The sequence below is a fragment of the Amycolatopsis sp. WAC 04182 genome (genome assembly GCF_003947465.1).
Taxonomy (GTDB): Bacteria; Actinomycetota; Actinomycetes; order Mycobacteriales; family Pseudonocardiaceae; genus Amycolatopsis.
Window position 1 is genome coordinate 397,209 of the sequence record NZ_QHJJ01000005.1, and the last position, 109,235, is coordinate 506,443.

Below are 109,235 nucleotides of genomic sequence, written 5' to 3' on the forward strand. Positions count from 1 at the left end.
GCGGGGCGCCGCGATCTTGGCGATGGCGGGTTCACCACGGCCGAAAGTATGCGTGAAGAGCAGACGGCTGCCGTCGCCGTCCGGAGTGATCTCCCAGCGCAGCACGTCGTCGTTCCAGCTGAACGCGAACACCCGGGGTTCGTCGGCTTCGAGGACTTTGCCCGCGGTCGGGGCCTCTTCGCCCTCGAAGCTGAATTCGATCGTTCCACCCGGCCGCAGGTCGACCGTGACCGCCGCGGGAAACCAATTCGCGAGTTTCGAAGGTTCGGTGATCGCCTGCCACACACGCTCCGGCCGGTCCGCGAGACGACGTTCCATCCGTAGCGCCGGACGTTCCCCTACGGTCTCCAACCGGGCGCGAGAGTTCACGGTGACCTCCTTATGTGCTTTGAGGCTAATATAACTGTGGACTAATATCGGGCCAAACGTCGAGGTGGACGCCGATCCCGCCCCGCCCCGGCGCGAGTTCCTCACGCAGCACCAGATCGTCGTCGTAGTCGCCGCCGTTCTGGTGACGGAACGGGATCGGGTCCTGAGTGGCCAGCGTCCGCAGCCGTTCGCGCAGCGATGCGGCGGCGGCTTCGTAGTGCTCCGGCGAAACGCGGTCGGCGCCGCAGATCGTCAGCGGGGGAAGGACGGACATGCCCGCGTACCAGAGTGTCCCGTGCTGCAACGGGAACAGCAGGTCGCCGATATCGCCGTTCACCCCGCGCGGGCCGATCGTGGCCTCCGGTGCTCCCGCGGTCAGCACGACCATCGCGCGCTTCCCGGCCAGCGCTCCTTCGCCGTAGCGCGCCGTCCGGCCGTCGGGGCGCTGGACACCGTAGGCGAAACCCTTCACGAAGACGCGGTCGAACCAGCCCTTGAGGATGGCGGGCATTCCGTACCACCACAGCGGGAATTGGATGATCACGGTGTCCGCCCACGCCAGCTTTTCGTGCTCGGCGCGGATGTCCTCGCCGAGTTCGCCGGTCTGAAAGGCTTTCTTCGACGTCGAGCCGACGATGAGCCGGTCCGGGGAAGCGGCCCGGCCGAAGTCGTCGGCGTCGACGACGGCCTTCCACTTCATCGCGTACAGATCGGATTCCCGGACGTCGGCGCCCTGCGCGCGGAGGGCGCGCAACCCCTCGTCGCGCAGCGAGCCGCTGAGGGAGCGGGGTTCCGGATGGGCGAAGATCCACAGCACGTTCATGGTCCCACCGTCGCGCGTTCTCCCGGCCGGGACGAGTGGCCCGATGGACAACATGTGCAAGAATCGAGCCATGGGCTTTTTCGTGCATCCCGGCCGCCATCGGGTCGCCGTGCTGGTCCGCCACGGAATGCTGGTGATGGAGCTGGGCATCGTCACCCGGCTGTTCGGCACGGCGAAGTCCGCCGACGGCGAGCCGCTCTACGAGGTCGTCACCTGCACGCCGGAACCCGGCCGGATCCGGACCGACGCCGACGTCACGATCTCGGTGGCGCACGGCCCGGAGGTGCTGGCCGAGGCCGACACCGTCGTCATCCCGGCGTCGTCCACCGAATACGAACCGTCGGGGCACGACCTCACCGAACCGCTCGCGCGGGCGCTGGAGCTGATCCGGCCGGAAGCGAGGATCGCGTCGATTTGCACGGGTGCCTTCGTGCTCGCCGCCGCCGGGCTGCTCGATGGCCGGAAGGCGACCACGCACTGGCGATCGGCGCTGGACTTCCAGGCGAAGTTCCCGAAGGTCGACCTCGATCCCAACGTGCTCTACACCGACGACGGGAACGTCCTGACCGCGGCGGGCGTCGCGTCCGGGATCGACCTCTGCCTGCACATGATCCGCTGTGATCACGGTGCCGCGATCGCGAACGAGGTCGCGCGCGGCACGGTCGTCTCGCCGCACCGCGAGGGCGGGCAGGCGCAGTTCATCCGGCGGCCGGTGCCGGAGCCGCAGTCCTCCTCGACGGCGGCGGCACGGGCCTGGGCGCTGGAGAACCTCGACCGGCCGCTGACACTGCGCGAGCTGGCGGCGAAAGAGGCGATGAGCACGAGGACGTTCACGCGGCGGTTTCGCGACGAGGTCGGGATTTCGGCGTTGCAGTGGCTGACCCAGCAGCGGATCGAACGGGCCCGTCAGCTGCTCGAAGAGACCGATCTGCCGGTGGACAAGGTCGCCACCGAAGCGGGTTTCGGCACCGCCGCGTCGCTGCGCCAACATCTGCAGGCGGCGTTGGGGGTTTCGCCGAGCGCGTATCGGAACACCTTCCGCGAAGCCGTCTGAAAGCAGCTGACCTCCTGGTAACTTACCCGGAAATAAGTTCCGGAGGTGGTCTGTGAAAGCCCTCAAGTTCGCCGAACGGGTGTTGTTCGGCGCCGCCGCGATCGGCACGGTGTACTCCGCGAGGACTGGCAATCGGAAGCTGCAACTCGCGACCAAGCCCGCCGCGGTCCCGGTGCTCGCCGCCAGGGTCGCGCGTTCGCGGGGGCTCGCGGCGGGGGAGAAGGGCCTGCTCGTCGCCGCGTTGATCGCGGCGGGCGCGGGCGACCACTTCATGGGCCGGTCCGACGAAGACCGCCAGCTGATCAAGGGCGCGACGTCGTTCGGGGTCATGCAGGTGCTGTACTCCGCGATGTTGTGGCGTCGCGGTGCTCGCCCGCGCGCGGCGACCGCGCCGCCCCGGCTGGCGGCATGGGCGGCGGCCGCGGTCGCGATGGCGTTGCCGAAGCCGTCTCCGGTCTCTTCGGTGCTTTCGGTCTACGGAGGCCTGCTGAGCACGACGTCGACCCTCGCGGCCGACCCGGTGCTGGCGCCGAAGGCCAAGGTCGCGGGCGGGATGGTGGTCCCGTCGGGTGATCGCCGCACCTGGATCGCCGCCGGCGCGCTGTTGTTCTCCGCGTCGGATCTGGCGATTCTGATCCGCCGCAACTTCGTCACCAGCGAGCGGGTGCGGGCCAATCTCGAAACCTTCGTGCTGACTTCGTACCTCGCGTCGCAGTGGCTCCTCGTCGAAGGCATGACCGCGGAAGACTAAAAAGTTAAGCATCTACTTGACTATCGCTCGGCGTGGGCGGATAGTTAAGCATGTGCCTAACCAACGCATGGACCAGGTGTTCAAGGCGCTTTCCGACGGAACGCGCCGCGAAATGATCGAGCGCCTCACCCAAGGACCAGCCTCGGTGGGGGAGCTCGCGCAGCCGTTGTCGATGTCGCTGCCCGCCGTGATGCAGCACCTCCAGGTGCTGGAGGCCAGCGGGCTCGTCCGGTCCGAGAAGGCGGGGCGCGTCCGCACCTGCCACCTCGAACCGGACGGGCTGCGGATGGCCGAGGACTGGCTCGGCGGGCAGCGCACCGGCTGGGAACACCGGCTCGATCGCCTTGGCGGCCATCTGGGCTCCGACGAAGGGAAAAGGTCATGACCGTCAAACACGCCACTTTCACCCTTGAGCGCGTCTACCCCGTGGCGCCGGAACGCGTTTTCGCCGCTTGGTCGGATCCGGCCGCGAAAGCCGGTTGGATCACCGTGCCCGGTGGCGGGCACTCCCTGGACTTCCGGGTCGGCGGCCGCGAGGTCATCAGCGGCCCCGCCGACGGCAAGCGGATGGTCTTCGAAGCCCGCTACGAGGACATCGCGGAAAACGAGCGGATCGTCTACGCGGGGACGCTCTCCGCGGACGACGTCCTGGCGACCGTTTCGGTCACGACGATCCTGCTCGAAGCCGAGGAAGGCGGCACCCGGCTGACGTTGATCGAGCAGGGCACCTTCCTCGACGGCCACGAAGAACCGGCATGGCGAGAGCAGGGCACGGGTGACTGGCTCGATGCGCTGGGGAAGGCTTTGTCGGCAGTATGAACACATGCTGACCGCTGAGCTGATCGTCGACAGCCGCTTCCCCTCGAATCCCGAGCTCTCCCCGGACGGGCGGTGGGTCGCCTACCAGGTCGACACCATCGCGAAGGGCGCCCCCGAGATCTGGCTCGCGGAAGGCGATCGACAGCCTCGGAAGGTGGCCGAGGGCTCTTCGCCGAAGTGGTCGTCGGGTTCCCTCTACTTTCTGCGGGACGGCCGGATCCACTCTGTGGACGGGCCGCTGTTCGCCTGGCGGAGCGAGATCACCGCGTTTCTTCCGCTGCGCGACCGGATCGTGTTCATCGCCGAGGACGAGACGCCCGCCGCGGAAATCTGGGTCTGGAGTGAAAGCCTCCGTCCGGCACGGTTGCGGAGCTTCGACCCGCGAACCGGTGAGATCACGACGCTGGTCGAGGACCACGTGGTCGCCGTCGCGGGCCGCCAAGACGACAAAGCACTCGCCGTGGTGACCTGGCCGACCCCGGAACCCGATCCCGGCGGGCTCGAACCCCGGCTTTCCTTGCTGGACCTGGAAACCGGGGAACGGCGTGACCTCGGCCGGGCCGCGTTCGAAGCCACCTGCCCCGTCTGGTGGCGGGACGAGGGCGGCTGGCACGTCGCGTACCTCGGGAATCCGGAACTGGTGGGCGGCAGGGCGGTCTTCGACGTGCCCGTGGAAACGGGGGAACACCGGAACCTGACACCGGAATCGGCCTGCCCGATCAGGCTCGCGCAGGTCGATTCCGGTGCTCCGCTGATGCTCGTCGCCGACGGCCTCGACACGGCCCTTCACCGGCTCGGGTCCGGCGAAGTGTCGTTGTGGAGCGGACAAGCCGATGCACTGGCCTCGAACGGTGAAATCGTGGTCACCGTGCTGAGCACCGCTCATCGTCCAAAGGATGTCCACTGTGGACCTGTGGGAGGCGCCCTGACGCGGGTCAGCGACACGGCGCCGGAGTTCGGAGAGATTTCGTGGGGCTCTCAGGAACGGTTGTCCTACAAGGCGTCCGACGGCCTCGCGTTGGACGGACTGCTCGTTCTGCCGCCGGGAAAGACCCGGGCCGATGGACCTTTCTCGCTGATCACGCGGGTTCACGGCGGACCGTACGACCGGTCCGCGGACGGCTTCATGCTGAGCTGGTACCCGTCGGCGCAATGGCTGGCCTTGGCGGGACACGCCGTCTTCCTGCCGAATCCCCGTGGGGGACAAGGCCATGGGCACGAATTCGCCGCCTCCGTCGCCGGCCGGGTAGGCCTGGAGGAATGGAGCGACCTCGAGACAGGGATCGATCTCCTCGTCGCCGAAGGAGTGGCCGATCCGGAGCGGCTCGGGATCGCGGGCGGGAGTCACGGCGGATTCATGACGGCTTGGGCCGTCGGGCAGACCCGCCGGTTCAAGGCGGCGCTGATGGTCGCCGGGATCTGTGACTGGGGAATGCTCGCCGCGACCGGTGAACTCGGCCCGCTGGTGGAAGCCGGGCACGGCGGGAGTGTCGGCTGGGAAGGGATCGGCCCGCACCGGCACGATCAGCGCAGCCCGATCTCCTACGCGTCGAAGATCGAGACCCCCGTGCTGATCGTGCACGGTGCGGACGACACCAACGTCCCGTTGTCCCAGGCGGAATTCTTCCACCGCGCGCTACGCCACTTCGGCGTCGAACACGACCTTGTCGTGTATCCCGGCGAAGGGCATTCACTCCGCGGACGTGATCACCAGCGGGATCTGCTCCGCCGCACTCGCGAGTGGTTCGCGCGGTTGCTTTAGCTCTGCGGGGCTCCGAAGACGTACGTGCCGAAGGTCCATTCGTAGCCTTCGAGGTCGTCGACGCGGCAGCGGTAGTTGCCCCATTCGGTATTCACCGGTTCCCAGACCGGCGTCGCGCCGGCCTCGATGGCGGAGGCGAAAACGGCGTCCACGGCTTCCTGTGTCGGAAGGCTCACGTAGAGGCCGTGGCCGACGGTTTCGCCCTTGCGTGCCGGGCGGTCGTAGTCCTCTTCCGCGCTGAACACGACGATCCCGACCCCGCCGAGCCGCAGTTCCGCATGCAGGATCAGGCCTTTGTCGTCGGGGAACTCCATGACGGTCTCGAAGCCGAAGGCGCGTTCGAGCCAGCGAAGGGCCTTGGGAGCGTCGCTGTAGGCGAGGTAGGAGTGGAGGGAAGCGATGCGTTCCTGGGTTTCGGTCATGGGCACAGCCTCGCAACCGATGCGGACAACCACGGTCCTCGATTCCCGGCGATTTCTTCACCAGAGCAGCCGCAGACCGAGCACGGTGATGAGCGCGCTCGACGCCAGCGCGGTCACCAGCCGTCCCCGGCGTCCGGTCAACGCTTTGCCGAGCACGGCGCCGCCGCCCGCGAGGAACAGTTGCCAGCTGGCCGACGCCGCGAACGCCGCCGCCGCGAAGACCACGTGTTCCGCTCCGCTCGCCGCGGCCATGTCCTCGCTGCCGAGTACGAGCGCCGCGAAGTAGACCACCGTCGTCGGGTTCAGCAGCGTGATCCCGAGCAGGCTCACGTAGGCCTTCACCGGTCCGATCGTGCCCGGCTGCGTCACCTCGGCTTTCGCGGAGTCGCGGAAGTTCCGGATCCCGCTGAGTCCGATGTGGACGGCCAGCGCGAGCAGCACCACCACCGATGTCCAGCGCAGCGGTACGGCGATCGGCTCGATGACGCGAATGAGCCTGCCGCCGCCGAGAACCGCGACCAGCGCGTACAACCCGTCGGCCGTGGCGACACCGAGCGCGGCGTACGCGCCGATCTTGAGGCCTGATCTTGCCGTCAACACCACGAGATAGGTCGCGACCGCGCCCACCGGGATGGCGATGCCATACCCGGCGAGCAGGCCCGCGACGAGCGCGGCGCTCACGGCCGGACTGGTGCCGGCCTCCGCCAGGACCCGGCCTGCTGCTGCACCCGCACCCGTCGGACGACGGAGGACGGGGTCAGGAAGGCGAGGGTCGAAGTCATGGGAGAAGGATGCGAACGGACGGCGCCCGGCGCAACACAATTACGCCCGGTTCGCGATGGGGCTCGTGAGTGGTAAGGACGGTTAGAACCGTCCTTACCACTCACGAGAGGGCGGGTTGGAGAGCGGCGTCCAGGTCGGCCAGCAGCTTGGCCTTCGGCCGGGCGCCGACGGTCGTCCACACGGGACGCCCACCCCGGAAAAGGATCAGCGTCGGCAGCGACATGACCTGATAATTCCTTGCCGTGAGCGGGTTCTCGTCGGAATTGAGCTTGCGGATGAGCAGCGAGCCGGCACGTTCCTCGGCGATCTCCGCGAGCACCGGCGCGATCATGTGGCAGGGCGGGCACCATTGCGCCCAGAAGTCCACCAGGACGGGCGTGTCCTGATCCAGGACGAGCTCTTGGAAGGTTTCGTCGGTGACGACGGACAGGGACATTCAGGCCTCCTCGTTTCGCGGCACGACGACACACGGTCCGGGCGGCGTTTTCAGCGCGCCCGCCAGCTTGGTCAGCAGGCTTTCCCGCACGTCGTCGAGCCGGGCCAGACAGGCGTCCACCTCGGCGAGTTTGCGTTGGTAGACCTCGATCGAATCGGCGCACGAGTCACCGGTCTCGTGCCCGGCGCGCAGGCACTCGACGAACGGCCTGGTGTCTTCGAGGCTGAGCCCGACCGCTTGGAGGGTCAGGATCTCGTTCACCAGGCGGTAGTCGTCCTCGTCGTACTCCCGGTAGCCGTTCGACGCGCGCCGTGCGTCGAGAAGCCCTTGTGACTCATAGAAACGCAGCGCGCGGGTGGTGGTTCCGGTGCGCGCGGCGAGTTCGCCGATCCGCATGGAGCCGAGCGTAAACCTTGCCCTTGGCGTCAAGGCAAACGTTCAGTCGTCGAGATCGACCCGGATGGTGAGGAGGTTCGTGCCGATCGCCCGCACGGCGGCGCTGTTGACCGTGGGCAGGGTCTTCAGCCGGGCGCGGGCGTCGTCTTCGTGAAGTAGCCGCGCCGTTCCGGTGTGCCACCGGCCCTTGAGCCGGACCCTGACCCGCGGATCGGCCTGGATGTTGCGGACGTACTGCGATTTCTCGCCGAACTCCGAGACGATCCAGAAGGAGCGGCCCACCCGGCGGCCCCCGATCGGCGTCCGCCGGGGCTCACCGGACTTGCGGCCGGTGGTCTCCAGGATCGGCTGGGCCGGAAGGCGGACGAGGATCGGGTTGCCGACGTGGCGCTGAAAGGTCGTGGCCACGCGGTGCTTGATCTCGTGATAGCGGGACATGGGTCCAGGGTGCCCTACGCTCGGGCCATGGTGAACGAGTCCGACGTGGACCTGGGGGACGGGACCACACTGCACACGCACGACACGGGCGGGGCCGGTTGGGCCGTCTTCTGGCACCACGGCACCCCGAACATCGGCGCCCCGCCGGTCCCGCTGTTCGCCGCCGCCGAGCGGCTCGGGCTGCGATGGGTCTCCTACGACCGGCCCGGTTACGGCGGTTCCTCGCCACGGCCCGGCCGGGATGTCGCGTCGGCGGCGTCGGACGTCGAGAAGATCGCCGACGCCCTGGGGATCGAGCGGTTCGCGGTCTTCGGACATTCCGGAGGCGGACCGCACGCGTTCGCCTGCGCGGCCCTGTTACCGGAACGGGTGACGGCGATGATCTGCGTCGCGAGTCTGGCTCCGTACGACGCCGAGGGGCTGGACTGGTTCGCGGGGATGGGCGCGGCGGGAGCCGCCTCTCTGCGTGCCGCCGTGGCGGGCCGGGAGGAAAAGGAGCGGTACGAGGCGACCGCCGAATACGACGCCGAGATGTTCACCCCGGCGGATCACGCGGCCCTGGCGGGTGACTGGAACTGGGTACTCGACGTGGTCGGCCCCGCCGTCGAAGGCGGGCCCGGCGCGCTGATCGACGACGATCTCGCGTACGTCGCGCCGTGGGGATTCGAGCCGTCCGACGTCCAGGCCCCGATCCTGCACCTGCACGGTGGCGCGGACCGGATCGTGCCGGCCGCGCACGGCGAATGGCTGACCCGGCGGTGCGCCACGGCCGAGTCGCGCCTCTTTCCGGAGGACGGGCACGTCTCGGTCCTCCGGCACGGGGAGGCCGCACTCGAATGGCTTGCCGAGCGCGCGTGAGCTGCGACGTCGTCCTGATCCGGCACGCCGAGTCCGTCCCGCCTTCGCCGGGAAGGCCCGACGATCCGGCGCGATCACTGACCGCGGCGGGCGCGGCGGCCGCGGAACTGCTCGCGCACGAGCTGGCCGCGATGAAGCCGACGGCGGTCGTGTCGAGCCCGTACCGGCGAGCGGTCGCGACGGTCGAGCCCGCGGCCAGGAAGGCAGGGCTCGAAGTCACGACCCGCTGGGAGCTCCGCGAGTGGGACTCGGGCTTGGAGCCGACACCGGACTACGCCGGGCACTACGAGCGCAGCTGGGCGGATCCGGATTTCGCGCGGCCGGGCGGCGAGAGCCTGCGTCAGCTGACGGCGCGCGCGATGGCCGCCGTCGATCGGCTGCGCTGGCCCCACGAGCGCTAACCGTCGCCGAAAGCGGCGCGAAGCGACCTCTCGTAGTCCTGCCGCGAGAACGTCAGATCACCGATGCTGCCGTAATCCCAGTCGCGGTACGTATTACGCAGAGCCGACCAAGTCACCGTGTCGTCGTCGGCCACGATCTTCGCCACCAACGCCCAGCAGTCGTCGATACCGCAAGTGCATCCCAGCAAGAGGTGCTCGTCGTCTTCGACGCCGTGCGGAACGCGATCCGGCGCTCCGCCGAGGAGATGCTCGGCGGAAAGCCTCGTCGAGGGAGCGTAATCCCCGGCGAGCAGGGGTGCGGGCTCCGACGGGCATTCCTCGATGCTCTCCTTCTGTTCCGCGAGCGCGCCGGGAAGTTCGGCCTCGCGCACCAGCTCCAGGAAGGAAACGCCGTCGATCAGGAATTCAAGCGACGTTCGCCGCTCGGCAGGTCTCCGGGAGACCCGGCGGAACTCGATCGAACGCATGGGCGCCACGGTAACCGCCGGTGCCGGCGCCCAGGGGTGTCTTGGCCGGTTGAGGTCAGAGCACGACGTCGTTCTGGTGGGCACCGAGTTCGGCCGAGCGTGTTTCGGTGGCGTGTTCGGCGCGCCGGATCCGGTCGGTCCATGTCGCTGTGGCACCGAACGCGGTTTCGGCGAAGCCCACTTCGCGGATGGCGTCGGGCAAGGCCGGATCGCCGGCGGTGAGCAGCCGGACCGGGTTGCCCAGCGCGACCGTGAAGGGTGGCACGAAGTACTCGGCCGGGGTCTCGGTGCGCGCGTGCACCAGGGCACCGACCGCGACGGTGGTGCCCTCGGCGAGCCGCGCGGTCTGCAGCACGGTCACCGCTGTCGCCAGGTAGGAGCACCGGCCGACGGTGCAGCCCAGCAAGGTCGCGTGCGGGCCGACGAGTACGTGATCGCCGACGTCGACCGGTTGTGGTCCGGCCACCGCGGACGCGCGGAGCACGGCGTGCTCGCCGATGATGCTGTATTCGCCGATCGTCACCCGTGAGCCTTCGGCGTCCACCACGGCGCCCGACAGGACCCGTGCGTGGGCGGCCACTTCCACGTCCCCGATGAGGGTCGCGGTCGGTGCCACGTAGGCGTCGGCGTGTACCCGGGGCTCCCGGTCACGATGTCGAATGCGCATGTCCGGACGCTACGAAGGGATCACCTGCGTGGCTGGCGGTTTTCCGACGTGGCGTTCAGGCCGCGGGCCGACCCGCGCCGGTGTAGTCGTCGCCCTTCGAGTGATACGTGTGGATCTGGACCGCCTGGCCCTGGGTGGGCGCGTTGATCATCAGCCCGTTCCCGAGATACAGCCCGACGTGGTGGATGCGCGTCGCCGGGCTCCCGTAGAACACGAGGTCCCCGAGTTTCGGCTCACCGGACACCTGCGGCAGCGCCCGGAACTGGCTGTCCGCGGTCCGCGGGAGCGAGATCCCGGCTTCGTCGTAGGACTTCTTGGTCAGACCGGAGCAGTCGAAGCCCGCCGCGCCCGCCTCGGGGCCGTTGCCGCCCCACACGTACGGGAGTCCCAGCTGGCCGAGGGCGAACCGGGTCGCCTTCACGGCAGGGCTGCCGGAACGAGCCGGGTCGAGGGACAGGGTCGCGTACAGCTGAGCGTTGCCCAGGACGCGCTGGCGGAACAGTTCGGCGTCGTTGCCCTTGCCGCCCTGGTAGCCGGCGATGGCCTTCCACCAGCCGTTGCCGCCGCCGAGGTCGGCCCCGGAAGCGCACAGGGCGCGGCCGGCGGCGACCGAGGCGGAGTCGGGATCGGTGAGCGCGGGCTTCGCGATGCCGGGGATCGACGCGCCGTGCTTCTTCCACTGCTGCGCCGACAGGCCGAGGGGGTTGTCGCCGCCGCGTCCGTGGTTCGAGCTCGCCGCGCCGATTCCGGCGAGGGTGACCCAGGACAGGTGACAGTTCGGCTGCTCGCCGCGCAGTGCCAGTTCACCGTTCGCGTACCCCATGAGCGACTTCGCCGGGATGTCGAGCGCCCCGGCGAGCTTGTCGGCCCACTCTTCGAGGGGGCGGGCGCCCTTCGGCGTCTCCTGCGCCTTCACCGGCGCGCTGACTTCGAGCACCGACGGGCCCGCGCCGCCGCCGACGGTGGCCGGGTCCTGCTTGGCCGCCGGAACGGGGATCGGCTGACGCCCGTCAGCGGGTGCGGGATCGTTGCCGCCCGCGAGCAGCCAGCCCGCCGTCGCGAGCCCCGCGACCAGGGGGAGGGCGACCAGGCCGCGCATCGCCACGCCGTGCGCCCACGACTTCTTCCGGCTGGTTTCGGGCGCGCTCGGGGCCGGGTCGGGCTCAGTCACGCCGTCCAGGTTATTGGAGACCACCTCTGCGTAACGAGCGAACGCCTTGCACGTTAGGGGGACTCTCATATTCTGGACGAATGAGTGAGACGGGAGCGCTCGACGCAGGGCGTCTGGGTGCCACGCTGTCCGGCCGGTACGCCGCGATCCAGGTCGTGGCGAGTACCGGGTCCACCAACGCCGACCTGCGGGAAGCCGCCGCGAAGGGCGCCGAAGACCGCACCGTGCTGATCGCCGAAGAGCAGACGGCCGGAGTCGGCCGTCGCGCGCGGCAGTGGGCCTCGCCGAAGGGATCGGGCCTCTACGTCAGTGTCCTGCTGCGTCCCGGCGGCGTTCCGTTCGCCAATTTGGGTTCACTTTCCGTGGTCGCGGGCCTCGCGGTCCGGGAGGTCGCCGCGGGCCTCGGCGTCGACGCCGTCCTCAAGTGGCCGAACGACGTCCTCGCCGGTCCCGAACGCGCCAAATGCGCGGGCATCCTGGCGGAGGCCGTCGCCGGCGACGACACCACCGTGATCCTCGGCATCGGCCTGAACGTGCTGCCGCTCGGCGAAAACGTCCCGGCCGGGCCCGGCGGCCTGCCCGCGACCTCGCTGGCCGAAGAGGGAGCGACGGAGACCGATCGCGCCGAGATCGCCTCACGGCTGCTCACCGGTTTCGACGAGCTCGAACGCCGCTGGCGGCTCGCCGGAGGGTCACTGGCCGAGGCCGGACTGCTCGGGGACTACCGGCGGCATTGCGCCACGCTCGGCCAGGACGTCGAGGTCCAGCTGCCCGACGGTTCGGCGCTGACCGGGCGCGCCGCCGACATCGATCCCGCCGGCCAGCTCCAGGTCGACGTTCCGGGTGGTGAGCGGTACACGGTGTTCGCCGGCGACGTCGTCCACGTGCGGCCCGCCAAGGCCTGATCCGTGCGTCTCGATTTCCGGCGTCTCCTCTTCCGCCGGGACCGTTCGCCGGTACGGTGAGCTCACCAGCGCCGAACACACTTTGGGAGCGTCCGTCGTGGCCTATCCGGACGATTTGCTCAGCGAAAACGAGCACGTCGTGGTGCACAGTCACCCGCATTTCAAGATGCTGATCTTCCCGTTCCTCGCGCTGATCGTCACGCTCGGCGTGGGGATATGGCTGGCCGTCGTCGCGAAGGACGCGACGGCCCCGTGGGACCTGATCTCCGAGATCGCGATCGCCGCGGTCGGGCTCGGCCTCGTCGTGTGGCTCTTCCTGGCACCGTTCGTCCGCTGGCGCACGACGCATTTCATCGTGACCACGGACCGGCTGATCGCCCGCGAAGGCGTGCTCAAGCGGACCGGGATCGACATCCCGCTGTCGCGGATCAACAGCGTCCAGTTCGAGCACGGGCTGCTGGACCGCGTGTTCGGCTGCGGCACGCTGGTGATCGAGTCCGCTTCGGACGAACCGCTGAAGTTCGACGACATCCCCAAGGTCGAGCGGGTGCACACGGTCATCTACCGCGAAGTCAACGACAACCCGTACGACGACTTCGCGCCGGGCGCGCCGCAGCAGACCGAACCGCTGCCGCCGCAGGGGAACCCGCCGCGCGGAAACCGGCGCCGCTGATGGGCACGCGAGAGCTGGGGCTGCCCGACCGTGTCCCGTCGGCCGCCGCGTTGCCGGAGCGGGTGACGATCTGGGAGGTCGGTCCGCGTGACGGTCTCCAGAACGAGAAGTCGATCGTCCCGGTCGAGGTCAAACTGGAGTTCCTGGACAAGCTCGCCGGCGCCGGGCTGACCACGCTCGAGGCGACCAGTTTCGTGAGCCCGAAATGGGTGCCGCAGCTCGCCGACGCCGAGCAACTCCTGGCCGGGCTCGAAAAGCGCGAAGGCGTCCGGTACCCGGTGCTCGTCCCGAACGAACGCGGGCTGGACAGGGCGCTGGAGGCCGGGGTCTCGCATATCGCGATCTTCGCCAGCGCCACCGAAACCTTCGCCAAGAAGAACCTCAACTCGACGGTGGACGACCAGTTCGCGATGTTCGAGCCGGTCGTCACCAGGGCGCGGGCCGAAGGTCTCGACGTCCGCGGGTACGTGTCGATGTGCTTCGGCGACCCGTGGGAGGGTGCCGTCCCGGCCGAGCAGGTCGCCGGAGTGGGTAAACGGCTCCTCGACCTCGGCTGCTCGCAGCTCTCGCTCGGCGACACCATCGGCGTCGCCACCGCGGGCCAGGTCGAGGCGCTGATCGGGCAGTTCGCCGACGTCGGCACCCTGGCCGTCCATTTCCACGACACCTACGGCCAGGCGCTCGCGAACACGCTGGCCGCCCTCCGCTGCGGCGTGTCCACTGTGGACTCCTCCGCCGGCGGCCTCGGTGGCTGCCCGTACGCCGAATCGGCCACCGGGAACCTCGCCACCGAAGATCTCGTGTGGATGCTCGACGGTCTCGGCGTCGAAACCGGAGTCGACCTCGACGCCTTGGTCGCGACGAGCAAGTGGATGGCCGGGAAGCTGGGCAGGCCGAGCCCGTCCCGGGTGGTCAACGCGCTCGCCGGATGAGGTTCGCGGAACTCACGGACGAGACCTGGCCGCTGTTCGAGCGGCTGTTCGGGCCCGGTGGCGTGCAGGGCGGCTGTTGGTGCGCCTTCTTCCGGCTGACCGGGCCCGAGTTCAAACAGGCGGGCAAGGACGGCCGCAAGGCGCACGTCCGCGCCGAGGTCGCCGCCGGGAAACCGTTGGGGCTGCTGGCCTTGGCCGACGACGAGCCACTCGGCTGGGTCGCCGTCTCACCCCGGCCGGACAACCCGCGGCTGGAGAGGTCACCGGTCGCGGCGTCGCCGGGAGAGCAGGCCGGGGTCTGGTCGGTGACGTGCTTCTACATCGGAAGGAAGAGTCGCCGCCAAGGGCTCTCCACCGCCTTGCTGCGGGCGGCGGTCGACTTCGCGGCCGAGCGCGGGGCGCGCGTCGTCGAGGGTTACCCCGTCGAGGTACTGGGGAAACGACCGGGCGCGGATCTGTACCACGGCACGGTGAGCACGTTCGCGAAGGCGGGATTCGAACTCGTCGAACGCCGTCCGCCCGCGCGAGCCTTGATGCGCTTTCGGGTATCCGCCGACGAGAACGCCGGTCGGCGCTAAGGTCGTAACGCGTCCTGTCCGCTGCCTCCCCCGTTCACCGGTGGGGTCCGATTCCTTGGGGGAGGTGCGGTGACCGATCCGAGCGAGGCCGGAACGGGCCCCATCCGGCTGCCTGCCGGGTACGACGCCCCGACCCCGCCGCACGGGGCGCGCGCTCCGTACGCGCCTTCGCCGTGGCCGCCCGCGGTGGCGCCGCTGCGAGTGCCGTTTCCGCCCCAGCCCGTCGCTCCGCCGCCCATGGGGGCTTTGAGGACCGAGCGGGAGAGCGTGATCGCGCTGTTCCTCGTGCACATGTTCCCCATCGGGCATCTTCCGGTCGCGATGGGGAAACCCGCGCGCCAGTTGCCGCTCCCCGAGGGCGGTTCCGGCCCGCAGGACCATCCCGAGGCGGACGTGCTCGACGACCTGGACGCCTTGTCCCACGTCAGCAGCGGTTTCCGGCGCTCGCCGACGGCTCCGGGCGTCGCGCCCCCGGCGGAGTTGACCAGGGGCCACGATCCGTGGGGCGGAATGTCCGAAGAGGACTGGAAAGCGCGTTTCGTGACCGGGACGGGCTACCTATGGCCGGACGACGCCGGCCCGGCGAGGCCGGTGATGCTCGAAGCGGGCACTCATCTCGACCGCTTCGGGGATCAGCACGGCCGGGTGTTCGCCGAGGACGCCACCTTGTTCTCGATGCGTTCGCTGCCACCCGATCAGGTCACCTCGTACCGGCGTTACCGCGTCGTGCGGGCACTGCCGGTCTGGCGCTCGGTGGCGGCCGGATGGTTCGGCCAGCCCGGCGGCGGGGTGCGCTTCCGCACGGTGCTGGGCGCCGATGAACTCGTCACGCTGGGCTTCCTGGCGGACGTCACGGGGGAGGTTCGGTGAACACGGGGACGATCCTGCGGTGGCTGGCCGCACTGGGTGTGCCGCCCGAAGTGGTGTCGGTCGGCGCGGAGACGGACAACGCGTGGTGCCTCATGCGCACCGAGGAGGAAGGTGCCGAGCCCGCCTGGGAGGTCTTCTGGCGTGAGCAGGGCAACCGGTACGACTGGGCGCGGTTCACCAGCGAACAGGTCGCCTGCCACTACCTCTTCGGACGTCTCGCCTGGTCGCAGGTCGCGCGCGGCGCCGTCGGCCTGCTGCCCGGGGCGCAGTGACCCGTCTTGGTCAGGGGAGTTGCGAAAGCCACTTTCGCAACGTTGAAGGTTGCGAAAGTGGCTTTCGCAACGCGGCCCACCCCGGCAGCCAGAGGCATGACACCCGCGCGCAGTGACACCCCGATGCGCGTGAAGGCCCCCTTCCCTCGGCTCAGCCGAGGGAAGGGGGCCTTCACGCGCGTTCAGCGCTTCAGGATCGCCAAGACCTCGTCGTGGAGCAGGCCGTTCGTCGAGAGCGCCGAGCCGTTGTCGTAGCGCGCTTCGCCGTTCAGGTCGCTGAATCGGCCACCGGCTTCGGTGATCAGCACCTGGGCCGCGGCGACGTCCCACGGGTTCACGACGCATTCCGCGGTGACGTCGAGCGCGCCCTCGGCGACCAGGCAGTGGTGCCAGAAATCGCCGAACGCGCGGCTTTCCCAACAGGCGTTCACGAGGTCGAGGTACTTCTCGCGGGAGTGGTACTCCACCCACGAATTCAGGTCCGTTGTGGACAGATACGCGTCTTCGAGCGACGCGACCTTCGACACCGAGATGCGACGTTCCCCGGCGGAGTCGCTCATCCAGGCACCATCGCCGGCGGCGGCCCACCAGCGGCGGCCGAGCAGCGGCGCGCTGATCATCCCCACCACGGGCGTGCCGTCTTCGACCAGCGCGATCAGCGTCGCCCAGACCGGGACACCGCGCAGGAAGTTCTTGGTCCCGTCGATCGGGTCGAGCACCCAGGCGCGGCCGGTCGCCGCGGTGCCGCCGCGTTCCTCGCCGAGCACCGTGTCGGCCGGCCGGTCCGCGGCGAGGATCGCGCGGATGGCGTCCTCGACGGCGGTGTCCGCGTCGGTGACCGGCGTCCGGTCGGGTTTGCGTTCCACGGCCAGGTCGAGCGCGCGGAACCGGGCGGTGGTGATGGCGTCGGCGGCGTCGGCCAGCCGGGTGGCGAGTTCCAGATCATTCTCGTAGCCAGGCACGGTGACGATGGTTTCACGCCCGGCAGTCGTAGAGTTGGCCAGGTGAGCATGGTGCTACTCGCCGAGGACGACCCGGCCATCGCCGATCCGCTTTCCCGCGCACTCCAGCGGGAGGGGTATGACGTGCGGGTCGTCGGTGACGGACCCGCCGCCCTCGACGCGACCGAGAGCGACCGGGTCGACCTGCTGGTCCTCGATCTCGGCCTGCCCGGGATGGACGGGCTCGAAGTGTGCCGCCGCCTGCGCGCCAGCGGCACCGAAGTGCCCGTGCTGATGCTCACCGCGCGCACGGACGAGGTCGATTTCGTGGTCGGGCTCGACGCCGGCGCCGACGACTACGTCGCCAAGCCGTTCCGGCTGGCCGAACTGCTGGCCCGCATCCGGGCGCTGCTCCGCCGCCGGGCTCCCGACGTGCTCGAAGCCGGGGGAGTGCGGATGGACCTCGGTGCCCGGATGGTCACCGTGGACCTGCACGAGGTGCAGCTGGCGAACAAGGAATTCGAGCTGCTCCGGGTGCTGATGAGCCGCGCGGGCCAGGTGGTCAGCCGCGACGAGATCCTCGCCGAGGTGTGGAACGACCTCGAATCGAAGACCTCGAAGACCCTCGACATGCACATGTCGTGGCTCAGGCGGAAGCTCGCGATCGCGGCCGACGAAGCCGCGGGCAGGGCGGGCAAACCCGGCGGGAACGGCGACGGCGAACGGCGGATCGCCACGGTCCGCGGCGTCGGCTTCCGCTTCAACGCGGAATAGCATGCGCCGGCGCATCCTCCTGGCGATCCTGCTCGCCGTCGCGGTCACCGCGGCGGTGCTGGGCATCCCGCTGGGGATCACCGCGTGGCAGCTGGTCGAGAACCTCAACCGGGAGAATCTGGCCTCTTCGGCACGCGGGATCGCGGCGACACTGGACAACGAGATCGCCGTCGGCCAGCCGATCAATCTCGACCTGCTCCGCGTGGGTGTCCCGCAGGGCGGTTTGCTGACCGTCCGCACGCAGGGCCAGATGGAGAAGCGCTACGGCACCGACCCCGGCCCCGACGTGGTGTCCGAGCGGGCGCCGATCGCGTTGCACGGCGAGGTCGAGCTGGCCGTGCCCGCCGGGCCGATGCGCACCCGTCAGACCCAGGTCACCCTGCTGGTGGTGCTGCTGGTCGTGCTGTCGGTGGGCACCGGCACGGTGGTCGCGACGGTGACCGCGCGAAGGCTCGCGAAACCGCTGAGACACGTCGCGGATCGCGCGGTCAAACTCGGCGGCGGCGATTTCCGGCCGGATCCCAAACGCTACGGCGTCGGCGAACTCGACATGGTCGCCGAGGCGCTCGACGCGTCCGGCTCGGCGCTCGCCCAGCTCGTCCAGCGGGAAAGACAGCTCGTCGGCGACGTCTCCCACCAGCTGCGGAGCCGGCTGACCGCGTTGCAGCTGCGGCTCGAACCGCTCACCATCCACTCCGACCAAGACGTCGTCGACGAGGCGAAGGCCGCTCAGGAGCAGGCCGACCGGCTCGCCGAGGCCCTCGACGAATTGCTGGCCGCCGCGCGGGCGGCGCGCGAGGTCGGCGCGGAACCGGTGAACCTGGCGGAAGTGCTTCCCGAAGTCTCCGAAGAGTGGCGACAGCTGCTTCGCGCCGAAGGAAGGCATCTGCGGATCCGCGTCACCGACGGGCTGAGGGCGAGGGCGACGCCGGGCCGGTTGCGCGAGGTCGTCGGCGTCCTGCTCGACAACGCGCTGCGCCACGGCGCGGGGACGGTCACGCTCGCCGCCCGGCGCGGCGACACGGAAGGCACCGTCGTCATCGAGGTCGCCGACACCGGAATGGGGGTGCCCGACGAGCTCGCGCCGCATATCTTCGAGCGCGGCTTCTCCGGCGGCGGTTCGACCGGCGTCGGGCTCGCGCTCGCCCGCGCGCTCATCGAAGCCGACGGTGGACGGCTGGAGCTCTCGAGCAAGCAGCCCGCGGTGTTCAGCCTCTTCCTGAAGGTGCCCCGGCCGGGTGACGTGGCCGAGGTGCGCTGGCCCGCCGAGCGGGTCCCTCGCTAAGGCTTCCCCAAGGACGTCCCGATCGGGCAATGCCGTGGAAGCGCGCAGACCTACCGTCAGGGTGTGCGTGCGACGGCGTTCCGCTACCACCCTCCGGTGACTCCGGTGGCCGCGGCGACCCTGGAGATCGGCAAGGTGGTGGTCACCGTGGAGTTGTCCTTCGACGGCGCGCTGTACGCGTGTCACCGTCCGCCCGGCGTGGTGGAGCGGATGGAGGCGGAAGCCTTGGATCTGCTGTCGAAGGGCCTGTTCGTCAGCGGGATCGACACGCCGGTCGCGACCGTGACCGGCGCGGCGGGACACCGGTTCGTCCAGCGGAGCGCCGAATTCCAGCCGCCGGACGCCCGGCTCTACCGGGGTATGTGCGGGGTCGGCGCCAGCCGGAACGGGCTGACCCTGACCGGCATCCTCGGCTACCGCCTCGAAGTCCGCGCGGAGTGGGCCAAACGGGCAGGCGAATACGGCCCGCCCGAGACGGCCGCCGAATGGTGCGAGTTCTTCGGCGGGCAGCTGTCGTCCATCGGCGGGGTGGTCCTGCGGCGGTCCTCGGTGCTCAGTCTCGGTACTCCGCCGTGACCGTGACGACGAACGCCGCCCTGGCCGGCAGGCCGAGGCTGACCCACAGCCCGGTCGGATCGGTCCGCCCGAAAGTCATCCGCAACGGTTGCTCGTCCACCGTGAGGAACTCCGTCCGGAGCAGGATCCGCAGCGAACGGTCGAGCAGGGTGTGCTCGTCCCGCACCTTGTCCGCCTGCGCGGTGACCAAATAGGACAGTTCGCACCGGTCCGCCCGCACGGCGCCGGTTCCCGGGCCGGCGCCGTGCAGGGCGAAGAGGAACAGATCGACGCTCGACACCCGCGTCTCGGTCTGCCAGGTGGGTTTCGGCGGATCCAGCCGGACCACCGTCCCCTCCGGCAGATGGGGCGCGATGAGCAGGCACAACGCCTCGTCGACCTGGCTGATCACGGGATCAGATCAATCCCTCGCGCAGCGCGTAAGCCACCGCGTGCGAACGGTTCCGGAGCTGGAACCGGTTGGTCACGTCGTGCAGGATGCTCTTCACCGTGCGCTGCGAATAGCAGAGCTGGTCGGCGATCTCCTGCGTCGAGAACCCCGACGCGACCAGCTTGAGCACCTCGGTCTCCCGGCTGCTCATGCCACCGAAGTGCAGGCCGCGCGGCTGCAGCACCTGGCGTTGCAGCCGCGAGACCCGGTGCAGCAGCCTGCCGAGCAGGTCGGGCGGCAGTGCGCCTTCCCCGGCCGCGGCCGCCTTGATCAGCCGGACCAGCACGTCGGCGCCCGCCTCGGAACGGCGGGCGACCGCGCAGACGCCGTGTTCGATGGCGCTGAGGATCTCGTTGTCGTCGACTTCACCCGCGACGAGCACGATGCGGGTGAATCCTTGGTGGTGGAGTGCGGACAGCAGTTGCGTCATGGCCTCGTCGAGGCGGTCGGTGACCAGGAGGGCCACCATCGTCGGCTCGGCAGCGTCGGCGTCCACCAGCCAGACATCGTCACGGGAGCGGAGCGTCATGCAGACGCCGTTGTGCAAAATCGGATCGGTGGCGCGGACGATCACCGGTGTCCTGTTCGGTTCGAACATGTGATTCCCATTCCCCTCGAACGGTGCGAGGGTCCCACCCCTCGCGCTACTCACCCTGCCGGGTGAGGTGTCCCGAGCGCATGGGACTCCGGTCCCGGAATTGCCCGAAAAGCCGCCCTGATCGGGGTCGCTTTTTCAGCGGCCCAACCCTGCTTCGCGGGCGAGCACGATCGCTTCGGCGCGATCCGCGACGTGGAGCTTGCTGAAGACGTTCGAAATATGGTTCCGCACGGTTTTCGGGCTGAGGCAGAGCGTGCTGGCGATGGCGGTGTTGCTGTGCCCGCCCGCGATGAGCGAGAGGACCTCTCGTTCGCGGACGGTGAGTTCCGGGAACACCGTGTCCGTACTCGGCTGCGCGTGGTTGAAGAAGCCGAGAACGCGCGTCGCGATATCGGGCCCGAAGATCGCTTCGCGCCTCGCGACGGCGTGAACGGCACGAATGATTTCGTCGGGCTCCGCGTCTTTGAGCAGATATCCGCGGGCTCCGGCACGCATCGCGGAGAAAACGGATTCACTTTCGTCGGCCATCGTCAGCATGAGCACGCCGACGTCCGGCCGTTCGGCGACGATGTGCCGGGTCGCGTCGGCGCCGCTGATATCGGGCAAATGCAGGTCCATGACCACGACGTCGGGACCGAGTGCGCTCGCCGCGCTGATCGCGTGCGCGCCGCTCGCGGCCTCGCCGACCACGTCGATCAGCGGTTCGTTGGCGAGCAGGGTGCAGACCCCGAACCGGAACAGCGGATGGTCGTCGACCACGAGCACACGAAGGCGTTCGTTCATACGGTTCCCCCTGTCTCCCCGACGCGGCACGTTAGCGAGAGGGCCGGCCGGCGGACAACGCGTGGTCCGGACAGCGGACCGGCGAAAATTAAACGCCTGATGAGTGTCGCGTATCGCGGTGGCTCGCCCAAGCCATTAACCCTTTCGGCGCAAGTTTGGGTCTCAAGTCCGTGAAGGCCTCCTTGCCTACCCTGAAGGTAGGTAAGGAGGCCTTCACGGTCAGGCGAAGGCGGCAAGGCGGTGTCTTGCAAGTCCTGTTGGCGGTCTCCGCGCCTAGGTGTCGCGAAAGCCACTTTCGGGACATCAGACGTCGCGAAAGTGGCTTTCGCGACACGCTTCGGCTGCACGACCACTTGCGGGACGCCACCGCCGCTCCAACTGTCCGCAAGGGGCTCTCTCCGAGAAGGCGGTGCCCGATTAGCCCGGTTTGAGTGGTTCACCAAGGGGTCGTGAGTGATAAAGAGGGTTAGAACCGTCCTTGCCGCTCACGACCCCCTGTGAAAACCGTACATTGCAGGACACGGCCCAGGCGGTAGCAAAGGTCCCTTGCTCCCTTTCCGCAGGTCAGGCGAAGGCGGCGGCGTGCTCCCGAGCCCAGTCCGCGAACGTCAGCGGCGCCCGCCCGAGCAGTTCACGGACGGTGTCGAACACGATCTCCTCATTCCCGGCCGACTGTCGTTTGAGCTCGAAGATCCCGTCGACGGCCGAAGCGGGCCAGCCGTACCCGAGCATCCGGGCTCGCGAAGCTGCTTCGGGCTCTTCGACGTACGTCAGCGGTCGCCCGAGGGCATCACCGAGGATCTCGACCTGCCGTCGCGTCGTGAGCGCTTCGCCGCCGGTGATCGGGTACGTCTTGCCGGCGTGCCCGTCGGTAATCAGCACGGTCGCGGCGACTTCGGCGATGTCGCGGACGTGCACCAGCGCGGACGCCGGATCGCCTTCGGGGACGCGGACGATCCCGTCGCCGCGCACGGCGTGCAGCCAGGCGAACCGGTTGTCCATGAACGTCCCGGGACGCAGGATCGTCCAGTCCGGCCCGGCTTCGCGCACGGCCTGTTCGGCCTCGGCGTGCACGAGGGAGATGGGGTCGGTCTGTCCGAAGTGGACTCCGGTGGTGGAGAGTTTGACGACGTGCGAGACGCCGATGGCGGCCTTGAGCACGGCCCGCTCCTGGGCGAGCGGGTCCGAGCCGTGTCCCGAGGTCAGGACGAACACGCGGTCGACGCCGTCGAGCAGCGCGGGATCGAAGGCGTCGAGATCACCGGCGGCGACCTCGGCACGCGGATCGACGCGGGCGCGGGCGGGGTCGCGCGTCAGAGCGCGCACGCGAGCACCCTTGTCCAGCAGCGCGGGGACGAGTTCGCGGCCGATTTTGCCGGTGGAACCGAGTACGAGGATCATCGAAGGACTCCTTAGTGGTTGCGCCGCAAGGAAACGCGCGGCAGGAAGAGGGAAGCGGCGAGGCCGACGGCCAAGGCGGGGACCATCGCCCAGAACACGCCGTCGAGCGCGGCGGAGTAGCCGGCGGGGCTGTCGTCGGTGAAGGCGTTGGTGAACACCGCGCCGAAAACGGTCAGCCCGGCCGTGGTGCCGAGGGAGCGCAGGAAACCGACGGTCGCCGAAACGGCGCCGAGATCGGTCCTGGCGACGTTCTGCTGGGCCGCCAGGGAAAGCACCTGCATGGTGAGCCCGGCGGCCGCGCCGAAGACGACGAGATAGGCGACGACGATCGGCAACGGCGTCGTTTCGTCCATTGTGGACATGGCGAGCGCGGCGGCGAGGCCGAGGGTCGTGCTGAGGATCGGTGCCCAGCGGTAGGCGCCGGTCTTGGCGATGACCCGGCCCGCGACCATCGACGACGCGGCGACCGCGAGGGTCATGGGCAGCAGCAGGAGCCCGGCTTCCGAAGGTCCGGCGCCGCCCGCGGTCTGCAGGAAGAGCGCCAGGTAGTTGACCGAACCCAGGAAGACGAACCCGGCGGCGGCACTGGCCAGCACGCTGAGGCCGAACATCCGGGAGCGGAAGAGCCGGAGCGGGATGACCGGTTCGGCCGCCCGGCGTTCGATGAGCAGGAAGGCGACGAGCAGCACCGCGCCGATCGAGGCCGACAGCGGCGTCGCCAGGGTCAGGCCGACGATCGCGCCAGACAGGACGACGATGCCCGCGAAGTCGAAAGGTGCGGTCGTCCGGCGTCGTTCGAGGCGCAGATATCGCGTGACGACGCCGAACGCGACCAGCCCGATCGGCACGTTGAGACCGAAGATCGACCGCCAGCCCGCGAGGTCGGTCAGGACGCCGCCGACGACGGGGCCCGCGAGCGAAGAGCCGGCGAAGCAGATCGAGAACCAGGCGAAGTAGCGGGCGCCTTCGCGTCCCGGGAACAGTTCGCCGATGATCGCGGCGACGGCGACGAACAGGCCGCCGGAGCCGATGCCCTGCAGGATGCGGGCGGCGATCAGCAGCGGCATCGTCGGCGCCACCGCGCAGGCGAGGGAGCCGAGGACGAACAGCGCGATCGCGGCGAGCACGACGCGCTCGCGGCCGAAGAGGTCACCGAGTTTTCCGTAGACGGGCGCGCTGACGCTGCCCGCCAGCAGATAGGCGGTGGTGACCCAGGCGAACGACGCGGCGCCGCCCAGTTCTCCGACCATGCGCGGCAGCGCGGTCGCGACGACCTGGGCGTCGAGCATCGCCAGGAACACGGCGGCGAAGAGTCCGACGAGGGCAAGGGTGTTTCGGGCGCGCGGAGGCGCGCCGAGAGCGGTGCTCAAGAAAGAGATCCATTCACTGGAAGAAACGAGGGAACGCGAGGGACGCGGAGCAGCGCTCGAAAGCGGCCCCGGATCCCCGCCAAGACGGGAAAAGGCTCAACCGTCATCCGAACCGGATGCGGTCCTCTTCGCGCTTGGCGATCACCTCGAATTCGTCCCGCTCGACCGTGCGAACCCGGCCGGCGTCATCAGTGGAGGAACGTTGACATGGATGACCCTAGACAATCACATGTCTTGTGACAAGTACTTAGCGGAGCGGGATGACGTCCTCGTCCGGCTCGTCGCTGTCCCGGCGGCGTTTGCCCAGCTCGTCCGGGAAGACCCACTTCTTGAAACCCCAGAAGCGGAAGAACATCGCCAGCAGCATGCCGATGATCGACCCGCTGGTGAAGTCCGCCAGCTCCTGGACGAACCGCGTCACGTGCGGCACTTCGAGGTCGAAGATGTAGCGCGACGTGTAGAGCGGGATCAGGTTGACCACCACGGCGATGCCGCTGATCACGAAGAAGAGCGCCGCTTCGTGATGCCGCTCGCGGCCGCCGCGGGTCCGGAAGGACCACTCGCGGTTGAGGATGTAGGACACGATCGTCGCGACGATGATCGCGATGGCTTTCGCCGTGGTCGGCTTCGACTCCAGCACGCTGAGTTTCAGCAGGTACCAGACGCCGTTGTCGACCAGGAACGTCGTGCCGCCCACGATCGCGAACTTCAACAGCTCACGGTGCTTGATCAGCACGGATCGGAGCGGCTCGGGCGTCCTGGAAAGGACGGATTCGACCACGGTCACCAGATCAGTCTAATTCGCGTCGCCCGCCGAACGGGTCGGCAGGGGATGGACAGCGCGGTATAGGCCGCTTTGGGTGATTCGGCGGCGACCCCTGGCCGGCCGCTCGCTCCTGCTGCCGCGCCGCGCCTGCGAAAAGAGAGCAAGGGACCTTTGCTGCCGTCCGGCGGGCGGATCAGGCGGCGGAATCGTCGGGAATGTCGGAAATCTCCCGCCCGCCGCCCCGCACCAGCCGCGGCCGCGCGTCCGCCTCCGGGAAGACCCACTTCTTGAACGACCACCAGCGGAACGCCGTGCCGAGCAGGGTGCCGATGATCACGCCGCTGACGAAGTCGGCGATCTCCTGGGTCAGCAGCCCGACATACGGCTGCTCCAGCTTGAACACGTACCGCGAAACCAGCTGCGGGAGCGCGTTGAGTCCGAGCGCGATCGCGCTGAGCAGGAAGAAGAGCGCCGCTTCGTGGGCTCGCTCACGCCCGCCGCGGGAGCGAAAGGACCATTCACGATTCGCGACGTACGAGAAAACGGTCGCCACCAGCACGCCGATGACCAGCGCGGTCACCGGTTTGTCGGTCAGCACGGTGAACTTGAGCCCGTAGGTGATCGTCATCGTGATGACGAAGCTCGCGCCGCCGACCAGTACGAACCGCAGCAGTTCGCGATGCTTCCCCCGCATGCGGGCGACGCTACTGGAAAATGCGGTCGACCACTCCGTTGGGCTGCGTGGACGGCTTGGTCTTGCCGGGCCGCGGCGGCGCGCTCGTGGTCGTCTCCGGCTGGGACGGCTCCTGCTGAGCGGGCGCCGAAGGCGTCACGGACGGCGAAGACTTCTTCGTGGGAACAGGCCACCCGGGCCGCCCGGGCTTCGTCGTGTCTGGAGCGCCCGAAGGCTTCGAGGTGACCGAAGGCAGCGAAGGCACCGTGGTCGACGGAAGCAGCGCGTTGTCGTCACACCAGTGATGCCAGCAGTCGAAGTAGACCTCGGCAGGCTTCGCCTTGGCAGTGCCGAGGGTGGCGTTCACCGTCACCGGGACATGCGCAGGCGGACGGCCCTTCAGCGTCACCATCAGGTTCGCCTGGCGCCCCGGCGCCAGCGAGCCACGCGAAGTGCACGACGCACCTTCGCCGGTCGGAGTGCATCGGATGCCGGAGAAGCTCCACGAGTTGAGAACGCGATGGTCGAGAGTGATCGTCACCGGCTTCGTCGATTCGCCGGTGTTCTTGACGTGGATGTTCACCCGCGGGTTGCGGTTCCAGGGGAACGCGGACAGCCCGTCGCTCGTGGCCGTCAGGGTGAGGTCGTCCCGCGGCGCCGGGGGTTTCGGTGGTGCCGGCACCTTGACCTGCACCTCGACCCGGACACTGAGTTGCGCGCCCGCCGTCACCGAACCGGTCACCAAGCTGCCGTCCCTGGCCGTTTCGTCGGCGAGCAGCCGGAACGTCAGCACCGCGGACTGGCGTGGCTCGAGGCCGGTACCGGTCCGGCAGGTCACCGTGCCCGTGCCGCCGGGGCAGCTCACCGCGATCGTGGCGGGAACCTGCTGCCGGAAGCCGTTGGCGCCCACCGCACCGCCACCGGCGGCGGGAATGGCCCGCACACCGTCCGGCAGATTCAGGGAAACCGCCACGGGCTCGGACTTCGAGCCACCATCGTTGCGCACGGTGATCGGCAGGTTGGCCGGTACACCGGGCTTGAGCTGGACACCACCGGGCGGGGTCGACGCCGACATCGACGGACGCGCCGGGTCCGTCGGCGAAGGCGCGGGTGTGGGGGCCGGGGCCGGCGCCGGGGCCTGGGCCGGAGGAGGCACCTGCTGAGCGGGCGGCACCGGCTGCTGCGCCGGCGGCGGGGCGGCAGGCGGCGCCGGGGGCGGGTCGGCCGGTTTGGGAGCGGGTGCCACGGCGGGCGGCGGGACCGCCGCGGCGGCCGGGATCTCCTGGGTGCCGCCACCGGCGGCGAGCGCCACCGCGACGGCGGCGACGATGGCCGCGCTCGATCCGGCCACGCCGGCGAACTGGCGCGGTCCGGCCGCGGCGGCACCGGCGGCGCCGCCCGAACTCGAACCCGCGGCGGCGGCCGTCGCGGCCGCGGTGACCGCGCTCGCCTTGCCCGCCCCGGTCGTCGCCAGGTAACCGAGAGCCGCGCCACCGAGCACGATCGGCGCGATGATCCCGCGCAGACCGGTGTTGACGTCGGCCAGTTCCGCGGCCAGCGCGCGGCAGTTCTCGCATTCGTCCAGGTGGTTCTCCACCTGGGTCCGTTCGCGTTTGGACAACCCGTCCCGGGTCCAGGCGCCGAGCTTGTCCGCGCTCGCGCGGCAGCGTTCGGCCGAGTTCTCGGCCAGGTGGACCTGCAGATAGGCCTGCCTGAGCCCTTCACGGGCGCGGTAGGCGAGCGCGGAGACACCGTTCGCGGTCAGGCCGAGCAGCGGCGCGACCTCGGCGGGCGTCTGCCCCTCGATCTCGGTGTGCCACAGCACGGCCTGCCACCGCTCGGGCAGCCGCGCGAACGCCTTCGCGGCGAGCGTGCGCTCGAGCCCGGCGACGGCGGTGTCGGAGAACGGGACCGTCAGCGCCTCGCCGACGGCGCCGCCGACGTCGGACATGTCCTCGTTCAGGTCGACGCGCTTTTCCTTGCGCGTCTTGTCGTAGGCGGTGTGCCGGAGCGCGGTCAGCAGGTACGCGCGGAACGCGGCGTCGGGGCCTTTGCCGCCGCGCAGCGTGTCCAGTACTTTCGCGAAGGCTTCCGAGACGAGGTCGTCGGCTTCGGAACTCGAGCGGGCGAGCTGGCGTGCGAGGTTGTGCGCCGCGCCGGCGTGGCGCTCGTAAAGGGTTCCGTAAGACGCGATCTTCCCGTCACGCACCTCGGCGATCAGCTCGGCGTCACTCTTACCGGAGAGATCGGCGGGAACGGTGGACACGGGGCTCCTTCATCTGCTGGTTCGGCGGGTCTACTGTTTAAACGCCCGAACCCGCTCAGTGTGACGGACTGGGCGACGCACGTCACCTCGCGGCCCCTCCGATGACCCGGAGAGCGCAACACCTTCACCCGCCCTGGGTTACCGAAGAGTTCGGAAAGATCCTTGGAAAACGCCGTCACGCGCGGCGTGGAGCGGCGTCCCCACCGTGAAGCGATCGCAAGATCGAAAAGATCGGAACGGAAAGGGGCGGTGGGCAGTGGACGTACCGGCCACCGGTGCGCCGTCCGGGGGATCCGACGGGCAAGCCGCCTGGAACCGGTTCGAACGAGATCGCACGCTCCGCGCACTGCGGGCCCGCTGGCGGACGGCCAGCCTGGCCGCGGGTTGGCGTTTCCCCAGTGACTGGGGCCTCCCCGAGGTCGACGCCGTCTGCGCGGCGGTGATCAAGAACGGCCGGGTCGCTCCCGCGGAAGTGGCGGAGACCGCCCTCGCGGGACTGGGCCGGGCACGGGCCGCCGCGGGCGCCGGGCTCGCCGAAACGCTCGCGGACCTCGCGGCGTTGCACGCCGTGCTCGCCGACCCGGACGCGGTCGACGGTTTCCTCGCGCCGGATGTCGACTCCACACCGTCCCGGTTGCTCCGGGTGACGGCGCTCGCCTGGGCGGACGTCGCGACCGACCAGCTGGTGAACACCGAGGTCACCGAACCCCTCACCGGGCTGCCCACGGCCGCTTACCTGAGGACCCGGCTGAGTGAGCTGTACCGCCAGGCCCGCCGTGACGAGCGGCCGGTCGCGGAGGCGCACACGCTGCTCGTGGTCTCGATGGACTTCAGCTCGGTCGCGGGCTGGCCCCGGCTGACCGGGATGATCCTGGTCGCGGACGCGCTCAAGCAGGTGTTCGACGGCGGGGAGAGCGTCGCCTCGATCGGGCCGTCCGTCGCGGGCGCCCTCGTGCCGAAGGACGTGCGGCTCGCTTCGTCCGGCGTCGCGCTGCGAAGGGCGCTCAACGAGCGGCTTTCCGTGGACGCCCAGTTGCGTGACACCGGACGCCCGCAGATTTCGGCGGTCCGGCTCCCGGCGACCTACGACCTCGCGTGTGATCTCCTCGGCACCCTCGCGCGCTCCTGACGCGGGGTAGCGTAAGACGTTCTCCAGGTCACGGCCGACCCTGTCGACCAGGGACGACCCGGTTCATGATTTCCTGTTCGCGTGACCCGGACTGTTCCCGCCGACGCCAACGGCGATGTTTCGGCGAGCCGCCCGCAGCATCGTCTGTCGCTGCGGAAGTCGCTCGCCCGCTTGTCCGTCCGGCCGAGATCGATCCTGATCCTGTCCGTGATCCCGCTGGTCGCGATCGGTTTCGGTATCTGGGGCTGGCAGCACGAATGGGTGCTGGGCGTGGACAGCGCGGTCTACCGTGCCGGTGCCGAGACGCTCCTGAACGGCGACCCGCTGTACGACGCGAACACCCTTCCGGTGGAACCGTGGTGGGCGCTGCTGCCGTTCACCTATCCGCCGACGGCCGCGCTGCTGTTCATCCCGCTCGCGATCGTCCCGACGCAGGTCGCCTGGGGGCTCCTGACCGCGGTTTCGCTGCTCGCGCTGGCGCTGTGCGTCCGGATCGCCATCGGTGCGCTGCCGAAGCCGTCGACCGACGGTCCCCGCTGGTGGGCCTCGCCCGCCCGGTCGACGATCGCGTTCTTCCTGGTCTTCCTCGGCCTCGAGCCGGTGTGGCGCACGATCTTCCTCGGTCAGATCAACATCATCCTGATGGCGCTGGTGATGCTCGACATCCTGGTCATCGGGGCCCGGGGCAGCCGCTGGGGCGGCGTGCTCGTCGGCGTCGCGGCCGCGGTCAAGCTCACCCCGATCGTGTTCCTGGGGCATCTGTTCATCACCGGCCGCCGGATGGACGCCGTCCGCGGGCTCGTCACCTTCGTCGTGATGCAGGGCCTGATGTTCCTGATCATCCCGCACGACGCGGCCCGGTACTGGACCTACACGCTGCCCGACACCGGCCGTATCGGCCCGGTGCACTGGGCGGGCAACCAGTCGCTGAACGCGCTGATGAACCGCTTCACCGAGCTCGCGCCCTGGGCGTCGAAAGCGGCGATGGGGATCGGCGCGCTGCTCGCGATCCCGGCGATCTGGCTGGTGCTGCGCTTCCATCGCAAGGGTCAGGCGCTCGCCGCGATGCTGGTGACGGCGTTCTGGATCCTGCTGATCTCGCCGATCTCCTGGACCCATCACTGGGTGTGGGTGGCGCCGCTGGTCGTCCTGCTGGTCTCGCGGCTGCCGAAGACGACGCCCGCCACCGCGTGGAAACGCTGGCTCGGCACCTTCGCCGTGTTCTTCGTCTTCATCAGCTGTGTCCTGCTGATCCTGCCGAACGGCCGCAACGTCGAGCTCCATTGGCAGGTGTGGCAGAACATCCTCGGCAGCGCGTACATCTTCATGCCGCTGGTGCTGGCGCTCGCGCTGGCCGGACGGTGGTGGTACCTGCGCCGGAAGCGGAGCACGGGGGACGCGGAAAAGCATGCCGAAGTCGCGTCCGGCGGTTGAGCCCCGCGTCGTCGGGGCCACGCTGGCGGGTGCGCTCGCACTGGCGATGCTCGCGCTGGGCGTCGTCGCGTGGCTCGGCGAATGGCACCTCGGCGCGGACAGCGCCGTCTACCGGGCTGGCGCTCTCACGCTGCTGAAGGGCGAACCGCTCTACACCCGCGAGGCGCTGACGACGCTGCCGCCGTGGGTGCTGCTGCCGTTCACCTACACCCCGGCCGCGGCGCCGCTGTTCCTGCCGCTCGCGATCGTCCCGGCCGGGCTGACCTGGGGTGTGGTCGGCGCGCTCTCCGTGGTCTGCCTGAGCGTCGTGATCTCCGTGGCCGCTCGCGCCTGCGGCGCCCCGATCACCCGGTGGTGGGTTCTGCCGCTGGCCACCGCGGGCGCGCTGGCGCTGGAGCCGGTGTGGAAGACGATCTTCCTCGGGCAGATCAACCTCATCCTGATGGCGCTGATCGTCCTCGACGTCCTCGTGCTTTCGGCGCGCGGTTCGCGCTGGGCCGGGGTGCTGATCGGGATTTCGGCCGCGATCAAGCTGACGCCCCTGATCTTCGTGCCGCATCTGCTCTTCACCGGCCGCTGGAAGGACGCGCTGCGGGCGCTCGGCACGTTCGTCGCGCTCGAAGCGGTGATGTTCGCGGTGATCCCCGGTGACGCCGTCCGGTTCTGGACCGAATCGGCGACCGACCCCAGCCGGGTCGGCTCCGTGCACTGGATCTTCAACCAGTCGCTCAACGGTCTGGTGAACCGCGCTTCGGAGCTCGCGCCGTGGTCGCTGACGGTGGCCATCGCGATCGCCGCCGTCCTGGCCGTACCCGCCGTCTGGCTGGTCGTGCGCCTGCACCGCCGCGGCGACCCGGTCGGCGCGCTCCTGGTGACCGCGTTCTACGGGCTGCTGCTCTCGCCGGTGTCCTGGTCACACCACTGGGTGTGGACGGTGCCGCTGCTCGTCCTGCTCGTGACCCGCCGATCGTGGGTTCCGGCCGCGGGCGTCGCGGTGCTGTTCGCGAGCGGCCTGATCATGTTCGTGCCCAACGGCGGGGAGACCGAGTTCGGCTGGGGCCTCGGCTGGTCGCTGCTCGGGAACGTCTACGTCCTCACGGCTGCGATCGCCATCACAGGCCTGGCCGTGCGGGAGCTGCGACGCGGGTCCGCCCAGGTCGTGGCGGTGGCGGCCAAGTAATCTGCACACCGCAGTATGGAATGTGGCCTCAGCGGAAAAGAGAATTTCGGCCAGTGGACAAACGAACCGGTCTTCCGATCGTGGGCATGGTGGGCGGCGGACAGCTGGCCAGGATGACCCACCAGGCGGCGATCTCCCTCGGCCAGTCCCTGCGCGTGCTGGCCGCCGGGGAGAACGAATCCGCCGGCCTCGTCGCGGGCGAGGTCGTGCACGGGCACCACACCGACCTCGAAGCGCTGCGCTCGTTCGCCGCCGGGGTCGACGTGCTGACGTTCGACCACGAACACGTTCCCGGCGAACATCTGCTGACGCTCGCGATGGAAGGCGTCACCATTCGGCCCGATCCGGCCGCGTTGTCGATGGCGCAGAACAAGCTCGTCATGCGCGAGATGATGGCCGGGCTCGAGATCCCGGGCCCAGCCTTCGCCGAAGTGTCCTCTGTGGACGATGTGATCACCTTCGGCGACAAGCACTCCTGGCCGGTGGTGCTCAAGGCGGCGCAGGGCGGCTACGACGGCCGGGGTGTCTGGATGCTCGACACCGCGCAGCACGCCCGCGAGACCGTCCCCGAACTGCTCGACGCCGGAACCCCGCTGCTGGTCGAGGAAAAGGTCGTCATGCGGCGCGAGCTGTCCGCGCTCGTGGCCCGGTCGCCGTTCGGGCAGGGCGCGGCGTGGCCGGTGGTGGAAACCGTGCAGTCCGGCGGGATCAACACCGAGGTGCTCGCCCCGGCGCCGGGGCTGAGCGTCCAGCGCACGCAAGAGGCGCAGGATCTGGCGCTGCGGATCGCCGCGACGCTGAACGTGACCGGCCTGCTCGCCGTCGAGCTGTTCGAGACCGACGAAGGCTTGCTGGTCAACGAACTGGCCATGCGTCCGCACAACTCGGGACACTGGACCCAGGACGGTTCGAAGACCTCGCAGTTCGAGCAGCACCTGCGTGCCGTGCTCGACTACCCGCTCGGCGTGACCGACCTGATCGCCCCCGCCTGTGTGATGGCGAACGTCCTCGGCGCCCCCGAGGCCCCGGCGATGGGTCCGGACGAACGGCTGCACCACCTGTTTGCGCGGTACCCGGACATCCGCGTCCACCTGTACGGCAAGGGAGAACGTCCCGGCCGCAAACTCGGCCACGTCAACCTCGTCGGCGAACGCATGGAAGAGCTGCGCGACCGAGCGCTGCTCGCCGCGCACTGGCTTTCCCACGCCGTCTGGCTCGACGGCTACGAAATTCACTAGGAGTAGGAAATGGCGCCGCAGGTTGGCCTGATCATGGGCAGCGATTCGGACTGGCCGACGATGGAAGCGGCCGGGCAGGCGCTGGCCGAGTTCGGCGTCGAATACGAAGTCGGCGTCTACTCGGCGCACCGCACTCCGCAGCGGATGCTCGACTACGCGACTTCGGCCGCTTCGCGCGGTGTGCGCGTGATCATCGCGGGCGCCGGCGGCGCCGCGCACCTGCCGGGCATGGTCGCGTCGGCGACGGTGCTGCCGGTGATCGGCGTGCCGGTGCCGCTGAAGTACCTCGACGGCATGGACTCGCTGCTGTCGATCGTGCAGATGCCCGCGGGCGTCCCGGTCGCGACGGTCTCCGTCGGCGGGGCGCGCAACGCGGGCCTGCTCGCGGTGCGCATCCTCGCCGCGTCCGATGTGGAGCTTCAGGCGAAGATGGCGCGGTTCCAGGCGGATCTGGAGCAACTGGTGCTCGACAAGGACGCCGCACTCAGCTCGAAGGTAGGACAGATCAAGCGCGCCGAAGGGTAGACGCTCGTCGCAATCTCCCCAATCCCCTTGCACTCGTAGATCGTCACAGTAAGGTGTCAGCCGGGCACCGGCGGTCAAACGGCTGCTGGTGGAGGAGGGAGCACGATGCTTGACGTCGTGATGCGCGCATGACCGTGCCACGAGATCCGCGCGCGATGCGCGCGCAGGCGAGCGAGATGGAAACGCGTCTTGCCGCGGCCCGGCACAACGGTAGGTCCGCTGATCGTGCGGTGCAGGCGACTGTGACCGGGCAAGGGAAGCTGATCGATCTACAGATCGAGGATTCCGCGCTGGACGGAGCTCATATCCAGAACCTGGGGCCCGGCATCCTGCAGGCCGTCCGGGCGGCCAGGGGGGCGGCGCACGAGGCGTCGGTACCAGAGCTGAGCGCCTTGTTCGGACTGCGGCCGCCACCACCGCGTGGGCCGAGCCAGGTCTGGTCGCCGAGCGAGACGGAGGACGTGCGGCCTGAGCAGGTCGTGGCGCCGCCGCCACGTCGCAGGCCGGAAGCCGACGACGCTGGTCATGAGGAGAGCTTCGAAGAGATGGACTTTCTCTCCGACGAAGAGACGGACGAGCGCTGGTGAACGCTCACGACAGGCTCTACCACCTGGCCAGGGAAATCGATGCTCGAGTCGCTGCGATCGAACAGGCCGCGCGAAGTGGTCGAACGACAGCCTTGACCAGGAATATCGGCGCGGGTCTTGGTGCGGTGACCGTGGATGGTTCGGGATCGTTGATTTCGGTCGAGCTGGATCGGGACGTGGCGGGTATGCAAACCGGTGCCAGTCTGGCCGGTCATGTCCTGCGGGCGATCAACGAGGCGGAAAACGCGGCGTCGGCCCGTCGGGAAGCCATGATCGCGGAAGCATCTGGGGGGACGGAAAAGTGACGAGTTCGAATGGCTCTGGCTACGAGGTCTATCCGGAATCGCTGCGTAAAGCGACCGAGGACATTTATCATTCCGCAGGAATCCTTCGCGATTTCGCCACCCATGACCTGGGTGGTTTGAGTCTTTCCTCCCATGATGTGGGGATGCTCGGAGATCGGGTGAATGTCGTGCAGGCGTTCGGCTCGATGATCGTCGAAATGCAGGACAAGAGCAGGCGAAACTTCGACCGCCTGATCGGGCTGGGTACGGCGATGGACAAGGCTGCCGACTACTACGACGCTCAGGACGAGGAGCACTACAAACGGCTTATCGAGATCGAGAAGGATTCGAACTGACCATGAGTGCCCCGATCACTGCTCCGCCAGAGTATCCCCAGGGTGCCGACGCGAAAATCCGTGAGTTCGCCAACCTGCCCTTCATCGCCCGCCCGGATATTCTCCGGCTGCTGGACGACGTTCGAGACAGGCTTTTGGGCAACCCGGCACGCATACAGGAAATGGCCGCCTCGTTCTCGCGTAACAAGGCGGTTCAGGTCGCTCGTGACGATCTGGGCGATGCGGTCCAGTCGCTGGCCGGGACCTGGACGGGTCGGGCGGCGGATCAGTTCACGGCCTACGTGTCCAGGGTTACCGATTCGCTGGAAAAAGAACAGGAAGCGGTAGCTGAGGTATCCGGACTGCTGGCCAATCTCGCCGACAGTGTTGTCACTACCTACGCGAAAGCCATCGAATTTCTGGGTGTTTGCGCGGGCCGGTTGGCCACGATCGACATCAAGATGATCTTGGCTGCTCTTTCCTCGGTGGTCCCAGGACTCAACGCCATAATGTGGGCCGACGTGATCGATACCATCGTGGAGGCTCTCGGGGAACTCGTCACCAGCTTCGTCAATCTGCTGGCCGCGGCAGTCGAGCAGCAAGGGAAGTTTTTCCAGAGTGCGACCGGTTTCGCGCAGATCGGCACGAACTTCGTGGAGATTCCCGATCTCCCGTCGAACTCTGGAGTGGACAACCAGAAGCAGTGGAAGGTCGAGCCTGATGCCGCTCCAGCGTAAAGGGCGTCGCATGCGATTGCCGAAACTTCTCGGAGTCGCCGTCCTGGCGACATCGCTTGTCGCGGGTTGTGGTGTGCTGTGGTCGGATCAGGTTCTCGACAGTCCGCCCGCTCCGGCTCGGGTGGAGTGGACGATCCAGGCCCTTCCCGTTCGGAACCCCCTGGGATTGGCGGTCTTTCGAGCGAATCCCTGTCGTGTCCTGAACCATGAACAGGTCGCCGCTTTGCTCATGGATCCTCCCGACAAGGTGAAAACGTCGAGCTCCGACCCGAATAACCTCAATTCCTGCGAGTGGAGTTACTACGAGGCGGGCTCGCTCACGATCGCGATCCTGCCCGCCGACCTGGGTGGCATCGATAAGCGAGTAGCCACGCACCGGGAATCGCCGGATCGGTACGCTCAGTGGCGTGAGTTCTCGATCGACGGACTCCCGGTCTTCCAGTATGTCTCGAACCCTCCTGTTTTCGAGTATAACGGTCATCGACGCATGGCCTGCTCCGTGGAAGTCGGGGTCAATGACACCGAGGTGCTCAACTTCGAATACGGCCAGGTCGACGAAGCCAAGTCGACGTATTGGGGAACGGATCGGTGTGCGGCGGCGCTCAAGGCCGCGGAGTTGGTGATCGGAAACCTCCGCGGCCGCTGAGCGTCAGTCGGCGAGTTGCTTCCGCAGTTCCCGTTTGAGCACCTTCCCGGCGGCCGAGACCGGGATCTGGTCGACGAAGTGGATCGCCCGCAGCCGTTTGTACGGCAGGACGCGGGCGCCGACGGCCTCCAGGAGTTGCTCGGCGGTGACGTTCTCGTCGCTGCGCACGACGAACGCGACCGGTAGCTCGCCGACCTCGGTGTCCGGTTTGCCGACGACGGCCGCCGCGGCGACGCCGGGCAGGGTGATCAGCAGCTCTTCGAGTTCACGCGGGAAGACGTTGTATCCCTTGTACAGCAGCATGTCCTTCTTGCGGTCCACAATGGACAAATAGCCGTCCTCGTCGAGGATGCCGATGTCGCCGGTGTGCAGCCAGCCGTCGACGAGCGCGGCCGCGGTCTCCTCGGGGCGGTTGCGATAGCCGGTCATCACCTGCGGGCCGCGCAGGCACACCTCGCCGCTTTCCCCGGCGGGCAACGGATCTTCGCCGCCTTCGGCCGGGACGATCTTGATCTCGGTGTCGGGCAGCGGAAGGCCGACCGAGCCCACCTTCCGGGTGGCGGAGCGATACGACGGCGCGATGACGGCGCCCATGGTGACCTCGGTGAGGCCGTATCCCTCGGTGATGATCACCCCGGGGAAGCGTTTCTGCAGGGCGCGGATCATCTCGTGGTTCATCGGCGCCGCGCCGGAACCGATGGTCAGTACCGAAGACAGGTCGGCTGTGTGAAACTCGGGGCAGGCGAGCAAGGCGGCGAACAACGCCGGTGCCCCGCCGATCGTGGTGACTCGCAGCAGTTCGGCGTCGGCTACGTACGCGGCCGGGTCGAAGCGGTCGTGCAGGACGACGGTGCCGCCGTCGAGCAGCGGGACGTTGAGCGCGGCGATGGTGCCCATGGCGTGGAACCACGGCGTCAGGTTGAGCGCGACGCCGGTGCCGATCCGCGACGGCCATTCGTCCGGGCCGCCGAGCTGCTCGACGATCACCTCTCCTGACGCGTCGAGAGCCGGGACCGCGCCCAGCCGCCAGCAGGAACTCTGAAGGCTGTTGACCACGACGTTCCGGTGCGGCAGGCATACGCCTTTCGAGCGTCCGGTGGTGCCGCCGGTGTACGCCAGATGAGCGAGATCGCGGTAGATGTCGATCTCGACGTCCGGCCGCTCGTCCGAGTGAGCCGAGTAGAACTCGGTGAACTCGACCTCGCCCTGCGCCAAGGCCTCGGGTGGGTGGACGACGATGCTCAGCCGGACCGATGTCCGGTCACGGACCGAAGCGAGCACCCGGGCGACGGGGCCGACGGTGACGGCGGCGACCGCCCCGGCGTCGGCCAGCTGGGCGGCGAGGTCGTCCGGTGGGAGCAGCGGGTTCGCCGGGCTGAAGGTGGCCCCGGCCAGCAGCGTCCCGTAATACGCGACCGGGTACGCCAGGCAGTTCGGCAGGTGGAGTGCGACGACGTCGCCCCGCTCGACGCCCTCGGCGTGCAGGGCGTTCGCGAAGCGGCAGGCTGCGTTGTACGTCTCGGCGAAGGTGAGGCTCTGGTCTCCGTGGGCGAAGGCCGTGCGGGCGCCCCAGCGGGCAGCGGCGCCGGCGAGCACCGAGCCGACCGGGACCTCGGGATAGTCGAGCGACCGGGGGAACGGGGTGAGCTCCATCACTCGAACGTACGGACTTTGCGGTCAAAGACACAAGCGCTCGCGATGTCGCACAATGTGAACGAGCGCTAACATCGGTCAAACTCCCAAACGCGGTTAGAAGAGGTGACGAAGGTGTCTGACGGCCCGGGTCTGTACCAGCTTGCCGAAGAGCACGAGGAGCTGCGGGCCGCGGTGCGTGCGCTCGCGGAGAAGGAGATCGAGCCCTACGCGGCCGAGGTCGACGAGGACGAGCGCTACCCGATCGAGGCGTACAACGCGCTGGTCAAGTCGGGTTTCAACGCCGTCCACATCGACGAGGCCTACGACGGCCAGGGCGCGGACGCCATCGCCGCCTGCATCGTGATCGAGGAGGTCGCGCGGGTCGACGCGTCGGCGTCGTTGATCCCGGCGGTGAACAAGCTGGGCACGGTGCCGATCATTCTTTCGGCGTCGGAAGACCTCAAGAAGCTGGTGCTGCCGTCGATCGCCTCCGGCGAAGCCTCGGCGTCGTACGCGCTTTCGGAGCGCGAAGCCGGCTCGGACACCGCCTCGATGCGCACCCGCGCGAAGCTCGACGGCGACCACTGGGTGCTGAACGGCACCAAGTGCTGGATCACCAACGCGGGTGAATCGTCCTGGTACACCGTGATGGCGGTGACCGACCCCGAAGCCGAGAAGAAGGCCAACGGCATCTCCGCGTTCGTCGTGCACAAGGACGACCCCGGCTTCACCGTCGGCTCGAAGGAGCGGAAGCTCGGCATCAAGGGCTCGCCGACCCGCGAGATCCACTTCGAGAACTGCACCATCCCGGCCGACCGCATCATCGGCGAGCCCGGCACCGGTCTGAAGACGGCGCTGCGCACCCTCGACCACACCCGCCCGACCATCGGCGCGCAAGCGCTGGGCATCGCGCAGGGCGCGCTCGACGCGTCGATCGCGTACGTCAAGGAGCGCAAGCAGTTCGGCAAGTCGATCTCGGAGTTCCAGGGCGTCCAGTTCATGCTGGCCGACATGGGCATCAAGATCGAGGCCGCCCGGAACCTCGTCTACGCCTCGGCCGCGGCGACCGAGCGTGGCGACAAGCGCGGCGGCTACATGGCCGCGGCCGCGAAGGCGTACGCGTCGGACATCGCGATGTCGGTGACGACGGACGCCGTGCAGCTCTTCGGTGGCGCGGGCTACACGCGCGACTTCCCGGTGGAGCGCATGATGCGCGACGCGAAGATCACCCAGATCTACGAAGGCACCAACCAGATCCAGCGCATGGTCATGGCGCGCGCCCTGCTCAAGGGCTGAGTCCGCCCGAAGTACATGAAGGCCCCCATCCTTGCGCCAGGCGCAAGGATGGGGGCCTTCATGTACTTACGGCTCGTGTGATGGATCAGCCGAATGAGCCGTCGCCGCGGTCCGCGAAAGCGGTGCAGCCGTCGTGCTCGAACCGAACCAGTCCGTCGAAGATGGAGTGTGCGCTGGTGCAAGCGCCGTAGTCCTGGCCGAGTCGGCCGTGCAGGGCGACCCAGAACACGCATCCGCCACATTGCTCGCCGTGCGCTTCTCGATTGAGGCGCTCGCGCCAGCGCGCGTGGCAGGTGCGGTTGAACTTCTCGTCGTCGCCCGGCCAGGGCGGATTCATGGCGGGCACGGCGTCAGGTTAGAGACGCCCGTGGAGGCAGGCGATCGATTAACCCTCGGTGAGATGCTTCACGGAAGTACGGCGATCATGGACCGCCGGTGTCACTCTCGAAGAATGTTCTGGTTCGCACCGGTGTCGTGGACACCGCACGACGAGGCCGAGCTGATCGCCGGCTGGCGGTTGTGGCTCGAACTCGGGGATCGCACGTGGCCGACGGCCGCGTGGGACGGGACGGCGGCCGACGTCGTCCGGCCGCTGCGTGAGCTGGTCGCGGCCTGCGACGAGATCGAGACGGGCTACCGCGAGGCCGTCGACGAGCCGTCGGAGGGGTTCATCCGGATCATCCAGTTCCTCGTGTGGACCGTCAGCACGGTGATCGAGCTGTGGGCCGACGACGAGGTTCCGCTCGACGCCGAGCGGATAGCGTTGCTGCACGCCGATCTGGCCGGATTCGCGGAGCAGGCTGAGCGGGTGCTCGAGGTGCTGGCCGTCAGTGGGGGCTGGACGGGTCTGGCCGCGGAGCATCGGCGGACGGGTCGCTGAGCGATTCCGGTTTCTCGACCCACGCGAATCGCGAGCCCGCCAGATGTTCGGTCAGCGGACGGGCCAGCGAGAGCAGGGTCACCGGAGTGCCGTACGGGTCCTCGCGGGGTGCGATCTCGTAGCCGACCTCGATGACGGACTCTTCCTTCTTCTCGGATTCGACGTCGTGACGGGTGACACCGTTGTCGATCGACCACGTGCCCTCAAGGGTGCGATGGAATTTCAAGACCAGTTCGCCCTGGCTCGACCAGGTGAAGCGGGACACCGCGAACTCGGTGCTCCAGCTCGCCCAATAGAGCCATCCGGAGCCGTCGCGGCGGAACACCAGGTCTACGGACTCGACGCTGCCGGGATGCATGATCTCGTCCGACCACAGGCCGGGCAGCCGTTCGTGCGTCACAGCGGAGAGTCTGCCGTACAGAGCTTCCTGTCGGGTACCTGTCGATCACGCTCCGGAGGTGCCATCGGAGGCGTCCGGTGCCCTACCGTGATCCGGGTAAGTTGAATATTCACCGACCAGAAAGCTGATACCCGATGTTCGCTCGTTTCAAGGATGTCGCCCTCCTGCTCGGCCGGATCGGTGTCGGTGTGGTCTTCCTCGCACACGGCCTGCAGAAGTGGGAAAACGGGATCGACGGCACCGCGAAGTTCTTCGAGCAGACCGGAATCCCGCTGCCGACGCTCGCGGCGATCTTCGCGATCGCGGTGGAGATCGTGGGCGCGATCTTGTTCATCGTCGGTTTCCTGACGCCGCTGGTGGGCCTCGGCTTCGTCGTGGTCTCCGTCGGTGCTCTGCTTTCGGTGCACCTCGACAACGGCCTCACCGGCCAGGGCGGTTACGAACTCGTCCTCGTCCTTGCGGTCGCCGGGCTCGCGCTCGGCTTCAACGCCGGCAAGCTGTCGCTCGACCACGCGCTCTTCGGGCGCAAGCGTGAGGCGAAGCAGCTCCAGGACGCCTGAGCCCGGTTGCCATGAAGGGACCTTTCCTTGCAAATTTTGCAAGGAAAGGTCCCTTCATGGCACTTCAGGAGGGGAGATCCGCCGTCGTCCGCTCGGCTTCGCGCCGGGAAGTGAGTTTGGCCGGATCCGCGTCGGTGACCTGGACCAGATGCGCGCCCGCCGCCAGCGGCGTCAGGAATCCCGCGAGAATCCCTTCCTCGCCCGTCCACTCCACAGTGGACAGAACCCGGTCGTCGGCGGACAGGCCGAGGCCGGTGGCACGAGCGCGGGCTTCGGCGAGGACCTCGTCCACAGTGGACGAACCCAGTGCCGGAGTGTCGCCGGGAATGGGGAACAGCGGGCTGAACTGGTCACCCGAGAGCCGGGCTTCGGTCAGGTAGTCCAGCGCCCCGTCCGGCACGGAACCGGCGGGCAGCCCGAGACCCATCGGGTGCAGCGAGACGACGGCCGTGGCGGCCGCGTCGGACGCGCCGCCCGGCGCGACGAACGCCACCCGTGCGCCCGCGGTCTCCGTCACCACCCTGGCGCCGCACCACCACGCGCCCAGCAGGACACCGGCGGTCTGCCAATGCGACGGCAGCACCACGGCGACCTCGTCCCCGGGTTCGACGTCGAACTCTTCGACCAGCCAGTTCGCCGTCTTGGCCGCCCAGTTCACCGTGGTCGCCACGGACAGTTCGACCCGGCTGCCCTGCTTGTCGTCGTAGTGCGTGATCAGCGGTTTCGCGGGCGACCCGAGCACGGGCCGCAGCAGCAGTTCGGTGAGGCTCACGCCACGACGTTAGTTCACACAGGGAACGCTCGACGCGGCGAGCACCGGAGCCGCGCCGGGAGCGCCGCCACCGCCGCCCCGTCCCGCCAGACCGGAGATGAAGCTCCGCACGGCGGCGATGTCGATCTCGACGATGCTCTGGCCGTCCGCGCTGCGGCCGTTGATGTTCACCACCGGGATGGTCGTGAACGTCAGGTCACCCGACGCGATCCCCTTCGCCTGCTGCGCGAACTCCAGCAGGTCCAGTCCTTCGTCGAGGACGATCGACCGGCGCACGACGTCCATCAGGCCCGACATCGTCGACGGGCTGGTCAGCGTCCCGGCCGAAAGCACCTGGTTCAGCGCCGAGGACAGGAACGTCTGCTGCCGCACGATGCGGTCGAGGTCGCCGCGCGGCAGGTTCTTCCGCTGCCGCACGAAGGACAGCGCCTCGCCGCCCGACACGGTCTGCTCGCCGCGCCGGAAGTTCGCGCCCGAGTCCTTGTCCTCGGTCGCGTGGTTCAGGCAGACCTTGACGCCGCCCAGCGCCTCGGTCAGCAGGTAGAACCCGAGCAGGTTGACCTCGGCGTAGTGGTCGATGCGGATCTGCGTCAGCTCCTGAACGGCCTGGACCAGTGCCTTGCGGCCTTCCTGATCGGAATCGCGTTCGAGTTTCGCCTGATCGGTTTCACCCCGATGGGCGTTCGCGTAGGTGGTCTTCGCGACGCCGTACGCCGAATTGATCTTGTTCGGGCCGCGGCCGGGGATATCGGTCCAGGTGTCACGCGGGATCGAGACGCCGGACGGTTTCCCGCCGTTCTTAGGGATGCGAAGGATGATGATGGTGTCGGTGCTGACGCCGGGCTTCTCCTCGGTGCGCAGCTGTTTTAGCACGCGGAGTGGCAGCGGATTGCCCTGCGCGTCGGTCCGCGCGTCGCTGCCGACGAGGAGGATGTCGGTCGCGCCGTCGTCGGCGGGCGGCGCGGCGGGATCGTCGGGCTTGCTCAGCGCGTTCGTCGTGGGGACGTTGTTCTGCAACTGGTCCTTGGTGACGTACGCGTAGCCCGTCGTGCCGAGGGCGAGCAGGGACACGAGGCCGACCGCGATCCGCCGGGTGATCCGGCCGGCGCGGCGCAGCGGGCGCTCGGGGACGTCGAGCACACCCGAGACCGGTTCGTCTTCGTCCTCGGCCGGGGCCGACGGCTGGGGGAGCGGCGGATTCCGCGGGTACGGCGTCGGGACGAGCTTTTCGTCACTCTCGGTGTCCGAATTGCCGTCCTTTTCGGACTTCGGTTCTTCGGCGTCCAAGTGCTCAGAACGTTCGTTGACGCTCTTGTCCTCGTCGCTCATCCCTGATCACCTCCCCTGGCGCGGTAGCCGTCCGATCGTAGGAGAAGGTTAAGCCACCGTGAGGGCGGCCACGCTGAGTACCCGGAATTAATTGACGCAGGGCACATTGCCCGCGACGATCGGTTTCGTGGCGGGCGCCGCCGGAGCGCTGGAGGGCGGGGGAGCCGGGTTCGAGGGCGCCGACGTCTTCGCCGGGGGCGTGGCCGCGCCGGTGGACGCGCCCTTGAAGTCCTTTCCGAGCAGCACCCGCACCTTCCCCGGCGCGACGTCACGGTCCGCCTCGGCCTGCACAGCGGTGCCGAAGACCTGCTTGATCAGGGCCAGCGCGGCGTCGTCGCCCGGCGCGTGCCGGATGACCGTCGAGTTCCGGGTGCTGAGCTTGGTATCGGCCGCGAGTTTGAAACCCTTGCCCTGCAACAGGTTCCGGGTCTCGGTGGCCGCCGTGGGCGAACCGGTCCCGTCGAAGAGTTCGACGGTCACCGCTTCCGCGCCCGGCAGGGTGGCCGGGGTCTCGGACGGTGCGGTCTCCCCGTCGGCCGTCAGGCGGGCGACCTCGGCCTGCACCTGCGCCGGGTCCACGCGGAGCACGGCGGCGCCGCCGATGGTCGCGTCGCCCTGGGTCGGGATGGTGTGGAATTCGACGTTGCCGCTGGTCAGACCGCGCATCTGCGCGGCGAACTCCGGCAGATCCCAGCCCGCCGACAGCACGACCGACTTCTTCACGGCTTCGATCAGGCCCGCGATCTTCGCCGGGTTGATCAGGACGTCCGACGAGAGCACCTTGTTCGCCAGCCCGGAGAGGAAGGCCTGCTGCCGCGCGATCCGGTCGAGGTCGCCGTTCTGCAGGTCGTAGCGCTGACGGACGAACGCGAGCGCCTGGACGCCTTCGACGGTCGACTTCCCGGCGGGCAGATCCACGCCGGACTTCTTCTCCTTGACCGCGTTGTTGAGGCAGACCTCGACGCCGCCGATCGCCTTCGTGATCTCGTAGAAGCTCGACAGGTTCACCTCGGCGTACCGGTCGATCATCTTCGGCTTGCCGATGAACTTCTCCAGCGTCGCGATCAGGTTCTTGCGGCCGGCGTCCTTGGCCTTGGCGTCGACGTCCTTGAGGTCGGTGTTGCCCTGCTGCTGCAGCGTCTTCGACGTGTCGTTGTAGGCGTACACGTACGCGCTGTTGAGCTTGTGCTTGCCGAAACCGCCGGTGATCTCGACCCACGAGTCACGGGGGAAGGAGATCGCGACCGCCTTCTTACCGTTCTGGGGGATGTGCACCAGGATCATCGTGTCGGTCTGGCGCTCGCCGTCCGAAACACCGGCGTGCAGCATGTCGAGGACCTCGCGCGGCAGCGGGTTGCCCTGCGCGTCGGTGCGGCTGTCCTGGCCGACCAGCAGGATGTCGATCGCGCCGTCCAGCGGTTTCGCCGGCGGGTGGCCGTTGTCCTCGAAGATGTTCGTGGTCGCGAAGCCCTGGGACGGGTCGCCGATGAACTGCCAGCCCCACCAGGTCAGGGCCAGGATCGTGATCGAGACCAGGCTGAACACGACCTTCACGCCACGGCGGGCGAACACCACGACACCGCCACCACGGCGCGCCGGAATGGGTGGCCCGGGCCACTCGGTCACGTGCGGTCCTCCACGAATCTCCCCAGGGCACACGCGTGCCTCGTCCATGACTCTACTGAGTCTCGTGTTAGACGTCCGTAGGCTGGTGAAAGGTTGCCCCGGTCGTGACACACTCGGCCGGTCAGGGAAGTAGCAGAGGGAGGATCGCGGCATGCGAGTGCTGGTCACCGGTGGCGCCGGGTTCATCGGTTCGCATTACGTCCGGCAGGTGCTGACGGGTGCGTACCCGAGCTTGGCCGACGCCGAGCTGATCGTGCTCGACAAGCTGACCTACGCGGGCAACGAAGCGAACCTGGAGCCCGTGCGCGAGAACCCGCGCTACCGGTTCGAAAAGGGCGACATCTGTGACGCCGCACTGGTCGGTGAGCTGATGCGGGGCATCGACCTGGTCGTGCACTTCGCCGCCGAGTCCCATGTGGACCGTTCGATCGCCGGCGCGGCCGACTTCGTGCTGACGAACGTGCTCGGCACCCAGACCCTGTTGCAGGCGGCGCTCGAGGCGCAGGTCGGGAAGTTCGTCCACGTGTCCACCGACGAGGTCTACGGCTCGATCGACAAGGGATCCTGGGACGAGGACCACGTGCTGGAGCCGAATTCGCCGTACTCGGCGTCGAAGGCGTCCTCGGATCTGCTGGCCCGTTCGTTCTTCCGCACGCACGGATTGCCCGTCTGTGTCACGAGGTGCTCGAACAACTACGGTCCGTACCAATTCCCGGAGAAGGTCATCCCGCTCTTCGTGACCAACCTGCTCGACGGCAAGAAGGTCCCGCTCTACGGCGACGGGCTCAACGTGCGTGACTGGCTGCACGTGGACGATCACTGCACCGGCATCCAGCTGGTCGCCGACGGCGGCAGGCCGGGCGAGGTCTACAACATCGGCGGCGGCACGGAACTGACCAACCGCGAGCTGACCGAGCGGCTGCTGACCGCCGTCGGAGCCGACTGGGACAGCGTCGAGCCGGTGGTGGACCGCAAGGGGCACGACCGCCGGTACTCGGTCGACATCACCAAGATCTCGCGGGAGCTCGGGTACGCGCCGCGGAAGTCCTTTGAGGACGGTCTGGCCGACACGGTGGCCTGGTACAGCGGGAACCGGTCTTGGTGGGAGCCGCTGAAGAAGCGTGCGGGGGAGTGACGAAGTGCTGAGCATCCTCGTACCGGGCGGATCCGGGCAGCTGGGGCGTGACCTGGCGGCGCTGGCCGTGGGCTCCATCGACGCCACGACCCCGTCGTCGTCGGAGCTGGACGTGCGCGACACCGGCCAGGTCATCGCCGCGGTGACCGAGCTGGCGAGCCGGGCGCGGGCGGCGGGAAAGTCGCCGGTGGTGATCAACGCGGCGGCCTACACCGCGGTGGACGCGGCGGAAACCGATGAGGAGCGGGCGTTCGCGGTGAACGCGGACGGCCCCCGGGTGCTCGCCGCGGCGTGCTCGTCGCGCGGGGTGCCGCTCATCCACGTGTCCACGGACTACGTGTTCCCCGGCGACGCGACTTCGCCGTACGAGACCAGTGACCTGCTGGGCCCCCTCAACGCCTACGGCCGGACGAAGGCGGCAGGGGAGGACGCGCTGCTCGGTTCGGGCGCCCGTTCGTGGATCGTGCGGACGTCCTGGGTGTACGGCAAAACCGGGTCGAACTTCGTGGAGACCATGGCGCGGCTGGAAAAGGAGCGGGACGAACTGTCCGTAGTGGACGATCAGACCGGTTCGCCGACCTGGTCCCGTGACCTCGCCGCGGGCCTGCTGGAGCTGGCGGGCCGGGTCGCCGCCGGTGAAGGGCCGTCGCAGCGGGTGCTGCATTGCACGGGTGGCGGGTCGACGACGTGGTGCGGGTTCGCGAAGGCGATCTTCGCGGAGCTGGGCGCGGATCCGGCGCGTGTGAAGCCCTGCACGACGGCGGAGTTCCCGCGTCCGGCGGCGCGCCCGGCGTACGGGGTGCTGTCGAACGCGTCTTGGCGCGAGGCGGGTCTTACGCCGCTTCGGGGCTGGCCTGACGCTCTGAAGGCCTACTTCACTTCCTGATCACGCGAGTTCGCCGTTCAATCACGCGAGTTCGCCCTTTCCGCACGGAGGGCACGTGTGCGCGAGTGGCGAACTCGCGTGATCAGACGGCGAACTCGCGTGATTGGGGGCGTAACACACGTGATTGGGGGCGTAACTCGCGTCAGTGCTTCGTGCTCGCCTGGCGGTAGGCGGCGACGGTGAGTTCGGCGCACGCGCGCCAGGTGAAGTTCGCGACGTGCGCGCGGCGCGCGGCCGAAGTGGCGACGGCGTGCGGGTCGCTGACGGCGATCCGCAGCGCCTCCACGAGCCCGTCGACGTCCTCGTAGGGGACCAGGCTCGCGCAGTTCCCCGCGACCTCGCGCAGCGCCGGGATGTCCGTGCACACCACGGGGACGTCCGACGCCAGCGCTTCCAGCACCGGGAGCCCGAAACCTTCGTCGCGCGACGGCAGTACCAGCGCGCTGGCCCCCGCGACGACCCGCCGGAGGTTCACGTCCGACAGGTAGCCCACGTGGCGCGAACGAGGGCCCACCGCGAACGAACCGGGACCGACGAACACCAGATCCGGCAGATCCGGCGCGGCCTCGTGCGCCTGCCGGAGCCAGTGCAGGCCCTTCCGGGGCCCGGGGGCGCCGGCGAAGAGCAGGTACTTGTCCGGGAGCCCGAGTTCCTTGCGGCGTTCCGGGTCCGGCGGGCGGGCGGTGAACCAGGCCGGGTTCACGCCGAGCGGGGTGACGATGATCTTGCCGCGGTCCACGTCGAGCCGTTCGGCGACCTGGTCGGCGACGGCGTTGGTGGGCGTGCAGATCGCGTCCGCGAGCCGGGCGCCGCGCCGCACCAGCCGCGGCAGTTCGTGATCGCTCGGCGCGAGCTCCTCGGGAGCGTCCAAAAAGGCCAGATCGTGGATGGTCACCACACCCGCGGCGCGGAACCGGCCGGGCAGCACGAAGTTGGTGCCGTGCACGACATCCGTCGGACCGGCGAACAGCTCCACCGGCGGCAGCTGCGAACGCAGCCACGCCTTGCGCAGCAGCCGTGCCGCCACCGGCATGCCTCGCGCCCGGACGCCGTGCGGGAGCACGTGCCGCAGCCTTCGCCAGCCGCGCAACGTGAACGCGACCGCGCGAGTGTCCACTTCGGACATCGAAGCGAGCTCTTCGGACAAGGCGACGGTGTACCGGCCGATACCCGTCCTGGCACCGAGAAGCGGGGTCCCGTCGAGCAGGACGCGCAAGGGGCGGTCAGCCACGGCCGAGCCTCTGCTTGGCGACCTTGACCACGCGGCCGCCGACGCGCCGCGCGAGCTCCTTCGGGCCGCCGTCGGCGAGGTACTCGCGGATCAGTCCGACGTCGCGGAGCAGCATTTCCTTGCCCCGCACCGGTTCGGAGACCACGAGGTCACTGGAGCCGGGCAGCCGGTCCGCGGCGGGCCGCGGGTTCCGGCAGAACTCCACCAGCGGTTTCAGTGCCTCCGGCCAGGCGTAACGCCGGGCGACCGCGGCCATCCGCTCGACACAGCCCGCGGCGAACTCCTCGTCGTACAACGCCTTTTCCAGCGCGTCGGCCAGCGCGTCCACGTCCTCGGCCGGGACGACGACGCCGAGCCGTTCCTCGCGGACCAGGTCGGCGAACGAGTCGCCGTCGGTGGTGACGATCGGCAGCCCGGCCCACAGGTAGTCCAGCACCCGCGTCCGGAACGCGAACGTCGTCTCGACGTGCTCGTAATGCGTGGTGACGCCGCAGTTCGCGTCGAGCAGCCAGTTCTGGCGCTCCTCGTAGGGCACCCACTGCTGATTGAAGAACACGTGCTTGCCGGTGAGCCCGAGCGTGTCGGACAGCAGCATCGTGCGCGCGCCGATGTCCATCTCGGTGACCTCGGGGTTGGGATGCTTCATCCCGAGGAACACCAGGCGGACGTCACCGCGGCGCTGCCGCAGCTGCTCGATCGCCCGGACGAGCGTGAGCGGGTCGAACCAGCTGTAGACGCCGCCCGCCCACAGTACGACGTGATCGGTCTCGCCGATTCCGTCCAAAGTGGACCGGAGGCCGGGGCCGGTGCGGACCGGAGCCTGCGGCGGCAGGCCGAACGGGACGATCGACAGCAGCGACTGGGTGGTCGGGTCGGCGTCGTAGAGCCGCGGTGACAGCCTGCCCATCGCGGCGAGGTGGCCCAGCCAGAAGTGCCGCTGGCGGTCCGACGCGCACAGGAAGAAGTCGCCGCGTTCCAGCTGCGCGTCGAGGACCTTGGTGACCCCGATGAGGTCCAGCGCCCGCTTGTCGTCGGGAACGCCCTTGCCCTGTTCGAGCAGTTCGAGGTGCATCGGGTCGTACAGATCCGCGACCACGATCTTGTGCGCGTACTGCTTCTTCAGCGAGGGCGCGAGTTCCAGCACATGGCCCTGCAGGACGATGATGTCGGCCCACTCGATCGGCGTCTCCAGATCGCGCCGGGTGGCCGCGCTGACCCGGAACGCGGCGGGCGGCGGATCGGCGAGCGGGTTGACCGTGACCAGGTGGACGTCGTGTTCGGTGGCCAGCGTCGCGGCCATGTTCCACGCGCGGATCGCGGGGCCCGCCATCCGTTCGGTGATCGCGTCGCCGGTGATCACCAGTACCTTGCGACGCTGCCCGAAGAGCGCGTCGATGCCGAACGTCTCGACCAGGATTTCGTGCGCGGCGAGATAGCGCGGCAACGGATATGCGGGCTCCAAGGCCTTGCGCAGCAAGGGAAGCAGGTCGGCGTCGGTGCGGACGCGAGCGGCCTGTTCGGCGGCGCGCGACTCGGTGAGCGAGGGCAGCAGTTCGACGAACTGGTCGATCGCCAGCACGCCGGCCAGCGTCGTCCTCGGTACCTCGACCGGTCCGGTTTCGGCCGGGCCGACGCCCTGGGCGAGATCGAACCGCGTGGCGTCGAGGTCGCCGCGCGCGGTCGCCCGGCGGACCGCCAGTGCCAGCGCGGCGGGTAGCGCGCGCGACAGCGTCTCGTCGGAAAGGTTCTTGTACAGCGCCGCCAAGGCGTTGCGTTCCAGCAGGAAGGTTTCGCGCCCGGAGTCCGGCGCGTCCACTGTGGACATCGTGGCGTGGTGGCGGTGATAGGTCAGCGACTCCGGCACGTAGCGCACGCGCCAGCCGCGCAGGTTCAGCCGCCAGCCGAGGTCGACGTCCTCGTAGAACATGAAGAACCGCTCGTCGAACCCGCCGAGTTCGGCGAACACCCCGGCGCGGACGAACATCGCCGAACCGGTCGCGAACAGGACGTCCTTGGCGATCTCGTGTTCGGCGGCGGGGACGTCGGCCAGCGGGCTGCCCGCGTGGCGCTTGTAGCCCATGCCGAACCAGGTGAGGCCCGCGTCGACGAAGTCGGTGCCGGTGCCGTCCCAGTCGAGGACCTTGCTGGCCACCGCGGCGACCGTCGGCTGTGCACGCAGTTCGGCCACGGCCGCGCCGACCCAGCCGGGAGCCGGGCGGGCGTCGTTGTTGAGGAACGCGAGGACGGTGCCGGTGGCGTGCTGCGCGCCGAGGTTGCAGCCGCCCGCGAAGCCGGAGTTCACCGGGGACTCGACGAGCTTGACGCCCGGGGCCGCGGCTCTGATCTCGGCCACGTCGGTGCCGCCGGAGGCGTTGTCGACGCAGATGACCTCGAGGTTCGGGTAATCGTGTTCGGCGAGTGCGCGCAGGCAGGTGACGGTGTCGGCCGCTCCCCGGTAGTTCACCACGATCACCGAGACGACCGGTTGCGTTTCCCCCTGCGCCAAAGCCGTACTCCCTGCACTCGATTGGACCAAGCTTAAAGCCCGGCCCACGCGTCCCAGACCGCGCCTCGGCCCAGTGTCGCCCGCCGCCCGATGGCCCGCCGCTCGAGCAGCGTGCGTGGCAGGCGGGCGGCGACCGCGCCCAGGACCCGGCACCGGAGGCTCAGACGGAAGTTCGGTGCCGCTGGTTTCCTTCGGAGGGGCAGTACCAGGGTGAGTACGGCGAACTTCACCAGTTGGCGGATCGCCACCGCGCGTGGGGCGCACCGCAGGAGGGTCAGCAGGCGGTTGCGTTCATTCCACAGGTGGAACGGGACCGAACCCGGCAGGGTGCTCGCGCCATGCCGATGGGTGACCTCGGCGTCGGCCCCCACGACGTCCCAGCCCGCCAGCCGCAGCCGCCACGCGGTGTCGGTGTCCTCGTAGTAGCAGAAATAGGACGCCGGGACGCCGCCGACGGAACGGAGCGCCTCGACGTCCAGCACGGCCGCGCCCCCGCAGAAGCCGAAGACCTCGTCGGCGGATTCCGGCAGGTCGGCACCGTGGCCGTCGGCGGTCAGGCGGACACCGGTGGACTGGACGGTCCCGTCGGCCAGCGTCAGCCGGGCGCTCACGGCGGCGGCGAGCGGAGCCTTGGCGAGAGTGTCTTCGCAGGTCGCGAGCCACTCCGGGGCCGGGGCCGCGTCGTCGTTCAGCCATGCCATCAGCGGGGTGTCCACTTTGTCCAATGCGGCGGCCATGGCGCCCGCGTAACCGGTGTTGCGCGGTAGCCGGAGCACCTCGGGCTTCGAGGGATGGGCGGCGAGCAGGGCGGCCGTTCCGTCGTCGGAAGCGTTGTCGACGACCAGCGTCCGATGCGGGCGGGACTGTGCGGCGAGGGCGTCGAGGCAGGCGGTGATGTGCGCGGCGCCGCGCCAGGTGACCACGACGACGGTGGTGCTGGTCATGCCAGAGAGAATAGAGACCATGCCCGAACTGGTCGTGCTCGCCGAGCAGCTGCTGGCGCCCGTCCCCGGCGGGACCGGCCGCTACACCGGCGAGCTGCTGCGGGCGCTCGCCGAGACCGCGCCGCCGGGATGGACGGTGTCGAGCGTGGTGGCGCGGCATGCCGACATCGACGCCGCGGTCGTCGAGGGGGTCGTGGGGCCGCGCGTGCTGCCGATCCCGCCCCGCGCCCTGATCGCCGCTTGGCAGCTGGGCCTGCCGTGGTGGCCGGGCGGCGACGCGGTCCACGCGCCGACGCCGCTCGCGCCCGCCCGGGTGCCGAAGGGGCGGACGCTGTCGGTCGCGGTGCACGACACCGTGCCCTGGACGCATCCGGAGACGCTGACGCCGCGCGGCGTCGCGTGGCACAAGGCGGTGATCGCGCGGGCGGCGTCGCGGGCGACCGCGCTGACCGTGCCGACGCAAGCGATTGCGGACGAGCTCGCCGCGCTGGTGCCGGTCTCGGTGCCGCTGCGCGTGATCCCGCACGGTGTCCGGCCGCATACCGGGTTCGCCGAGGTTTCGCTGCCGGAGCGGTACGTGCTCGCGATCGGGACCATCGAGCCGCGCAAGGGCGTCGACGTGCTGATCGACGCCGCCGGTCGGATCGGGGTGCCGCTGGTGCTGGCGGGTCAGCCGGGCTGGGGCGGCATCGACCCGGTGGCGCTGGCGCGTGAGCACGGCGCCGACGTCCGGGTGCTGGGGAAGGTGAGCGACGCGGAACTGGCGTCCACGTTGCGAGGCGCGTCGGTGCTGGCGATGCCGAGCCGGGCGGAGGGGTTCGGGCTGCCGCTGATCGAGGCGATGGCGGCAGGCGTGCCGGTGGTCCACTCGGACGTCCCCGCCCTGGTCGAGGTGGCCGGGGGAGCGGGCATGGCGGTCCCTGTCGGCGAGGCGCAAGCGCTTGCGGATGCCCTTCGCGGCGTCCTGGACCATCCGGAGCAGGCGGCGGCGCTGCGTGACAGTGGTCTCAGCCGTTCGAGTGAGTTCACCTGGCAGCGTGCGGCCTCCGCCGTTTGGCGTCTCCACCACCGCTAGCAGGTTGCCTGACAAGATTCAGCCGGAGTTTTCCTCGCGTGAAGTGAATCTGTCGGTTCCCCACCGCGCGGCCGGTGAGCCGCCGTACCCTCCTAGGGTGACCGAAGACCCTCGCGTGCTGATCGACGCGACCGCCGTCCCCGCGGACCGGGGTGGCGTCGGTCGTTACGTGGATTCGCTGGTCGCGGCGCTGGACGAGGATGGCGCGCGGATCACCGTCGTCTGCCAGCCGCGGGACGCGGTGCTGTACGACCGGCTGGCGCCCGGCGCGCGGATCGTGCCCACCTCACCGTCGACGTCGACCAGGACGGCGAGGCTGACCTGGGAACAGGCGACCCTGCCCCGGCTGGTCCGGCGGCTCTCCGCCGACGTCGTCCACTCGCCGCACTACACGATGCCGCTGGCCAGCCCGGCCGCCTCGGTGGTGACCCTGCACGACGCGACCTTCTTCACCGACGCGGTGCTGCACTCTTCGGTGAAAGCGCGCTTCTTCCGCGCCTGGACCGCGACGGCGCTTCGCCGCGCGACGCTGTGCATCGTGCCGAGCATCGCGACGGCCGCCGAACTGGACCGCGTCGGCCAGGTGCGCACCGCGGAATTGGAGATCATCCATCACGGCGTCGAACCGGACCGGTTCCATCCGCCCTCGCCCGCCGAAATCGAAGCCGCGCGGCAGGCCGTCGGACTCGGGAAGACGCCGTACGTCGCCTTCCTCGGCGCGCTGGAACCGCGCAAGAACGTGCCCGCGCTCATCCGCGGTTTCGCGCACGCCGTGATCGGCAGGCCGAACCCGCCGGCGTTGGTGCTGGCCGGACAACCGGGCTGGGATTCGCAGGTCGAACGCGCCCTCGACGCCGTACCGCACCGGCTGCGCGTGATCCGCGCCGGATATCTGCCGTTCGACACGCTCGCCGGCTTCCTCGGCGGCTCCGAACTGGTCGCCTACCCGAGCCTCGGCGAGGGATTCGGGCTCCCGGTGCTGGAGGCGATGGCGTGCGGCGCGGCCGTGCTCACGACCCGGCGGCTTTCGCTGCCGGAGGTCGGCGGGGACGCGGTCGCCTACTGCGGGGTCGGCGCCGGAGACGTCGCGGCGGCCATCTCGGAGCTGCTCGACGCCCCGGCGCGGAGGGCCGAGTTGGCCGAAGCCGCGCTTCGGCGGGCGAAGGAGTTCTCGTGGGCGACGACCGCGGAGCGGCATCGGGAGGCTTACGCGAAGGCTTGGCACCGGCATGTGCAGCGGCGGGCCGGCTGAGGCTCCCGTCCCGCACCCGCTGACGCTTGGCGCGCGGATGTCCGACGACTCGGCCCTCGCGGAGCGGCGGGGAAGCAAGGGACCTTTGCTATCGCCTCGGGGTGGGTGCGGCGCGGTCGCGTTCGGTGACGGGTGGACAATGGCCCGGTGACTGAGCACCCCAGCTACGGCGACGGGCTCGCCGTCGTGACCGTGACGTACTTCCCCGGCGAAACCCTCGAGAAGTTCCTCGACACACTCGAGAAGGCGACGGATCGGGACGTCCAGGTCGTCGTCGCCGACAACGCGTCCACGGACGGCGCGCCGGAGAAGGCCGCCCGCCGGGAGAACGTCAAGCTGCTCAGCATCGGCGAGAACGTCGGCTACGGCACGGCCGCCAACCGGGGTGTCGCGGAACTCGACGACAGCTACGGCTGGGTCGTCGTGGTCAACCCGGACCTCGAATGGGAACCCGGTTCGCTCGACGCGCTGCTTGAGGTGGCCGAACGCTGGCCGCGAGGTGGCGCGTTCGGGCCGCTCATCCACGACCTCGACGGCACGGTCTACCCGTCGGCCCGGCTGCTGCCGTCGTTCGGCCGAGGCATCGGGCACGCGGTGTTCGGCAAGATCTGGCCGGGCAACCCGTGGACGCGGCAGTACCGGCAGGAGACCGGCACTCCGGTCGAGCGCACGGCGGGCTGGCTTTCCGGGTCCTGCCAGCTGCTCCGCCGCGAGGCCTTCGACTCGGTCGACGGATTCGACACGCGGTACTTCATGTACTTCGAGGACGTCGACCTCGGTGACCGGCTGACCCGCGCGGGCTGGCTGAACGTGTACGCCCCTTCGTCGAGCGTCATGCACATCGGCGGGCACTCGACTTCGCAGGCTTCGGAGAAGATGCTGCGCGTGCACCACGAAAGTGCGTACCGCTACCTCGCGGACCGTCACCGCGGACTTCTGTGGAAGCCGGTCCTGCTCGCGGTGAAGGCCGGTCTCGCGCTGCGGCTCAAGCTCGAAACGCGCCGGAAGTAGCCGTTCCGGCCACCGGAACTCGCGCGACTCCGCTCCTCGCCGTCGTTACCGTCGGTGCATGGACTTCGCCGCACTGGACACCTGGCTGACGGAACGCGCCGGGGAGGACCGCTTCTCGGGAGTCGTGCTGATCCGGCGCGGAGACGAGACACTGTTCGAACACGGATACGGCCTGGCCAGCCGCCGCTGGTCGGTGCCGAACGCGCCGGACGTCCGGTACGACACCGCGTCGATCACGAAGGTCGTCACCGCGATCGCCGCACTGCGGCTGGTCGACGAGGGGCGGCTGGACCTCGACCTCCCGATCGGCGAGATCATCGACCTCGACGGCACGGCGATCGCGCCCGGGGCGACGACGCGGCAGCTGCTCACGCACACGTCCGGGATCGCCGACGACGCAGACGAGGAAGCGGGCGAGAGTTACGAGGCGTTGTGGGTCGACAAGCCGGTGTACTCGGTGGTCGACACGCGGGACCATCTGCCCAATTTCGCTTACCGGGAGCCGAATTTCGCGCCGGGTGAGGGCTGCCGGTACTGCAATTCGGGCTACGTCCTCGCCGGGCTGGTGATCGAGGAGATCACCGGAAGGCCGTATCGCGACCACGTCCGGGAGACCGTGCTCGACCGCGCGGGGATGACCGATTCAGGTTTCTTCGACCGGCGCGATCCGGCGCCCAGGGTCGCCGAAGGCTGGGACCCGATCCTCGACGGCGAGCGGATCACCGGCTGGAAGCAGAACATCTTCAGCTACCCGCCGATCGGGACCCCCGATGGAGGTGCGTACTGCACCGTCGGCGACCTCGTCCGGCTGCTGCGGGCGATCCGCGAGGAGCGGCTCCTGAGCCCTGCGCGCACGAAGGAGTTCCTCACGCCGCAGGTGCTCCACAGCAGCGGCGTCTGGTACGGCTTCGGCCTCGAATTCGTCCTGGCACCGGACGGCTCGGTGCGGCATTACTACAAGGACGGCGGCAACGTCGGCGTCTGCGCGCTGATGCGGCACTATCCGGCCGAAGGGCTGGACGTCGCGATGCTGTCCAACGCCACGTACGGCGGGGGAGCGGCGATCAAGGAGATCGATCGGGTGATCCGGGCTTCCTGAGGCAGGTTCTCGCGCGTGCAATGAAAGGCCCCTTCATAGCAAAATTTGCTATGAAGGGGCCTTTCATTGCACGTTACGAGGGCTAGATGCCGTCCAGGCGGCGCGAGAGGTTCGACCGTCCCGAAGGGTTCTGCTTCACCGTCGGCACCAGGCCGCCGACCTCGTTCTCGACGGTTTCCGGCTCCGGCTGCTCGATCAACGGGCTCTGTACCGGCGCGGCGGGCGGCCGCCGGGTGAGCGGGGTCGTCGCCTGCGGCAGAGGCCTGGTCTGCTGGGGAGCGCCGGGACGGCGCGGGTACGGCTGCGGCTGAGTCGAGCCTTCGCCCCGCGCCGGCGGCAGGTCCAGCCGCGTCGTCGGTTCGGGTCCCGCGAACGGGTGATCGTTCTCGGCGATCAACGAAGCCGGTAGCTGGGTGGTCGTATCCGGGTCCGAGGAACGGTCGATCTCGGCGACCACCGAACGGGGGATCTGCTGAGTGTTCGCGGAGTCCATCGGAGACGTCGCGTTGTCCGGTGTCACGACGAAGGCTCCACGCGCGCTTGCGCGTGCGAGCAAGGCGTCCGCCCGAGCACGGGGGTCCATTCCCCTAGGCCTCCCGACTGACCTGGGGCCCTCTGGGTTCAGGGCCGACTGTGTGGTGTCTAGGGTAGGCCCTAGGTGCGGCTGCCGTCAGCAGACCCGCAAACGTCTCCCGACAAAAGTCGGCAGGCCGCCAGTACTCAGGCTTCCATGTCCGAAAGGATCCGCGTGCTGGAGTCGGCCTTGTCCGTGCCGCCGATGCCGTAGACCATCGTGATGTTGTTCCTCGCCCCCGCCTCGACCTCGTCGGCCGGGAGCTCGTCGACGTTGCGCCGGTCGCCGCCGTTGCAGAACTCGAGTTCCGTGTCGGGGTACGCCGCGCGGATCTGGTCGAACGATTCGTTGATGCCCGGCCCCTGCTCGACGGCGATGTACACGTCGTCGACGATGCGCAGCGCGCGGACGATCCTGGCGCGGACGTCCTCGGTCTGGATCACCCTGCCCTTCTTGAGGACTTGCTGGTGATCGTTGTTGACGATGACGATCAGGTAGCCGGACCGCGCCTGCGCGGACTCGAACAGGTCGAGATGGCCCTGGTGGAGCGGGTTGAAATACCCGCTGACGATCGAGGCCTTCGCCGGTCGCTCGGTCATCGTCGGTGTCCTCCATAGGCATACGGTTTCAGGTGGCCCGCTCACCCTAGCCGAGTGCCGGGTAGTTTCACCGTGTGCTGTTCCGTCCTGGGTTCTCGCTCGATCTGGACGCGGTCCTGGGTCCGCTGAGCCGGGGATCGCGTTCGCCCAACGTCGTCCGCACCGAGGGCGGGGTCACCTGGCTGGCCGCCAACACGGCGGACGGCGCGGGCACGCTCGCGTTGTTGCGGCGCGCCGATGGCGAGATCGAGGCGGAGGCCTGGGGACCCGGCGCGGACAGGCTGCTCGAAGGCGTTCCGGCGATGCTGGGCGCGCATGACGACGACTCCGAATTCGTCGCGCACCACGACGTCATCGCGTCGGCGCGGCGCCGGAACCCAGGACTGCGCCTCGGCTCCACCGGCCGGGTGTGGGACGCGCTGGTGCTCGCCGTGCTGGAGCAGAAGGTGACCAGCACGGAGGCGTTGCGGTCGTGGGGCGAGCTGTGCCGCTGGTTCGGGGAGCAGGCGCCAGGCCCGGGCCCGGAGCGGCTGCGCGTGCCGCCGACACCCGTCGCCATCCGCTCCATTGTGGACTGGAAATGGCATCGCGCCGGGGTGGACCTGAAACGGCGGACGACGCTGATCGCCGCTGCCCGCGTCGCGTCGCGGCTGGAGAAGGCCGTCGAGCTGAAAGGTGTCGAAGGCCGGGCCTGGCTGCGGAAGGTGCCCGGCATCGGCGTGTGGACCGCGGCGGAGATCGCGCAACGTGCCTGGGGAGACCCGGACGCGGTGAGCTTCGGCGACTACAACATCCCGTCGATGGTCGGGCACGCGCTGGTCGGGACGAAACTCGACGACGTGGGGATGTCCGAGGTGCTGGCGCCGTATTCACCGCAGCGGCAGCGCGCGGTGCGCTACCTGTCGACGGCCGGATTCCGCCGCCCGAGGTTCGGGCCGAAGATCGAACTCCGCGACTACCGCGCCATGTGACGCGTGCTTCTGCCGCGTTTAGTCCTCTGAATGCGGGATGTCAGTTGCCCCAGCCCTGCGGCGGATAGGGCTGCTGCTGGCTCGGGTACTGCGGCTGCTGCTGCGGGTACTGGTGGTAGGGGAGTGCCGGCGGCTGCGGTTTGCTGTTCGACTTCACGAGGAAGTAGATCCCGACCCCGATCCCGGCCAGGATCAGGACGCCGACCACCAGTACCAAGAGGAAGACCATGCCGAGAGACTAACCGGAGGCCTCGTCGCCGGCCCGGTGGTGGGACCTGGGCTCAGTGGGCGGGACGCTCGTGCAGTCGCGGGTTCGTCCGGTAGGCCGTGACGTTCGCGGCCAGCGCGGCGTCGACGATCGCGATCGCCTCCCCCTGACTCAAGCCCAGCTTGCGGGTGATCGCGGCGTACTCGGCGGCGGCTTTCTGGGCCAGCTTCCGGTTTTGATCCCCCGAGTCCCCGACGAAGGTGCCTGCCCGGCCACGGGTTTCGATCAGGCCCGCCTCTTCCAGTTCACGGTAGGCCTTGGCGACGGTGTTGGGAGCGATGCCGAGATCCTCGGCGAGTTTGCGCACCGTCGGAAGCTTCGTGCCGACCGGCAGCGTCCGGTCCTTGATCTGGGCGGCGAACGCTGAACGCACCTGCTCGTACGGGGGGATCGGTGAGTTGGTGTCGACGCTGATGATCACTTCGTGCTCCTGGTTCTCGGCTCGCCGACTTGATCAGAACGCCGCGTTCCGCGGTGGTGAGGAGTTCAGCGGTGCCCTGCGAAGCCGGACCACGAGCGTAGCGAGAAGGCTGATCGCGAGGCTCCCCAGGAAGTAGACCCACAGCCACGTGGCGAACTCCGGTATCGAGGAGGCCAAGGGGACGGCCAGGTAGACCCCGGCGGGCATCAGGGGCAGTTGCGCGTCCTTCTTGCGGAGCATGTCGTCGGTGCGGAGGGAGGTCTCGTCGTCGGCCAGGCTGGGCTGGGCGACCACCTGCCGGGCCAGTGCGATGGACAAGACACCGAGGACGGCGATCCCCGCCGCGTAGGTGAAGCCGACCAGCCGGTTGTCGGCGGACTCGGCGAAGAAACCGATGGTCAGGCCGAGACCGATGCCGCCGACGGAGCTGAACAGCCACAGCATGACCGTCCCGGTGCCGGCCACTTCACGCACGCCGAGCCGCTTCCCGTGCGCGATCCGGCGTGGCACCGACCGCGCCAGCCGCTGTTCCGCCTTGCGTATCCGGAGGGTGGCCCACCAGACAAGACCGGCCAGGACGACGAAGGTCACCAGGATCGCGATGAGGGAGGCCGATTCGGAAAGTCTCGGCCACTCCGCTTTACGGCGTGACATGAGTGTGGGGACGCCACCCGAGCGATCGAGGAAGAACTCCTGACTCAGGAAGAACCAAACGCCCCACGTGGCCCCGAGCAGGGCCAATGCCACCCCGATCGTCTGTCCCTTGATCCTGCTCCGCAGCTTCATCCTGGTCAGCTGAAGCTGTTGGGATTCGTCGAGAATCACCACAGCGCCCCCTTGTATCAGTGATCGTATCGCCATGATGGCACAATCACTGATACAAAGGCAAGCGGCTACTGACGGGGCGGGACGACCTGGGTCCGATCGCCGCCGGCGACGACCTGGGTGGCGTCACCGCCGCCACCGGGCACCACCTGCGTCCGGTCGCCGCCCGCGGGCGAGACGACCTGCGTGCGGTCCGCAGCGGGGGAGACCACCTGGGTGCGGTCTGCGCCGGCGTCCGCCTGCTGCCGCGGGGACACGACCTGCGTGCGGTCCGCGCTGCCGTCGATCGGCGGCCCCGGCTGCGGGGGAGGCGGCGGGAAACCGGGCTGGGCCATGCCGGGCGCGCCGAACGGATTGGGCGCCGGGGCGCCGGGAGGCGGCGCGAAACCCGCGGGGGCACCAGGCGGCGGAAAGCCGGCCGGGGGCGGCGGGAAACCGGGCGCCTGGCCGTAACCGGGCTGAGGCGGCGGGAAACCGGGCTGCTGCTGCCAGTTGCCCTGTGGGGCGGGGCCGCCGGCGGGCGGGGGCGGCGGGAAACCGGGGGCCGGGCCGCCGCCGCCGAAGTTCGGGTTCTGCGGGAAGGTCATCGGCGGCTTCTTCGCCTGGTTGACCTTCACGATGATCACCACGATCACGATGATGATGACGATGATCGCCAGGGCCAGCAGAAACCAGCCGAAGCCGTCACCGTCACCGCTGCTGTGGACCCGGACCCGGTCGAGGTATGGCGTCAGCGCCGTCAGCATCATTCCCCCTTTAGGACGTCAGCGGACACCCTAACGGCCGGGCGCGACGGGCACGGCGGCTTCCATCAGTTCGGCGAGATCTTCCGACCCTTCCGGCAGGGAATTCACCGGCCACCACCGAAGATCGTCCGATTCGTCGCTTTGGACCGGTTGTGCTCCCCGTGGTGCGCGCACCACGAAACGCACGTCGAAATGCCGGGTCGGCACGCCGAGCGAGCACGTGATCGGGTGGACGTCGAGATGCACCGGCGCCGGGTCGATCACGAGGTCCTCGATGCCGGATTCCTCGCGTGCCTCACGAAGGGCGGCGTCGGCGAGCGTCGCGTCGCCGGGTTCGCAATGCCCGCCGAGCTGCAACCAGCGTCCGACTCGCGGATGCAGGGTGAGCAGCACGTTTTCCGCGTCGGCGTCGAGAAGGACGGCCGACGCGGTGATGTGCCCGGCCGCGCATTCGCGGCGGCAGACGTCGTCGCGGGCGGCGAGGAAGCCGAGATAGGCCTGGCGCAAGGATTCCTGAGTCGCGTCCACCGGTCGCCAACCGGACAAAGTGGACACAACGTCGTCGTGCAGGGTCACAGTTCGAGAAGTCCTTCACCGGGTTCGACGGGGCCGCGGGCGGGCGGGAGGGCGGCGGGATGCCCGATCGCGACGGCGCCGAGCGGTTCCCAGCGTTCGTCCAGGCCGAGCACGTCACGCACGATGTCCGCGGCGAAGATCGTCGACCCGATCCAGCACGAGCCGAGGTCTTCGGCGGCGAGCGCGACCAGCAGACCCTGCACGGCCGCGCCGCCGGCGACGGTGAACATCGTGTGCTCGCAAGCGTTCCGCCGGTCGTCGCGGTAGGTGTGCGCGCCCTCGGCGACGAGGAACGGCACCACGACTTCGGGCGCGTTGTAGAGGATGTCGCCGCGGCTGAGGCGCTTCGCGACCTGTTCGGCGGTGAAGTCGTCGGCTTCGAGATCGGCCTGCCACGACGCCTTCATCGCGTCGAGAAGCTTGCGGCGCAAGCCTTCCTCGCGCAGCCACACGAACCGGACCGGCTTCGTGTGGTGCGGCGCGGGCGCTGTCAGCGCGGTACCGACCGCGCGGCGCAGCACCTCGGGATCGACCGGCTCGTCGGTGAACGACCGGATCGAACGCCGCGCGAGCACGGCTTCCCGGCGGCCCTGTGCGATGGATTCGTTGGTACCGAGGCGGAACAGGTCCTCCTCGACCGGGCGGAGCAGTTTTCGGGCGGTCGAACCGTCGTCGGTCAGCCGAAGTCCGCGCACGACGGCGACCGGTGTGCCGCCGAGCTTGCCCTTGACCAGATCCGCCGCGGCGGCGAGTTCGTCGGCGATCGCCACCTCGGTGACGGCGAGTTCGTTGCCCTGGCTGTCGACCTCGCCCGCGTACGAGTGCAGCACCCGCAGGCCGGACGCGCCGATCGCGGCGTCGGTCTGCCCGACCCGCCACGCGCGGCCCATCGTGTCGGTGACCACGACGGCGACTTCGACGCCGAGCCGTTCACGCAGCCCGTTCCGCAGCGCGAGCGCGGAAGCGTCCGGATCGGACGGCAGCAGCGCGACCTCACCGGAGGCCACGTTCGACGCGTCCACCCCGGAGGCGGCCTGCACGATGCCGAGCTTGTTCTCGGTGATCACCGTCCGGTTGATCCGCGCGATCACCCGGACGGACTCCTCTTCGACGAGCTTGCGCCGGGCGGCGTCGCGCTCCTCCGGATCGGCGGGGACGCGGATCAGCATGCCCTCGACCTTGGAAACGATCTTGCTCGTCACGACCAGGACGTCGCCCGACCGCAGCCACGGGGCCGCTTCGACGAGCGCGCCGGTCAGGTCGTCGCCGGGACGGAACTCCGGCAGGCCTTCGACCGGCAGGATCTCGATCTTCGCCGAAGCATGGTCAGTCAACGGAAACTCCCGCCAGATCGAAAGCGGCGCGCACCATGGCCGCAGTGGCGTCCACATCGGACATCAGCAGGGGTACGTCGCGGACGGCGACTCCCGGCACGTCGACGGTTTCGCCCTCGGAGACCAGCCAGCCGTCGAGCACGCCGTCCGGAGATTCCTTGCGGGAACCGTAATGCCGCCCGACGGCCTCGGCCGAGGTCTCCACGCCGATCGCGCTCAGGCACGCGTCGGCCATTCCGCGCAACGGCTTCCCGCCGATGATCGGGGAGACACCGACGACCTTGGCGCGCGTCTTCCGCAGTGCGTCGCGGATTCCCGGGACACCGAGCGTCGTGCCCACCGAGACCACCGGATTGGACGGCGCGAACAGCACGATGTCCGCGGCCGCGATCGCGTCGAGCACGCCCGGCGCCGGCTTGGCCTCGTCGGCGCCGACGGCGATGATCGAATGCGCCTTCGGCTCGGCGCGGTAGCGCACCCACCACTCCTGGAAGTGGATCGCCTTGCGGTGGCCGGAGTCTGTGTCCGAATCGGGGTCGTCGATCACGACATGCGTTTCGACCCGGTCGTCCGACATCGGCAGCAGACGGACGCCCGGCTGCCAGCGGTCGCACAACGCCTCGGTGACCTGCGACAGCGGATAGCCCGCTCGCAGCATCCGCGACCGGATCAGATGCGTCGCGATGTCCTTGTCGCCCAGGCCGAACCAGGTCGGCTCGGCGCCATAGGCGGCGAGCTCATCCTTGACCGTCCAGGTCTCCCCGGAATGGCCCCAGCCGCGCTCTTCGTCGATCCCCCCGCCGAGGGTGTACATGCAGGTGTCCAGGTCCGGGCAGATGCGCAGACCGTGCATCCACACGTCGTCCCCGGTGTTCACCAGCGCGGTCACCTCGTGCGGCGATTCCGGCGCGGAACCGGTCGCGGGCAGACCCAGTGCTTGTTTGACCCCCAGCAGGAAGCGGGCCCCGCCCACTCCGCCGACCAAAATGACGACCTTCACGACGGGCGATCCTCGCACGCCCCCGGAGCCGGGGCCCAGTAGCGGTACCTGTGGTGCTCCGTACAGCCCAGGCTTTCGTACAGCTTCAGCGCGCCGGAGTTGGCCACCGCGACCTGCAGCAGCATCCCGGTCGCGCCCTGAGCGGCTCCCCAGGCGCCCACGGCGTTCATCAGCCCGCGTGCCAGGCCCCGCCGCCGGAACTTCTGCCGTACCTCCAATCGGGCGATGTGCAGCCACTCGCCGACGACCGCTCCGCGTACCGCGCCCGCCGTGACGCCGTCCAGCTCCACGACCCCGAAGCCGACCTTGCCGGTGCCGAGCACGTGCCGCGGCGCCTCCGCCGGATCCGCGCTGCCCGCCGTCATCTCCCACCATCCGGACGTCGGCTCGTCGAGGATCACCGCTCCCGCCGAGGTCCCACGCGAGAGCGGCCCGGTCAGGAGGCGAACCTCGTGCGCCGGGCGATGTTCCACATAGTGGACCCAGCCGCAGGCGGCGATGGCGTCCTCGAGAGACGTGTTCTGGATCACCTGGACGACGGGCGGGATGGCATGATCGTGGGCGAAGTCACAGACCGTCCGCAGGGCGTCTGGCAGCGGTTTTCCCGGGTCACCGATCGCCAGGGCACTGTTGGCCCGCGCGGTGAACCCGTCCGCCCAGCGGAGCCTCCAGTCACCGATCCGGCTCTCCAGCAGGGGAGTCCAAGCCCGGCTACAGGTGAGCTCGAGCATTTCCGCACTGTTCACGGTTAGATTGTGCCAAGGAAGGCAGTGGAGGGACCCCGATGAGCATCGCGCGCAAGGACGACAGGCACAACGAAGACCTCGTCCGCGAGATCTCGGACGGCTTCAACCGGGCATTGGGCGCGGAGGCCGTCGAGAAGGACGAGAGGGACACCGTAGCGGCGAAGCCCGCCGCGCCGAAGTTCGTCATCACTGGGGACAGCAGGGCCACTCCGCCGCCTCGCCGGAAAGACCGCTGAACGCCCATACCCGGGGTACGGATAAGGGTGGCCTAAGCGGGCCGGTGGCGCCCGTGGGCGCGTAATGTCCGTTGCAGACTGGTGAAGCAGAGATAAAGCAGGAGTACGCAGTGACCTACGTGATCGCCGAGCCCTGCGTCGACGTGCTCGACAAGGCGTGTATCGACGAGTGCCCCGTGGATTGCATCTACGAGGGTGACCGCATGCTGTACATCCACCCGGACGAATGCGTCGACTGCGGTGCCTGCGAGCCGGTCTGCCCCGTCGAGGCGATCTACTACGAGGACGACGTCCCCGACGAGTGGAACGACTACACCAAGGCCAACGTCGACTTCTTCGACGAGCTCGGCTCGCCCGGTGGCGCCTCCAAGGTCGGCAAGACCAGTCACGACCCCGCCTTCATCAAGGCTCTTCCCCCGCAGGGCGAATGAGCCGGGTCGCTCTTCCCGATTTCCCCTGGGACTCCCTCGCCGAGGCGAAGGCCAAGGCCCAGGCGCATCCCGGCGGCCTCGTCGACCTGTCGATCGGCACGCCGGTGGACCCGGTCCCCGAGAGCATCCGCGCGGCGCTCGCGTCCGTGTCGGAGATCCCGGGGTACCCGACCACGCACGGGATCCCCGAGCTCAGGGCCGCCGCGATCGACGCGCTTTCGCGGCGGCACGGCATCGAGGGCGTTCCCGAGGCGGCCGTGCTGCCGACGATCGGTTCGAAGGAACTGGTCGCTTCGCTGCCGCGGCAGCTGGGGTTCGGCCCCGGCGATCTCATCGTGATCCCCGAGGTGGCGTACCCGACCTACGAGGTCGGCGTGCTGCTGGCGGGCGCTTCCCTGCTGCGCGCGGACAGCACGTTCGCGCTCGGTCCGCAGCGGCCCGCGATGCTGTGGATCAACTCGCCGTCCAATCCGACCGGGCGCGTGCTCGGCGTCGACCACCTGCGCAAGGTCGTCGAATGGGCGCGCGAACGCGACGTCGTCGTGGTCTCCGACGAGTGTTATCTGGCGCTGGGCTGGGAAAGCGAACCCGTGTCGATCCTGCACCCGTCCGTGCACGGCGGCTCCCTCGACGGCCTGCTGGCCGTCCACTCGCTGTCGAAATCCGCGAACCTCGCCAGCTACCGTGCCGGATTCGTCACCGGCGACCCGAAGCTCGTCGCCGGGCTGCTGGAGATCCGCAAACACTCCGGACTGATCGTGCCGCGGCCGGTGCAGGAGGCCATGGTCGCCGCGCTGAAGGACGACGAAGCGCTTGCCGTGCAACGGGAACGCTACGCACGCCGCCGGCTGGTGCTGCGGAAGGCGTTGCTGGACAGCGGTTTCGAGATCTCGCATTCCGAGGCCGGGCTGTATCTCTGGTCCACGCGCGGGGAACCCGCGCTCGACACGGTCGACTGGCTGGCCGATCGCGGCATCCTCGCCGCGCCGGGCACGTTCTACGGGCCGACCGGCGGAAACCACGTCCGGATCGCCTTGACGGCGACGGACGAGCGGATCGACACGGCCGTGGAGCGGCTCGCTTCCTGACTAGGCCGTGTCCGGTAAGTCTGTTCGATGGGCTTCGTGATCCAGGTGGTTCGTGCCGTCAGGGGCCGCCTGGGCGCGGAGACCGCGAACAGACTTACCGGACACGGCCTAGGGCACGTCGCGGCCGGTGAAACCCCGGTAGACGAACCGTGTCAGCGCCTCGACGGCTTCTTCTTCGGAGACCGACGACGGGTCGAGCAGCCACGTGTGCGCGAAACCGTTGACCAGTTCGGCCATCATCGCGAGCGTGACCCGCTCCGACGCCGGGAGTTCCATGCCCGCCGCGGTGATGTACCCGAGGTGGTCGAGGAGGTCCTCCGCCTGATCGGCGCCGAAGCGCGCATAAGTGCGTGCGAACTCGTCGCTGACCATGGCGGCCTGGCGCAGCGCGAGCATGGTCGCGGCGTTCTCGCGGTGGAAGTTCCAGTACTCGCGGACGTGCCAGCGCACGGCTTGCGGGTCGGTGAAGTCGGGGATGTGCTCCGATGAGGCCGCGTTTACGTCGCTCGCCGCCGCGAGATCTTCGAGGAGTGCTTCGAGCAGCTCTTCCTTGCTCGTGAAGTGGTTGTAGAACGAACCCGCCGCGCGTCCGGCCTCCGTCGTGATGTCGGTGATCTTGGTGTTCAGGTACCCCTTCGCCGCGAATACGCGCTTCGCCGCCTCCTTGAGCGCGGCCTCGGTTTCCGCCGCCTTCTCCTTGCGGCTCGTCGCCGTCATCGCCACCTCCTTGACAGGGAAGGCTAGCAACGAGCAAACTGAATCAAGATTCACTGAATAATAATTCATCGGAGGGAAGATGACCGAGGTACTGATCGCGGGAGCCGGGCCGACCGGGCTCACGCTGGCCATCGATCTCGCGCGCCGCGGTGTCGGCGTGCGGATCGTGGAGAAGGCCGAGACGTTCTTCGAGGGCTCGCGCGGCGACGGCCTGCAACCGCGCACGCTGGAGGTCTTCGAGGACCTCGGTGTCTTGGACGCGGTGCTGGCCGCCGGGCAGCCACCCGTGGCGATGAAGATCCATCTGGCTGGCGAGGTCGTCGGCGAACGGATGATGGCCGAACTCGCCGAGCCGACCCCGGACGTGCCGTATCCGAACGGGTTCTTCCTCGGCCAGTCGCGGACCGAAGGGATCCTGCGCGAACGGCTCGCCGAATTCGGCGTCCAGGTCGAGCTCGGCACCCCGTTGCTCGGCTTCGAGCAGGACGACGGCGGCGTGACGGCCGAACTGCCGGGCGAGCGGGTCCGCGTCGACTACCTCGTCGGTGCCGACGGTGGGAAGAGCTTCGTGCGCAAGGCGCTGGGGATCGCCTTCGAGGGCACCACCGACGAATCGATCCGCATGCTGCTCGGCGATGTGCAGGCCGAGGGGCTCGATCGCGCGTACGGACATTGGTTCGCGAAGCCCGAGGACCCGATGTCGGGGATCGTGCTCACGCCGCTGCCCGGAGTTCCGCACTTCCAGTTCGGCGCCCCGCTGGGCGAAGAGGAGGTCGAGGCGTCGCTGGCCACCTTGCAGGCCCGGCTCGACGAACTGTCCGGCGGCGGGGTCCGTCTGCACGATCTCGCCTGGGCGACGGTGTGGCGGCCCAACATCCGGCTCGCCGAGCGGTTCCGGGTGGGCAGGGTGTTCCTCGCGGGCGACGCCGCACACGTCCACCCGCCGACCGGTGGGCAGGGGCTCAACACCGGCGTCCAGGACGCGTACAACCTGGGCTGGAAGCTCGCCGACGGTTCACCGGAGCTGCTCGACAGCTACGAGCCCGAACGGCGCGGGGTCGCCGCGCGGGTGCTGAAGATCAGTACCGAACTCCTCGAGAAGTACAAGGAAGGTGCCGAAGACGCGCACGAGCGCGGGGAGAACACGCGCCAGCTCGACATCGGGTATCGCGGCGGCCCGCTCGCGCCCGCGGCGACCGGCCGGATCCGGCCCGGCGACCGCGCGCCGGACGCGCCGCTGAAGGACGCGAACGGCAAGTCCGTCCGGCTGTTCGAGTTGCTGCGCGGCCCGCAGGCGACGGTGCTGGTGTTCGGCGACGGCCCGGCGCCCGAAGGCGCGCGACGGATCCTGCCCGCGGGCAGCGCGCTGTCGGACGCGGACTTCGAGGACGTCGGCGGGCACGCCTTCGCCGCGTATGAAGCCGAGAACGGGCGGCAGGTGCTGATCCGCCCGGACGGCTATATCCGCGGGCTCACCGCCTGAGCGGCTTCGTCGACTTCGGCCCAGACGTCGCGCCACACGGCACGAACCTCGGCGCGGCGCAGCAGTTCCTTCTCCGCGATCCGGCCGGCGATGAAGGCGACCTCGGAGTCGACGGAGGCCACGACGCCCCGCATCCGATCGGCGGCGACGCAGGCGTCCTGGTGGTCTCCGAGGACGGTCTGGAAGTTCTTTGTGGCCTTGATCAGCCGCTGGATCCGCTCCGCCTGCTTCTTCTTCGCGGCGGGCTTGGCCATCTCGGCGGCGTAGCGGAGTTTCTTGCCGTAGATGCGAAGCGCGTGAAGGTCGTCATCCGGGGGATTGGCAGGAAGGGCCTTCACAGCCTTCGCGAGCTTTCGATGCGGCTTCGCGAGCCCGGCGACGAGATCGGCCGAGGTCGGGGCGGCTTCGGACGTGGGTTCTTCGGCGGCTGGTTGCCGGGCGAGGCGGCCGATGTCCTGGAGCATCGAGGCGTACCGGGGGCTGGCGAGCGCGCGGGTGAGCCGCCGCTTCGCGACGCCGCGCTCGGTGACGAACTTCGACACCAGACGGCGCGCGGCCGGCTGGTCGCGCACCTCGAACTCGGCGACGACCTCGCGGAGATGCCCGATCAGGACGTCGTAGTCGCGGACATCGCCGAGGGACTGGCCGAGCCAGCCGAGCTCGGCGCGCACCGGCTCGGCATCCGGGCCGACGAGACGGCCCGAGAGCTTGAGGACGCTCCGCATGCGGCGCAGCGCGACCCGCATCTGGTGCAGGTCTTCGGGGTCGGTGCCGGATTTGGTGCCCGGTTCGTGCGCGAGCAGCGCGCGGATCTCGACGTCGAGTTTGACCCGGACGTGAGTGGCCGCCGGATCGCCGGGCCCGGCTTTCGCGGGACGGTCGCCGAGCCCGAGCGCGGCCGGAGTGGTCGAAGGGGCGTTCTTGCGCGGCAGGATCTCGGCTGTCACAAAATGAATTCTAGGTGAACCGGCAAGGTGGTCCAGGCCGTGAGAGAAGCAAGGGACCTTTGCTACCGCCCTCCGGGGGAGAGTGGTAGCAAAGGTCCCTTGCTTCTCTTTTCGTGCGGCCGAGGATGTCGCGAAAGCCACTTTCGAGACATCAGACGTCGCGAAAGTGGCTTTCGCGACACCAGCGAGACCCAAGCGGTAGCAAAGGTCCCTTGCTCTCTTTCCGCAGGTCAGTTGGCGTGCAGGGCCGCGTTCAGCTCGATGCCGACGCCGGTGCGCGCGACGACCTCGACGGCGCCGGTCCCGGAGTTCCGCCGGAACACCGCGCCCGAGATGCCGGACAGCTCCAGCGCCTTCACGACCTTGCCCTCGAAGGTCACCTTCGTGCCGGCCGTGACGTACAGGCCCGCTTCGACGACCGAGTCGTCGCCGAGCGAGATGCCGACGCCGCCGTTCGCGCCGATCAGGCAGCGCTCGCCGATCGAGATGGTCTCCTTGCCGCCGCCGGACAGCGTGCCCATGATCGACGCTCCGCCGCCGACGTCGGAGCCGTCGCCGACCACGACACCGGCCGAGATCCGGCCTTCGACCATCGAGGCGCCGAGCGTGCCGGCGTTGAAGTTGATGAAGCCCTCGTGCATGACCGTGGTGCCGTTGGCCAGGTGCGCGCCGAGGCGGGCGCGGTCGGCGTCGGCGATGCGGACGCCGGTCGGCACGACGTAGTCCACCATCCGCGGGAACTTGTCCACGCCGTAGACGGTGACGTTGCCGCGTGCCCGCAGCCGCAGCCGGGTCGCCTCGAAGCCCTCGACGGGGCACGGCCCGTGGTTGGTCCACACGACGTTCGCCAGCAGGCCGAAGATGCCGTCGAGGCTCGCGCCGTGCGGCCGCACCAGACGGTGCGACAGCAGGTGAAGCCGCAGGTAGACGTCGTGCGTGTCGCCGGGGGCGTCGGACAGCCTGGCGATGGTCGTGCGGACCGCGACGACCTCGACACCGCGATCGGTGTCCGGGCCGAGCTGGGCGGCCGCGGCCTCGCCGAGGGCTTCGGAGGCCTCTTCGGCGGTCAGCCGTACCGTGCCGGCCTTGCTGTCGGTGCCCTCGGTCAGCTTGGGCAGCGGGAACCAGGTGTCCAGCACCGTGCCGTCGGTCGTGACGGTGGCCAGTCCGACGCCGGTGGCGCCGGTCGTTTCGGGGTCAGGGGTCTGCTCGCTCACGACCTGAACGGTAACCCAGTGACCCCGTTCAGCCGTCGACGAGGCTCTTCACACTGGTCAGCGCCGTCGCCATGTCGGCGAGCGCCTGACCGCACGGTCCGCCGGGGGCCGTCTGGTCCTGGCAGTTCGCGGCGCGGAAGGCGGCGATCGGACGATCGAGGACGTCGGCGTGCGACGACAGGTCCGGGCGGCGCTTGCGGACGGTGCCCGCGGCGCTGGAGAGTTCGGTCACGTACTTCTGGCAGCCCTTGGGCGATTCGGTCCCCGGCGCCAGATAGCACTGGTCGGTGGTCAGCGCCTTGAGCTTGATCGGCAGCACGTCCGGGCCGGTGCTCTGGGTCGGCCGGACCTTCACCGGGACTTCGCTCGATCCGCACCCGCTGAGCACCAGGAGGAGGGCGACCAAGATCGTTCGCATGCGCACTCCTTCACGGTAGCCCCGGGCCCCCGGCGGTACGGTGCGGGCATGCCTTCGCTCGACTTGCACGCCGATCCCGTCGACCTCACCGCCGCGCTGGTGGACATCTTCAGCGTCTCGGAGGAGGAGAAGGTCATCGCGGACACCGTGCAGGCCGCGCTCCAGGCGCAGGCGCCGCATCTCGAGGTGATCCGCAACGGCGACGCGGTCCTCGCGCGCACGAACCTCGGCCGTCCTTCGCGGGTGCTGCTGGCCGGGCATCTCGACACGGTTCCGGTCAACGAGAACATGCCCGTGCGCCGTGAGGGGACCGGTGACGACGAGATCCTGCACGGTCTCGGCACCGTCGACATGAAGAGCGGCGACGCCGTCTTCCTGCACCTCGCCGCCGCCCTCCCGGAGCCGAGGCACGACATCACCTTCGTGTTCTACGACTGCGAAGAGATCGACGCGGCGAAGAACGGTCTCGGCCGCATCGAGCGCGAGCTGCCCGAGTGGCTGCGAGCCGACCTCGCGATCCTCGGCGAGCCGTCGAACGGCGGGATCGAGGGCGGTTGCCAGGGCACGATGCGGATCGAGCTCCGCGTCGACGGCGTCCGGGCGCACACCGCGCGCGGGTGGATGGGCGTCAACGCGATCCACGGGCTCGCCGAACCGCTGCGCAGGCTGGCCGAGTACACGCCGCGGGTGGTCGACATCGACGGCCTGACCTACCGCGAAGGCTTGCAGGCCACGAAGATCGGCGGCGGTGTCGCGGGCAACGTCGTGCCGGACGAGGCCGTGCTGACGATCAACCACCGCTTCGCTCCGGATCGCTCCCCGGAAGACGCTGAGGCGCACCTACGCGAGGTCTTCGAGGGCTACGACGTCAAGATTGTCGACTTGTCGCCTGGCGCGTTGCCCGGTTTGAGTGCTCCCGCAGCAGCCGAACTGGTCGCCGCGGCCGGGGGCAAGGCGGTCGCGAAGCTGGGCTGGACCGACGTCGCGCGCTTCGCGGCTCTCGGGATTCCGGCGGTGAACTTCGGTCCCGGAGACCCGACGCTGGCGCACACTCGTCAGGAGAACGTCCGAGCGAGCGAGATCCGGCAGGTGGCCGCGGTGCTGCGCGACTTCCTCAGCTGATCAGCGTCAGCAACTCGTCGAGTGCCTGCTCCGGGCCGCCATAGGTGAGGTGCGAGATGGCGAACATGGGGGCGACCACGCGGCTCCACGCGTACAACCTGTCCCCGTCGAGTCCGCAGGCGTTCGCCACCGAATGGCAACGGGCCTCGACGCCTTCGTGCCCGGCGCCGCTCACCACGTAGTCGACGGCGTCGAAGCACGGATCACCCACACACGCCTTCGGATCGATCGCGATCAGGCCGCGCGAGCCGCCGTCCAAGGCGTTGCCGAGATGCAGATCGCCGTGGAGCAACACGACATCGGACTGGGTGTCCAGCAACTTCTCGCAGCGCTCGATCGCCCGCTGCCAGGTGTCCGGGCCGACCTTGGCGGCGATGGCCGGTTCGGTGATCCGTTTGCCGATCCGGTCGAAGGACTCCTCGAACCGGCCGCGCAGGGTCCACGGCCAGTCCGCGGGCGGGGCGACGGAATGCAGTGCGGCCAGCAGTTCTCCCCAGCGTCCCGGCAGGGTCGGCAGCGGCAGGTCGTCGGCCGGGGTGCCCGGCTGGATCTCTTCCAGGACCATCGCGCCGGCGTCCGCGTCGGCGGCGAGGACGGCGGGCACCCGGCCCGACGGCGCGAACACCCGCAGCATTTCGAGCTGTTTGGTCAGCAGCGCCCCGTCCGGGCTGAGTTTGAGCACCGCCGGCGTCCTGTCGGACCATCGGCAGCGCAGGACGACGGACGACGCTCCGCTCTCGAACAACTCGCCGAGCTCGAAGTCCCACCGAGAGGCCAGCCGCTCGGCGAGGGCGGGGACTCCGGCGAGCCATCCGTCGGCGTCGGCGCCGAATCGGCTCACCAAACGGGCACTGATGTCTTCCAAGTCCACTTCGGTCATCGGGGAACGTCCTCCTCGGCTCCGAGAAGGAGCAGTCCATGCCGCAGTAGGTCCGCGGCCTCTTCGAAGCGCCCCTGATCGCGAAGGAGCTCTCCCGCTTTGTCGACTGAAGCGGCCAAGACGCCGCGAGTGTCATGGAGAGCGGCTACGTCGATGGCATGCGCAAAGCGTGCTTCGGCCGCTTCGAGGTCTCCACGAGCCAGAGCCAGCGAGCCCTGCTGGAACGTGAGTGAAGCGGACAGCGGCGAGTCCTCCGGGATGGCTTCGGTTGCTTCGGAGAGTAGCGCGGCGGCGTCGTCGAGACGACCGAGTTCGCGGCAGACGTCGGCGAGTTCCAGCGCGACGGTGTGATCGGGCGCTGCCGCGCGTGACGCGCGAAGGTCCGCGAGAGCACCTTCGGGGTCGTCGGCACGGCGGTTCAGCGCCCGCGCGAACAGGCACCGTGCCAGCACCGGCCGCAGGGCGCGTTCGTGGAGCAGGTCGTGCAGCGCCGATACGGCGGTGACGGCGTCGGCCAGTCGTCCTTCGCCGAGATAGGACTCGGCCAGCCGTCGCTGGTTCTCGGCGAGTTCGGCCAGGATCTCGCCGCCGCCGCGAGCCAGCCGAAGTGCCTCTCCCGCGTGATGCGCGGCTTGGGCGTTCTCGCCGAGACGGAGCCGCCCGTCGGCCAGGTACGCGTGCAGGGTCAGCAGGAGCACCGGATGTGGATGACGGCCGAGGCTCGCATCGAGCGCGGTCCGGAGCAGATGCATCGCGTGATGCGGCTCGCCCCGGTAGATCAGGACGTTCGCCCGCAGCGCGGCGGCCAGTTCGCGGTACGGCGGGACGTCGTCGGCGAGCGCGGCTTCGGCGGCGGCCACCGGCCGCGCCCTGGCGTCACCCTCGGCGAACCGCGCGAGCCACAGCCAGGCGAGTCCGGCCTGCCGGTCGCGGCCGATCTTCTCGGCCCGCCGGGCCAGCCGCCGCATCTTCGGCGCCGAACCGGTCCCGGCCAGGAAGTCCGTCGCGGTCGCCGCGATGTCCAGATCGAGCCGGACGTCGTCGCGGGGCGACGTCACGCCGAGCAGTTCGCCGGTGTCCACGCCGAGCCGCGCGGCGAAATGACGCACCGCGTCACCGGACGGTGTCCGCGCGCCCGTCTCGACGGACGAGACGTACGCGGCGGTGTAGTGCGGTTCGGCGAGTTCGCGCTGGGTCAGGCCGCGTTCGGCGCGGAGCCGCCGTAACCGTCCACCGACCTCCTCGCCCATGCCCGGGAACGATACGGGCGGACGCCACGCTTGGCCGAGTTCGCCGTTCAATCACGCGAGTTCGCCCCCTGATCACGCGAGTTCGCCGGTTCGGCACGGCAAGCTCGCGTGATCCGACGCGGAACTCACGTGCTTGGGGGCGTAACTCACGTGCTTGGGGGCGTAACTCGCGTGATTGGGGGCGTAACTCGAGGATCAGCGGCCCTGCAACGACTTCACGTTCTGCCCGAAGGTCCAGTTCCGTGAACCGTCCCAGTTGATCGACCAGGTCATCAGGCCCTTGAGCGCCGGGATGCTTCGGTACGCCTGGGAAACCAGGCTCGGCGACATGTAGCCGCCGCCGGCGCCGGCCTGCGCGGGCAGGCCAGGGGCCTGCTTGTCGTAGGGGACGCGGATCGTCTGGCCCTGGATCACCAGGCCTTTGTCGAGGCAGTTGGTCTGGGCGACGAAGCCCTGCACCGTCCCGGCCTGGTAGGAATCACCGGAGCAGCCGTACATGCTTCCGTTGTAGTACTGCATGTTCAGCCACCACAGCCTGCCGTTGTCCGCGTACTTCTTGATGATCGGCAGGTACGCGCCCCAGATCGAGCCGTAGACGACGCTGCCGCCGGTGACGTACGCGGTCTCCGGCGCCATGGTGAGCCCGAAGTTCGGCGGCATCGCGGCGAGCACGCCGTCGATGATGCGGATGAGGTTCTTCTGCGACGCGGAAAGCGTGCTGATGTTCCCGCTGCCGACCAGGCCGGTTTCGATGTCGATGTCGATCCCGTCGAAGTTGTACTTCTTCAGGATCGGCACGATGGTCGCGATGAATTTGTCCGCCACGGTGGCCGAGTTCAGGTCGATTCCCGCGGTGGCGCCGCCGATCGACATCAGGATCGTCGCGCCCGCGTCCTTCGCGGCGCACATTTCGGACGGGGTCGCGACCTTCACAGTCGCGTCCATCCCGTCCTCCCATTTGGCCGTTCCGTCGGACAGGATGACCGGAAAGGCCGCGTTGATCACGTTGTATCCGTTGGCCTTGATCCGGGCGTCGGTGATCGGGATCCAGCCCAGCGGCGGATGGACGCCGTTCGAGGCGCCGTCCCAGTTCTCCCAATAGCCTTGCAGGACCTTGCCCGCGGGCTTCGATTTGACCGCGCAGACCTCGGCGTCGGGTGACGCCTGCGCCGGGCTCAAGACGACGAGTGTGGTGACGGCGAGTACCGCCGCGCCGGTGATTGCGAGCAGCCGTGAGACGCGACCGAACATACCCAGCTCCCATCTCGAAAGCGGTTTGAACGAACAGGAAGCGGCCGTTCGGCTCAACATAGGTCGCCGCGCATGAGTGGCGCTACCGACGATCGGGTGGTCTAGACCAGATATCGAAGAGTTGCCCGGAAATCCCCCTCACGCGCGAAGGGCCATCCCGCGAGGCCGGGTGTCCTCGTGAGATGGCCCCTCGCCATTCGGGTGGATCAGACGGTGATGGTCCAGCTGTCGAGCGTGCCGGTGTCCTGCGCGTAGGCGTCGTAGAGCACGAGCGTCCAAGTGCCGGAAGCGGCCTCGTTGGTCACGGGGACCGAGTAGGTCCGCGTGCCGAGATCCGTGCAGGGCAGGGAACCTGTCGGCTTGACCGAGTACGTGCTGCCGTCCGGGGCCTTCAGGCTGATGCGGAGGTCCTCGGAGCAGGTGTGCGTCCCGGTGATCGACACCTTCACCGGCGAGGTCGCCGCACCCGTCGCGCTGGACGTGATCGGGCTGTTGACCGTCGCGTAGTCGTTCAGCGCGAAGTCGGTGCCGTTGGTGAACGTGCGCACGCTGACGTCGCCGACGGTGAGCGTGTACTGCGCCGTGCGGTCCACCGAGGTCCCGTCACCGGTCACCGTGATCGTGCTGGTGCCGTTGGGGGTGCTCGCCGACGTCGCGATGGTGAGCGTCGAGGATCCGCCGGACTGCACCGAAGCGGGGTTGAACGTCGCGGTCGCCCCGGCGGGAAGACCGCTGGCGCTCAGCGAAACCGCCTGTGCCGCACCGGAAGTCGTCGTGGTGTTGACCGTGACGGTCGCCGACTGTCCCGCTTGGACGGTGCCGGAGGACGGCGAGAGACCGAGCGAGAAGTCCGGTCCCGTCGACGTGCCGACGGCGAGCTTCCAGACCGCGTACGCGATCGCGTCGCTGTTCTTCTCCAGCGGGGTGTCCGGGATGTTCGACAGCGTGTCGCACGCGCGGTGGTAGCAGCTGTCGAACGCCCTTCCGGCCGTGCCGCCCCACTTCTGTTGCTGCGCGGCGCTCTTCGTGTACCCGGCACCTGTCGCGAGACCGCCGACCGGGATGCCCGCGCTCTTGAACGACGCGTGGTCCGAACGGCCGTCGCCCTCGGTGTCACCCTCGGTCTGGATGCCGATCGTCCGGAAGTACTCGTCGAACACGGCCTTGACCGAAGCGACGTCGTCATAGACGAAGTAGCCCCAGTTGTCCGAGCCGATCATGTCGAAGTTCAGGTAGGTCTTGATCTTCGTGCGCTCGGTCTGCGGCAGGCTGTTGACGTAGAACTTGGAGCCGCGGAGACCGGACTCCTCGTCGGCCCACCAGCCGAAGCGGACCCGCTTGGCCATCGTGGGGTTCTCGCGGGCCAGGGTCAGCGCGACTTCGAGGATCGAGGCCGAACCCGAGCCGTTGTCGTTGATGCCGGGGCCGGCGCTGACGCTGTCGAGGTGCGCGCCGAGCATGATGACCTGGTTGGCGTCACCCTGCGGCCATTCCGCGATGATGTTCTGGTTTGAACCCGCGCAGCTCGTGCAGGACTGCAACGTGACGTTGTAGCCGGCGTCGCGCAGCTTCTGCGCCACATAGGACACCGACGCCGGGTAGCCTGGCCGCCCGGACGCGCGGTTGCCGCCGTTCTGGTTGGCGATCGTCTGCAGCGCGCTCAGGTGTGCCTTGACGTTGGCGAGCGAGATGTCCGGTGCGGCGGCGGCCGTGACCGCCTGCGCGGGCGCCGTGACGACACCCAGTACGGCGGCCATGCCGACGACGGCCGCTCCTATTCGCTTTCCCCACTTCATGCCGGGGTGTTCCTTTCTGGAGGGGTTTGCGTGAAGGACTCCTTCCCCCGGTTCGAACCGAGGGAAGGAGTCCTTCACGCGCGGGAGGAGCTAGACCGTGATGGACCAGCTGCTGAGCGTGCCGGTGTCCTGCGCGTAGGCGTCATAGACCACGAGGGTCCACGTGCCCGCCGCGACTTCGTTGGTCACGTTCACCGAGTAGTTCCGGGTGCCCAGATCGGTGCAGGGCAGGGAACCGGTGGGCTTGACCGAATACGTGCTGCCGTCGGGGGCCTTCAGGCTGATGCGGAGGTCCTCGGAGCAGGTGTGCGTCCCGGTGACCGTCACCTTCACCGGCGAAACCGCGTTGCCGGTGGCGGTCGAGGTGATCGGGCTGTTCACCGTGCCGTAGTCGTTCAGCGCGTAGTCGGTGTCGTTGCTGTAGGTGCGGACGTCACCGCCGGTGCCGACGGTCAGCTTGTACTGCGCGGTGCGCGCGCCGCTGGCCCCGGTGCCGGTCACCGTGATGGTGCTGGTGCCGTCAGGGGTGCTCGCCGACGTCGCGATGGTGAGCGTCGAGGAGGTGCCGGACTGCACCGAAGCGGGGTTGAACGTCGCGGTCGCCCCGGCCGGGAGGCCACTGGCGCTGAGCGCCACCGACTGCGCCGTACCGTTGGTGGTCGCGGTGTTCACCGTGACGGAGGCCGACTCGCCGGGCTTGACGGAGCCCGACGTCGGGGTGACGCCGACCGAGAAGTCGTTGCCCTGCGGGGTGCACGACGTCGGCTCGCCGGTCGCCGCGGTGACGCTGATCGCGTCCCACGCCGCCTTGGTGGTGGTGAACTCGGTGCAGGAACCCGGGTACAGCGCGAGCGCCGCTTCCAGGGTGGCCTTGCGGGCCGCCTTGTGGTTCCAGCTGGAGGTCTTCTTCAGCAGGCCGTTGTAGAAGATCTTCGCGGCCTTCTGGATGCCGATCCCGGTGATCGAGGTGTTGTTGCAGGTCGGGCTGGCCGGCTTGCCGACCGGTGCGGTGCCCTCGGCCAGCAGGTAGAACCAGTGGTTCTGCGGGCCCGCGGCGGCGTGCACCTCGGTGTTCGGGATGGACGACGAGTAGCAGTCGGGGTTGCCGGAGATCCGGCTCGGCTGGTTCATGTAGCGGATCGGCCCGCGGCCGACCAGGTTCACGCCCTCGCCGACGTCGTAGTCCGGGGTGTCCTTGGCGTTGTTGGCGTAGTGCTCGGTCACGGCGCCGAAGATGTCACCGGTGGACTCGTTGAGGCCGCCGTTCTCGTTGCCGCTGCCCGCGCCGCCCGGCGTGGTCTGGAAGATGGCGTGGCCGTACTCGTGCGCGACGACGTCGATCGGGGTGGCCTGGCGCTGGCTGTCCTGCGAGCGGCCGTAGGTGGTCGAGGAACCGTTCCAGTAGGCGTTGGCCTGGTTGAGGCCGACGTAGGCGGGGAAGCCGCCGCCGTTGCCGTTGATGCCGTTGCGGCCGAGCCATTCGCCCAGCATCTTCCACTCGGTCTGCACGCCGAAGAGCGCGTCGACACAGGCGGTTTCCAGGTCGGTGCCGGAACCGTTGCCCCAGTTGTCGTCCGGACCGCTGTAGGGCGAGCCGTTCTGGCGGGCGCAGCTGATGTTGGTGCGCTGCGGGTCGCGCATCGTGTACGTGCCGCCGGAGTTCGTCGTGTCGATGGTGACGTTGCCGACGTAGTAGCTGTTCCCGGCGCCCAGCGTGCCGACCTCGTTCGAGGTGGCCTTCGGTGCGGCGGCCGGGAAGTTGGACATCTTGACGTCGTCACGGGTTTCGAGCACCGCGCCGGTGGCGCCGTCCACGAAGACGTGCAGGTTGCTCGGGTTCGCCGCCTTGGTGCCGGCGACGACGACCTCGTAGGCGAGTTTGGGGGAGTTCCCCGCCAGTACGACGAGCTTCGGCGCGACGACACTGTCTACTTGGGACAGCTGGCCGCGCGCGACCTCGGTCGCCTTCGCGGCGGAGATCTTGGCCTTGGTGTCGACCGAGATCGCCGCGGTCTCCGCGGCGCTGGTGCCGCGGACGCGCCCGGCGCCGTCGGCGACCACCACCGCGTCCCCGCCGACGACCGGCAGGCCACGGTAGGTTCGTTCGTAAGCGGCGTAGAAGAGTCCTCCGCCACCGGGGGTCAGCCCGACTCGGCGGAAGTCCTCCTGCGCCCCCTTCCGCAGCTGGTCTACACCAGTCGCGGCGGCCCGGTCGGCCGCGCTCGCGGCCACGGCGTCGGGGCTCGCGGGCTGGATGGTGGCGGTGGTCGCGTTCGCCGGGGTCACCGGGAACGTCATGCTCAGGGCAAGGCCGGCGACGGCCGCCAACCCTGTTCTGAGCCCTCGCTGAACGGTCATGTGAACCTTCCATGGGCAGGACCGTGTACCCGTCCGGCCTTGAGGCGCGGCGGGGAATTCGACCTGGCGGGCGCACGGCGGGGACGGGGAGCGTGCCCATTCGGATAACTGGAGTTATCCCGATGGACACGTCCGAGTAAAGGAGCCGGTCACAAGGTGCGTCAATGGGCCGGATGGCCTAGCGCGGCGGGTGAAGATCGACATGCAGGGAATGAAATGCCTGTGTAGTAAGAGTTTTTCCCGCCATGTGCGATATATGGCGACTTTCGTATGGTTTTCAGCCGGTCGGCCCGAAATCGGACATAGCGGCCGCGCGTACGCCACGCCGATAGGCCTCCGCGGCCTTTTCGATTAATCCGCGGGCGCGCAACGTGTCGCCCAAATGCAGTGAGGTGGCGACGAGCGCGCCGCGCAGTTCGGACTTTTCCTGTGCGGTGGCGGCTTCTTCGAGCAGTGCGGTCGCCTCGGGAAGGTCGCCGCGCGCGCGGGCGATGAGTCCCAGCAGCCGGAGAACCTCAGTCCTGGCCTCGATATCGGGGGATCGATCCAGAAGCGGGCGGATCCCTTCGGCGAGTTCGGCGGCCTCGTCGAGCTTTCCTTGGCGGCGGCGGACGTCGGCGAGTTCGATGGTCGCGCCGAGCACGCCTTCCCGTGACCCGGCCTTGGCGAGGAGATCGCGCGCGAGCCGCAGTTCGGCGTGCGCCTCGTCGAGTTTGCCCAGCCGTCGCCACAGGAAGCCGCGCGCCCAGCGGCACCGGGCGGCGTCCCGGTCGTAGCCGAGGGAAGTGAGCAGGCGCAGTGCCCGCGAAAGGTCCTTCTCCGCGCGGTCGACCAGGCCGATCTCCTGCCACAGTTGCGCCGCCTGCCGGTGATAGCGCGCGGCGATGTCCGCACGCTGGGCGGACGGAAGGACGCGACGGCCTTCTTCGGCGGCTCGGCGAGCACGGCCGAGCGCGCCCATTTCGATCAGCGGGTGGAGCAACGCCGTCACCAGCGCCAGTTCGGCGTCGGGATCACTCGCGCCGGTGGCGCGGAGATCGGCGAGCGCGTTGTCCACGAGCGCGACCGAAGCGCCCAGGTCGCCCGAAAGCGCGCGGCAGGCGGCGACGCGGTTGACGATCATCGCGCGCAGCCGGGGCGACGCGGCGTCGGCGAGTTCCATGGCGTGCGCGAATCCCTTGTCCGCCAACGGGATGTCGTAGCGCTGCCACTGGACTTCGCCGAGATAGAACCGCGCGTGGCATTGGACGTCCGGCAGCCGGTACTCCGCCGCTCGGCGTTCCACCCGGGTGAACTCGCGTTCGGCGGCTTCGAGTCCACCTTGCTGTAGCTGGCGGTACGCGGCTTCGAGCGCGTCGGTGAGTTCCTCGGCGGCGCCCGGTGGCCGGTCGAAGCGGAGTTCGTCCGCGGTGAGGCCGAGCCGTCGCGCGAGGTGGGAGAGCACGTCGTCCGAAGGCAGGCGGCGGCCCGACTCGACCTTGGCGAGGAAACCGCGGTCGTAGCGCGGCTCGGCGAGCTCACGCTGAGTCAGCCCGCGTGCCCGGCGCAACCGCCGGATCCGCGCGCCGAGTGGTTCTGCCCCGGGCGGCATCGATCCACGGTAGACGATTACCCGCCGACAACAGCCGCATCCGGTGACTTCCGACCGGCGAATCGGACATATTGACTGGTGGCGCCCCGGGCGCTAGCGTCTTGCGCCATAAAAAGGAAACTTTCTTAACTAATCCATGAGCGGGGCGCCGATGATGGTGAGTTCCTGGTCCCGGACGGTGGCCGCGGTTTCGGCACTGGTCCTCGGGGGTTTGACGGTTCCGGCGGTTTCGGCCGCGGCGGCGGTCCAAGGTGAGGTGCGGGTCGATCAGGTCGGCTATGGCATCACCGAGACCAAGCACGCCTATCTCCTCTCCAGCGCGCCGGGTGCGTTCTCGGTGATCGACGAACGCGGCCGGACCGTCCATCGTGGACGGACCGGGCAGTCGCTCGGCGCGTGGAACGCGAAGTACCCGGCGGTGTACCAGCTCGACCTGTCGAAGGTCTGGCTGCCGGGGAAGTACCGGATCGAGGTCACCGGCGAGACCAAGGCGACGTCGCCGACGTTCCGGGTGGACACCAAGGACCGGCTCTTCACGCCGCTCGTCCGTGCCACCAACGAGTTCTTCCAGGCGCAGCGCGACGGTGACGACATCATCCCCGGCCGGCTCGACCGCAAACCCTCGCACCTGGCCGACAAGCAGGCCACGGTCTACGAATGGCCCGCGTTCGGCGGTGAGTTCGGCGACGAGATCACCGAACCGCTGAAGCCGGCGGGCGGGCCGGTCGACGTCGAGGGCGGCTGGGTCGACGCGGGCGACTTCGTCAAGTTCACGTCGAACACGGCGTACTCGCTGGCGGAGCTGGGTTACGTGCTCCGCGAGGACTACGACCGGGTGCTGGCCAAGGAGGTCAAGCTCGGCCTCGACTGGCTCGACAAGATGTGGGACGAGAAGAGCAAGACGCTCTATGCCCAGGTCGGGATCGGGACGGGCAGCGACAAGTTCGGGTTCCTCGGTGACCACGACGTCTGGCGGAACCCGCACGACGACGACCCGCTCGACGTGAAACCCGGTGACCCCAAGTACTTCGTGAAGCACCGGCCGGTCTTCCCGGCGAACCCCGGCGGGTCCGCGCTCAGTCCGAACCTCGCCGGCCGCGTCGCCGCCGCTTTCGCGCTCGGCGCGCAGGTCGAGGCGAAGCGGAACCCGGCCCTGGCAAGGGAATACCTCGCCGAGGCCTCGTCGGTCTTCGCGCAGGCCAAGACCGAGAACGTCGGCGAGCTGGTCACCGCGTTCCCGCACGCGTACTACCCGGAATCGTCCTGGCGGGACGACATGGAACTCGGCGCGACGCAGCTGGCCCTGGCGGCCAAGGCCCTGCGTGACCCGCGGTCCGCCGACTGGACGCGGCAGGCGGCGCACTGGGCGAAGGCCTACATCGACGTCGAAGAGAAGAGCACGCTCAACCTGTACGACACCAGCGCGCTGGCGCACGCCGACCTGGCGAAGCTCCTGCGGCACAGCGTCCCTGGTGCCGCGCTCGGTCCGAAGGAACTGATCGGCGACCTCCGCCGTCAGCTCGACGAAGGTGTCGCGAGCGCGGCTCAGAGTCCTTTCCGGACCGCCGTCTCGGTGAAGGAATTCGACGCGGCCAGCAAGAGCTTCGGGTTCGCCGCGACCGAGCGACTGTACGCGGACCTGACCGGTGACCGCCGGTACGCGGCGTTCGGTTCGCAGCAGCGGAACTTCACCCTCGGCGCGAACGCCTGGGGCATCTCGCTGGTCGTCGGCGTCGGCACCACGTATCCGCGGTGCCCGCACCACCAGGCGGCGAACCTCGCCGGCGAGGAGAAACTGCTCTACGGCGCCGTCGTGAACGGACCCAACGGAGCGGAGAACTTCGAGCACATGGAGCTCCCGCCCGGTTCGAAGGAGTGCAAGAAGCCCTTCGAAGCCTTCGACACCCCCGAGTCCCGCTACGCCGACGACCTCGCCTCGTGGCCGAGCAACGAGCCCGCCATCGACTTCACCTCGACGGCCATGCTCGCGTTCGCGCTGACCGGACGTTCCTGAGGTGATCGCGGGGCCCGCTCACCGGCGGGCCCCGCGTTCGCGTAGCCGACAACTCCTGTTCGCGGCGATGCTGCCGCTCCGGACGGTGACGACGTCGTAGGCTTGGCGGGGTGAGTGAGACAAGCGAGTTCCCCGACGGCCAGTACCCGGAACGTCCGATCGAGCGCCACAAGGGCCCGGTCGTGCTGCGGCGGGATCGCCGTGACCAGGGCAGCACCACCGACCAGCGCCTGCTGGACTCGCGGGGGCCGAGCGACTGGGTGCACACCGACCCGTGGCGTGTGCTGCGGATCCAGGCGGAGTTCGTCGAGGGCTTCGGCGCGCTGGCCGAGGTGCCGCGCGCGGTGACGGTGTTCGGTTCGGCGCGGACGAAGCGGGACCACCCGGAGTACGAACTCGGCCGCAAGATCGGCGGCGCGCTCGCGAACGCGGGCTTCGCGGTGATGACCGGCGGCGGCCCCGGCGCGATGGAAGCGGTGAACCGCGGCGCCAACGAGGCGGGCGGGTTCTCGGTCGGCCTCGGCATCGAGCTGCCGTTCGAGCAGGGCCTGAACCCGTGGGTCGACCTGGGCGTCAACTTCCGCTACTTCTTCGCGCGCAAGACCATGTTCATCAAGTACTCGCAGGCGTTCATCTGCCTGCCCGGCGGCTTCGGCACGCTCGACGAACTGTTCGAGGCGCTCACCCTGGTGCAGACGAAGAAGGTCACGAAGTTCCCGGTCGTGCTGTTCGGCAGCAAGTACTGGGGCGGCCTGTACGACTGGATCGCCAGTTCGCTGCTCGCCGAGGGCAAGATCGGCGAGAAGGACCTCGAGCTACTGCACGTCACCGACGACATCGACGACGCCGTGCGCGTGGTCGAGGAGTCGTACCAGGCATGGGAGGACACCCACTGATGGCGGCGCCGCGCCGGGTCTGCGTCTTCTGCGGCTCTTCGATGGGCTTCGACCCGCGGTATGCGGACGAGGCTCGCGCCCTGGGCACGTTGCTGGCCTCGCGGGGTATCGGGCTGGTCTACGGCGGGGCTTCGGTCGGGACCATGGGCGTCGTCGCGGACGCCGCGCTCGCCGCGGGCGGCGAGGTGATCGGCGTGATCCCCGAGGCACTGGGCTCCGTCGAGATCGCGCACGCCGGCCTGACCGAACTGCACGTCGTCGCCGACATGCACCAGCGGAAGGCGAAGATGGCGGCACTGTCCGACGGCTTCCTCGCGCTGCCCGGTGGGGCCGGGACGCTGGAGGAGCTGTTCGAGGTGTGGACGTGGGCGCAACTCGGGCTGCACGAGAAGCCGATCGGGCTGGTCGACGTCGGCGGGTACTACGCGCCACTGCTGAAGTTCGCCGACCACATGGTGTCGGAGGGCTTCCTGTCGGCTGGATACCGGGACATGCTGTCGATCGACTCGGACGCTTCGGTGCTTCTGGACGGCTTCGCGGACTACGTGCCTCCGCCTCGGCCTAAGTGGGCCAAGTAGGTCTTGGGTAGCGCGTGGGCGGGCTGCTGCTGCCTCGGTACATGAAGGCCCCTTCATTGCGCCTAGCGCCGTGAAGGGGGCCTTCATGTACTTGGGCTCATGCCCGCTGTGACGTGTGGGGTCACTGGTGCACGTGGGGTTGGTGGGGTGACCGGCTAGTCCGTGAAGGCCCCCTTGAGGGACCCAGAGTCCGTGAAGGCCTCCTTCACTACCTTGAGGGTAGGGAAGGAGGCCTTCACGGCACTTCGCCCAGGCCAGCTAAGCCCGGAATGCACCAAAAGTCCCTTAAGCCCCACTCGCGCGTGCAATGAAAGGCTCCTTCCTTGCCAAATTTGCAAGGAAGGAGCCTTTCATTGCAGCGGCGAGGCGGGGAGACCCGAGCAGTAGGGGAGCAAGGGACCTTTGCTACCACCCCAGCCGGGAACGACCGTCAGGCAGCGCTCTGATCAGGCCGTTTGTGGTACGAGTCGACGTACTCCTGCCCCGAAAGCTCCAGGATCGAGTACATGATCTCGTCGGTCACCGACCGCCGGATCGCCGGCGACGAGTCCTGCCCCTCGTACCGCGAGAAGTCCAGCGGCGAGCCGTAGGTGACGGTGATCTTCGCCCGCCGGGGGATCCGCTTCCCGGCGGGCTGCAGGTTTTCGGTCCCGGAAAGCGCGACGGGCACGACCTTCGCACCGGTCGCCAGCGCCAGCGCCGCGACACCGGTGTGGCCGCGGTGCAGCCGCCCGTCCAGCGAGCGGGTGCCTTCGGGGTAGATCGCGAAAGCGCCGCCTGCGTCGAGCACCTTCCGCGCCGCTTCGAGCGCGGCGAGACCGGCCTGAGCGTTGCCGCGTTCGACCGGGACGTAGCCGAGGCCGCCCAGGAAACCGGCCATCAGTTTGCCCTTGAGCCCGCGGCCGGTGAAGTACTCCGCCTTGCCGAGGAATTTGACCTGCCGCATCGCCGTGAAAGTGATCACGCCGGTGTCCAGCGCCGCCCGATGGTTGGGTGCCAGCAGCACCGGCCCGGTGGCGGGAATGTTCTCCACGCCGCGGATCTCGGGGCGGTACAGCGCCCTGACCAGCGGGCCGAGCACGAATCGGACGAGTAGCGGTAGCAAGGTTCCTCCATCGACAGGGTGTCGGACTCCAGCATGGCACGATCACTACTCATGAGTTGGTTCGAGCGGCGTACGTGGCAGAACCCCGGCTGGACGGTCGAAGACATCGTCGCTGCGAAGGGTGACCGGACGGTTTCGGTCGTGCTACCGGCGCTCGACGAAGAGGACACCGTCGCCCAGGTCGTCGGGACGGTCCGGCCGTTGCTGGGCACGGTCGTCGACGAGCTGGTCGTGATGGACTCCGGGTCGACCGACGCCACCGCCGAGCTCGCCGCCCGCGCCGGCGCGCGCGTGGTGCACCGCGAGGACGTGCTCCCCGACCTGCCGCCGGTGCCGGGCAAGGGCGAGGTGCTGTGGCGGTCGCTGGCCGCGACGACCGGTGACGTCGTCGTGTTCCTCGACTCCGACCTCGTCGACCCGGATCCGGCGTTCGTGCCGACCCTGCTCGGCCCCCTGCTGTGCGAAGAAGGCGTCCACCTGGTCAAGGGGTTCTACCGGCGGCCGCTGCGGCTGGAGAGCAGCGGCGGTGGTCGGGTCACCGAGTTGCTGGCGCGACCGGTCCTCTCGGCGCTGCGCCCATCACTCTCGGGACTCATCCAGCCCCTGGGAGGCGAGTACGCCGCGACGCGCGAGTTTCTCGAGTCAGTGCCCTTCGCGGCCGGGTACGGCGTCGAGATCGGGCTCATTCTCGACGCCGAAGCGCGCTACGGCCTCGAAGGGCTCGCACAGGTCAACCTCGGCGTACGCAAGCATCGCAACCGCTCGCTGCTTCAGCTGGGGGTGATGGCGCGCCAGATCCTCGGGACGGCGCTCGCGCGCTGCGGCATCAAATCCGACGACCCGGCCCAGCTCACCCAGTTCGCGCAAGTAGGTGACGAATGGCTGCCGGAGGTGGCCGAGGTGTCGGTCAGCGACCGGCCTCCAATGCGGGAAGTGCGCGGCCTAGAGCCGTAGGACCTCGTCGAACCCGGCCACCTGCGACTCACGATGCGTCACCAGGACGACGGTGCCGCGTGCGGCCGCGAGCACATCCGCCAGGACGGCGTCGCCGTGCTCCGGGTCCAGACCCTCGACCGGCTCGTCCAGTACGAGGATCGGCGGAGCGGCCAGCACCGCCCGCGCGAGCACGAGCCGCTGGCGCTGCCCGCCTGACAGCGCGTCACCGTCGGAGCCGGCTTCGCGGTCCAGCGGCAGGTCGAACCCTGCCGTCTCGCACGCCGAAAGCAGCTCGGCGTCGGTGGCGCCGGGCTTCGCGAGCAGCAGATTCTCCCGCACCGTCGTGTGGAAGACGTGCGCGTCCGCGAGCGCGCCCGTGATCACCGACGGCAGCAGCGCCGGATCGTAGGCCTCCAGCGGTTTCCCGTTCAACAGAGCACGCCCGGACGTCGGCGCGACGGAGCCCAGCAACACGTTCAGCAACGTCGTCTTCCCGGCCCCGCTGGGCCCCACGATCCCGACGCGCTTGCCCGGCGGAAGGTCGAGGTCGACGCCGTCCAGTGCCGGGGCCCTGCCCTCGAACCGGACGCCGACCCCTTCGAGCCGCAGATGTCCCGGCTCGGGCACCACGATGCCGCGCGCGGGCGGCGGTTCCGTCAGCAGCGCGCGCACCCGCTCGGCCGACGCGCGCACTTCGACCCAGCGCTGGGCGGCCGCGGTCAGGGGGAGGACCAGCTCGAACACCGCCAGCGCACCGAGGGCCAGCGCGGCCGTCAGCGGCGGCGAAACCCCGGCGGTCAGCGCGATCGCGACGCAGGTGAGCAACTGGACGAGGATCCCGGCCGCGGTCAGCAGGCTCGTGCGGTTCGCCGTCGCGCGGTCCCGCACCGCCAGCTCGTCGACGGCGGTATGCGCGGCGTCCACAGTGGACTCGTGCACGCCGTAGGCGATGAGCTCGCGCCGCCCGGTGATCAACTCGACCGTCCGTTCGGCGAGGTCCGCGCGCGCCGGAGCGCTCTTCTCCGCCGCCGCGCGAGTGATCCGCACGCACAGCCACGGCAACCCGATCCCCGCCACGACAAGCCCGAGCGCCAGGACGAGCCCGGCGGCCGGGCTGACGATCAGGGTGACCGTCGTCGAAACCGTGCCGACGAAAGCGGCCACACCGGCGGGCAGCAGGCACCGCAGGATCGCGTCCTGTACGGCGTCCACATCGGACACCAGCCGCGTGACGAGATCGCCGCCGGAATGCCGGGAGGCCCGGTGCGGCAGCAACGACGTGTACACGCGGGTCCGCAAGGCACCGAGATACCGCAGGACGACCTCGTGCCCGGCGAGCCGCTCCGCGTAGCGCAATCCGCCACGCGCCAGGGCCAGCGTCCGGACGGCGACGATCGCCACGGTGAGCGACGCCAGCGGCGGCTGTTCGGCTGCCTTCAGCAGCAGCCACGCGGCCGTGGCCATCAAAGCCAGCCCGGCGATTTCCGCCCCGGCTCCGATCAACCCGGCCCGGACCAGCCGCACTACGTCCTTTGTGGACACGCCCCAGACGTTCACACCAGTTCCCGTTCTCGTACGGCGCCCTCGCGGACTTCGAGGACGCGGGTGGCCAGCGCGGCCATCGGGGGCCGGTGGGCCACGAGCACCGAGGTCCGGCCGGTGAGCAGTTCGCGGGTCGCGCCGAGCACGGCGGCTTCGGTCTCCGCGTCGAGCCTGGCGGTCGGCTCGTCGAGCAGCGCGAGCCCCGCCTCCGTGCGGGCGAGCGCCCTGGCGAGGCCGAGCCGTTGCCGCTGACCGGCCGAAAGCGGCGCGCCCAGTTCGCCGATCCGCGTCCGGTAGCCGTCGGGCAATCCGCGCACGACCTCGTCGAACGCCGCCGCGCGTGCCGCCGCCTGGACGTCCGGCACCTGGCCCATGGCGATGTTCTCTTCGACGGTCCCGGTGAACAACGTCGGCCGCTGAGGTACCCACGCCGTCCCGGCCCGCCACGTCAGAGGATCCAGGTCGCGCAGATCGACGCCGTCGACGAGGACCCTGCCGGACGTCGGCGTCACGAAGCCCAGCAGGACCGCCAGCAGTGTGCTCTTCCCGGAACCGCTGGGTCCGACGAGCGCGACGTGCTCGCCCGCCTCGATCGTAATGTCCACTTCGGACAGTACGGTTTCGTCGCCGTACGCGACGCTCACCTTCTCCAGGACGATCCGCGGCGCACCACGACCGGCCACGCGCGAACCGCGGACGACGTCCTCCGAACGCACGGCCAGTGCCTCGCGCACCGTGGCGAGCCCTTCGGCGCTGGCGTGGAACTTCGCCCCGGCCGCCCGCAGCGGCAGGTACGCCTCCGGGGCGAGCAGCAGCACCAGCACCGCCGTGTGCACGACCATGCCGCCTTCGAGCAGCCGGAAGCCGATCGGCACCGCGACCAGCGCCACCGAAAGCGTCGCCACCAGTTCCAGCACCAGCGCGGACAGGAACGCGACCCGCAGCGTGCGCATCGTCGCGTCGGTGTGCGCGTCCGCCATCGCCCGCACTGTCTTCGCCTGCGCCTCCGCGCGGCCGAACACCTTGAGCGTGCCGAGCCCGCGCACGACGTCGAGGAAATGCCCGCCCAGCTTGGAAAGCAGCGCCCACTGCTTGGCGGTCTTCGCCTTCGTGTGCTGCCCGACCAGGATCGCGAACACCGGGATCAGCGGCAGCGTCGCGAGGATGATCAGCGCCGACGACAGATCCGCGGCGAACAGCCGGACGAGCACCGCGACCGGCACGATCGCCGACAGCACCACCGTCGGCAGATAACCGGTCAGGTAGGCGTCGCTCGCGTCGATCCCCTTGGTCACCAGGGTCGCGACCTCGCCGGGCTTCTCCGCGTCCGCGCCGAGAAGCCGTTTGCGCAAGCCGGCCTTGACCTTCGCCGCGAACCGGCCGCCGACGGAGCCCTGGACGCCCGCGAGCAACGCCCGCACCGCGATGGCGGCCACGAGCGTCCAGGTCACGCCGCCGCCGGTGAGCAGCGTCGCGAGGCCGTCGGCCTGGACGAGGATCGCCGCGGCGGTCAGTGTTCCGAGGACGGCCAGTACGCCGAAATGGCGTCGCAGCCCGGGAAGGGGAGGCATCTCGAACTCCTAGAAGTGCAGCAGCGAACGCTGGTCGACCCGGGCGTCGTGCCTGCGCCAGGTCACCCATTGCACGGCGGCGATCGCCACCAGCGCCGGAGGCAGGACGAACGTGAGCAGGCCGAGCATTTCGGTACTGGTGGCCGCTTCCGTCAAGCTCAACGAGAAGCCTCCGTCCACAGAGGACACCAGTGCGTCGGGCAGGCGTGCCGTACCGACGGCCAGCACCGGTGAGGCGGACAGCGTCATCGTGGCGACCAGTGCCGTCTTGTGCCGTCCGGCGCGCAAGGCCGCAGCCGCGACGCCCAGTGCGCCGAACGCCAGCACGATCGCGGGCAGCACGGACCACGACACGGTGGTCTCGAAGGCGCCCCAACCGACCGCGACGACCAGGAACGCGAACGACGGCGCGAGCAGTGCCTTGGCGATCCGGTTCGCGCGGGCGGTGAGCTCGGCGGGCGCCCGAACGGCGAGGAAAGCCGCGCCCTGCAGGGCGAACAGCGCGACAAACCCGGCGCCCCAGAGCAGCGCGTATGGACTGAACACCGCGAGGACGTCGTCGCTCGGTTTCCCGGCCGCGTCGAGCGGAAGCCCGATGATGAGATTGCCGAGGAACACGCCCCAGGACACCGCCGTCACCCAAGCGCCGACGGTGATCGCCAGCGTCCAGGCACCGCGGCCGGCGTCCGGCCGCCTGCTGCGCAGCTGCACCGCCGCGGTGAACGTGACCAGCCCGAGCAGCAGGGTGACGACCGGGAGATAGGCCCCGGCGAACACTTTTCCTTCCAGATGAGGGAAAGCGCCGAACAGGACGCCGACCGCGGCCACCAGCCACACCTCGTTGGCCAGGAAGAACGGGCCGAAGGCGCCGAGCACGCGCCGCCGCCCGGTCTCGTCACGGCCCAGCCTGCCGAGCAGCATGCCGACGCCGTAGTCGTAGCCCGCCAGCGCGAAATAGCCGGCGGTCAGGAAACCGAGCACACACCACCAGAGGATCACCATCGGTCAGACTCCGCTCAGGACGGGAAGTTCGGCACGGGGCGCGGCCGCCTCTTCGACGGGTTCCGGGCCGCGTTTCGCGACCCGCGACATCAGCACCCAGTCGGCGATCGCGAGCACCAGGAACAACAGGGTGAAAGCGATGAAGGAGAACAGGATCTGCCCCGCCGGGATCGCCGCGACGGCGTCGGCGGTGGTCAGCTGCCCGCGGATGAGCCACGGCTGACGGCCGATCTCCCGCACCAGCCAGCCGAGGACCGCCGCGACGAACGGCAGCGGGATGGCCAGCACCATCACGTACAGCAGTGGCCGCACCTTGGTGATCCAGTTCCGGAAGAGCAGCAGCGTGCCGAGGGTCGAGGCGAGGAAGGCGATGAACCCGATCTGGATCATGAAGCCCAGTGAGGCGCCGACCAGCGGATCCGGCGAACTGAGCTTGTCGCCGTGGTACTCGCCCAGCGGCCCGAACTGGCCGAAGCCGAAGCCGATCACCAGCGTGCTGCCCGCCAGCGAGGCGAGTACGCCGATCCGCATCGAACGCCGGAAGAACTCGATCTCCTTGGTGCGCTTGATGAAGTGGTACGCGCTGACGCCGACCACGAAGAAGCCGCCGGTCATCAGCGCCGCGCTCAGCACGTGCGGCAACGACATCGTCAGCGCCGGGTTGGTGAACAGCGCGCCGAAGTCGTCGAGTTTCAGCACGCCGTTCTCGGCATGCGTGCCGACCGGGTTCTGCAGGAACGAATTGGCCACCATGATGAACAGCGCCGAGGCGTACGCGGTCAGCGTGATCAGCCAGATCAGCGTCAGGTGGACCCATTTGTTCAGCCGCCCCCAGCCGAAGATCCAGAGCCCAAGGAAGGTCGATTCGGCGAAGAAGGCCACCAGCGTTTCGATGGCCAGCGGCGCGCCGAAGACGTCGCCAGCGACCGCGGACAGGCCGGTCCAGGTGAGCCCGAACTGGAATTCCATCACGATTCCGGTGACGATTCCCAGCGCGTAATTGATCACGTAGAGCTTGCCCCAGAAACGAGTCAGCCGCGTGAGTTCCGGCTTGCCGCCGAACGCGGAGCGTGTCTGCATCACCGCGACGAGTGTCACGAGCCCCAGTGTGAGCAGCACGAACAGGAAGTGGAACGAGGTCGTCGTCGCGAACTGGAGTCTCGCGATCGGGAGTGCGTCCATGTCGAGGCACTGTATACGTAGCCTGGCTACATGTAGCCACTAAATCTATGAAATCGGGGTGATCTCGGGGACATTCCCTGAGGTCGGTCCGGGAAAGTCCCGGCTACCCTGGTGGGCGGCGATGTGTAGACTGTCTATCTATGAAGGCCGACAGCCTGCGCGGGCACCTCGACGCGCTGCTCCTCGCCGTCCTCGACGGCCGGAAGCTGCACGGGTACGCCATCATCGAGGCGCTCCAGCTCCGCAGTGACGGTGCGCTCGACCTGCCGACGGGCACCGTCTACCCGGCGCTTCGCCGCTTGGAGCGCGCCGGATTCCTCGCCAGCGAATGGGACGTGGTGTCCGGCCGCAAACGTCGTACGTACAAGCTCACCCGCTCCGGGCAGAAGGCCCTGGCCGCGGAACGGGCGGAGTGGCAGGAGTTCACCACCGTGATCGGTGGTGTCCTCGGGGGGAGCACGGCATGAGCGCGATCGACGGCTACATCGGTGACCTGGACGCCAGGTTGCGCGGCTCGGCGGCGGCGAAGACCGATCTGCTCACCGAGGCGAGGGACGGTCTGGTCGACGCGGCCGAGGCGTATCGCGAGGGTGGTGTCGACGAGGCGGAAGCCGAACGCCGGGCGGTCGCCGACTTCGGCCCGGTCGCCGTGATCGCGCGCGACTATCAGGCCGAACTGGCGTTGCGCGGCGACATCGGCACGCTGTGGAAGGTCATCGTCGGTATCCCGCTGATCCACGTGAGCTGGGAGCTGGCGCGGATCTGGACCTACGGCGACTGGAGCCGGAGCGGGAAGTCGAACCCGGAGTGGTACATGTCCGTCATCGAACTCTTCGGTGTCCTGGTCATCGTTCCGCCCCTGATCGGCGTGGTCGCCCTGTTCGGCGCCCGGCGGCTGGGGCGCAGGCTCGACAGCGTCCGGCTGGGGCTGGTGACGCGGTGGACGGTGGGCGCCGCGGCGAGCACGAACCTGCTGGCGCTGCTGCTGCTCACCGTGGGCACCGCGGCCCTCGACCCGTCCAGGATGAACGTGAGCCTGGCGTGCAACGTGCTGGCGGCGGGCTGGGCGGCGTTCAGTCTCTGGTTGCTCGCGCCCGCCTTCCGGTCCCGGCGTCTGCTCGCCGCATGAACGCGATCGAGACCTACCTCGGCGAACTCGACGGCCGGCTGCGCGGGCCGTCGGCGGCGAAAGCCGATCTCCTCACCGAGGCGAGGGACGGTCTGGTCGACGCGGCCGACGCCTATCGCGCGGGCGGGGTCGACGAGGCGGAAGCCGAACGCCGGGCCGTCGCCGACTTCGGCCCGGCCGACCTGATCGCGCGTGGCTACCAAACGGAACTGGGACTGCGGCGCGACATCCGCGTGCTGTGGGAGCTGATCGCCGGTGTCCCGCTCCTGATCCTCGCCTGGGATCTGGCGCGGGCCTTCGCCGACTGGTCGCGGCTCGGTACCACGCCGTCCTGGTACCCCCGCGCGATCGGCGTGGCCGACACGCTGGCGGCGCTGTCCCCTGCCGTCGCGGTCGCCGGGCTGCTCGCGGCACGGCTGCTCTCGCGGCGGACGGCCGGTCCGCCGGTCGCGCGCGCGGTCTCCTGGGCGCTGGCCGCGGCCGTGGGGTTGAACCTGGTCGCGGTCGCGACGTACGGCGGCGCGACCGGACTGATGGAGCCCGCGCGCATGCTCGTCAGCGTGCCGTGCGCGGTCCTGTCCGGAACCTGGATCCTGTTCAGCATGCGGCTGGCGGTCGCCGCGCGGAGTTGGAGAACCACGGCATGACGGTGATCGAGGCCTATCTCGGGGAGCTGCGCACGCGGCTGGACGGCCCCGCGTCGGCGAAGCGGGATCTGCTGCGCGAGGCGCGCGACGGCCTCAACGACGCGGCGGACGCGTACCGCGACGGCGGCTGGAGTGAACACGAGGCGCAGCGGCGCGCCGTCGCCGATTTCGGGCCGGTGCACCTGATCGCCAGGGACTACCAGGCCGAACTGGGCATGCACAGCGGCACCCGGACCCTGTGGAAACTGATCCTCGGCGTGCCGCTGATGCAGCTCGCCTGGGAGCTCGCCCGGAAATGGACCTTCGGCGACTGGTCGCAGCTCGCGCCGACGCCGGGTTGGTACAAGTACATCGCCCAGTTCACCCACGGTTCGGTCTTCATCGTGCCGGTGCTGGGCGTGCTCGCCCTCGTCTCCATGCGCTGGCTGTCCCGGCGGATGGACGGCACCCGGCTGGTCAAGACCGCCGGCGTGCTGATCGGCGAGGCCGTCGGGCTGAACCTGCTTTCGGTGGCGCTGCTGGTGATCGCCACCGGGTTCCTCGACGCGTCGAGACTGTTCCTGTCCGCGCCGTGCGGGATCCTCATGGTGCTCTGGGTCGTGGTCAGCGTGCGACTCGCGTTGCTGGCGCGACGATCGTGGCGTTCGTGTGCCACGATCGTCGCGTGACGACCGCCCTGATCTATCTCGTAGTCATGCTGCTGGTGGCCGCCGTGGTGTTTCTGCTGGCCGCCGTGGTGTTCGGCCGGGGTGAGGAGCTGGCCCCGCTGCCGCCCGGCAGCTCGCCGACCAGGCTGCCCGCCGAGGACATCACCGCCGAGGACGTCCACGCCGTCCGCTACCAGATGGTGCTGCGCGGCTACAAGATGTCCGAAGTGGACTGGGTGATGCGGCGGCTCGGCGTCGAGATCGAGGAGCTGCGCGCCAAGGTGGCCGAACTGGAGGCCGAGCGCGAGGGCGCCAGGTGACCGATGTCGTCGTCTCGGTCGACGTCGCGGTACCGGCCGGGACGGCTTGGCTCGCCCTGACCGATTGGGAACGTCAGGGCGAATGGATGCTCGGCACCGAGGTCAAGGTCGTCGAAGGCAACGGGCGTAGCGTGGGTTCGAAACTGTCGGCGTTCACCGGGGTGGCCGGCATCGGTTTCACCGACACCATGGAGATCACCAGCTGGGAACCGCCGCTGCGCTGCGTCGTGCGGCATACCGGCAAGATCGTGCAGGGCACCGGAGTCTTCCAGGTGATCGAGAAGGGGCCGCACGCGTCGACGTTCGTCTGGGCGGAGCATCTGCGGCCGCCGTTCGGCGTCGTCGGGCGGCTCGGCTGGCCGGTGGCGAAACCGGGGTTCGAACTGGGGCTGCGGCTGTGCCTGCAGAGATTCGTGAAGTACGCGGAGGGGTATCGGGTTGGCTGAGGCGGGTCTGCTGGGCGCGGACGGGATCAAACGGTGTTCGTGGGGCAACTCGGCCCCGGACTACGTCGAGTACCACGACACCGAATGGGGCGTCCCGCTCCACGGCGACGAGGAACTGTACGAACGTCTGTGCCTGGAGTCGTTCCAGTCCGGGCTTTCGTGGATCACGATCCTGCGGAAGCGGGAGTCGTTCCGGAAGGCGTTCGTCGGATTCGTGCCGGAGAAGGTCGCCGTCTTCACCGACGACGACGTCGAGCGGCTGATGCAGGACGCGTCGATCGTGCGGAACCGGGCGAAGATCCTGGCGGCGATCAACAACGCCAGGGCGATCGAGCAACTCGACGGTTCGCTGGACGACCTGCTGTGGTCGTTCGCGCCTTCCTCGCACACCCGGCCGCGGCGGATGGCGGACGTCCCGGCGATCACCGACGAGTCGAAGGCGATGGCGAAGGAACTCAAGAAGCGCGGCTTCGTGTTCCTCGGGCCGACGACCTGCTACGCGCTGATGCAGGCGACGGGGATGGTCGACGACCACGTGAAGGACTGCTTTCGGGCCGCTTAGATCGCGCGGGCGTGGAGGTCTTCGGCCAGTCTCTCCAGCGTGCGGTAACTGCTGTCGAACTCGATCACGCCACCGTCACGCAGTTCGATGGTGCATCTCGCGACGTACGCGAAGGGGACGGCGCTGAACCGAAACTCGGTGCCCTGGTAACGCACTGAGCGGACTTCGGCCCACGCGATCGCCTGCCGGACCTTGCGTCCGTAGACCTCCGCGAAACCGCCGGTGAAGACGTAGAGACCGCCGTCGAGGCGCCTTCGGGTGGAGACGCACCACCAGAGGAAGAGCGGTGGCCACACGAACAGCACGACGGCGAGCGCTCCGGTCATGTCGCCTTCGCGGAGCCCGAGCGCGAGAGCGCCCGCCAGCGGCGCGAAGGCGAAGAAGGTCCCGATGGCGCCCGGCCTGCGGCGGTAGCGGCGAACGCAGTCACCGAGGTCGCGCTCCGCGGCTGTCGCCTGGAGGTGGGGCGGGGTCGGGATCACTCCCGGACGTTAGGCGCGGCGGTCCGGTACCGGTCCCGAGCGCGCCATGAAGGACGCTTTCATTGCGAAATTTGCTATGAAAGCGTCCTTCATTGCACGTCGCGACGGGTTACTTGCCCTGGAAGTTCGGCTTGCGCTTGCCCACGAAGGCCTCGACGGCCTCGGTGTGGTCGGCGGTCGCGCCGAGCGCGGTCTGGGCCTCGTCCTCGGCCGCCAGCGCCGTTTCGAGGGACGACTCCGCGGCGACGGACAGGACGTTCTTGATCTTCGCGTACGCGACCGTCGGACCGGCCGCGAGCTTCGCGGCGACCTTCTGCGCGCGGGCGGCCAGTTCCTCGTCCGGAACGACTTCGCCGACCAGGCCCAGCGTCAACGCCTCCGCCGAGTCCACCGTGCGGGCCAGCAGCATCAGCTCGGCCGCGCGGCCGAGACCGATCAGCCGCTGCAGCGTCCACGACGCGCCCGAGTCCGGGCCGAGGCCGACGTTCGCGAACGCCATCAGGAAGTTCGCCGACGTCGCGGCGATCCGGAGGTCGCTCGCGTACGCGAAGGCCGCGCCCGCGCCGGCCGCGGGGCCGTTCACCGCGGCGATGACCGGCTTCGGCATCCCGACGATGGTCTTGACGATCGGGTTGTAGTGCTCCTTGACCGTGTGTAGCGGAGCGGGGTCACCCGCCTGCAGCAGCCCGACATGCTCCTTCAGGTCCTGCCCGGCGCAGAACGCCTTGCCCGAACCGGTCAGCACGACCGCGCGGACACTGTCGTCGGCCGCGGCCTCGGTCAGGCCCGCCAGCAGCAGTTCCTTGAGTTCGACGGTCAGCGAGTTGTACGCCTGCGGCCGGTTCAGCGTGAAGGTGCGCACGCCATCGGCGTCGGCGGTCAGCAGAACGTCGGATGTGGTCACGGGATCTCCTAGTCGGCGAAACTGCGGTCAGAGAGGAGTCTTTCAGCCTCGCGAGCCGCATACCAGCACCGATACGGCGGCAAAAGATCGGTCCGCGTTCGCGCTCGGCCGCTGATGAGGGACAATGGACAGTAGACCCGGCTGGCTTTGACGAGCGCGACCCGGGCGCGCCGGTTGAGACGGAGGGAGCACGCTATGGCGGCCATGAAGCCCCGGACCGGAGATGGTCCCCTCGAAGTGACTAAGGAGGGGCGGGGCCTCGTGATGCGCGTACCACTCGAAGGTGGTGGGCGCCTCGTCGTCGAACTCTCCGCGGAAGAAGCGAAGGATCTCGGCGCGGCCTTGCAGGAGGTCACCGGCTGAGCCGGACCGCACCAACGTTCAACCACCCGCACCCCGGTCTCCCTTCGGAGGCCGGGGTCGCGGTTCATCTGCGCCCGGAGGTCGCTCACTGTGCGTAACCCGCTACCCCCCGTTCCGGGGAAGCTGCTCGAACTCGAGGTCTCGGACGACCTACGGCGCGGAACGCCGCTGGCCACGCTGATCGCCGCGCCGTCCGAAGAGGACGGTGACGCCGGACTCGCGGAGATCGGCGGCGTGCGGCCCACCGGCATGGCCGGTGACGTGCAGACCGTGCCGACCGGCGGCGTCCGCTGGCTGGCGGGCATCGGCGACGGTGAGCCGAAGCAGTACCGCAAGGCCGGTGCCGCGCTGGTCCGCGCCGTCTCGTCGGCGCTGGAGGAAGACGTCAAGGCGGGGCAGAAGGCGTTCCGCGCCTTCGCCGTCGAGCTGCCGGAGGACGCGGGCGTCGAGCACGTCGAAGAACTCGCGTTCGGGTTGCTGCTCGGTGGTTACCGCTTCACGGTGACGGCCGAGGAGCCGAAGCCGAGCCTGCGGACCGTGCGCTTGATCACACGTCATGAGGGCGGCTTGGAGCGGGTCCGCGAACTCGCCGCGGCCGCCGCGTTCGCGCGCGACCTGGCGAACACGCCGTCGAACGTCAAGACCCCCGCCTGGCTCGCCGACACGGCCGTCCGGGCCGCCGGCGACCTCCCGAACCTGACCGTGACGGCGCGGGACGAGAAGTGGCTGGCGGAGCAGGGCTTCGGCGGTGTTCTCGCCGTCGGTGGCGGGTCGGCCGCGCCGCCGCGGCTGATCGAGCTGGAGTACCGGCCGCGCGGGGCGACGACGCATCTGCTGCTGGTCGGCAAGGGCATCACCTTCGACACCGGCGGCCTTTCGATCAAACCGGCCGACGGCATGCACCTCATGCGTACCGACATGGCGGGCGGCGCGGCGATCATCGCCGCGGTCCGCGCCATCGCGGCGCTGCGCCTGCCGGTCAAGGTGACCGGGCTGGTGCCCGCCGCCGAAAACCACGTGTCCGGTTCGTCGTACCGGCCCGGCGACATCGTCCGGCACTACGGCGGCAAGACGACCGAGGTGGGCAACACCGACGCCGAGGGCCGCATGGTCCTGGCCGACGCGCTGGTCTACGGCATCAAGAAGCACAAACCGGACGCGGTGATCGACGCGGCGACCCTGACCGGAGCCATGAAGGTCTCGCTCGGCGTCCGCACCGGCGGCGTCTTCGCCACCGAAGACGCGCTCGCGGAGCGGGTCGTGAAGGCGGGCGAGCGGGTCGGCGAGGCGTGGTGGCGGATGCCGCTGCTGGAGGACCTGGCCGAGTCCGTGCAGGGCTCGCTCGGTGACGTCCGGCAGGCGCCGGGTGGTCCCGGCGGCATCGTCGCGGCGCTGTTCCTGCGGGAGTTCGTCGGGGACGTGCCGTGGGCGCATCTCGACATCGCCGGCCCCGCGCGGGCCGACAAGACCTACGCCGACGTCGTGCCCGGGGCCACCGGTTTCGCGGCGCGGACGCTGGTCGAATTGGTCGCCACCTACGCCTGACCTGCGGTTACCTGCGGGGCGGGAGCAAGGGACCTTTGCTACCGCCCCGCAGGTCGACCTTGGGCATGGGCTGGGTCGGCGCGTCCCCGGCGTGGGCGGTGAGCCGTCGGGCGATCCCGGTCGCCGGGCCTCTCAGGTACCGGAACACGAGCCACGCCGTGACGGAGCCGAGGACGAGCCCGGCGAGCACGTCGTGTGGGTAGTGCGCGCCGACGAAGACCCGCGAGAAGCCCATCAGCAGGGCGCCCGGGAGCACCCACGGCGCGAGCCGGCGCCAAGCGAGTGCCAAGCCGACAGCGGCCGCCGCCGCGATCGTGGAGTGGTTGCTCGGGAAGGACCAGTCGCCCGTTGGCGGGCAGTCGACGAGCGTGACGAGGCCCCGGCAAGGCCGGTCCTCGCGGATCACGCTCTTCAGACCTTCGCTGATCAAGTACGCGATCGCGGTCGCGGCGGGCGGCAGCAGCGCCACGGCGATCCGGACGGGCGAAGTGCGGGCCCGCCACAACATCCAGGCGAAGAGTCCTGCGAAGACGAGCAGTCCTGCTTCGGTGAACAGAATTCCCGTCGCCTGAAGCCAGTTCGGGCTCTCACCCGCCAACTCCACGATGTCGTCGTACATTCACCCGAAGTTAGCGAAAATACTTCCCTGCCGGGGTGGACGAACGGCAGGGATCGACCCCGACGAACGTCACCAGGGCCGCGCGCGGACCCGCTCACGGAACCGCAGCACGGCGGGCGGCAGGACCACGTCGCGACGCCAGGCCAGCCCGATGGTCCGCCCGACCGGCGGCACCAGCGGGACTTCGACGACACCCGCGGGGCTGCCCGGTTCGAAGCGGGGGAGCAGCGCGACACCGAGCCCGGCGGCGACCAGTCCGCGGACGGTGTCGGACTCCTGGCCCTCGAAGGCGATCTTCGGTTCGAAGCCGGCCGCCGCGCACAGGTCGTCGGTGATGGTGCGGAGGCCGTAGCCGGTTTCGAGGAGCACGAACTCCTCGTCCTTGAGGTCCTCGATGGCGGCGCTGGGCCGGTCGGCGAGGCGGTGCGACGTCGGAACGGACAGGAAGATCTCCTGCTCGGTGAGTACGGCGGTGTCGAGCAGCGGGTCGTCGACGGGGGCGGGCGCGAGCAGCGCGAGGTCGAGCTCGCCGCTGGTGAGCCTGTCGACCATGTCCTGGCGAGAGCCCTGGACCAGCGTGAACCGGACATCCGGATGGTCCGCGCGGTAGCCGCGAAGCAACGTGGGGACCAGCGACCTGCCGAGCAGGTGCAGGAAGCCGAGGACGACGTGCCCGGAGCCGGGGTCGACCTCTTCGCGGGCTTGGCGGACCCCGGCGTCGACGGCGGCGAGGGCACGTTCGGCGGCGTCGGCCAGCAGCTCGGCGGCGCGGGTGAGCCGGATGCCGCGACCGTCGGGGACCGTGAGCGGGGCGCCGAGGGCCTCGCCGAGCGCCGCGATCCGGCGGCTTACCGTGGGCTGTGGGACACCGAGCAGCTCGGCCGCGCGTGTGACGTTCGTCGTGCGGCGGAGTGCGGTGAGCAGAGCGAGCTGCGGGGCTAGCTGGGCGGTCATCCTTTCATTCAGCACAGTATCGATTGTCGCAGATAATCGTATTAGACGTATCGTTTAGCCAGGCTTAGCTTCGGGATCGTGCCTGCCACCCGAACCACCCGCCGCGTGACGATCGCCGTCGCCGCGGCCGGGATCTCCTCGTTCGCGCTGCTCTACGCGCCCCAGCCGGTGCTGCCGCAGCTGGCCGAGCAGTACCACCTCGATCCCGGTGGCGCCTCGCTCGCGGTGAGTGTCGCGACCGGTGCCCTCGCGATCGCCGTCCTGCCCATCGCCGCGCTCTCCGAAGTCGTGGGACGGCGTCCGGTGATCATCGCTTCGGTGGTCGCGTCGGTCGTGTTCGGATTCCTGCTGCCGCTGGCGCCCAGCTACCCGGCGCTGCTCGTGCTCCGGGCGCTGCAGGGGGTCGCGATCGCGGGGTTCCCCGGAGTGGCCGCCGCCTACCTCGCGGAACGGCTCGGCAAGGCCGGGCTCGCGGCGGCGGTGGGCGCGATGATCGCCGGGAACACCATCGGCGGCATGATCGGACGGCTCGCGGCCGGGTTCACCGCCGGACCGTTCGGCTACCACGGCGCGCTGCTCGTGGTCGCGGGGATCGGGCTGGTCTGCACGGTGGTCACGGTGCTGGCCCTGCCGCCGGGGGAGCAAGGGACCTTTGCTACCACTTCGGTGGATCGTCGCAGGTCAGAGCGGTTACGCGAGCAAGGCAGGGCGGTGCTCGCCGGGCTCGGCGCGGCGGTGCGCAAGCCGGTCCTGCTGGTCCAGTACGCGGTCGCGTTGCTGGCGATGGGCTCGTTCGTCGCGCTGTACAACGCCGCCGGATTCCGGCTGACCGGCGAGCCGCTGAACCTCTCGCCCGCGATCGCGTCGCTCGTCTTCCTCGCGTACGCGATGGGCTCGGTCTCGTCGGCGACGGCGGGCAAGCTCGTCGGCCGGTTCGGCCGCCGCCGGTCGCTCGCCGGCGCCCTGCTGCTCACGATCGCGGGCGCCGCGCTGACGCTGTCCGACTCGCTGCCCATGGTCGTCGCCGGGTTCGTGGTGCTGACCGGCGCGTTCTTCGCCGCGCACGCCGTCGCCAACGGCTGGGCCGCCGCGGAGGCGCCCGAGAACGCCCGAGGCCAGGTGGGCGGGCTCTACACGCTTTCGTACTACCTCGGCAGCAGCATCGGCGGCGCCGTCGGCGCGACCGTCTACGGGCACGCGGGCTGGACCTGGCTGATCGTGCTCACCGCCGCGTGGCTCGCCTTGGCCGCGGCCGCCGTGCTGAAGGGGACTTTCCCCGCATCACACGTGGTGAAAGCGTCCTTCGCCGCGTCGGACGCGACCAAAGCGTCCTTCAGCCCCCGGCGATAGCAAAGGTCCCTTGCTACGCGATCGCGGCGACCAGCAGCCCGCCGCCCACCGGCAACAGCGCAGGAACCAGCCGCTCGTCCTCCCGGAAGGCCCGCGCGACCTCCCGCAGCGCCAGGGTGTCCGGATCGCGCCGTGAGGGATCGGTCACCCTCGTCCCCGAGACGTTGTGGAACGCCAGTATCCCGCCGGGCCGGAGCAGCGCCACGGCCTGCTCGTAGCAACTCGGGTACTCGATCGGCGCCGAATCGACGAACACCAGGTCGTAGCCGCCGGGGGTGAGCCGGGGGAGGACCTCGAGCGCGCGCCCCAGGATCAGCCGGGTCCGCCCCGGCGGGTAACCGGCCTCGCGGAACGCCGCCCTCGCCGCCCGGTGGTACTCGGGCTCGATGTCGATCGAGGTGAGGATCCCGTCGTCGACCATGCCGCGGAGCAGGCACAACCCGCTCACCCCGGCCCCGGTCCCGACCTCCACGACGGCCTTCGCCCGCAGCGTCGTGGCGAGAAAACGCAGAGTCGCACCCGCGCCCGCACTCAGCGGACCGCACCCCAGCTCGGCCGACCGCGCCCGCACGGTGGCCAGAACCTCGTCGTCGGGGACGTACCCGTCGACGAGGTCGGCGTCGGCGGCCTCGGCAGGCGAGCCCGCATGCGTCCCGGAATTCACACGCGGAGGTTAGCGCTGCCTATCGTCAAAAGAGCGAAGACTCCCTGGTACCGACTTCTCAGCCTCCTCTCAGTCCAGTCTCACTAGAAACATAAGCAGGCCGGACAGACTGGTCCTCGACAACGGGAACACCGTGCTCATCGCCCGCGTTGGGTGGAGTAGTTGGGAGAAGACGCTGATGGAGGTGCCTACTTCCCCGATGCAGGAAACGATGCAGGACCAGCACGCGGACCAGGTCACGCCGGTGACGGTGGACGAGGCCGCATGGACGCCGCCCTCGTGGGACGAGGTCGTGCGTGAGCACGCTGACCGCGTGTACCGGCTGGCATACCGCCTGACCGGTAACGCCCACGACGCCGAGGACCTGACGCAGGAGACCTTCATCCGGGTCTTCCGCTCGCTCGCGTCCTACAAGCCCGGCACGTTCGAAGGCTGGCTGCACCGCATCACCACGAACCTCTTCCTCGACATGGCCCGCCGCCGCTCCCGCGTGCGGATGGAAGGCCTCCCCGAGGACACCGACCGCATCGTCGGTGACGACCCGAGCCCCGAGCAGGTCTACTCGGACACGCATCTCGACCCGGACCTGCAGGCCGCGCTCGACGAGTTGCCGCCCGAGTTCCGTGCCGCGGTCGTGCTGTGCGACGTCGAAGGCCTCTCGTATGAGGAGATCGGCGCCACCCTCGGTGTCAAGCTCGGCACCGTGCGCAGCCGGATCCACCGCGGCCGCCAGGCGCTTCGCGCTTCTTTGGAGCGTCGTCGCGCCGCGGCGCAGGAGTCTGCGAAGGTGGGGGTATGACCGCACCGCGAGGTTGGGGACTCCCCGAGTCGCATCTGCTTCCGGACGCCATCGTCGCCTTCGTCGACGGGGAGCTGTCCCTCGGCGCCCAGGACAGGGCGTCGGCGCATATCGCCCGCTGCCAGGCGTGCGCTGCCGAAGTGACCGCGCAGCGTCAGGCCGTCGCGGCCGTGAAGCAGGCGGGAGCCCCGTCGATGTCGGCGGGTTTCCTCGCCAGCCTGTGCTCCATCCCGCAGAACACCGAACTTCCCGGCACACCGGACAACCTGGCGATGACCGCCGACGGTCAGCTGGTGGCCATCCAGCGGCCCGACCGGGTCGCCGGCCTCCGCGACACCGGGGTCTTGGGCGGTACAGCGCCGTTGGGATCAACGGCGCCGCTGGGCCAGTCGCCGAACGTCCTCGGCGGCGGGCGGTTCGGTCTCGCCCGGCGGAAGTACGCGCAGGGCGCCGGAGTCGTCGTTTCGGGCCTGGTGCTGAGCGCGCTGGCCCTCGTCGCGACCTCGGGTGACGGCACCGAAGACCAGCCGAACACCGGTTTCACCCCGCCGCAGGGGGTCAACGCCGGGCTGCTGCCCGCGCAGCTGGGCGGCGGCACCCCGCCGGAACCGCCGCGCAGCCCCACGCCGAGCCCGAGCACGTCGAGCGCGCCGGTGCCCGTCTCGGCCCGCTGATCTGCTTCGTCAGGGCGTGACGAAGCAGATCGTCGCGCTCTTGAAGTTCGAAGTCCCCTTGCCGACGTAGGAGATGACCTCCACGGTGTCGTCGGCGCAGAGGCCGCCTTCCACGCTCGTCTGCGGGAAGACCTCGCTGATCTTCAGTCGCGCCGAGCCGCAGTCCGTCAGCGGCGGCGGTGTCTTGGCCTCGATGTCGTCGAAACACGACCCGACCTGGGCGTTGATCGCCAGGCACAGTCCGACGCCCTTCCCGCGCAGCGGTGTCGGGACGGCGTACTTGTAGAAACGGTCGTTGCAGGACCAAGCACCGTCGTCGACCCCGGCGAGGCCCACCGTGTACGGCGCTTGCGGTGAATCGCACGGCGTCTTGACCGCGTCGGCCTCCTCGCCGGATCCGGTCAGCACGACGCAGTCGCCCTCGGTCAGCGTTTTGGCCTGCTTCTCCGGCCCCGCCATGTTGTTCAGCGTGATGATCACGCCGAAGCCGCCGATCGCCACGACGAGCGAGGCGGCGAACAGGATCATTTGGACCTTGAAGGAGAAGCCCTTCTTCTTGCGTGGCTGCTGAGGGGTGTTCTGGGGCGGGAAAGGCGGCCCCGGGTGCTCCGACATGCGCGTTAGACTGCCAGACGTGAGACACGGTTGCCTTCTGTGTCACTTTTCTCGCCGGTTCGGGGAATCAACGCGCACTTCACCGTGGTCACGGCAGAATCCGGGGTAAGGCTTGGCGTACTCTCGCGTCCGGCCAACCTGATCTCAGCCCCGGGGAATGATGACCGAGCAGCCGAACGCGAATCCGCAGCAGCCTGGTGACCCGGCGGGGGATCGGCTGGCGCCGCGCCCGCTGGCCCGGCCCGCCGTCGATCCGGCGCAGGCGGCCACGTTCGGGAGGCCGCACGGTGTCGACGGTGCCTTCGACAAGCTGTACCAGCCGGGCACCAACGGGCAGTCCGCGCCGAGCCTGAACCTCGCGCCGCCGACGCCGGAATCGCTCGCCGAGGCCTTCCGCCGCCCGCCGGGCGCCGAAGGTGTCGTGCTGGAGCGCCCACACGGGACCAACGGCTCCACACCGTCCTCGAACGGCGCTGAAGGCCCGCTCTGGACCACGACCTCGGATCCCTGGCGCGACCCGTCGTCCGGCGCGGTGCTCGCCGGCCCCGCCGTACAGCAGGACGCGGACGAGGAGAAGGACGCGAAGCGCCCGCAGGGTGCGCTGCTGAGCCTTCCGGAGGTCCTGTTCGGGCGGCGTGTGCAGACGAAGGCATTGGCGATGCTCGCCGCGGTCGCGCTGGTCATCGGCGCCGCCGGCGGGCTGATCGGCTGGTGGTTCGCCGACACCGGCACCGAACTGACCGGGCAGGCCAGCATCTCCGAAGCCGACGCGGCCAAGGAACGTCCGGCGGGATCGATCGCGGACATCGCCCACCGGGTCGCGCCGGCCGTGGTCTCGCTCGAGGTGTTCAAACCCGGCGCCGACGCGGGCCAGCAGGGCTCCGGCGTCGTCATCGACACCCAGGGCTACGTGCTCACGAACGAACACGTGATCTCCGCCGCGACGGCCGACGCGGCCACCAAGGTCACCGCCGTGTTCTTCGACGGCAGGCGCGTCGAAGCGAAGGTGGTCGGCGCCGACCCCAAAACCGACCTCGCCGTGGTCAAGGTCGACGTCAAGAACCTGACCGCGCTGCAGGTCGGGAAGTCTTCCGACCTCGCCGTCGGCGACTCGGTGATCGCGGTCGGTTCGCCGCTGGCGCTGCAGAACTCGGTCACCGCGGGCATCGTGAGCGCGCTCAACCGCCCGGTGACCGCCGGTGGCGACGGTGGCAGCGCGCCGGTGATCTACGAGGCCATCCAGACCGACGCCGCGATCAACCACGGCAACTCGGGCGGGGCGCTCGTCGACGCGACCGGTGCGCTGGTCGGGATCAACTCCGCGATCCGCTCCTCCAGTGCCGAAGGCGGCAGCATCGGCATCGGGTTCGCCATCCCCAGTGACTACGCGGTGAAGATCGCGAAAACACTGATCAAGGACGGCAAGGTCGTCCACCCCGACATCGGCATCAACGCTTCGTCGACCGTCGCGGGCTCCAGCACGATGGGCGCACAGGTCCGCAACGTCGCTCCTGGGGGCCCCGCGGCCTCCGCCGGGATCAAAGAAGGCGACGTCATCACGGAGGTCGGCGGACGGCTCGTGCGCGACTCGGCGGAACTGCTCGTCGCGGTCCGCGCCCGCGAAGTCGGCGAAGTGGTCCCTGTCCGCCTTGTCCGGGATGGGTCTTCACTTGTCGTCGACGTGAAACTGGCCTCGGACTAGCGGGTTCGGCCGGGTACCCTGAACGGGGAAGACGCCGAGGCGGAGGTTCACACGGGTGTTCGAGAGTGTCGGCTGGGGAGAGATCCTCATCATCGTCGTCGCGGGTCTTTTCATCCTCGGTCCGGAACGGCTGCCCGAAGCGGCCTCCTGGGTGGCGAAGAGCGTCCGCAAGGTCCGCGACTTCGCGACCGGGGCCAAGACGCAACTGCGCGAGGAGATGGGCCCGGAGTTCGATCAGCTGCGCAAGCCGCTGGAGGACCTGCGAGGCCTGCGGAACTTCGACCCGAAGCGGGTCGTCACCCAGCACCTGTTCGACGGTGACTCGGATCCGCTGGGGATCAACAACATCAACGGCACCAGTGGCACCACTGCCGCCAATGGGACGAACGGTGCCAACGGGGCTTCGAAGCCCAACGGCTACCCGGCGACGGCTTCGCAGCCCGAGCCGCTGAAGCCGGGGGAGCGCCCGCCGGTCGACCCGGACGCCACCTGACCCACCCGCGTTCAGTCCTCTGAATGCGATCCTTGCGCGTGCAAGTACCGCATTCAGAGGACTAAACGCATAGGGTCAGCGGCCTGCGGGGGTGACGTTCAGCATCATCCCGGCCAGCCCGCGCGCCCGGACGGTCAGCTTCTTCGCCGCCTCCTTGAGCACGAGCGACGCCGGCGCGTCCGGCTCGGCGAGCACGATCGGTGTCCCGGCGTCGCCGTTGGAGACCACGCGCGGGTCCATCGGGACCTGGCCGAGCAGCGGCACGGTCGACCCGACCGACTTCGACAGCGAGTCCGCGACGGACTGCCCGCCACCGGCGCCGAAGATCTCCATCCGCTGGCCGTCGGGCGTCTCCAGCCACGACATGTTCTCGATGACCCCGGCCACGCGCTGCCGCGTCTGGAGCGCGATCGCGCCCGCGCGCTCGGCCACCTCGGCGGCCGCCTGCTGCGGGGTGGTGACGACGAGGATCTCCGCGTTCGGGATCAGCTGCGCCACCGAGATCGCGATGTCGCCGGTGCCCGGCGGCAGGTCCAGCAGCAGGATGTCGAGGTCGCCCCAGAACACGTCGGCGAGGAACTGCTGCAGCGCGCGGTGCAGCATCGGCCCGCGCCACACCACGGGGGTGTTGCCCGGGGTGAACATGCCGATCGAGATGACCTTCACGCCGTGCGCCTGCGGCGGCATGATCATGGTGTCGACCTTGGTCGGCTTCTCCCGCGCGCCGAGCATCCGCGGCACCGAGTGCCCGTAGATGTCCGCGTCCACCACGCCGACGGAAAGCCCGCGTTCGGCCATCGCGGCCGCGAGGTTCACCGTCACCGAGGACTTGCCGACGCCGCCCTTGCCGGACGCGACGCAGTAGACCCGCGTCATCGAACCCGGCTGCGCGAACGGGATCACCGGCTCCGCGGCGTCACCGCGCAGCGATTTTCGCAGCTCCGTGCGTTGCTCGTCGCTCATCACGTCGAGCTCGACCCGGACGTCGCTGACGCCGGGGAGCTTCTTGACGGCTTCGGTGGTGTCGTTGGTCAGTGTCGCCTTCAGCGGGCAACCGGCGACCGTCAGGTAGATCCCGACGGTGACCACACCGTCCGAGCCGACCTCCACGTCCTTGACCATGCCGAGTTCGGTGATCGGTTTCTTGATCTCCGGGTCGTACACGGCCTTCAGCGCGGTGCGGACATCGTCGACGCTGGGGAGTTGCTGCGTACTGGTCACACGTCCATGTTACGTACCGGTAGGCGTGCGGTCGGGTTTGGCCTTGCGCGGCTTGACGTCAAGATCCTCACGGAGCCGGTCGAGTTCGCCCCGCAGGAAGTCCCGCGTGGCGACCTCGCCGAGCGCGATCCGCAGCGACGCCAGCTCCCGCGCGAGGTATTCGGTGTCCGCCTTCGTCTGCGCGGCGCGATTGCGGTCTTCCTCCAGCGAGACGCGGTCGCGGTCGTCCTGCCGGTTCTGCGCCAGCAGGATCAGCGGCGCGGCGTACGCGGCCTGCGTCGAGAACGCCAGGTTCAGCAGGATGAACGGGTACGGGTCCCACCGCAGCGAGACCGCGACCAGGTTCAGCACGATCCAGACGATGACGATCAGCGTCTGCCAGAACAGGTACTTGCCGGTGCCGAGGAACCGCGCGACCCGTTCGGTGAGCCTGCCGAAGGTGTCCGGATCGATGTTCAGCCTGAACCGGCTCTGGCCGCGGGGCTGGTCCAGCCGCCGCCCGGACATCAGTTCAGGCACGTTCCGCCTCCTCGGTCTCCGCGTGGATCTCGCCGGTGATGTCGTGCAGCCCGGTCTCGCGCCAGCCCTCCGGCAGCAGGTGGTCGAGCACGTCGTCGACGGTGACCGCGCCGAGCAGGTGGTCTTCGGCGTCCACCACCGGCCCGCAGGTGAGGTTGTAGGCGGCGAAGTAGCGCGTGACCTCGGACAAGGTGGCGTTCGGCCGCAGCGCGGGCAGCTGGGAGTCGATGGCGCTCGCCACCATCTCCGCGGGTGGTTCGCGCAGCAGCCGCTGGAAGTGGACGACGCCGACGAAGCGACCGGTCGGCGTCTCGGTCGGCGGGCGGCAGACGAACACCATGCTCGCCAGCGCCACCGGGAGGTCCGCGTTGCGGATGTGCGCGAGCGCCTCGGCGACCGTGGCGTCCGGCGTCAGCACCACCGGCTCGGGCGTCATCAACCCGCCCGCGGTGTCGGAGGAGTACTCCAGCAGCCGCTTCACCGGTGCCGACTCCTCGGGTTCCATCAGCTCCAGGAACCGGTTCTGTTCGGCGGGGGCCAGCTCGGCCAGCAGGTCGGCGGCGTCGTCGGGGTCCATCGCTTCGAGGATGTCGGCGGCGCGTTCCTCGGCGAGGTAGGACAGCAGTTCCTTCTGGTCGTCTTCGGGAAGCTCCTCGATGACGTCGGCGAGGTGCTCGTCGTCCATCGCGTCGGCGACTTCGTGCCGTCGTTTGAGCGGCAGGTCGCGGACCGTGGCGGCGACGTCGGCCGCGCGCATGGTGTCGAACAGCATCAGCAGCTGCGCCGCGCCCTGGGTCTGGCCGGTCAGGTCGGTGAGCCCGAGCCCGGACACCTCCGCCCACGGCAGCACCTGCATCGCCGAACGCCGTCTGCCGAGGCCGAGCCTGCTCGACCGTTCCCGGATCGCGAGTTTCGCGAGCACCCAGTCCCGCGTCCGCGTCGGTTCCATGCCGGCGTCGACGACGGTGACCCGCGTGTCCGAGCCGGCGAGGGTGGCGTGCGCGTCGAACAGCTGCCCGACCACCAGCACCTCGTTGGGCCGTTGATGGAACCGCCGCATGTTCACCGATCCGGTGGCGAGCGTGACGGCGCTGGGCTCGATCGACGTCACGCGCAACATCGGCACGAACACGCGGCGCCTCGTCGTCAGCTCGACCACGATGCCGAGGATCCGCGGGGGTTGCTGGTCGAGGCGCAGGCCCGCCACCAGGTCCCGCACCTTGCCGATCGATTCACCATCGGGGCCGAAAACCGGCAAACCGGCCAGCTGAGCTGCGAATACCCTGTTCACGGCTGCCATGTCCGAAGGTTATCCGCTCCCGGGGCGGCAGACGATTCGTGTGATCACCGCAATGCCCAGGCGGCGATCGCGGGAACGGCGGCGTAGGCCGGGTCTTCGGCGAGGGTCTCGGGCGAGGCGCCCTCGGCGAGGTCTTCGTACAGCCAGGTCCAGTTCTGCACCGCGCG

The 109,235-nt window shown here is 69.3% G+C and carries 122 protein-coding genes (2 of these 122 cut by a window edge); 59 read left to right on the top strand and 63 right to left on the bottom strand.

Annotation, left to right across the window (positions count from 1 at the left end; all coding sequences use genetic code 11):
* Nucleotides 1-369: the 5' end (the start) of an SRPBCC family protein gene (locus DMH01_RS27875; protein WP_125680158.1), read on the bottom strand. Its footprint begins 450 nt before the window's first position; 369 of the gene's 819 nt are visible here — the first part of the coding sequence; the start codon lies at nt 367-369; the stop codon falls past the left edge of the window.
* Nucleotides 370-394: 25 nt separating this feature from the next.
* On the bottom strand, nt 395-1,192 hold the full coding sequence (locus tag DMH01_RS27880) for an NAD(P)H-dependent oxidoreductase (RefSeq protein WP_125680159.1): 798 nt from the start codon (nt 1,190-1,192) through the stop codon (nt 395-397).
* A gap of 43 nt (nt 1,193-1,235) precedes the next feature.
* On the opposite strand from DMH01_RS27880, the gene DMH01_RS27885 reads away from it, so the two are divergent.
* From DMH01_RS27885 to DMH01_RS27905, 5 genes are all read left to right on the top strand, one after another.
* Complete coding sequence (locus DMH01_RS27885; protein ID WP_199745649.1) at nt 1,236-2,246, top strand: GlxA family transcriptional regulator; 1,011 nt, start codon at nt 1,236-1,238, stop codon at nt 2,244-2,246.
* A 52-nt stretch (nt 2,247-2,298) separates the two neighbouring features.
* Nucleotides 2,299-2,997, top strand: coding sequence for a lysoplasmalogenase family protein (locus tag DMH01_RS27890; protein ID WP_125680161.1), 699 nt, complete (start codon nt 2,299-2,301; stop codon nt 2,995-2,997).
* A 67-nt stretch (nt 2,998-3,064) separates the two neighbouring features.
* Nucleotides 3,065-3,382 (top strand): helix-turn-helix transcriptional regulator, encoded by a 318-nt coding sequence (locus tag DMH01_RS27895; RefSeq protein WP_125680427.1) that lies wholly within the window; start codon nt 3,065-3,067, stop codon nt 3,380-3,382.
* Nucleotides 3,379-3,816 carry an SRPBCC family protein gene (locus DMH01_RS27900; protein WP_125680162.1) on the top strand — a complete coding sequence of 146 codons (438 nt, stop codon included), beginning with the start codon at nt 3,379-3,381 and terminating at the stop codon, nt 3,814-3,816. The genes DMH01_RS27895 and DMH01_RS27900 overlap by 4 nt, the downstream gene beginning before the upstream one ends.
* Before the next feature lie 4 nt (nt 3,817-3,820).
* Nucleotides 3,821-5,578: a prolyl oligopeptidase family serine peptidase gene (locus DMH01_RS27905; protein WP_125680163.1), complete on the top strand. Its 1,758-nt coding sequence runs from the start codon at nt 3,821-3,823 to the stop codon at nt 5,576-5,578.
* On the opposite strand, the gene DMH01_RS27910 is transcribed toward DMH01_RS27905, so the two are convergent.
* The 5 genes from DMH01_RS27910 to DMH01_RS27930 form a co-directional block, all read right to left on the bottom strand.
* Nucleotides 5,575-6,000 (bottom strand): VOC family protein, encoded by a 426-nt coding sequence (locus tag DMH01_RS27910; protein WP_125680164.1) that lies wholly within the window; start codon nt 5,998-6,000, stop codon nt 5,575-5,577. The genes DMH01_RS27905 and DMH01_RS27910 overlap by 4 nt on opposite strands.
* A 57-nt stretch (nt 6,001-6,057) precedes the next feature.
* Entirely contained in the window at nt 6,058-6,681 is a 624-nt protein-coding gene (locus DMH01_RS27915; RefSeq protein WP_125680165.1) for a LysE family transporter, read from the bottom strand.
* Nucleotides 6,682-6,883: 202 nt separating this feature from the next.
* Complete coding sequence (gene trxA / locus DMH01_RS27920) at nt 6,884-7,219, bottom strand: thioredoxin (protein WP_125680166.1); 336 nt, start codon at nt 7,217-7,219, stop codon at nt 6,884-6,886.
* Nucleotides 7,220-7,615 carry a MerR family transcriptional regulator gene (locus DMH01_RS27925; protein ID WP_125680167.1) on the bottom strand — a complete coding sequence of 132 codons (396 nt, stop codon included), beginning with the start codon at nt 7,613-7,615 and terminating at the stop codon, nt 7,220-7,222. It lies immediately after the preceding gene.
* Between the two features lie 42 nt (nt 7,616-7,657).
* Entirely contained in the window at nt 7,658-8,053 is a 396-nt protein-coding gene (locus DMH01_RS27930; protein ID WP_125680168.1) for a nitroreductase/quinone reductase family protein, read from the bottom strand.
* 27 nt (nt 8,054-8,080) lie between these two features.
* Between DMH01_RS27930 and DMH01_RS27935 the strand changes: the two genes are divergently transcribed.
* The gene (locus DMH01_RS27935) at nt 8,081-8,911 is read left to right on the top strand and encodes an alpha/beta fold hydrolase (protein WP_125680169.1); all 831 of its coding nucleotides are present in this window, start codon (nt 8,081-8,083) and stop codon (nt 8,909-8,911) included.
* A complete protein-coding gene (locus DMH01_RS27940; RefSeq protein ID WP_125680170.1) occupies nt 8,908-9,312 on the top strand; it encodes a histidine phosphatase family protein in 405 nt (134 codons plus the stop codon). The genes DMH01_RS27935 and DMH01_RS27940 overlap by 4 nt, the downstream gene beginning before the upstream one ends.
* On the opposite strand, the gene DMH01_RS27945 is transcribed toward DMH01_RS27940, so the two are convergent.
* From DMH01_RS27945 to DMH01_RS27955, 3 genes are read right to left on the bottom strand one after another with little or no spacing between them, the layout of a single operon-like run.
* Nucleotides 9,309-9,779 carry a hypothetical protein gene (locus tag DMH01_RS27945; RefSeq protein ID WP_125680171.1) on the bottom strand — a complete coding sequence of 157 codons (471 nt, stop codon included), beginning with the start codon at nt 9,777-9,779 and terminating at the stop codon, nt 9,309-9,311. The two genes, DMH01_RS27940 and DMH01_RS27945, sit on opposite strands and share 4 nt — an antisense overlap.
* A 55-nt stretch (nt 9,780-9,834) precedes the next feature.
* The gene (locus tag DMH01_RS27950) at nt 9,835-10,446 is read right to left on the bottom strand and encodes a gamma carbonic anhydrase family protein (protein ID WP_125680172.1); all 612 of its coding nucleotides are present in this window, start codon (nt 10,444-10,446) and stop codon (nt 9,835-9,837) included.
* Between the two features lie 55 nt (nt 10,447-10,501).
* A complete protein-coding gene (locus DMH01_RS27955) occupies nt 10,502-11,617 on the bottom strand; it encodes a C40 family peptidase (protein ID WP_199745650.1) in 1,116 nt (371 codons plus the stop codon).
* A gap of 80 nt (nt 11,618-11,697) precedes the next feature.
* Between DMH01_RS27955 and DMH01_RS27960 the strand changes: the two genes are divergently transcribed.
* The 6 genes from DMH01_RS27960 to DMH01_RS27985 all read left to right on the top strand — a co-directional run bounded on the left by DMH01_RS27960 (nt 11,698) and on the right by DMH01_RS27985 (nt 15,847).
* Nucleotides 11,698-12,522, top strand: coding sequence for a biotin--[acetyl-CoA-carboxylase] ligase (locus tag DMH01_RS27960; protein WP_125680173.1), 825 nt, complete (start codon nt 11,698-11,700; stop codon nt 12,520-12,522).
* A gap of 97 nt (nt 12,523-12,619) precedes the next feature.
* Nucleotides 12,620-13,195, top strand: a complete 576-nt coding sequence (locus DMH01_RS27965) for a PH domain-containing protein (protein WP_125680174.1) — start codon at nt 12,620-12,622, stop codon at nt 13,193-13,195.
* Complete coding sequence (locus DMH01_RS27970; RefSeq protein WP_125680175.1) at nt 13,195-14,127, top strand: hydroxymethylglutaryl-CoA lyase; 933 nt, start codon at nt 13,195-13,197, stop codon at nt 14,125-14,127. The genes DMH01_RS27965 and DMH01_RS27970 overlap by 1 nt, the downstream gene beginning before the upstream one ends.
* The gene (locus tag DMH01_RS27975) at nt 14,124-14,705 is read left to right on the top strand and encodes a GNAT family N-acetyltransferase (protein ID WP_125680176.1); all 582 of its coding nucleotides are present in this window, start codon (nt 14,124-14,126) and stop codon (nt 14,703-14,705) included. The genes DMH01_RS27970 and DMH01_RS27975 overlap by 4 nt, the downstream gene beginning before the upstream one ends.
* A gap of 69 nt (nt 14,706-14,774) precedes the next feature.
* Nucleotides 14,775-15,575 (top strand): TNT domain-containing protein, encoded by an 801-nt coding sequence (locus tag DMH01_RS27980; RefSeq protein WP_125680177.1) that lies wholly within the window; start codon nt 14,775-14,777, stop codon nt 15,573-15,575.
* Nucleotides 15,572-15,847: a hypothetical protein gene (locus DMH01_RS27985; protein ID WP_037316053.1), complete on the top strand. Its 276-nt coding sequence runs from the start codon at nt 15,572-15,574 to the stop codon at nt 15,845-15,847. The genes DMH01_RS27980 and DMH01_RS27985 overlap by 4 nt, the downstream gene beginning before the upstream one ends.
* Before the next feature lie 182 nt (nt 15,848-16,029).
* Here the strand turns inward: DMH01_RS27985 and hisN are convergent, their stop codons facing one another.
* A complete protein-coding gene (hisN, locus tag DMH01_RS27990) occupies nt 16,030-16,818 on the bottom strand; it encodes a histidinol-phosphatase (RefSeq protein ID WP_125680178.1) in 789 nt (262 codons plus the stop codon).
* A 39-nt stretch (nt 16,819-16,857) separates the two neighbouring features.
* Here hisN and DMH01_RS27995 point away from each other — a divergent pair, with 39 nt between their 5' ends.
* From DMH01_RS27995 to DMH01_RS28005, 3 genes are all read left to right on the top strand, one after another.
* A complete protein-coding gene (locus tag DMH01_RS27995) occupies nt 16,858-17,562 on the top strand; it encodes a response regulator transcription factor (RefSeq protein WP_034304815.1) in 705 nt (234 codons plus the stop codon).
* 1 nt (nt 17,563) lies between these two features.
* Nucleotides 17,564-18,847 carry an ATP-binding protein gene (locus DMH01_RS28000; RefSeq protein ID WP_125680179.1) on the top strand — a complete coding sequence of 428 codons (1,284 nt, stop codon included), beginning with the start codon at nt 17,564-17,566 and terminating at the stop codon, nt 18,845-18,847.
* Between the two features lie 63 nt (nt 18,848-18,910).
* Entirely contained in the window at nt 18,911-19,423 is a 513-nt protein-coding gene (locus DMH01_RS28005; RefSeq protein WP_233621693.1) for a hypothetical protein, read from the top strand.
* On the opposite strand, the gene DMH01_RS28010 is transcribed toward DMH01_RS28005, so the two are convergent.
* From DMH01_RS28010 to DMH01_RS28045, 8 genes are all read right to left on the bottom strand, one after another.
* A complete protein-coding gene (locus tag DMH01_RS28010; protein ID WP_125680180.1) occupies nt 19,401-19,814 on the bottom strand; it encodes a hypothetical protein in 414 nt (137 codons plus the stop codon). The genes DMH01_RS28005 and DMH01_RS28010 overlap by 23 nt on opposite strands.
* 4 nt (nt 19,815-19,818) lie before the next feature.
* The gene (locus tag DMH01_RS28015; RefSeq protein ID WP_125680181.1) at nt 19,819-20,451 is read right to left on the bottom strand and encodes a response regulator transcription factor; all 633 of its coding nucleotides are present in this window, start codon (nt 20,449-20,451) and stop codon (nt 19,819-19,821) included.
* Between the two features lie 135 nt (nt 20,452-20,586).
* Nucleotides 20,587-21,234, bottom strand: a complete 648-nt coding sequence (locus DMH01_RS28020) for a response regulator transcription factor (protein WP_125680182.1) — start codon at nt 21,232-21,234, stop codon at nt 20,587-20,589.
* 564 nt (nt 21,235-21,798) lie between these two features.
* The gene (locus DMH01_RS28025) at nt 21,799-22,635 is read right to left on the bottom strand and encodes an NAD(P)H-binding protein (RefSeq protein ID WP_125680183.1); all 837 of its coding nucleotides are present in this window, start codon (nt 22,633-22,635) and stop codon (nt 21,799-21,801) included.
* An 11-nt stretch (nt 22,636-22,646) separates the two neighbouring features.
* Nucleotides 22,647-24,005, bottom strand: coding sequence for an MDR family MFS transporter (locus tag DMH01_RS28030; protein ID WP_125680184.1), 1,359 nt, complete (start codon nt 24,003-24,005; stop codon nt 22,647-22,649).
* 247 nt (nt 24,006-24,252) lie between these two features.
* Nucleotides 24,253-24,792: a GtrA family protein gene (locus DMH01_RS28035; protein ID WP_034304834.1), complete on the bottom strand. Its 540-nt coding sequence runs from the start codon at nt 24,790-24,792 to the stop codon at nt 24,253-24,255.
* A 172-nt stretch (nt 24,793-24,964) separates the two neighbouring features.
* Nucleotides 24,965-25,465 (bottom strand): GtrA family protein, encoded by a 501-nt coding sequence (locus tag DMH01_RS28040; RefSeq protein WP_125680185.1) that lies wholly within the window; start codon nt 25,463-25,465, stop codon nt 24,965-24,967.
* A 10-nt stretch (nt 25,466-25,475) separates the two neighbouring features.
* Nucleotides 25,476-27,710, bottom strand: a complete 2,235-nt coding sequence (locus DMH01_RS28045) for a sigma-70 family RNA polymerase sigma factor (protein WP_125680186.1) — start codon at nt 27,708-27,710, stop codon at nt 25,476-25,478.
* 256 nt (nt 27,711-27,966) lie between these two features.
* Between DMH01_RS28045 and DMH01_RS28050 the strand changes: the two genes are divergently transcribed.
* The 10 genes from DMH01_RS28050 (at nt 27,967) to DMH01_RS28095 (ending at nt 35,805) form a co-directional block, all read left to right on the top strand.
* Complete coding sequence (locus DMH01_RS28050; RefSeq protein WP_007031897.1) at nt 27,967-28,839, top strand: hypothetical protein; 873 nt, start codon at nt 27,967-27,969, stop codon at nt 28,837-28,839.
* Nucleotides 28,840-28,920: 81 nt separating this feature from the next.
* On the top strand, nt 28,921-30,273 hold the full coding sequence (locus DMH01_RS28055; protein WP_125680187.1) for a glycosyltransferase 87 family protein: 1,353 nt from the start codon (nt 28,921-28,923) through the stop codon (nt 30,271-30,273).
* The gene (locus DMH01_RS28060; protein WP_125680188.1) at nt 30,248-31,453 is read left to right on the top strand and encodes a glycosyltransferase 87 family protein; all 1,206 of its coding nucleotides are present in this window, start codon (nt 30,248-30,250) and stop codon (nt 31,451-31,453) included. The genes DMH01_RS28055 and DMH01_RS28060 overlap by 26 nt, the downstream gene beginning before the upstream one ends.
* Before the next feature lie 53 nt (nt 31,454-31,506).
* A complete protein-coding gene (locus DMH01_RS28065; protein ID WP_125680189.1) occupies nt 31,507-32,691 on the top strand; it encodes a 5-(carboxyamino)imidazole ribonucleotide synthase in 1,185 nt (394 codons plus the stop codon).
* Between the two features lie 9 nt (nt 32,692-32,700).
* Nucleotides 32,701-33,216 carry a 5-(carboxyamino)imidazole ribonucleotide mutase gene (purE, locus tag DMH01_RS28070; RefSeq protein ID WP_125680190.1) on the top strand — a complete coding sequence of 172 codons (516 nt, stop codon included), beginning with the start codon at nt 32,701-32,703 and terminating at the stop codon, nt 33,214-33,216.
* Between the two features lie 128 nt (nt 33,217-33,344).
* Nucleotides 33,345-33,803 carry a YbaB/EbfC family nucleoid-associated protein gene (locus DMH01_RS28075; protein WP_125680191.1) on the top strand — a complete coding sequence of 153 codons (459 nt, stop codon included), beginning with the start codon at nt 33,345-33,347 and terminating at the stop codon, nt 33,801-33,803.
* Entirely contained in the window at nt 33,800-34,108 is a 309-nt protein-coding gene (locus tag DMH01_RS28080) for a YbaB/EbfC family nucleoid-associated protein (protein ID WP_125680192.1), read from the top strand. Before DMH01_RS28075 ends, DMH01_RS28080 begins: the two co-directional genes overlap by 4 nt.
* Complete coding sequence (locus tag DMH01_RS28085) at nt 34,105-34,443, top strand: hypothetical protein (protein ID WP_125680193.1); 339 nt, start codon at nt 34,105-34,107, stop codon at nt 34,441-34,443. Before DMH01_RS28080 ends, DMH01_RS28085 begins: the two co-directional genes overlap by 4 nt.
* Nucleotides 34,444-34,445: 2 nt before the next feature.
* Complete coding sequence (locus tag DMH01_RS28090) at nt 34,446-35,159, top strand: WXG100 family type VII secretion target (RefSeq protein ID WP_125680194.1); 714 nt, start codon at nt 34,446-34,448, stop codon at nt 35,157-35,159.
* A gap of 10 nt (nt 35,160-35,169) precedes the next feature.
* Complete coding sequence (locus DMH01_RS28095) at nt 35,170-35,805, top strand: DUF3558 family protein (protein ID WP_158633260.1); 636 nt, start codon at nt 35,170-35,172, stop codon at nt 35,803-35,805.
* Nucleotides 35,806-35,808: 3 nt separating this feature from the next.
* Here DMH01_RS28095 and DMH01_RS28100 read toward each other — a convergent pair whose 3' ends face one another.
* On the bottom strand, nt 35,809-37,458 hold the full coding sequence (locus DMH01_RS28100) for a class I adenylate-forming enzyme family protein (protein ID WP_125680196.1): 1,650 nt from the start codon (nt 37,456-37,458) through the stop codon (nt 35,809-35,811).
* A gap of 105 nt (nt 37,459-37,563) precedes the next feature.
* On the opposite strand from DMH01_RS28100, the gene DMH01_RS28105 reads away from it, so the two are divergent.
* A complete protein-coding gene (locus DMH01_RS28105) occupies nt 37,564-38,736 on the top strand; it encodes an acyl-CoA dehydrogenase family protein (protein ID WP_199745652.1) in 1,173 nt (390 codons plus the stop codon).
* Between the two features lie 85 nt (nt 38,737-38,821).
* Here the strand turns inward: DMH01_RS28105 and DMH01_RS28110 are convergent, their stop codons facing one another.
* Complete coding sequence (locus tag DMH01_RS28110) at nt 38,822-39,073, bottom strand: DUF3027 domain-containing protein (RefSeq protein ID WP_125680430.1); 252 nt, start codon at nt 39,071-39,073, stop codon at nt 38,822-38,824.
* A gap of 114 nt (nt 39,074-39,187) precedes the next feature.
* Here DMH01_RS28110 and DMH01_RS28115 point away from each other — a divergent pair, with 114 nt between their 5' ends.
* Nucleotides 39,188-39,616 (top strand): hypothetical protein, encoded by a 429-nt coding sequence (locus tag DMH01_RS28115; protein WP_125680198.1) that lies wholly within the window; start codon nt 39,188-39,190, stop codon nt 39,614-39,616.
* Here DMH01_RS28115 and DMH01_RS28120 read toward each other — a convergent pair.
* Nucleotides 39,564-40,016, bottom strand: coding sequence for a hypothetical protein (locus tag DMH01_RS28120; protein WP_125680199.1), 453 nt, complete (start codon nt 40,014-40,016; stop codon nt 39,564-39,566). The two genes, DMH01_RS28115 and DMH01_RS28120, sit on opposite strands and share 53 nt — an antisense overlap.
* A gap of 134 nt (nt 40,017-40,150) precedes the next feature.
* On the opposite strand from DMH01_RS28120, the gene DMH01_RS28125 reads away from it, so the two are divergent.
* The gene (locus DMH01_RS28125) at nt 40,151-40,576 is read left to right on the top strand and encodes a DoxX family protein (protein WP_007031884.1); all 426 of its coding nucleotides are present in this window, start codon (nt 40,151-40,153) and stop codon (nt 40,574-40,576) included.
* Between the two features lie 64 nt (nt 40,577-40,640).
* Here the strand turns inward: DMH01_RS28125 and DMH01_RS28130 are convergent, their stop codons facing one another.
* The 3 genes from DMH01_RS28130 to DMH01_RS28140 all read right to left on the bottom strand — a co-directional run bounded on the left by DMH01_RS28130 (nt 40,641) and on the right by DMH01_RS28140 (nt 44,303).
* The gene (locus DMH01_RS28130; RefSeq protein WP_125680200.1) at nt 40,641-41,348 is read right to left on the bottom strand and encodes a TIGR03089 family protein; all 708 of its coding nucleotides are present in this window, start codon (nt 41,346-41,348) and stop codon (nt 40,641-40,643) included.
* Nucleotides 41,349-41,357: 9 nt separating this feature from the next.
* Nucleotides 41,358-42,677 carry an LCP family protein gene (locus tag DMH01_RS28135; RefSeq protein ID WP_199745654.1) on the bottom strand — a complete coding sequence of 440 codons (1,320 nt, stop codon included), beginning with the start codon at nt 42,675-42,677 and terminating at the stop codon, nt 41,358-41,360.
* Between the two features lie 87 nt (nt 42,678-42,764).
* Nucleotides 42,765-44,303: an LCP family protein gene (locus DMH01_RS28140; RefSeq protein WP_125680201.1), complete on the bottom strand. Its 1,539-nt coding sequence runs from the start codon at nt 44,301-44,303 to the stop codon at nt 42,765-42,767.
* Between the two features lie 151 nt (nt 44,304-44,454).
* Here DMH01_RS28140 and rfbB point away from each other — a divergent pair, with 151 nt between their 5' ends.
* Complete coding sequence (rfbB, locus tag DMH01_RS28145) at nt 44,455-45,438, top strand: dTDP-glucose 4,6-dehydratase (RefSeq protein ID WP_125680202.1); 984 nt, start codon at nt 44,455-44,457, stop codon at nt 45,436-45,438.
* A 4-nt stretch (nt 45,439-45,442) separates the two neighbouring features.
* Nucleotides 45,443-46,324: a dTDP-4-dehydrorhamnose reductase gene (rfbD, locus tag DMH01_RS28150; RefSeq protein ID WP_125680203.1), complete on the top strand. Its 882-nt coding sequence runs from the start codon at nt 45,443-45,445 to the stop codon at nt 46,322-46,324.
* A gap of 142 nt (nt 46,325-46,466) precedes the next feature.
* On the opposite strand, the gene DMH01_RS28155 is transcribed toward rfbD, so the two are convergent.
* Genes DMH01_RS28155 through DMH01_RS28165 form a run of 3 tightly spaced genes read right to left on the bottom strand, consistent with a single transcriptional unit; the run spans nt 46,467 to nt 51,005 of the window.
* The gene (locus tag DMH01_RS28155; RefSeq protein WP_125680204.1) at nt 46,467-47,555 is read right to left on the bottom strand and encodes a glycosyltransferase family 1 protein; all 1,089 of its coding nucleotides are present in this window, start codon (nt 47,553-47,555) and stop codon (nt 46,467-46,469) included.
* Nucleotides 47,548-50,061, bottom strand: coding sequence for a glycosyltransferase (locus tag DMH01_RS28160; protein WP_125680205.1), 2,514 nt, complete (start codon nt 50,059-50,061; stop codon nt 47,548-47,550). Before DMH01_RS28160 ends, DMH01_RS28155 begins: the two co-directional genes overlap by 8 nt.
* Before the next feature lie 32 nt (nt 50,062-50,093).
* On the bottom strand, nt 50,094-51,005 hold the full coding sequence (locus tag DMH01_RS28165; protein ID WP_125680206.1) for a glycosyltransferase: 912 nt from the start codon (nt 51,003-51,005) through the stop codon (nt 50,094-50,096).
* Between the two features lie 19 nt (nt 51,006-51,024).
* Between DMH01_RS28165 and DMH01_RS28170 the strand changes: the two genes are divergently transcribed.
* From DMH01_RS28170 to DMH01_RS28185, 4 genes are all read left to right on the top strand, one after another.
* Nucleotides 51,025-52,080, top strand: coding sequence for a glycosyltransferase family 1 protein (locus tag DMH01_RS28170; RefSeq protein ID WP_125680432.1), 1,056 nt, complete (start codon nt 51,025-51,027; stop codon nt 52,078-52,080).
* Nucleotides 52,081-52,195: 115 nt separating this feature from the next.
* Nucleotides 52,196-53,332 carry a glycosyltransferase family 1 protein gene (locus tag DMH01_RS28175; protein WP_125680433.1) on the top strand — a complete coding sequence of 379 codons (1,137 nt, stop codon included), beginning with the start codon at nt 52,196-52,198 and terminating at the stop codon, nt 53,330-53,332.
* 147 nt (nt 53,333-53,479) lie between these two features.
* Nucleotides 53,480-54,343, top strand: coding sequence for a glycosyltransferase family 2 protein (locus DMH01_RS28180; RefSeq protein WP_199745655.1), 864 nt, complete (start codon nt 53,480-53,482; stop codon nt 54,341-54,343).
* 58 nt (nt 54,344-54,401) lie between these two features.
* Nucleotides 54,402-55,442 (top strand): serine hydrolase, encoded by a 1,041-nt coding sequence (locus tag DMH01_RS28185; protein WP_125680207.1) that lies wholly within the window; start codon nt 54,402-54,404, stop codon nt 55,440-55,442.
* 82 nt (nt 55,443-55,524) lie between these two features.
* Here the strand turns inward: DMH01_RS28185 and DMH01_RS28190 are convergent, their stop codons facing one another.
* Nucleotides 55,525-56,025, bottom strand: a complete 501-nt coding sequence (locus tag DMH01_RS28190) for a hypothetical protein (protein ID WP_199745656.1) — start codon at nt 56,023-56,025, stop codon at nt 55,525-55,527.
* 137 nt (nt 56,026-56,162) lie between these two features.
* Nucleotides 56,163-56,615 carry an adenylyltransferase/cytidyltransferase family protein gene (locus DMH01_RS28195; RefSeq protein ID WP_125680209.1) on the bottom strand — a complete coding sequence of 151 codons (453 nt, stop codon included), beginning with the start codon at nt 56,613-56,615 and terminating at the stop codon, nt 56,163-56,165.
* A gap of 74 nt (nt 56,616-56,689) precedes the next feature.
* Here DMH01_RS28195 and DMH01_RS28200 point away from each other — a divergent pair, with 74 nt between their 5' ends.
* Nucleotides 56,690-57,586: a DNA-3-methyladenine glycosylase gene (locus DMH01_RS28200; RefSeq protein ID WP_125680210.1), complete on the top strand. Its 897-nt coding sequence runs from the start codon at nt 56,690-56,692 to the stop codon at nt 57,584-57,586.
* 40 nt (nt 57,587-57,626) lie between these two features.
* Here the strand turns inward: DMH01_RS28200 and DMH01_RS28205 are convergent, their stop codons facing one another.
* From DMH01_RS28205 to DMH01_RS28240, 8 genes are all read right to left on the bottom strand, one after another.
* Nucleotides 57,627-57,815: a hypothetical protein gene (locus DMH01_RS28205; protein WP_063272169.1), complete on the bottom strand. Its 189-nt coding sequence runs from the start codon at nt 57,813-57,815 to the stop codon at nt 57,627-57,629.
* A gap of 52 nt (nt 57,816-57,867) precedes the next feature.
* A complete protein-coding gene (locus DMH01_RS28210) occupies nt 57,868-58,275 on the bottom strand; it encodes a GntR family transcriptional regulator (RefSeq protein WP_199745657.1) in 408 nt (135 codons plus the stop codon).
* Between the two features lie 33 nt (nt 58,276-58,308).
* Nucleotides 58,309-59,103: a hypothetical protein gene (locus DMH01_RS28215; protein WP_125680211.1), complete on the bottom strand. Its 795-nt coding sequence runs from the start codon at nt 59,101-59,103 to the stop codon at nt 58,309-58,311.
* Between the two features lie 65 nt (nt 59,104-59,168).
* Nucleotides 59,169-59,846 (bottom strand): hypothetical protein, encoded by a 678-nt coding sequence (locus DMH01_RS28220; protein WP_233621705.1) that lies wholly within the window; start codon nt 59,844-59,846, stop codon nt 59,169-59,171.
* A 30-nt stretch (nt 59,847-59,876) separates the two neighbouring features.
* Nucleotides 59,877-60,422 (bottom strand): NUDIX hydrolase, encoded by a 546-nt coding sequence (locus DMH01_RS28225; RefSeq protein ID WP_125680213.1) that lies wholly within the window; start codon nt 60,420-60,422, stop codon nt 59,877-59,879.
* Nucleotides 60,419-61,756, bottom strand: coding sequence for a coenzyme F420-0:L-glutamate ligase (locus DMH01_RS28230; RefSeq protein WP_199745658.1), 1,338 nt, complete (start codon nt 61,754-61,756; stop codon nt 60,419-60,421). Before DMH01_RS28230 ends, DMH01_RS28225 begins: the two co-directional genes overlap by 4 nt.
* Complete coding sequence (gene cofD, locus DMH01_RS28235; RefSeq protein ID WP_125680215.1) at nt 61,749-62,756, bottom strand: 2-phospho-L-lactate transferase; 1,008 nt, start codon at nt 62,754-62,756, stop codon at nt 61,749-61,751. The genes DMH01_RS28230 and cofD overlap by 8 nt, the downstream gene beginning before the upstream one ends.
* The gene (locus tag DMH01_RS28240; RefSeq protein ID WP_125680436.1) at nt 62,753-63,487 is read right to left on the bottom strand and encodes an N-acetyltransferase; all 735 of its coding nucleotides are present in this window, start codon (nt 63,485-63,487) and stop codon (nt 62,753-62,755) included. Before DMH01_RS28240 ends, cofD begins: the two co-directional genes overlap by 4 nt.
* A 53-nt stretch (nt 63,488-63,540) precedes the next feature.
* On the opposite strand from DMH01_RS28240, the gene DMH01_RS28245 reads away from it, so the two are divergent.
* The 3 genes from DMH01_RS28245 (at nt 63,541) to dapC (ending at nt 65,257) form a co-directional block, all read left to right on the top strand.
* A complete protein-coding gene (locus DMH01_RS28245) occupies nt 63,541-63,738 on the top strand; it encodes a hypothetical protein (protein WP_125680216.1) in 198 nt (65 codons plus the stop codon).
* A gap of 110 nt (nt 63,739-63,848) precedes the next feature.
* Entirely contained in the window at nt 63,849-64,169 is a 321-nt protein-coding gene (fdxA, locus tag DMH01_RS28250) for a ferredoxin (protein ID WP_016331413.1), read from the top strand.
* Nucleotides 64,166-65,257, top strand: coding sequence for a succinyldiaminopimelate transaminase (gene dapC, locus DMH01_RS28255; protein WP_125680217.1), 1,092 nt, complete (start codon nt 64,166-64,168; stop codon nt 65,255-65,257). Before fdxA ends, dapC begins: the two co-directional genes overlap by 4 nt.
* A gap of 108 nt (nt 65,258-65,365) precedes the next feature.
* Here the strand turns inward: dapC and DMH01_RS28260 are convergent, their stop codons facing one another.
* Nucleotides 65,366-65,974, bottom strand: coding sequence for a TetR/AcrR family transcriptional regulator (locus DMH01_RS28260; protein ID WP_125680218.1), 609 nt, complete (start codon nt 65,972-65,974; stop codon nt 65,366-65,368).
* A 79-nt stretch (nt 65,975-66,053) separates the two neighbouring features.
* Here DMH01_RS28260 and DMH01_RS28265 point away from each other — a divergent pair, with 79 nt between their 5' ends.
* Nucleotides 66,054-67,457: an FAD-dependent monooxygenase gene (locus tag DMH01_RS28265; RefSeq protein WP_125680219.1), complete on the top strand. Its 1,404-nt coding sequence runs from the start codon at nt 66,054-66,056 to the stop codon at nt 67,455-67,457.
* Here DMH01_RS28265 and DMH01_RS28270 read toward each other — a convergent pair.
* From DMH01_RS28270 to DMH01_RS28280, 3 genes are all read right to left on the bottom strand, one after another.
* Entirely contained in the window at nt 67,433-68,404 is a 972-nt protein-coding gene (locus DMH01_RS28270; RefSeq protein ID WP_125680220.1) for a CHAD domain-containing protein, read from the bottom strand. The two genes, DMH01_RS28265 and DMH01_RS28270, sit on opposite strands and share 25 nt — an antisense overlap.
* Nucleotides 68,405-68,634: 230 nt before the next feature.
* Nucleotides 68,635-69,621: a 2,3,4,5-tetrahydropyridine-2,6-dicarboxylate N-succinyltransferase gene (gene dapD, locus DMH01_RS28275; protein WP_125680221.1), complete on the bottom strand. Its 987-nt coding sequence runs from the start codon at nt 69,619-69,621 to the stop codon at nt 68,635-68,637.
* A 28-nt stretch (nt 69,622-69,649) separates the two neighbouring features.
* Complete coding sequence (locus tag DMH01_RS28280) at nt 69,650-70,039, bottom strand: hypothetical protein (protein ID WP_233621694.1); 390 nt, start codon at nt 70,037-70,039, stop codon at nt 69,650-69,652.
* A 48-nt stretch (nt 70,040-70,087) separates the two neighbouring features.
* Between DMH01_RS28280 and dapE the strand changes: the two genes are divergently transcribed.
* On the top strand, nt 70,088-71,161 hold the full coding sequence (gene dapE / locus DMH01_RS28285; RefSeq protein WP_125680223.1) for a succinyl-diaminopimelate desuccinylase: 1,074 nt from the start codon (nt 70,088-70,090) through the stop codon (nt 71,159-71,161).
* On the opposite strand, the gene DMH01_RS28290 is transcribed toward dapE, so the two are convergent.
* From DMH01_RS28290 to DMH01_RS28315, 6 genes are all read right to left on the bottom strand, one after another.
* Nucleotides 71,154-72,041 carry an aminoglycoside phosphotransferase family protein gene (locus tag DMH01_RS28290; RefSeq protein ID WP_125680224.1) on the bottom strand — a complete coding sequence of 296 codons (888 nt, stop codon included), beginning with the start codon at nt 72,039-72,041 and terminating at the stop codon, nt 71,154-71,156. The two genes, dapE and DMH01_RS28290, sit on opposite strands and share 8 nt — an antisense overlap.
* Complete coding sequence (locus tag DMH01_RS28295; protein ID WP_125680225.1) at nt 72,038-73,291, bottom strand: helix-turn-helix transcriptional regulator; 1,254 nt, start codon at nt 73,289-73,291, stop codon at nt 72,038-72,040. The genes DMH01_RS28290 and DMH01_RS28295 overlap by 4 nt, the downstream gene beginning before the upstream one ends.
* A 195-nt stretch (nt 73,292-73,486) precedes the next feature.
* On the bottom strand, nt 73,487-74,542 hold the full coding sequence (locus tag DMH01_RS28300) for a chitinase (protein WP_125680226.1): 1,056 nt from the start codon (nt 74,540-74,542) through the stop codon (nt 73,487-73,489).
* 206 nt (nt 74,543-74,748) lie between these two features.
* Nucleotides 74,749-76,338 carry a M28 family peptidase gene (locus DMH01_RS28305; protein WP_125680227.1) on the bottom strand — a complete coding sequence of 530 codons (1,590 nt, stop codon included), beginning with the start codon at nt 76,336-76,338 and terminating at the stop codon, nt 74,749-74,751.
* Nucleotides 76,339-76,428: 90 nt separating this feature from the next.
* On the bottom strand, nt 76,429-78,696 hold the full coding sequence (locus tag DMH01_RS28310) for a M4 family metallopeptidase (RefSeq protein ID WP_125680228.1): 2,268 nt from the start codon (nt 78,694-78,696) through the stop codon (nt 76,429-76,431).
* A 277-nt stretch (nt 78,697-78,973) separates the two neighbouring features.
* Nucleotides 78,974-80,287: a helix-turn-helix domain-containing protein gene (locus tag DMH01_RS28315; RefSeq protein WP_125680229.1), complete on the bottom strand. Its 1,314-nt coding sequence runs from the start codon at nt 80,285-80,287 to the stop codon at nt 78,974-78,976.
* Between the two features lie 151 nt (nt 80,288-80,438).
* On the opposite strand from DMH01_RS28315, the gene DMH01_RS28320 reads away from it, so the two are divergent.
* From DMH01_RS28320 to DMH01_RS28330, 3 genes are all read left to right on the top strand, one after another.
* Nucleotides 80,439-82,301, top strand: coding sequence for a glycoside hydrolase family 9 protein (locus DMH01_RS28320; protein ID WP_125680230.1), 1,863 nt, complete (start codon nt 80,439-80,441; stop codon nt 82,299-82,301).
* Between the two features lie 110 nt (nt 82,302-82,411).
* Nucleotides 82,412-83,197, top strand: a complete 786-nt coding sequence (locus tag DMH01_RS28325) for a TIGR00730 family Rossman fold protein (protein ID WP_125680231.1) — start codon at nt 82,412-82,414, stop codon at nt 83,195-83,197.
* Nucleotides 83,197-83,775: a TIGR00730 family Rossman fold protein gene (locus DMH01_RS28330; RefSeq protein ID WP_125680437.1), complete on the top strand. Its 579-nt coding sequence runs from the start codon at nt 83,197-83,199 to the stop codon at nt 83,773-83,775. The genes DMH01_RS28325 and DMH01_RS28330 overlap by 1 nt, the downstream gene beginning before the upstream one ends.
* Nucleotides 83,776-84,205: 430 nt before the next feature.
* Here DMH01_RS28330 and DMH01_RS28335 read toward each other — a convergent pair whose 3' ends face one another.
* The gene (locus DMH01_RS28335; protein WP_125680232.1) at nt 84,206-84,880 is read right to left on the bottom strand and encodes a 1-acyl-sn-glycerol-3-phosphate acyltransferase; all 675 of its coding nucleotides are present in this window, start codon (nt 84,878-84,880) and stop codon (nt 84,206-84,208) included.
* Nucleotides 84,881-84,931: 51 nt separating this feature from the next.
* Here DMH01_RS28335 and DMH01_RS28340 point away from each other — a divergent pair, with 51 nt between their 5' ends.
* Nucleotides 84,932-85,834, top strand: a complete 903-nt coding sequence (locus DMH01_RS28340) for a glucosyl-3-phosphoglycerate synthase (RefSeq protein ID WP_125680233.1) — start codon at nt 84,932-84,934, stop codon at nt 85,832-85,834.
* On the opposite strand, the gene cydC is transcribed toward DMH01_RS28340, so the two are convergent.
* From cydC to DMH01_RS28360, 4 genes are read right to left on the bottom strand one after another with little or no spacing between them, the layout of a single operon-like run.
* Complete coding sequence (gene cydC / locus DMH01_RS28345; RefSeq protein WP_125680234.1) at nt 85,823-87,373, bottom strand: thiol reductant ABC exporter subunit CydC; 1,551 nt, start codon at nt 87,371-87,373, stop codon at nt 85,823-85,825. The genes DMH01_RS28340 and cydC overlap by 12 nt on opposite strands.
* Nucleotides 87,370-88,929: a thiol reductant ABC exporter subunit CydD gene (gene cydD, locus DMH01_RS28350; protein ID WP_125680235.1), complete on the bottom strand. Its 1,560-nt coding sequence runs from the start codon at nt 88,927-88,929 to the stop codon at nt 87,370-87,372. The genes cydC and cydD overlap by 4 nt, the downstream gene beginning before the upstream one ends.
* 9 nt (nt 88,930-88,938) lie before the next feature.
* Nucleotides 88,939-89,931: a cytochrome d ubiquinol oxidase subunit II gene (locus DMH01_RS28355; protein ID WP_125680236.1), complete on the bottom strand. Its 993-nt coding sequence runs from the start codon at nt 89,929-89,931 to the stop codon at nt 88,939-88,941.
* Nucleotides 89,932-89,934: 3 nt separating this feature from the next.
* Entirely contained in the window at nt 89,935-91,113 is a 1,179-nt protein-coding gene (locus DMH01_RS28360) for a cytochrome ubiquinol oxidase subunit I (RefSeq protein WP_125680237.1), read from the bottom strand.
* A 140-nt stretch (nt 91,114-91,253) separates the two neighbouring features.
* On the opposite strand from DMH01_RS28360, the gene DMH01_RS28365 reads away from it, so the two are divergent.
* From DMH01_RS28365 to DMH01_RS28395, 7 genes are read left to right on the top strand one after another with little or no spacing between them, the layout of a single operon-like run.
* A complete protein-coding gene (locus tag DMH01_RS28365; protein ID WP_005155407.1) occupies nt 91,254-91,580 on the top strand; it encodes a helix-turn-helix transcriptional regulator in 327 nt (108 codons plus the stop codon).
* On the top strand, nt 91,577-92,242 hold the full coding sequence (locus DMH01_RS28370) for a permease prefix domain 1-containing protein (protein WP_125680238.1): 666 nt from the start codon (nt 91,577-91,579) through the stop codon (nt 92,240-92,242). The genes DMH01_RS28365 and DMH01_RS28370 overlap by 4 nt, the downstream gene beginning before the upstream one ends.
* Nucleotides 92,239-92,889, top strand: a complete 651-nt coding sequence (locus DMH01_RS28375) for a permease prefix domain 1-containing protein (protein WP_125680239.1) — start codon at nt 92,239-92,241, stop codon at nt 92,887-92,889. Before DMH01_RS28370 ends, DMH01_RS28375 begins: the two co-directional genes overlap by 4 nt.
* Nucleotides 92,886-93,557, top strand: coding sequence for a permease prefix domain 1-containing protein (locus DMH01_RS28380; protein WP_125680240.1), 672 nt, complete (start codon nt 92,886-92,888; stop codon nt 93,555-93,557). Before DMH01_RS28375 ends, DMH01_RS28380 begins: the two co-directional genes overlap by 4 nt.
* Nucleotides 93,554-93,856: a DivIVA domain-containing protein gene (locus tag DMH01_RS28385; RefSeq protein ID WP_039917099.1), complete on the top strand. Its 303-nt coding sequence runs from the start codon at nt 93,554-93,556 to the stop codon at nt 93,854-93,856. Before DMH01_RS28380 ends, DMH01_RS28385 begins: the two co-directional genes overlap by 4 nt.
* Nucleotides 93,853-94,302, top strand: a complete 450-nt coding sequence (locus DMH01_RS28390) for an SRPBCC family protein (protein WP_125680241.1) — start codon at nt 93,853-93,855, stop codon at nt 94,300-94,302. Before DMH01_RS28385 ends, DMH01_RS28390 begins: the two co-directional genes overlap by 4 nt.
* Nucleotides 94,295-94,864: a DNA-3-methyladenine glycosylase I gene (locus tag DMH01_RS28395; protein ID WP_125680242.1), complete on the top strand. Its 570-nt coding sequence runs from the start codon at nt 94,295-94,297 to the stop codon at nt 94,862-94,864. The genes DMH01_RS28390 and DMH01_RS28395 overlap by 8 nt, the downstream gene beginning before the upstream one ends.
* On the opposite strand, the gene DMH01_RS28400 is transcribed toward DMH01_RS28395, so the two are convergent.
* Nucleotides 94,861-95,346 carry a hypothetical protein gene (locus tag DMH01_RS28400; protein WP_125680243.1) on the bottom strand — a complete coding sequence of 162 codons (486 nt, stop codon included), beginning with the start codon at nt 95,344-95,346 and terminating at the stop codon, nt 94,861-94,863. The genes DMH01_RS28395 and DMH01_RS28400 overlap by 4 nt on opposite strands.
* Nucleotides 95,347-95,455: 109 nt before the next feature.
* The gene (locus tag DMH01_RS28405; RefSeq protein ID WP_125680244.1) at nt 95,456-96,250 is read right to left on the bottom strand and encodes an enoyl-CoA hydratase/isomerase family protein; all 795 of its coding nucleotides are present in this window, start codon (nt 96,248-96,250) and stop codon (nt 95,456-95,458) included.
* Nucleotides 96,251-96,445: 195 nt separating this feature from the next.
* On the opposite strand from DMH01_RS28405, the gene DMH01_RS28410 reads away from it, so the two are divergent.
* Nucleotides 96,446-96,613 (top strand): DUF3117 domain-containing protein, encoded by a 168-nt coding sequence (locus DMH01_RS28410; protein WP_005155393.1) that lies wholly within the window; start codon nt 96,446-96,448, stop codon nt 96,611-96,613.
* Nucleotides 96,614-96,703: 90 nt separating this feature from the next.
* Entirely contained in the window at nt 96,704-98,158 is a 1,455-nt protein-coding gene (locus DMH01_RS28415; RefSeq protein ID WP_125680245.1) for a M17 family metallopeptidase, read from the top strand.
* A gap of 7 nt (nt 98,159-98,165) precedes the next feature.
* Here the strand turns inward: DMH01_RS28415 and DMH01_RS28420 are convergent, their stop codons facing one another.
* Both DMH01_RS28420 and DMH01_RS28425 read right to left on the bottom strand, forming a co-directional pair.
* Entirely contained in the window at nt 98,166-98,777 is a 612-nt protein-coding gene (locus DMH01_RS28420) for a phosphatase PAP2 family protein (RefSeq protein WP_125680246.1), read from the bottom strand.
* 69 nt (nt 98,778-98,846) lie between these two features.
* Nucleotides 98,847-99,731 carry a LysR family transcriptional regulator gene (locus tag DMH01_RS28425; RefSeq protein WP_199745659.1) on the bottom strand — a complete coding sequence of 295 codons (885 nt, stop codon included), beginning with the start codon at nt 99,729-99,731 and terminating at the stop codon, nt 98,847-98,849.
* A 105-nt stretch (nt 99,732-99,836) separates the two neighbouring features.
* On the opposite strand from DMH01_RS28425, the gene DMH01_RS28430 reads away from it, so the two are divergent.
* Nucleotides 99,837-101,081, top strand: a complete 1,245-nt coding sequence (locus tag DMH01_RS28430) for an MFS transporter (protein ID WP_125680438.1) — start codon at nt 99,837-99,839, stop codon at nt 101,079-101,081.
* Between the two features lie 13 nt (nt 101,082-101,094).
* On the opposite strand, the gene DMH01_RS28435 is transcribed toward DMH01_RS28430, so the two are convergent.
* Entirely contained in the window at nt 101,095-101,745 is a 651-nt protein-coding gene (locus DMH01_RS28435) for an O-methyltransferase (RefSeq protein ID WP_125680248.1), read from the bottom strand.
* Between the two features lie 199 nt (nt 101,746-101,944).
* On the opposite strand from DMH01_RS28435, the gene sigE reads away from it, so the two are divergent.
* Both sigE and DMH01_RS28445 read left to right on the top strand, forming a co-directional pair.
* Nucleotides 101,945-102,544, top strand: coding sequence for an RNA polymerase sigma factor SigE (gene sigE, locus DMH01_RS28440; RefSeq protein ID WP_016331450.1), 600 nt, complete (start codon nt 101,945-101,947; stop codon nt 102,542-102,544).
* Nucleotides 102,541-103,218, top strand: a complete 678-nt coding sequence (locus DMH01_RS28445; RefSeq protein ID WP_125680249.1) for an anti-sigma factor — start codon at nt 102,541-102,543, stop codon at nt 103,216-103,218. Before sigE ends, DMH01_RS28445 begins: the two co-directional genes overlap by 4 nt.
* 9 nt (nt 103,219-103,227) lie before the next feature.
* Here DMH01_RS28445 and DMH01_RS28450 read toward each other — a convergent pair whose 3' ends face one another.
* Nucleotides 103,228-103,833: a hypothetical protein gene (locus DMH01_RS28450; protein WP_125680250.1), complete on the bottom strand. Its 606-nt coding sequence runs from the start codon at nt 103,831-103,833 to the stop codon at nt 103,228-103,230.
* Nucleotides 103,834-103,993: 160 nt separating this feature from the next.
* Between DMH01_RS28450 and DMH01_RS28455 the strand changes: the two genes are divergently transcribed.
* Together DMH01_RS28455 and tatB are read left to right on the top strand one after the other, a co-directional pair.
* Complete coding sequence (locus DMH01_RS28455; protein ID WP_125680251.1) at nt 103,994-105,535, top strand: S1C family serine protease; 1,542 nt, start codon at nt 103,994-103,996, stop codon at nt 105,533-105,535.
* 55 nt (nt 105,536-105,590) lie between these two features.
* Nucleotides 105,591-106,028: a Sec-independent protein translocase protein TatB gene (gene tatB, locus DMH01_RS28460; RefSeq protein WP_125680252.1), complete on the top strand. Its 438-nt coding sequence runs from the start codon at nt 105,591-105,593 to the stop codon at nt 106,026-106,028.
* 75 nt (nt 106,029-106,103) lie between these two features.
* Here tatB and DMH01_RS28465 read toward each other — a convergent pair whose 3' ends face one another.
* The 4 genes in view from DMH01_RS28465 to DMH01_RS28480 are tightly spaced (at most 44 nt apart) and all read right to left on the bottom strand, a layout consistent with a single transcriptional unit that may run on beyond the window.
* Entirely contained in the window at nt 106,104-107,249 is a 1,146-nt protein-coding gene (locus DMH01_RS28465) for an Mrp/NBP35 family ATP-binding protein (RefSeq protein WP_125680253.1), read from the bottom strand.
* Between the two features lie 9 nt (nt 107,250-107,258).
* Complete coding sequence (locus tag DMH01_RS28470) at nt 107,259-107,768, bottom strand: DUF1003 domain-containing protein (protein WP_125680254.1); 510 nt, start codon at nt 107,766-107,768, stop codon at nt 107,259-107,261.
* Nucleotides 107,761-109,068 (bottom strand): magnesium transporter MgtE N-terminal domain-containing protein, encoded by a 1,308-nt coding sequence (locus DMH01_RS28475; RefSeq protein ID WP_125680255.1) that lies wholly within the window; start codon nt 109,066-109,068, stop codon nt 107,761-107,763. The genes DMH01_RS28470 and DMH01_RS28475 overlap by 8 nt, the downstream gene beginning before the upstream one ends.
* Nucleotides 109,069-109,112: 44 nt before the next feature.
* Nucleotides 109,113-109,235, bottom strand: the final stretch of a protein-coding gene (locus tag DMH01_RS28480; RefSeq protein WP_125680256.1) for an aminoglycoside phosphotransferase family protein. It continues 789 nt past the right edge of the window; 123 of the gene's 912 nt are visible here — the last part of the coding sequence; its start codon lies beyond the right edge, outside the window; it ends in the stop codon at nt 109,113-109,115.

Excerpts from the sequence above, each read along its gene's own strand:
- DMH01_RS28110 (WP_125680430.1), bottom strand. The coding sequence starts at position 39,073 with ATGAATCCGCCCTGGCCGGGCGACGACGAGAAGTTCAACCGCACCTGC.
- DMH01_RS27935 (WP_125680169.1), top strand. The coding sequence starts at position 8,081 with ATGGTGAACGAGTCCGACGTGGACCTGGGGGACGGGACCACACTGCAC.
- DMH01_RS28000 (WP_125680179.1), top strand. The coding sequence starts at position 17,564 with ATGCGCCGGCGCATCCTCCTGGCGATCCTGCTCGCCGTCGCGGTCACC.
- DMH01_RS28280 (WP_233621694.1), bottom strand. The coding sequence starts at position 70,039 with ATGCGAACGATCTTGGTCGCCCTCCTCCTGGTGCTCAGCGGGTGCGGA.
- DMH01_RS27945 (WP_125680171.1), bottom strand. The coding sequence starts at position 9,779 with ATGCGTTCGATCGAGTTCCGCCGGGTCTCCCGGAGACCTGCCGAGCGG.
- DMH01_RS27925 (WP_125680167.1), bottom strand. The coding sequence starts at position 7,615 with ATGCGGATCGGCGAACTCGCCGCGCGCACCGGAACCACCACCCGCGCG.
- DMH01_RS27885 (WP_199745649.1), top strand. The coding sequence starts at position 1,236 with ATGGACAACATGTGCAAGAATCGAGCCATGGGCTTTTTCGTGCATCCC.
- DMH01_RS28170 (WP_125680432.1), top strand. The coding sequence starts at position 51,025 with ATGCCCGAACTGGTCGTGCTCGCCGAGCAGCTGCTGGCGCCCGTCCCC.
- DMH01_RS28310 (WP_125680228.1), bottom strand. The coding sequence starts at position 78,696 with ATGACCGTTCAGCGAGGGCTCAGAACAGGGTTGGCGGCCGTCGCCGGC.
- DMH01_RS27960 (WP_125680173.1), top strand. The coding sequence starts at position 11,698 with ATGAGTGAGACGGGAGCGCTCGACGCAGGGCGTCTGGGTGCCACGCTG.
- purE (WP_125680190.1), top strand. The coding sequence starts at position 32,701 with ATGGCGCCGCAGGTTGGCCTGATCATGGGCAGCGATTCGGACTGGCCG.
- DMH01_RS28135 (WP_199745654.1), bottom strand. The coding sequence starts at position 42,677 with ATGAGCGACGAGGACAAGAGCGTCAACGAACGTTCTGAGCACTTGGAC.
- DMH01_RS28365 (WP_005155407.1), top strand. The coding sequence starts at position 91,254 with ATGAAGGCCGACAGCCTGCGCGGGCACCTCGACGCGCTGCTCCTCGCC.
- DMH01_RS28020 (WP_125680182.1), bottom strand. The coding sequence starts at position 21,234 with ATGAACGAACGCCTTCGTGTGCTCGTGGTCGACGACCATCCGCTGTTC.
- DMH01_RS27895 (WP_125680427.1), top strand. The coding sequence starts at position 3,065 with ATGGACCAGGTGTTCAAGGCGCTTTCCGACGGAACGCGCCGCGAAATG.
- DMH01_RS28090 (WP_125680194.1), top strand. The coding sequence starts at position 34,446 with ATGAGTGCCCCGATCACTGCTCCGCCAGAGTATCCCCAGGGTGCCGAC.
- DMH01_RS28380 (WP_125680240.1), top strand. The coding sequence starts at position 92,886 with ATGACGGTGATCGAGGCCTATCTCGGGGAGCTGCGCACGCGGCTGGAC.
- DMH01_RS28185 (WP_125680207.1), top strand. The coding sequence starts at position 54,402 with ATGGACTTCGCCGCACTGGACACCTGGCTGACGGAACGCGCCGGGGAG.
- DMH01_RS28060 (WP_125680188.1), top strand. The coding sequence starts at position 30,248 with ATGCCGAAGTCGCGTCCGGCGGTTGAGCCCCGCGTCGTCGGGGCCACG.
- DMH01_RS27910 (WP_125680164.1), bottom strand. The coding sequence starts at position 6,000 with ATGACCGAAACCCAGGAACGCATCGCTTCCCTCCACTCCTACCTCGCC.
- DMH01_RS27880 (WP_125680159.1), bottom strand. The coding sequence starts at position 1,192 with ATGAACGTGCTGTGGATCTTCGCCCATCCGGAACCCCGCTCCCTCAGC.
- trxA (WP_125680166.1), bottom strand. The coding sequence starts at position 7,219 with ATGTCCCTGTCCGTCGTCACCGACGAAACCTTCCAAGAGCTCGTCCTG.
- DMH01_RS28375 (WP_125680239.1), top strand. The coding sequence starts at position 92,239 with ATGAACGCGATCGAGACCTACCTCGGCGAACTCGACGGCCGGCTGCGC.
- DMH01_RS28425 (WP_199745659.1), bottom strand. The coding sequence starts at position 99,731 with ATGACCGCCCAGCTAGCCCCGCAGCTCGCTCTGCTCACCGCACTCCGC.
- DMH01_RS28040 (WP_125680185.1), bottom strand. The coding sequence starts at position 25,465 with ATGCGGGGGAAGCATCGCGAACTGCTGCGGTTCGTACTGGTCGGCGGC.
- DMH01_RS27970 (WP_125680175.1), top strand. The coding sequence starts at position 13,195 with ATGGGCACGCGAGAGCTGGGGCTGCCCGACCGTGTCCCGTCGGCCGCC.
- cydD (WP_125680235.1), bottom strand. The coding sequence starts at position 88,929 with ATGCCTCCCCTTCCCGGGCTGCGACGCCATTTCGGCGTACTGGCCGTC.
- DMH01_RS28165 (WP_125680206.1), bottom strand. The coding sequence starts at position 51,005 with ATGACCAGCACCACCGTCGTCGTGGTCACCTGGCGCGGCGCCGCGCAC.
- DMH01_RS28360 (WP_125680237.1), bottom strand. The coding sequence starts at position 91,113 with ATGGACGCACTCCCGATCGCGAGACTCCAGTTCGCGACGACGACCTCG.
- DMH01_RS28245 (WP_125680216.1), top strand. The coding sequence starts at position 63,541 with ATGAGCATCGCGCGCAAGGACGACAGGCACAACGAAGACCTCGTCCGC.
- DMH01_RS28320 (WP_125680230.1), top strand. The coding sequence starts at position 80,439 with ATGATGGTGAGTTCCTGGTCCCGGACGGTGGCCGCGGTTTCGGCACTG.
- DMH01_RS28240 (WP_125680436.1), bottom strand. The coding sequence starts at position 63,487 with ATGCTCGAGCTCACCTGTAGCCGGGCTTGGACTCCCCTGCTGGAGAGC.
- DMH01_RS28265 (WP_125680219.1), top strand. The coding sequence starts at position 66,054 with ATGACCGAGGTACTGATCGCGGGAGCCGGGCCGACCGGGCTCACGCTG.
- DMH01_RS28015 (WP_125680181.1), bottom strand. The coding sequence starts at position 20,451 with ATGTTCGAACCGAACAGGACACCGGTGATCGTCCGCGCCACCGATCCG.
- DMH01_RS28330 (WP_125680437.1), top strand. The coding sequence starts at position 83,197 with ATGGCGGCGCCGCGCCGGGTCTGCGTCTTCTGCGGCTCTTCGATGGGC.
- DMH01_RS28445 (WP_125680249.1), top strand. The coding sequence starts at position 102,541 with ATGACCGCACCGCGAGGTTGGGGACTCCCCGAGTCGCATCTGCTTCCG.
- DMH01_RS27930 (WP_125680168.1), bottom strand. The coding sequence starts at position 8,053 with ATGTCCCGCTATCACGAGATCAAGCACCGCGTGGCCACGACCTTTCAG.
- DMH01_RS28305 (WP_125680227.1), bottom strand. The coding sequence starts at position 76,338 with ATGAAGTGGGGAAAGCGAATAGGAGCGGCCGTCGTCGGCATGGCCGCC.
- DMH01_RS27900 (WP_125680162.1), top strand. The coding sequence starts at position 3,379 with ATGACCGTCAAACACGCCACTTTCACCCTTGAGCGCGTCTACCCCGTG.
- DMH01_RS28095 (WP_158633260.1), top strand. The coding sequence starts at position 35,170 with ATGCGATTGCCGAAACTTCTCGGAGTCGCCGTCCTGGCGACATCGCTT.
- DMH01_RS28100 (WP_125680196.1), bottom strand. The coding sequence starts at position 37,458 with ATGGAGCTCACCCCGTTCCCCCGGTCGCTCGACTATCCCGAGGTCCCG.
- sigE (WP_016331450.1), top strand. The coding sequence starts at position 101,945 with ATGCAGGAAACGATGCAGGACCAGCACGCGGACCAGGTCACGCCGGTG.
- DMH01_RS28205 (WP_063272169.1), bottom strand. The coding sequence starts at position 57,815 with ATGGTCTTCCTCTTGGTACTGGTGGTCGGCGTCCTGATCCTGGCCGGG.
- DMH01_RS28455 (WP_125680251.1), top strand. The coding sequence starts at position 103,994 with ATGACCGAGCAGCCGAACGCGAATCCGCAGCAGCCTGGTGACCCGGCG.
- DMH01_RS28290 (WP_125680224.1), bottom strand. The coding sequence starts at position 72,041 with ATGACCGAAGTGGACTTGGAAGACATCAGTGCCCGTTTGGTGAGCCGA.
- DMH01_RS28195 (WP_125680209.1), bottom strand. The coding sequence starts at position 56,615 with ATGACCGAGCGACCGGCGAAGGCCTCGATCGTCAGCGGGTATTTCAAC.
- DMH01_RS27995 (WP_034304815.1), top strand. The coding sequence starts at position 16,858 with ATGGTGCTACTCGCCGAGGACGACCCGGCCATCGCCGATCCGCTTTCC.
- DMH01_RS27950 (WP_125680172.1), bottom strand. The coding sequence starts at position 10,446 with ATGCGCATTCGACATCGTGACCGGGAGCCCCGGGTACACGCCGACGCC.
- DMH01_RS28370 (WP_125680238.1), top strand. The coding sequence starts at position 91,577 with ATGAGCGCGATCGACGGCTACATCGGTGACCTGGACGCCAGGTTGCGC.
- DMH01_RS28315 (WP_125680229.1), bottom strand. The coding sequence starts at position 80,287 with ATGCCGCCCGGGGCAGAACCACTCGGCGCGCGGATCCGGCGGTTGCGC.
- DMH01_RS28220 (WP_233621705.1), bottom strand. The coding sequence starts at position 59,846 with ATGCTGACGGCGCTGACGCCATACCTCGACCGGGTCCGGGTCCACAGC.
- DMH01_RS28025 (WP_125680183.1), bottom strand. The coding sequence starts at position 22,635 with ATGATCCTCGTACTCGGTTCCACCGGCAAAATCGGCCGCGAACTCGTC.
- DMH01_RS28075 (WP_125680191.1), top strand. The coding sequence starts at position 33,345 with ATGACCGTGCCACGAGATCCGCGCGCGATGCGCGCGCAGGCGAGCGAG.
- DMH01_RS28125 (WP_007031884.1), top strand. The coding sequence starts at position 40,151 with ATGTTCGCTCGTTTCAAGGATGTCGCCCTCCTGCTCGGCCGGATCGGT.
- DMH01_RS28260 (WP_125680218.1), bottom strand. The coding sequence starts at position 65,974 with ATGACGGCGACGAGCCGCAAGGAGAAGGCGGCGGAAACCGAGGCCGCG.
- dapC (WP_125680217.1), top strand. The coding sequence starts at position 64,166 with ATGAGCCGGGTCGCTCTTCCCGATTTCCCCTGGGACTCCCTCGCCGAG.
- DMH01_RS28475 (WP_125680255.1), bottom strand. The coding sequence starts at position 109,068 with ATGGCAGCCGTGAACAGGGTATTCGCAGCTCAGCTGGCCGGTTTGCCG.
- DMH01_RS28355 (WP_125680236.1), bottom strand. The coding sequence starts at position 89,931 with ATGGTGATCCTCTGGTGGTGTGTGCTCGGTTTCCTGACCGCCGGCTAT.
- DMH01_RS28420 (WP_125680246.1), bottom strand. The coding sequence starts at position 98,777 with ATGTACGACGACATCGTGGAGTTGGCGGGTGAGAGCCCGAACTGGCTT.
- DMH01_RS27905 (WP_125680163.1), top strand. The coding sequence starts at position 3,821 with ATGCTGACCGCTGAGCTGATCGTCGACAGCCGCTTCCCCTCGAATCCC.
- DMH01_RS28300 (WP_125680226.1), bottom strand. The coding sequence starts at position 74,542 with ATGTTCGGTCGCGTCTCACGGCTGCTCGCAATCACCGGCGCGGCGGTA.
- DMH01_RS28410 (WP_005155393.1), top strand. The coding sequence starts at position 96,446 with ATGGCGGCCATGAAGCCCCGGACCGGAGATGGTCCCCTCGAAGTGACT.
- DMH01_RS28115 (WP_125680198.1), top strand. The coding sequence starts at position 39,188 with ATGTTCTGGTTCGCACCGGTGTCGTGGACACCGCACGACGAGGCCGAG.
- dapE (WP_125680223.1), top strand. The coding sequence starts at position 70,088 with ATGCCTTCGCTCGACTTGCACGCCGATCCCGTCGACCTCACCGCCGCG.
- rfbB (WP_125680202.1), top strand. The coding sequence starts at position 44,455 with ATGCGAGTGCTGGTCACCGGTGGCGCCGGGTTCATCGGTTCGCATTAC.
- DMH01_RS28295 (WP_125680225.1), bottom strand. The coding sequence starts at position 73,291 with ATGGGCGAGGAGGTCGGTGGACGGTTACGGCGGCTCCGCGCCGAACGC.
- DMH01_RS27975 (WP_125680176.1), top strand. The coding sequence starts at position 14,124 with ATGAGGTTCGCGGAACTCACGGACGAGACCTGGCCGCTGTTCGAGCGG.
- DMH01_RS28340 (WP_125680233.1), top strand. The coding sequence starts at position 84,932 with ATGAGTTGGTTCGAGCGGCGTACGTGGCAGAACCCCGGCTGGACGGTC.
- DMH01_RS28190 (WP_199745656.1), bottom strand. The coding sequence starts at position 56,025 with ATGGACCCCCGTGCTCGGGCGGACGCCTTGCTCGCACGCGCAAGCGCG.
- DMH01_RS28450 (WP_125680250.1), bottom strand. The coding sequence starts at position 103,833 with ATGTCGGAGCACCCGGGGCCGCCTTTCCCGCCCCAGAACACCCCTCAG.